Genomic DNA, 114278 nt, shown 5'->3' on the forward strand with positions numbered 1-114278 from the left:
ATGGCACCGCCGCGGGCCGCGTGTATGCGGCCTACGGCGGCGTGTACGTGGCGGTGGCGATTGCGTGGCTGTGGGTCGTGGACGAGGTACGGCCCACGCTGTGGGACGCGGCAGGCGCCGCGCTGACGCTGGCCGGCATGGGGGTGATCGCATTCCAGCCGCGCCTGCACGTGTAAGCGGGGCGCCGCGATCGACGGCCCGCCCGCTCCCTTTACTGCTGCATCCCACCCAGATAGTCGAGCTTACCGAGCTCGACACCGTTATGACGGAGGATGTCGTACGCGGTCGTCACGTGGAAAAAGAAGTTCGGCAGCACGAAACCGAACAGATACGACGCCCCCGTGAACTCGACGGGACCCGGCCGCAGTTTCAGCGTGATCGTGCGGCTTTCCGAGCCGTCGATCTGCGCCGCGTTGAATTCCTTCAGGTAATCGATCGTCTTCTGGATACGGGCCCGCAGTTCGTCGAAGGTCTGCTCGACGTCCTCGAACCTGGGCGGCTCGACGCCGGCGAGGCGCGCCGCACACCCCTTGGCGGTATCGCTCGCGATATACACCTGGCGCACGAGCGGCAGCATGTCCGGCGCGAGCCGGGCATTGGTGAACACCGACGGTTCGATCTGCTTCGCGGCGGCGTGCGCCTCGGCCTTGCCGAGAATGGCTTGCAGGTTGGTGAGGCCGCGAATCAGCACAGGCAGTGATGCTTGATACATCGAAATTGACATGGGTTCCTCTGATTTCTCGATCGTGCGCGCAGGCGGCGCGCGCGGCACTGAAACGGCGGGAATGCCGCTTCAGCATCATAGCGTGTCGCATCCGCGTCGCGCATTAGCCATTCGGACGACTGCCGCATGCGCCGGAACTGTGTTCGAATGCCTTGGTCGGACGCTTGGACGAAGTTCTTGAACAACCCCTGCCGCGCATCGCGCAAACGATGCGCTTCATGCAGGCGCGTGGCGTGCTTGCACCCGCCGGGTCGCGCGGTCGTGCATGACCGTGTGCGAAGCCACGCTAACAGGAGAGTCGACACCATGGTCACCAAGCATCCATTGCCGGGCAGCGAGCGTAAGGTCGCACAGGGCACGACGGTCATCGGCCAATGCGATCCCGCCGAGCGGATCGAGGTCTTCGTGATGCTGCGCCGCCAGCAGCAGGCGCAATTCGACGCGTTGATGAAACGCATCGAGGCCGGCGACGCGAGCGTCAAGCCGCTGTCGCGCGAGGCGCTCGAGAAGGACTACGGCGCCGCGCCCGACGACATCGCGAAGGTCCGCGCGTTCGCGGCCGCGCATGGGCTCACCGTCGCGCGCGAGGATCCGGCGGCGCGCTCGGTGCTGCTGAGCGGCACGATCGCGCAGTTCCAGAGCGCGTTCGAGGTGAAGCTCGAACGCTATCAGCACCACACGGCTGGCCAGTTCCGTGGCCGTACCGGCACGATCAGCGTGCCGGACGATCTGCGTGGCGTCGTCGAGGCGGTGCTCGGGCTCGACGACCGGCCGCAGGCGCGGCCGCACTTTCGCATCCGGCCGCCTTTCGTGGCGGCACGGGCCCAGCAGGTGTCGTTCACGCCGCCGCAGCTCGCGTCGCTCTATCAGTTTCCGCAAGGCGACGGCGGCGGCCAGTGCGTCGGCATCATCGAGCTCGGCGGCGGCTACAAGACATCGGACCTGAAGACCTATTTCTCGAGCCTCGGCGTGAGCGAGCCGACCGTGACCGCGGTCGGCGTCGATCAGGCCGGCAACAAGCCGAGCGGCGACCCGAACGGGCCGGACGGCGAGGTCACGCTCGACATCGAGATCGTCGGTGCGATCGTGCCGCGGGCGACCATCGCCGTGTACTTCACGCCGAACAGCGACGCCGGCTTCATCGACGCGGTGAGCCGCGCGGTGCACGACAAGACCCACAAGCCGTCGGTCATTTCGATCAGCTGGGGTGCGCCGGAATCGGTCTGGACCAGCCAGTCGATGAATGCGCTCAACAGCGTGCTGCAATCGGCGGCGGCGCTCGGCGTGACGATTTGCGCGGCCTCCGGCGACAGCGGGTCGAGCGACGGCTCGGGCGGCAGCGACCAGGTCGACTTCCCGGCGTCGAGCCCGTACGTGCTCGCCTGCGGCGGCACGCACCTGAGCGCGTCCGGATCGGCGATCAAGCGCGAGGTCGTGTGGAACGACGGCGAACAGGGCGGTGCCAGCGGCGGCGGCGTCAGCACCGCCTTCGAGATGCCGGCATGGCAGCAAGGCTTGTCGGCCACGATGACGGGCGGCGGCAGCCAGCCGCTCAGCGGGCGCGGCGTGCCGGACGTCGCGGGCGATGCCTCGCCGTTGACCGGCTACGATGTGCTGGTCGACGGAACGCAAACGGTGGTGGGGGGCACCAGCGCGGTCGCGCCACTGTGGGCGGCGCTGATCGCGCGCATCAACGCGGCGAAGGGACAGCCGGTCGGTTTCATCAACCCGAAACTGTACAAGGCGACGGGCGTCTGCAATGACATCACCGAGGGCAACAACGGCAGCTTTGCGGCGTCGAAGGGGTGGGACGCCTGCACGGGACTGGGCAGTCCCAATGGCGGGAAGGTGGCGGGCGCACTATAGTCTGCAACACAGCGCTTAACACAACAACAAGACGTAAGAACGAGGACGCACGGCACTAAAACGAACCCTTGGAGCGATCATGACGAATACAGAATCAGCTTCCGGTAGCCAGCATTCGCCGCATAACACGCACGCCACGGCCTCGGCTGGCGCGTCCACCGTCACGAGCACGCCGCACAAAGCCGGCGACCAGCCGTTCTTCGACCCGGTCGCCTATGGCAACGGCCCGGACGATTCGGTTACCGATACAGTCGAGACGGCCGCGGTCACGCATCATTCGGTGACGATCGGTGGGCACAACATCAACTACACGGCGACCGCGGGCCACCTGGTGATCGTCGATCCGAGCAGCTCGCAGCCGTCGGCGAGGATGTTCTACGTCGCTTTCACGCAGGACAACCAGAAGGAAGAGACGCGGCCGGTCACGTTCTTCTATAACGGCGGACCGGGGTCGTCGTCGGTATTCGTGCTCCTTGGCTCGTTCGCGCCGCGCCGCATCAAGACGTCGATGCCGGGTTTCACGCCGCCCGCGCCGTATTCGCTCGAAGACAATCCGGACAGCCTGCTCGACAAAAGCGACCTCGTGTTCATCAACCCGGTCGGCACCGGGTATTCGGCGGCGATCGCGCCGAAGAAGAATCGCGACTTCTGGGGCGTCGATCAGGACGCGGACTCGATCAAGCAGTTCATCAAGCGGTTTCTGACGAAGAACAACCGCTGGAATTCACCGAAGTATCTGTTCGGCGAGTCCTACGGTACGGCACGCAGCTGCGTGCTCGCGTACCGGCTGCACGAGGACGGGGTCGATCTGAACGGCATTACGCTGCAATCGTCGATTCTCGACTACACGCAGTCGGGCAACCCGGTCGGCGCGCTGCCCACGGCGGCCGCGGACGCGTGGTATCACAAGAAGCTCGGCGTCGCGCCGCGGCCCACCGATCTCGGCACGTTCGCCGAGGAGGTCGCGCAGTTCGCGCGCACCGACTACCTGGCCGCGCTGCGCAAGTTCCCGACCACCGACACCGCGATCGTCGAAAAACTCAGCGAATACACCGGCATCGACAAAACGACACTGCTCGCGTGGAGCCTCGACATCGCCGGCTACGACAGCCGCGGCAATTCGCTGTTCCTGACCACGTTGCTGAAGTCGCAAGGCCTCGCGCTCGGCGCTTACGACGGCCGCGTGACCGCGATCGACACCGGCATCGCCGGCAAGATCGACCCGAACTCCGGCGGCAACGATCCGACGATGACCGCGGTCACCGGCGTCTACACGACGATGTGGAACGTGTATCTGAACGAGCAGTTGAAGTACACGTCGAACTCGTCGTTCACCGACCTCAATGATCAGGCGTTCAAGTACTGGGATTTCAGCCATATCGATCCGACCGGCGCGCAGAAGGGCGTCGACTCGAAAGGCAACATCATTCTGTACACGGCCGGCGACCTCGCGGCCGTGATGGCGCTCAATCCCGACCTGAAGGTGCTGTCGGCGAACGGTTTCTACGATTTCGTCACGCCGTTCTATCAAACCGTGCTCGACCTGCAGCAGATGCCGCTGGTCAGTCAGCAGGTGCGGCAGAACCTGTCGGCGCGGTTCTATCCATCGGGGCATATGGTGTATCTCGACGGCGGTTCGCGCACCGCGCTGAAAGCCGACCTGGCAAAGATGTACGAGGAGACGGTGTCGAACGCGCAGGCCCTCGGGCGGATCCGCGCGTTGCAGGCGCGGGTGGCGAAGTAGCGGCGGTGGCCGGGTGTCGCGGCGCATCGCGACGTGGCGCTATGTCGGTATGCTCTGGCTCGCGGCGATTGCCGCGAGCCGGCAAACGGCGCGCTGCCATGTCCGGCTTTTGGACTCATCCAGATTGAATGTGTTTTAATTGCCTTGCGAATTGAACCACCGCGTGCCGCCGCCGGCGCGCAGACGAATGAACGCAGGCATCGCAGACACGCATCGGCGCGGTCTTTCCCGCGACACCACCAGCAGCAATGACGCGGCCAACGTGCCGGGGCTCGGGCGCAAAAGCGTCCTTCGCCCGCGCGTGCGCATCACGCAACATGCGCTGCTCGTTACCGTCGGCGCACTGCTCGCGCTGCGCATCGCAGACGCCGCCGCGCAACCGAGCGACGTCCTCGACGACCGTGTGACCCAGCAGTCGATCGGCCAAACGATTTGCCGCCCCGGTTATGCGGAAACCGTCGCGCCGCCGTTCGACGAACTGATGGCGCGCAAGGATCGCATGCTTGCCGCGCGCGGCATCGATGTGGATGACAGCGCCGCGTTCGCGCTCGATCGGCACGTGCCGATCATGCTCGGCGGATCGCCCGATGCGCCAGCCAATCTCGATCTATTGCCGTGGGCCGGCCCCCAAGGCGAGCGCCGCAAGGCGCGCGCGGCGGCGATGCTCAAGCGCTGCGTCTGCGAAGGCAAGCTGAGTCTCGCGCGGGCGCAAGCGGCGATCGTCGGCAATTGGTCGGCGGTGTATGCGGGCTTTGGCCGGGCGTCCTGCGACGTGAGCCGGCTGGACGTCGCGACCGGCGACGACGACGGCGTCGACAGCGAAGACAGCCGGCGCGGCGACGCGCATGAGCGCGAGCGTTGAGCGCATCCGCGCGCTTGCGCAGTCGGCGCGGAGCCACGGTTCGCTGCCCCCTCATTTTTTCGGAGAAACACGATGTCCCATTTCCGTCTCGCCGCCGTTGCGCTGACGATCGGCTGCCTGAGCGGCAGCGCCGCCGCGGTTGCCGCGGTTGCCGCGGCGCCCGCGCATTGCGCGCGCGGCAATGAGCTCGAGATTCGCGGCGACGTGCCCGCGGCGCTCAGCTTCGACGTGTATCGGCAACTGCGCCCGCTGAGTGCGCGGCGAATCGCGCTGTTCGAGGCCGCCGGCGAGGTGAAGCGTCTGCCCGACGGTCTGCCGGTTTGCCAGATCGCCGACGACGGGGTCGACGATCCTTCCGCTGTGCTGGTCCGTCTGCCGCACGGTAAGAATGCGTGGTGGGTGAGCGCGGCGAATGTGCAAGCGGCGGACTGATCGGCCGATCCGCCCGTCTTTGCCCACGTCCCCCGCCGGATGCCATTGACGATACCGCTGCGTGCCGGGCATGCAAGGTGCTGAAGCAGCCGATGTTTTCCAGGATTGGCGCGACTGATTCAGGTACAGTGCATCGACGGCGACGGTTTCGCCGTTGCCTACGACACTGCGTCACAGTGTGTTCGCGGTCGAAGCGGGCTATCCTGACAACAGGATGAAATTTGCACAGGAGATTGGAACGATGGCCTTCTTTTTGTCATTGCTCGCTATGGGGTTGGCCGGCGCGAGCGGCGTCGTCGCACTTCACGCACTGGCCGCGGCTCAGACGAAGCAGCGTACTGCGCTGCGACCGGTGCGTATCGCCAGCTCTGACCGACGGACGGACCGCCAGGCAGGGCGAGGATAGTCCGCATGAACCTGACCGTGCGCAATATCGCCGAATCGTGCAGCGAGCAGGACGTGCGGGAATTTTTGACGCGCGAACTCGGCCACTACGCGAAACACGTCGAGGTGGTGGACGCCGGCAAGCCTAACGCCTACGCGACGGTAGAGCTCGACGCGAGCGTGCCGTATGTCGGCGACGTGATCGCGCGGCAGATTCACGGCAAGCATCTGGGTGGTCAGCCGCTCGAAGCGAGCGCCGATCTGTTCAGCGACGAGCCGCCGCCGGAGCAGCGAGCGCCGTAGGCGGCGCAACAAGCTCGATTCTTTTCGAAGGCGGTGGACCTGCGCGCGACGTCGCGCCGGTCCACCGCCTTTATTCGTTTGAGAGCGCCTACCGAAGCCTCGTCATTGCCCATCCGGCGACGCCGGCCAGTCGAACGGGGTGTACGGCAGCGCCCGCTTGTGACGCGTCGCGTTGTAAAACTGCAGGACCACGTCACGCACGGTATCGCTGACTGGCTTGCCTTCGAGAAAATCGTCGATCGCGTCGTACGGGATGCCGTACGCGTCTTCGTCGGGACGAAGCGGCCGCAGCATCTCGAGGTCGGCGGTCGGCACCTTGTGCGCCAACGCGTCGGGCGCACCGAGCCTATGCGCGACCGCGCGCACGCGGCGCTTGCTGAGCCCGGCGAGCGGCAGCACGTCGGCGCCGCCGTCGCCGAACTTCGTGAAGAAGCCCATCACCGATTCGGCCGCGTGGTCCGTGCCGATCACGACGCCGGCGCGCGCACCCGCCACCGCGTATTGCGCGATCATTCGTTGGCGCGCCTTGATATTGCCGTGCACGAAATCACGCTGTGATTCGTCCTTGAACGACACACCGCTTTTATCGAGCGACTCGAGCATCGCATCGGCGGCAGGTTTGATATCGATAGTCAGATTTTCGTCGGCGCGAATGAAACGTAATGCCTCCAGTGCATCCGCTTCATCGCGTTGTTTGCCATAAGGCAGACGGACGGCGACGAAACGCGCGTCGTAATGGTTCCCGCGCAAACGCTCGACCGCGAGTTGCGCGAGACGTCCGGCGGTCGTCGAATCGACACCACCGCTAATGCCGAGCACATAAGTTCTCAGGTGGCTGTTGCTCAGATAGTTCGCCAGAAAATCGACCCGGCGCTCGATTTCGCGGCTTGCGTCGAATTCGGCGGTGACGTGCATTTCGGCCGCGATGCGGGCCTGGCGGGCGGCGGAATCGGATTGAGCCATGATCGTCGTTGTCCTCGCGAGAGAAAAAGCGAATGAAAGGGCTTGAGTATCGGGATGGGCCGCCGCATTCGGGCGATCTTTCGTCGAATGAAATCGTCCTTCGCTTTTGTAGCCTGATTTTCCGATGGACGATTTAATTGCGAATTAATTGCATTTTCACTGATACGTCGATTGTCGACAAATAGCCAATCGTTTTTAAAGAGATCGCAAGTTAGAGGGTATATTCATCGACACGCCTCCATTCGCTGGGTAACATCGATCGTACCGAACGCCGCAGGGATCCGGCGTGTCAATCAATAATAATCATGTTTGTTTCGGGACGCGATGAGACACCCAGATGGGCCTGGCCAGCCAGGATTGAACCGCCTGAGCATTTGTGCGGGGATGTACGCAGCCGTCATATTGGCAGTTGCCGGCGCGATGGCGGCGCAGGTTCATGCAGCGGTGCTCGGTACTGCTCAGTTGCCTGCATCCGCAACAACGGCGGCGCAGACGGTGAATCTGACCACTCCGGCCAAGGCGTGGAATGGCGCGAGTCAGTCGTTGGGCACGATCGACGCCGCCACCGTCGCCGCACCCGACGCGGCCGGCATCGTCGATCCGCGCCGCGCGTTTCTGCTGCGCAACGTATTCGCGCAGGACGTGACGCGCCGGCTCAGACTGCCCGTCGCGGAGCAGCGTGCGTACGCCGACCGTCTGGAGACGGCGCTCAATGAGAACGAGCTTGGCAATCTGTCGGGCGAATACGTGGTGCTCGTCGATCGCAATGCGAACGTGCAGGCGCTGCTGATTTTCTTCCGCCCGGTGCCCGCCGACAACTGGCAGATGATCGGCGCCTCGCCGGTATCCACCGGACGGCCTGGCGAGTATGACCACTTCATCACTCCGCTCGGCGTGTTCGAACATACGCCCGACAATATGGATTTTCGCTCCGAGGGCACGGAGAACGAAAACCACATTCGCGGTTATGGCCGGCGCGATATGCGCATCTTCGACCTCGGCTGGGCGCAGGGCGAGCGCGGCTGGGGCAAGGGCGGCATGTCGCAGATGCGTTTCCAGATGCACGCGACCGACCCCGATCGGCTAGAACCGCTGCTCGGTATTCGCCATTCGAAGGGCTGCGTGCGGATTCCCGCGTCGCTGAACACGTTTCTCGATCACTACGGGATTCTCGACGCGGAATACGAGCAGCTCGTCGATTCCGGCCAGTCGTTGTGGGTGCTGAAAAGCGATCGGCAGATCATGCCGTGGGCGGGGCGTTTTATCGTCGTCGTCGATTCGCAGCGCAAGGGCCGTCCAGCGTGGTCGCCAACACCCGGCGCGGTCGCGCGCGCAAAAATGCCCGCGCACGCGGATACGGCCGACTGACGGGCGCCTTGGCCCTTGTCGCAAGTCCAGCGCAGGGCGCCCGTCACGACCTCGCCAACAACACGCCAGCCAACGCGACCGCAAAGCCGGCAATCTGCACCGGCAGCAGCGTCTCGCCGAACCCAAGATAGCCTTCGAGCGCAGCGAGCGGCGGCGCGAGAAACAGCAGCGCGGTCGCGCGCGAAGCATCCCCGCGCCGGACCATCCAGACGAGCAACGTGACGCTGATGCCCGACAGCATCACGATGCCCCACGCGAGCGATGCCCACAGCGTCGGCGAGCCGATCCAGCGATGCTCGCCGAGCGCGAGCGCCAGCACCCCCGCGACGACAGCCGCACCGACGTTCTGCACCGCGCTCGCGCTGCGAATATCGGCCTTGGCGAGCGAGGTCTTCTGGAACAGCGTGCCAGCCGTGATCGCCCCCACCGCGACGATCGATATCAGCACGACCAGCCACGCCGGCGCGTTGCCGTGCTTGGGGGGCGTCGCGGCAGCGAGCTTCGGTGCGAGCACCAGCACGACCCCGGCGAGGCCGACCGCCATGCCGCTCCAGCCGCGCCGCGACAAGCGCTCGCCGAACAGCGGCGCGGCGACGGCGGCCGTCGCGAGCGGCTGCAGCGCGCCGAGCAAGGCCATCACGCCCGCGCTCAGACCTTGCGCGACGGCCCAGTAGCCGGCGCCGAGATAGACCCCTTGCAGCAGTGCGCCGGCGGTCAGGTGCTTGCCGAAGTCGCGTCCGGTCGGCCAGGCCGAGCGCGCGACGAGCGCGGCCAGCGCGAAAATCAGCGCGGTGCCGCCGAAACGGGCCAGCAGAAACAGATTGGGATCGGCGTAAGGCGTGATCGCGCGGGCGACCACGAAACCGGTCGACCACAGCACGACGAACACGGTGGCAACAAAGGTGGCGAGCATCGAGGCGGAGGGTGTGCAAAAAGCCGCTATGTTGGCGGCACGGGCGGGGCGCGTCTTGTTCAAAGCTGCAATGCGCGCGGGACCGTCACCATGCGAGCAGCGTCATCCCCGCTCCGAGCACGCCGCCACAGACGGCGCACGCCCACAACAGCCAACGCGTGCGCCGGTATTCGCGCGCGAGATCCGCAAGCAGTTGCGCATTCTGCTGCGGCGTGCCGGCGCGATCGTGCTGCTGCAGATAGCGCACCGCCAGGTGCGGCACGCGCGGCAGCATATGCGCGAGATGCGGCAGTTCGTGTGACAGCCGCTTGAGCCAGCCGCGATGATCGAGATCGCGTCGCGCGATATCGGCGAGCACGCCGCGTGCGATGGTCCATGTATCGACGCCAGGATGCAGCGCCCGCGCGAGCATCTCGGCCTGCTGGAACGAGCGCTGCGCGGTCGCGAGCTGGCCCGGCACCTGGCCGTTGAACGGTTGCACGCCGTGCAACAGATGATGAAACAGCGAACCCGCGGAGCGATCCTCGGGCGCCGCCGCGAAGTGCGCTTCGGCGCGCGTGCGCAGTTCGGCTTCGAGCATCTCGGGGCGTGTGTCGTCCGGCACATGGCCGGCCTCGCGATGCATGTCGGCGAGCCGCCCGTAGTCCTGGTCGAACAACGCGGTCGCGCCGTGCACGAAGAATTCGCGCTCGCCGCTCGACAACGTGGCCATGATCGAGAACTCCGCGAGCACGAGGCGCCCGAGCGTGTCCGGCTCGATGCTGACGCGCACGCGGCGCGCATCGAGCGTCGCGTGGAAGAAGCCATGCTCGAAGGCCTGCTCGGTGACCACCTCGACGATATGCGCGGCGAGCGGCGCCAGCTTGATGCCGTGCGCATGCAGAGCGGGCAGGTCGCTCGCGGGCAGCGTACTGATGCGCTGCATCGTCAGCGTGTGGTCGGTGCACAGCTCCCAGATCACGTCCGGCACGACGATGCGCTTGTCGCCATCGAAATGGTGGCCGCTCTGGCTCAGGTTCGCGGCTTCGGCTCGCAGGTCGAAGCGGCGCAGGATGTCGTCGGTGAAGGTTTGCGCGAGCGCGCGCAACTTCAGCCGGCGGGCGACGCGCGACAGCTTTTCGAGCCAGCGTGCGACCCAGCGCAACAGCGCGAGCTCATCGCCGATCTGTTGCAACTGTTGCGCGCGCACGAGCTTGACGGCGACCTCGTGGTGACCTTTGACCGGCACCGCGAGCCGCGCGAAATGGGTCTGCTCGGCGAAGCCGCTGCTTACCGGCACCAGGTCGACCGCGCTGAACAGCTCGCCGAGCGGCCGGCCGAACGCGCGCGTCAGGGCCAGCGCGGAGTCGTCCGGCGGCAGCGGCAGTTCCATGTGATCGATAGCGTCCAGCGCGTCATGCAGCGTGCCGCTCGCGAGCTCGGGGCGAGCGGCGAGCGTCTGCGCGAAGCGGCTCGCGAGCGGACCGAGCGCGGGCAGCAAGCCATGCAACTGCGCGCCGCTGCGCTCCGACGCATGCACGCGGCCGATCAGCTCGATCATCCAATGCAGCTTGTGGTCGGGCGGGGCGGCGAGCCAGATCAGGCGCGCGCCGTAACGCAGCGCATGGAACAGCAGCAGTAGACGGCGAAACAGTGGCGGCATCGGCGGTTCGGTTGACGGGCGAGGCGTAGTGCGCGGGACTCGGCCGGGCGGCGGCGTGGCGTTCGCCGCATGGCCGAAGAGTCCAGCCGTCAAGGTTAGCAGGTCGGCGCGGTGGCTGGCGTGTTGGTGCGCAAGGGCGGCTCGATGCAACCCGAGCGCGCGATCAACGCGCCATGAGCGCAACCTGCGCGCCCGCACCAACAACGCCCAATACGCGTAATACAATACGGCGGCCTTCCTCAACCACGGCGCACAGATGCTCGCAGAACAACGTCATCAATACATCCTCGCGCAAGTCGCAAAGAACGGCGCGCTGTCGGTCGCTGAACTGGTGCGCGAACTGAACGTATCGCGCGAAACGATCCGCCGCGACCTCAATGCGCTGGCCGGCCGCGGCCTGCTCGTGACGACCCACGGCGGCGCGCTGTCGAGCGATCGGCGCGAGCCCGATCTCGATACGCGCGAAGCCGAGAACGCCGGCGCCAAGCGTGCGATCGGCGAGCGCGCGGCCGAGTTCGTGCCGGACGGCGCGTCGCTGATCATCGATTCGGGCAGCACCACGCAGGCGGTCGCGCGGGCGCTGCTCGACCGGCATCGTCTGACGGTCTACACGAACGACTGGCGCATCGCGCTGCTGCTCGGCCGACGCAACGACAATCGCGTGACACTGCTCGGCGGCGAACTGTCCGATATCGAGGACGCGACCTTCGGACTCGACACCGTCCACCAGATCACGCAGTACCACGCCGATTTCGCCTTCATCGGCGCGGGCGGGATATCCCCGGACGGCTATCTGACCGACTACAGCCGCATGGCGGCCGAAGTGCGCAGCCGCATGATCGCCGCGGCCGACCTGGTGGTGGTCGTCGCCGATCATTCGAAGTTCGGACGCGTGACGCCGGTGCGCATCAACGGTATCGAGTCGGCGCGGTATCTGGTCACCGAACTGGCGCCCGAGCGCGCGCTGGGCAAGGCGATCACCGCGCACGGTCCGGAGATTCTGGTCGCGTGAGACGGCTACTCGCGCTGGACGCCATTCCGCACCCGCCAAAATCTAACTAAAAAAAGCCGCGGGTTTCGATCCAGATTTTGAAACGGCCGGGCACAATACGCGCCGTTGTCAGGACCGTCCGCTGTAGCAGAGGCAACTGCCGCGAACGCCGCGAGCAGGGCCGGCGCGCCGGGCGAGCGTCGCATCCGCGAGCGCCGCCGCCCACTCCGCAATTTTCTCGATGCATCGTGCATACATCGTCATTTTCGCCATGTACGATCCACACGGGATCGGCGCGCGGGGCTCCGTTTTTGGGTGGCACGACGAATTCCATCGGTTGGCTTGAATTGGCAATTTGTGTCTTTTTTTGGAATTCGGCAAAATCGTCACGGCCCTGTCATCGAAACCTGTGATTCTTGCCGTGCCCGCTCAGGCGCGGCAGGCAGCGCTGGTGTCGGAGGCAGGCTGTCAGTCAGGCTGGGCGAGAAGCGGCAAAGTTGTCGGCAATCTGCAATCTACGACAGACCGGCGCGGCAACCGCAGCGGGCAACACGCAAGCGGCGCGTGCCGCCGTTCAATCACTACAGGTATGGGTTATCCCGACCGTCTGGTTTTTAGCCTTTCGGAGAGAGCGACATGAAAAAGACGAATTCCCTTCACGCCGCGGCCGGTCTCGCGCGCAAACTGCTGCCGGCGCTGGTCGCCGCGGCAGCGTTCGGCAGTGCCGCGATGCAGGCTCATGCGGCCGACGCCGTCGTGCTGTACACGGCCGACGGCCTCGAAAATCTGTACAAGGATGTGCTGCCGGCCTTCGAAAAGAAGGAAGGCGTGAAGGTCAATATCGTCACGGCGGGCAGCGGCGAAGTCGTGAACCGCGCGACCATCGAGAAGGATCAGCCGAAGGCCGACGTGCTCGTCACGCTGCCGCCGTTCATCCAGCAGGCCGACCAGAGCGGTCTGCTGCAGGCGTATCAGAGCGCCAACTACAAGAACGTGCCGGCCATCGCGAAGGCACCGAACGGCGCATGGGCGACCTTCGTGAACAACTACTTCTCGTTCGCGATCAACCCCGAAGTCACGAAAAACCAGCCGAAGACGTTCGCTGACCTGCTGCACCCGGACTTCACCGGTAAGGTCGCTTACTCGAATCCGGCGACCGCCGGCGACGGCATGGCGGTGATCATCCTGACCTCGTCGCTGATGGGAGAAGACCAGGCGTTCGACTATCTGAAGAAGCTCGAGCAGAGCGCCAAGTTCCACACCAAGGGCACGGGCTATCTCGACGTGCTGCTGTCGCGTAACGAGATCGCGGTCGCCAACGGCGATCTGCAGATGGATCTCGACGACGCGGCCAATGGCGGCCTGTCGCTGAAGCCGGTGTTCCTCGCCGCTACCCCCGGCGGCCAGCCGACCACGTTCCAGCTGCCGTACGCGATCGCGTTGATCAAGAACGGTCCGAACCAGGCCGAAGGCAAGAAGCTGATCGACTATCTGATGTCGACGGAAGTGCAGTCGAAGGTGCCGGACATCTTCGGCATTCCGGGTCGCAGCGACGTGCCGCTCGCGGGCAAGAACGGCGACACGGTCAAGCAGGCGATCAGCGGCGTCAAGCTGATTCCGGTCGACTGGAATCACGTGATGGCGAAGAAGGCCGACTGGACCGCACGCTGGAAGAGCGACGTGATCGGTTCGTCGGGCAAACAGACTGAAGTGGTCAAGCCGAAGTAAGTGACTCAGATAAGCAACCTTTGACGTTGTCGATTCAGGCGGCGCTTCGCAGCTACTGCGCGGCGCCGCATCAGCATTAATTCCGTTGGAGGACGACCCCGGTGAATACGGCCAGTCTCGCTCACCCCACCGCGCCTGGCGCTCCGCTGGATGCGCTCGACGCCGCGCGTCTGGACGCGCCGGGCACCGCCGCGCCGGGCGGCGTGCAGATCGATCACCTGACGGTGCGCTTCGGCGCGCGCACGGTGCTCGACGATCTGTCGTTGACCATCCAGCGCGGCGAGTTGCTCACCGTGCTCGGCCGCAGCGGCTGCGGCAAGACGACCTTGCTGCGCTTCATCGCGGGCTTCATCGAGGCCGACGGTCTGGCCGGCACGCTGACGGTGGCCGGCCGCGATCTGACACACGTGCCGCCGCACAAGCGCAACCTCGGTCTGCTGTTCCAGAGCTACGCGCTGTTTCCGCATCTGACGGTATTCGAAAACGTCGCGTTCGGTTTGCGCGCACGGCGCATTCCGGCGCGCGACGTCGCGCGCCGCGTCGCCGAGGCGCTGAAGCTCGTGCAGCTCGGCGACTCCGGTCACGTGATGCCGGCGCAACTGTCGGGCGGCATGCAGCAGCGCGTGGCGCTCGCCCGCGCGCTAGTGATCGAACCCGACGTGCTGCTGCTCGACGAACCGCTGTCCGCGCTCGATGCCAATCTGCGCGCGTCGGTGCGCTCCGAACTGAAGGCGCTACATGAGCGCCTGCCGAATCTGACGATCGTCTGCGTGACGCACGATCAGGACGACGCGCTCGTACTGTCCGACCGCACGCTGCTGATGCGCGACGGCCATATCGCGCAGCTCGGCACGCCGCAGCAGCTGTACGACACGCCGGTCGACGGCTTCGTCGCGCGCTACCTCGGCGCGGCAAATCTGCTGCCGCCGCAGGTCGCGTTCAGCATGGACGACGCGCGCTACAACGAGCGCGATCGTGTCGCGTGTCTGCGTCCGGAGGCGCTGCGCATCGTGCCGCTCGGGGAGGGGCAGTTGCATGGCGCGATCGCGTCGGTCGAATGGTATGGCGCGGCCTTGTCGGTATCGGTCGTGCTCGATGCGCTGCCGAACGATCCCGTGCTCGTCACGATGCAGCGCGGCCTCGGCATGACGCCGGAGAAGGGCGCGCGTGTTTCCCTGCGTTACGAGGCTGGCGATGTCGTCCTTATCAAGCCCTGATACGTCCAATCCGCTCGACCTTGCAGCGCAAGCCGAGCTCGAAGCCGCCGCCGCACGCCGTCTGGCGAGCGCCGTGGCGCATGCGGCCGCGGTGAAGCGGCGCGAGCGCCTCGCGCAATGGCATCTGCTGTTCATTGCGGTCGTGGTGCTCGGCCCGCTCGTCATCTATCCGCTGGTGCGGCTCGTGATGCTGAGTCTGACCGGCGCGCACGGCCTGTCGGGCCACGCGTACGTGACGTTCTTCGGCAACCCCGAAACCCGCGGCGTGATCGGCACCACGCTCGGCATCCTGTTCGCGAGCGCGAGCCTGGCGTCGCTGCTCGGCGTGGCGCTCGCGTCGCTGCTGTTCTTCAAGCCGTTTCCGGGCGCGCGCATGGTAACGCGCTTTCTCGAGCTGTTCGTCGCGTTCCCGTCGTTTCTGGTCGCCTTCACGCTGATCTTTCTGTACGGCTCGCAGGGCTCGGTCAGCATCGGGCTGCAGCGGCTGTTCAATCTGCAGGCGCCGCCGCTCGACTTTCTGTTCGGCATCGGCGGCGTGATTCTCGCGGAAGTGGTGTTCTATACGCCGTTCGTCGTGCGCCCGACGCTGGCATCGTTCGCGCTGCTCGACCAGCGGCTGATCGAAGCCGCGCGTAGCCTGGGCGCGAACGGCCCGATGGTCGCGTTCAAGGTGATCCTGCCGCTCGCGTGGCCGGGCATCGCGGCGGGCACGATCCTGTGTTTTCTGCTGACGTTGAACGAGTTCGGCATTCTGCTGGTGCTCGGCAGCGCCCATCTGATCACGCTGCCGGTCGCGATCTATAGCGCCGCTACCGTCGACCTCGATCTGCCGACGGCCGCCGCAGGCGCGGTCGTGATGCTGCTGATGTCGTTGTCGCTGTACGCGTTGTACCGGCGCGTCAATAGTCGCAAGTTGAAAGGAGCCGGTCATGGCCGTTGAACTCGATCCGACCGTGTTGCCGGTCATGCACAAGAAGGGCCGGCCGGTGCGGCACAGCCTCGTCGTGCGACTGCTCGGCGGTCTGTTTCTCGGTTTTGCCGCGCTGCTGTGCTTCTGGCTGTTCGTGCTGCCGGTGCTGGTCGTCGCGCTGTCGAGCGTCGCGTCGCACTGGTCCGGCACGATCCTGCCCGACGGCTTCAGCATGCGCTGGTTCGAGCGCCTCAGTTCGAGCGACTTCGACGCGCTGATCACCAGCCTCGAAGTCGGCATGGGCGTCGCGGTGCTCGGCACGTTCCTCGGTTTGTGGCTGGCGCTCGCGCTCGAAGGGCGCGACCGGCGCGGCCTCGGCGCCATCGTCGACACGATCGCGATGATGCCCAACGGCGTGCCGAGCGTGGTGCTCGGCCTCGCGGTGCTGATCGCGTATCACAAACGGCCGCTCGACCTGTCGAGCTCGGCGGCGATCGTCGTGTTCGTGCAGCTCGCGCTGGTGCTGCCGTTCTGCTATCGCTGCGCGGCCGCCGCGCTGCGCCCGGAGCTGACCGTGTTGCGTGAAGCGGCCGCGAGCCTCGGAGCGCCGCCGTCGATGGTGCTGCGCCGCGTCGTGTTACCGCAACTGGTGCCGGCGATCCGCGCGAGTCTCGCGCTCGGTTTTGCGCTGTCGCTCGGCGAGCTCGGCGCGACGCTGACCGTTTATCCGCCGGGCTTCGCGACGGTGCCGATCGTCGTCGTCGGGCAGGTGGAGCGCGGCTATTACCTGCCGGCTTCCGCGCTATCGCTGATTCTGCTGCTGGTCTCGCTGGTCGCGCTGCTGCTGATCGCGGCGCGCGCTCCGCGTCGCCGGATCGACTGACCGGGCTGAGCCGGCTGCTCGGCGGGCGATTTCCTAGATCTGAAGCATGCACGCCGACCGGTGAGCATTCGATGTTGATGTGGCAAAATTTGTCAAAATGACCGAATATATGCACTCTGCTTCCGTCGATCCGATCGAGGTCGTGCGCCGCCATTCGCTGACGACGCTGGTGCGCGACGAGATCGAGCGGCATATCGTCGACGGTACGCTGGCGCCGGGCGACAAACTCAACGAAGCCGATTGGGCGGGGCGGCTGCAGGTGTCGCGCGGGCCGGTACGCGAGGCGTTTCGCGCGCTGGAGCAGGCGGGGCTCGTGCGTACCGAGAAGAATCGCGGTGTGTTCGTGCGGACGGTGTCGCTCGCGGAGGCGGACGAGATTTACGCGGTGCGCGCGGTGCTCGAAGAGGCGGCGTGCCGGATGCTCGCGGCCAGCATCGATGCGGGCAAGCTCGCGTTGCTGCGCGATTGCGTCGATGCGATGCGCGCCGCGCTCGCGTCGCACGACCACGATGCGTATGCCCGCGCGAACGTCGCGTTTCACGATGCGCTGGTCGCGGCGGCGGGTAACACCAAGTTGTACGACACGTATCGCCGGCTCGTCAGCGAGTTGAGCCTGTTTCGACGAGCGGCGCTGGTCGTGGAAGGCGATGCGATGGCGCGCTCGCTCGCCGAGCATCGCGCGATTCTGACCGCGCTTGCGTCGCGCGATGCGGAGCAGGCCGCGCAGTTGATGCGCGCGCATGTGCGGGGCGGCTTGCAGCGCGCCCATGCGGCGTGCGACGCCGCGGGTGATGCGGCGCACGCGCAGCGCATCCCGGCAACCACGGGCGCGGCCGGCTCGCGCGGGCGATGAGGCCTTGGCAATGACAACCCTGTAATGGACAACCACGCGATGACACACCCCGAGCAACGAACGATCGAAGTCAACGGCCGGAGCTATCGGCTGCCTTCGCAGCCGACGGTCGTCGTCTGTGTCGACGGCTGCGAGTTCGAATATCTGGAAGCGGCGGTCGCGGCCGGCGTCGCGCCGTTCATTGGTTCGATGCTGGAGGGCGGCGCGGCGTTTCGCGGCGACTGCGTGATTCCGTCATTCACGAACCCGAACAACCTGTCGATCGTGACCGGCGTATTGCCGTCCGTGCACGGCATCTGCGGCAACTACTTCTGGGACACCGGCGCGAACAACGGGGCGGGCGCCGCGGTGATGATGAACGACCCCGCCTACCTGCGCGCGCCCACGCTGCTCGCGGCCGCCGCCGACGCCGGCGCCGCGGTCGCCGTCGTCACCGCGAAGGACAAACTGCGCGGGCTGCTCGGCTGGCAGTTGAAGGGCATCTGTTTTTCGGCGGAGAAAGCCGACAAGGTGACGGTCGACGAAAACGGCATCGACGACGTGCTCGGTCTGGTCGGTCTACCGTTGCCGGACGTGTATAGCGCGGGGTTGTCGGAATTCGTGTTCGCGTCCGGCGTGCGGCTCGCGCAGACGCGCAAGCTCGACCTGATGTATCTGTCGACGACCGACTATATCCAGCACAAATGGGCGCCCGGCACCGAAGGCGCGAACGCGTTCTACGCGATGATGGACGGCTATCTCGCGAAGCTCGACGCGCTCGGCTGGGTGATCGGCCTCACCGCCGACCACGGCATGAACGCGAAGCACGATCCGCAAACCGGCGAGCCGAACGTGATCTATCTGCAGGACTTGCTCGACGACTGGCTCGGCGCGTCGACCACGCGCGTGATTCTGCCGATCACCGATCCGTACGTCGTGCATCACGGCGCGCTGGGTTCGTTCGCGACCGTCTATCTGCCGCGCGAGCTCGATGCGGCCTCGGTGATTGCGCGGATCGGCCGCCTGCCGGGAATCGAAGTCGTGCTCGACCGAAACGCAGCGTGCGCGCGCTTCGGGCTGCCCGAGGATCGCATCGGCGATCTGGTCGTGATCGGCACGAAGCATGTCGTGCTCGGCACGCGGCGCGACGAGCACGACCTGTCGGGGCTCACCGTGCCGCTGCGCTCGCATGGCGGGATTTCCGAGCAGGAAGTGCCGCTGCTGTTCAACCGGCGGGTTCAGCCGATGGCCAGCGGCAGCGATGGCAAGCGGCTGCGCAACTTCGATATCTTTGATATCGCGCTCAATCACGTGTCGACATCATGAACCCGGTGCTGCGGGACCATCCGGCGTTCCGCGTAGAAGCGCTGCGGCTGGGCGGTGAGCGCGCGACGCGCGACCGCACGCTGGACGTATTCGATCCCTATACCGGCATGCGGGTTGGTACCGTGCCGCTCGCCAGCATGGACGATGTGCGCGCTGCGTTCGACTACGCGCTCGCGTATCGGCCGACGCTGTCGCGCTACGAGCGTTCGCAGATTCTCGAGCGGGCGGCGGTGTTGCTGCGCGAGCGCATCGAACAGGCGTCGGATCTGATCTCGCTGGAGTCGGGGCTGTCGAAGCAGGATTCGCGCTACGAGATCGGCCGCGTCGCCGACGTGTTCCGCTTTGCGTCGTTCGAGGCGTTGCGCGACGACGGTCAGAGTTTCTCGTGCGATCTGACGCCGCATGGCAAGAAGCGTCGCGTTTTCTCGCAGCGCGAACCGCTCGCGGGCGTGATCGTCGCGATTACGCCGTTCAATCATCCGATGAACCAGGTTGCGCACAAGGTCGCGCCGGCCATCGCGACGAATAATCGCGTGGTGGTGAAGCCGTCGGAGAAGGTGCCGCTGTCGGCGCTTTATCTGGCCGATCTGCTGTATGAGGCGGGGCTGCCCGCGCCGATGCTGCAGGTGATGACCGGCGATCCGCGCGAAATCGCCGACGAGTTGATCACGCACGCATCGGTCGAACTCGTTACGTTTACCGGCGGTGTCGCGATCGGCAAATACATCGCGACGAAGGCTGGGTACCGACGCGTCGTGCTGGAGTTGGGCGGCAACGACCCGCTGATCGTGCTCGACGATGCCGATCTCGAGCGTGCGGCGACCCTTGCGGTGCAGGGCTCGTACAAGAACTCGGGGCAGCGCTGCACGGCGGTCAAGCGGATGCTCGTGCAACAGCGCGTCGCGGCGGAGTTCACGGAGCGGGTCGTCGAGAAGACGCGCGCGTGGACGTTCGGCGATCCGTTCGATGCGTCGAACCAGATGGGCACCGTGATCGACGCCGCCGCCGCGCAGCTGTTCGAGGCGCGCGTGAACGAGGCGGTGGCCGCGGGGGCGCGCCTACGCATTGGAAACGAGCGCAGCGGCGCGTTGTATGCGCCGACCGTTCTCGACAACGTCGATCCGTCGATGACGCTCGTGCGCGAGGAAACCTTCGGGCCGGTGTCGCCGATCATCGCGTTCGATACGCTCGACGATGCGATCCGCATCAGCAACGGGACCCCGTTCGGGCTGTCGTCGGGTGTGTGTACGAACCGGCAGGACGCGATCACGCGTTTCATTAACGAGCTGCGCGTGGGCACCGTCAACGTGTGGGAAGTGCCGGGCTATCGGATCGAATTGACGCCGTTCGGCGGCATCAAGGATTCCGGGCTCGGTTACAAGGAAGGCGTTCAGGAAGCGATGAAGAGCTTTACCAATCTGAAGACGTTTTCATTACCTTGGGAGTGACCCGTGGCATTGAGTCTCGATGATATCCGTGTGCTTTTCGAGCGGCACGGCAGCCTCGCATATAGCGGCGAACCGGTGACGCAGCTGGAGCATGCGTTGCAGAGCGGCGCGCTGGCCGACGCGGAGGGCGCGAGCGACGAACTGGTCGCCGCGGCGTTTTTGCACGACCTCGGACATTTGCTGAACCTGCAGGGGGAGACGCCGACGGAACGGGGTGTCGACGATCTGCATCAGTATTTCGCCTTGCCGTTTTTGCGACCGGTGTTGTCGGATGCGGTGCTGGAGCCGATCCGTCTGCACGTAGACGCAAAGCGCTGCCTGTGCGCGATCGACGCCACGTATTTCGGCCAGCTTTCCGCCGATTCGGTGCGAAGCCTCGAATTGCAGGGCGGGATCTTTAGCAGGGAAGAGGCGCAGGCATTTATGCAGAAGCCGTACGCGGAAGACGCGATGCGTTTGCGCCGATGGGACGATCGCGCGAAAGAGAAGGATCGCTCGACGCCGGGGATCGACCATTATTTGGCCGTCGTCGAACGGGCGATGCGCGCGCATGAGACTGCGTGAGTCGAGGTGTTTTTGGGGCGCGGCAGGGTGCGCGCGGAGCGTCAAAATATCGCTTGCAAGTCGGGATGGCGGCGACTAGAATTCCGCTCTTTCGTGCTCCGGACGCCGGGGCGCGGGGAAGCGGGAAGCCTTTGCTGGCGAGGGCTCCGGCGGCGTGGGCAGGTTAAGCAAGTGATAAAAACCTGTTGACGATCCGGCGGAAGTTCTCCATAATCTCGCTTCTCTGCTGCAGACGCAGCGACGCAAACGAAGCGGTGCCGGGTGGTGGTTCAGGCGCAGCGGGTTTCGCGGATCGATCTTTAAAAACTAACAGCCGATAAGTGTGGGCGCTTGATGCGGAATGCGGCGGCGGATTCTTCGGAGTCTGCCGCAAGGCAAAAGTATCAGAAGCCTCACACAGTATTAGAGGAAGGTTTGTCTGTCGAAAGACGGATCAATCATCGTCAGTACGTTGAGTGAGCGACCGGTTCGTAACTGAACCGAAAACAGTAACAGGTTTGAACTGAAGAGTTTGATCCTGGCTCAGATTGAACGCTGGCGGCATGCCTTACACATGCAAGTCGAACGGCAGCACGGACTTCGGTCTGGTGGCGAGTGGCGAACGGGTGAGTAATACATCGGAACGTGTCCTGGAGTGGGGGATAGCCCGGCGAAAGCCGGATTAATACCGCATACGCTCTGTGGAGGAAAGCGGGGGATCTTTCGGGACCTCGCGCTCAAGGGGCGGCCGATGGCAGATTAGGTAGTTGGTGGGGTAAAGGCCTACCAAGCCGACGATCTGTAGCTGGTCTGAGAGGACGACCAGCCACACTGGGACTGAGACACGGCCCAGACTCCTACGGGAGGCAGCAGTGGGGAATTTTGGACAATGGGCGCAAGCCTGATCCAGCAATGCCGCGTGTGTGAAGAAGGCCTTCGGGTTGTAAAGCACTTTTGTCCGGAAAGAAAACCTCTGGGTTAATACCCCGGGGGGATGACGGTACCGGAAGAATAAGCACCGGCTAACTACGTGCCAGCAGCCGCGGTAATACGTAGGGTGCGAGCGTTAATCGGAATTACTGGGCGTAAAGCGTGCGCAGGCGGTGCTGTAAGACCGATGTGAAATCCCCGGGCTTAACCTGGGAACTGCATTGGTGACTGCAGCGCTGGAGTATGGCAGAGGGGGGTGGAATTCCACGTGTAGCAGTGAAATGCGTAGAGATGTGGAGGAACACCGATGGCGAAGGCAGCCCCCTGGGCCAATACTGACGCTCATGCACGAAAGCGTGGGGAGCAAACAGGATTAGATACCCTGGTAGTCCACGCCCTAAACGATGTCAACTGGTTGTCGGGCCTTCATTGGCTTGGTAACGTAGCTAACGCGTGAAGTTGACCGCCTGGGGAGTACGGTCGCAAGATTAAAACTCAAAGGAATTGACGGGGACCCGCACAAGCGGTGGATGATGTGGATTAATTCGATGCAACGCGAAAAACCTTACCTACCCTTGACATGGATGGAATCCTGGTGAGAGCTGGGAGTGCCCGAAAGGGAGCCATCACACAGGTGCTGCATGGCTGTCGTCAGCTCGTGTCGTGAGATGTTGGGTTAAGTCCCGCAACGAGCGCAACCCTTGTCCCTAGTTGCTACGCAAGAGCACTCCAGGGAGACTGCCGGTGACAAACCGGAGGAAGGTGGGGATGACGTCAAGTCCTCATGGCCCTTATGGGTAGGGCTTCACACGTCATACAATGGTCGGAACAGAGGGTTGCCAAGCCGCGAGGTGGAGCCAATCCCAGAAAACCGATCGTAGTCCGGATCGCACTCTGCAACTCGAGTGCGTGAAGCTGGAATCGCTAGTAATCGCGGATCAGCATGCCGCGGTGAATACGTTCCCGGGTCTTGTACACACCGCCCGTCACACCATGGGAGTGGGTTTTACCAGAAGTGGCTAGTCTAACCGCAAGGAGGACGGTCACCACGGTAGGATTCATGACTGGGGTGAAGTCGTAACAAGGTAGCCGTATCGGAAGGTGCGGCTGGATCACCTCCTTTCCAGAGCTATGCATTCCTTGCACTCAAGTGCTCACGCTTATCGGCTGTAGTTTGGTAGAAGCAACGCAGACAGACTCAGGGGTCTGTAGCTCAGTCGGTTAGAGCACCGTCTTGATAAGGCGGGGGTCGATGGTTCGAATCCATCCAGACCCACCACTGTCTTGTCTGGTGAGCTGGTCGGGTGAAACCTCTGGAGTGTGTGTTGTGTGAGACTGGGGGATTAGCTCAGCTGGGAGAGCACCTGCTTTGCAAGCAGGGGGTCGTCGGTTCGATCCCGTCATCCTCCACCAATCCTCAATGCGCAGGGTTCTGCATGAAGGCAGAGCGTTGCGCATTGGCGATTGAGCCAGTCAGAGCGGTACACGATCAAATCGTGATATCGGCTGTCGTTCTTTAACAATCAGGAAGAAGTAGTAAAGAGATTCACGAAAGCGTACCTGGAGATGGGTGCGTGAGTAGGTGAATCAGGGTTGTGATTGTATCGATGTATTTTAAGGGAATCGAGAGATTGCCTTTGGAATACGGCGCAACACGAATACTCAACCTGTAGCGGCATGTGATCTGCGGTGAGCAATCATTGAGACACACCCGTTATAGGGTCAAGCGAACAAGTGCATGTGGTGGATGCCTTGGCGATCACAGGCGATGAAGGACGCGGTAGCCTGCGAAAAGCTCCGGGGAGCTGGCAAACGAGCTTTGATCCGGAGATGTCCGAATGGGGAAACCCACTCCTAATGGAGTATCCATGACTGAATCCATAGGTCATGTGAAGCGAACGCGGTGAACTGAAACATCTAAGTAACCGCAGGAAAAGAAATCAACCGAGATTCCCAAAGTAGTGGCGAGCGAAATGGGATCAGCCTGTACTCTTTATTCTCATTGTTAGTCGAACGCTCTGGAAAGTGCGGCCATAGCAGGTGATAGCCCTGTAGACGAAAACAGCGGGAAAGAACTGGGTGTACGACAAGTAGGGCGGGACACGTGAAATCCTGTCTGAAGATGGGGGGACCATCCTCCAAGGCTAAATACTCGTGATCGACCGATAGTGAACCAGTACCGTGAGGGAAAGGCGAAAAGAACCCCGGGAGGGGAGTGAAACAGATCCTGAAACCGCATGCATACAAACAGTCGGAGCCTCGTAAGGGGTGACGGCGTACCTTTTGTATAATGGGTCAGCGACTTACATTCAGTGGCGAGCTTAACCGATTAGGGCAGGCGTAGCGAAAGCGAGTCCGAACAGGGCGTCCAGTCGCTGGGTGTAGACCCGAAACCAGGTGATCTATCCATGGCCAGGTTGAAGGCACGGTAACACGTGCTGGAGGACCGAACCCACTAACGTTGAAAAGTTAGGGGATGAGCTGTGGATAGGGGTGAAAGGCTAAACAAACCTGGAAATAGCTGGTTCTCTCCGAAAACTATTTAGGTAGTGCCTCGTGTATCACCTTCGGGGGTAGAGCACTGTCATGGTTGTGGGGTCCATTGCGGATTACTTCGCCATAGCAAACTCCGAATACCGAAGAGTGCAATCACGGGAGACAGACATCGGGTGCTAACGTCCGGTGTCAAGAGGGAAACAACCCAGACCGCCAGCTAAGGTCCCCAAATATGGCTAAGTGGGAAACGAAGTGGGAAGGCTAAAACAGTCAGGAGGTTGGCTTAGAAGCAGCCACCCTTTAAAGAAAGCGTAATAGCTCACTGATCGAGTCGTCCTGCGCGGAAGATGTAACGGGGCTAAGCCATATACCGAAGCTGCGGATGCACATTAATGTGCATGGTAGGAGAGCGTTCCGTAAGCCTGCGAAGGTGCACTGGAAAGTGTGCTGGAGGTATCGGAAGTGCGAATGCTGACATGAGTAGCGATAAAGGGGGTGAAAGGCCCCCTCGCCGTAAGCCCAAGGTTTCCTACGCAACGTTCATCGGCGTAGGGTGAGTCGGCCCCTAAGGCGAGGCAGAAATGCGTAGCTGATGGGAAGCAGATTAATATTTCTGCACCATTGTGAAATGCGATGGGGGGACGGATCGCGGAAGGTTGTCCGGGTGTTGGAAGTCCCGGTCGCTGCATTGGAGAGGGTGCCCTGGCAAATCCGGGCACAGGACTCAAGGGTGTGGCGCGAGCTTCTTCGGAAGCGAAGCAACTGGAAGGGGTTCCAGGAAAAGCCTCTAAGCTTCAGTTTCACAGTGACCGTACCGCAAACCGACACAGGTGGGCGAGATGAGTATTCTAAGGCGCTTGAGAGAACTCGGGAGAAGGAACTCGGCAAATTGGTACCGTAACTTCGGGATAAGGTACGCCCTGGTAGCTTGACTGGCCTGCGCCAGAAGGGTGAAAGGGTTGCAATAAACTGGTGGCTGCGACTGTTTAATAAAAACACAGCACTCTGCAAACACGAAAGTGGACGTATAGGGTGTGACGCCTGCCCGGTGCCGGAAGATTAAATGATGGGGTGCAAGCTCCTGATTGAAGTCCCGGTAAACGGCGGCCGTAACTATAACGGTCCTAAGGTAGCGAAATTCCTTGTCGGGTAAGTTCCGACCTGCACGAATGGCGTAACGATGGCCACACTGTCTCCTCCCGAGACTCAGCGAAGTTGAAGTGTTTGTGATGATGCAATCTCCCCGCGGCTAGACGGAAAGACCCCATGAACCTTTACTGTAGCTTTGCATTGGACTTTGAACCGGTCTGTGTAGGATAGGTGGGAGGCTATGAAGCGTGAACGCCAGTTTGCGTGGAGCCGTCCTTGAAATACCACCCTGATCTGTTTGAGGTTCTAACCTTGGTCCGTAATCCGGATCGGGGACAGTGCATGGTAGGCAGTTTGACTGGGGCGGTCTCCTCCCAAAGTGTAACGGAGGAGTACGAAGGTACGCTAGGTACGGTCGGAAATCGTGCTGATAGTGCAATGGCATAAGCGTGCTTGACTGTGAGACTGACAAGTCGAACAGGTGCGAAAGCAGGTCATAGTGATCCGGTGGTTCTGTATGGAAGGGCCATCGCTCAACGGATAAAAGGTACTCTGGGGATAACAGGCTGATACCGCCCAAGAGTTCATATCGACGGCGGTGTTTGGCACCTCGATGTCGGCTCATCTCATCCTGGGGCTGTAGCCGGTCCCAAGGGTATGGCTGTTCGCCATTTAAAGAGGTACGTGAGCTGGGTTTAAAACGTCGTGAGACAGTTTGGTCCCTATCTGCCGTGGGCGCTGGATATTTGAAGGGGGCTGCTCCTAGTACGAGAGGACCGGAGTGGACGAACCTCTGGTGTACCGGTTGTCACGCCAGTGGCATCGCCGGGTAGCTATGTTCGGAAGAGATAACCGCTGAAAGCATCTAAGCGGGAAACTCGCCTTAAGATGAGATATCCCCGGGGCTTCGAGCCCCTTGAAGGGTCGTTCAAGACCAGGACGTTGATAGGTCAGGTGTGCACGTACAGTAATGTACTGAGCTAACTGATACTAATTGCCCGTAAGGCTTGATCCTATAACAGGTGTGTCTCGATAACCGTCAGCGCTTCAGCGCTTACGGGTGTCCGATCCCCGAAGGGGATGAAGACATGCCGGTTGAGATCGGTGTTGTGCCAGAAACAACACAACCCCACACACGAATCCTTTACGCTTCTTCCCGATTGGCTGTGGCGCCGGGTTGACCCCAACCTGAGAGCGACGCAGCAACCCGTCATGCCTGATGACCATAGCGAGTCGGTCCCACCCCTTCCCATCCCGAACAGGACCGTGAAACGACTCCACGCCGATGATAGTGCGGATTGCCCGTGTGAAAGTAGGTAATCGTCAGGCTCCTCCAAAGCCAGAAACCCCACCCCCAGCGGTGGGGTTTTTGCGTTTACGCGTCGAAATCACAAGCAAGGTCCTCGACCGAGCGCAAACAATCAGCGTGGCCGGACGCCGTTGCCGGCCATTGACAAAAGTAGCCTGTTTATCGACGGCTCAATAATGTCGCCTACAAAGATACGCCTGCCGCGCCAACGGCGCTCTTGTGTCTGGGTGTTGAGTTTGAACACTTCCATGAGCGCCACCCGCAAAGGCCCTGAACCGCTCGCCGCACAAGTTCAGGCTGCCTAGCTGCGAGTTCATAGACGTACCGGTGTCGGCACCTCCTGAGTGACAGGGACAACTCCACCCATCTGCACGGGGTCATCTACAGATCCCATTCGCCCGACGTCGGCAAGCAATGCTTCGTCGCGCGCAATCACCTTTGGCAGATGCGAGCGCAAGAATTCGACCCACGTGCGCGTCTTTGCATCGATGAATTTGCGCGACGGATAGAGCGCGTAAACCGTTGTCTTTTGCAGCGTATATTCCGGCAACACGCGTACCAGCGTGCCATCGCGCAACCCTGAAATGGCCGCGTAGAGCGGCACCATACCGATGCCCATGCCTTCGCGGATCGCCACGATCAGTGATTCGGCGATGTTCACATGCACGGGTCCGTCGACTTCCATCAATTCACTACCGTTCGGGCCGTCGAGCGTCCATTCATGTGGCGGGAACGCTGGCGTATGAAGGATCAGACATTCGTGATGCGCAAGGTCACCCGGTTCTTGCGGCGCGCCGTGCGCGCGCACGTAAGCCGGCGATGCGCACAGGATGCTAAACGTCGTCCCCAGCGGAAATGATACGAGGTCCGAATTCGGCAGCATCGATGCGCCGATCACGGCCACATCGGCGCTGCCCTCGAACAGATCGGGCATGCGCTGCGACAGCGTCAACTCGACGGTCACATCCGGATAAAGCTCGCGATAACGCGAAATAGCCGGCAGAACGTAGTGCTGGCCGATGCTCGCAAAGCTATGCATGCGCAGCGCGCCGGTTGGTCGCTCGTGTGCGCAACTGGCTTCTTCTTCCGCAATATCGACATCCGCGAGAATCTGCTGCGACCGCTTCAGATAGCGCTCGCCGGCGGTGGTCAGCGCAAGCCGACGCGTCGATCGATTCAGCAGGCGCGTGCGCAGATGTGCTTCAAGTTCGGAGACGGCACGAGACATCGCGCCGGTAGTTGAATTGAGCGACTGCGCGGCCGCGGTGAAGCTACCGGCTTCCACCACGCGCACGAACACTCGCATATTTTGTAGCGTGTCCATCAAACCTTCTGTTTCATGACCAGGATCATATTTTCCGTCAGTCCCAGAACACTATTGTTGTCCGTTCTGGAACAGATGTTCTGCACCCGTCGTCTTAATGCGTGCAACAGGGACTCCTACAATCGGCGCCTCGCCTATCGGTGTCAGCGATTCTGCCCGGAGGCTCTCTCAGCGACCACGTGGGGTGCACTGTTTTCAGATGAAACCCGATCATGCGATCGAAGCGTCGGCCGATTTCTTCGGTCCGCGCGGCGTGATGCGGCAACGACTCCGCCGAGCCAAATTCATTCGGGCCGTGCGCGACTGGGCCAGCAGCGACGGTCTGACCTGGCTTCATCTGCTGAAGACGGTCGCCGCCGGTCTGCTGGCGCTGGGCATCGCGATGCTGCTCGATCTGCCGCAGCCGCGCATTGCAATGACCACTGTCTTTGTGTTGATGCAACCGTTCAGCGGCATGGTGCTCGCGAAGAGCTTCTACCGGATTCTCGGAACGGCAGTAGGGACCGTGGCCGCGCTCGTGCTCGGCGGCCTGTTCGCTCAGCAGCCCGAACTGTACATGCTCGGCATGATCGCGTGGGTGAGCGCCTGTATTGCTGCGGCGGTCCGGTATCGGCATTTCAGATGGTACGGTTTTGTGCTCGCGGGTTACACCGCCGCGCTGATCGGCATCCCGAACGTGACGACCCCCGAGGGACTATTCCTCGCCGCCCTCGCGCGTGCGGCGGAAGTGGCGGTTGGCATCGTGTGTTCGAGCGCGGTCAGCGCATTGCTTCTGCCACAGCGCTCGAGCCTTGCGCTACGACGTAACCTACAGGTCAGGTACGCGAATTTTACTGCCTTTGCTGTCGATGTGCTCGCACGCGGGTTCGAGCGCAATCAGTTCGAACGGCGTTTCGCGGATTTTGTCGATGAAATCGCTGGCTTCGAAGCAACCCGTACGTTCGTCGCCTTCGAAGATCCGGCGATGCGCTCGCGCAGTGCGCATCTGGCGCGTCTGAATAGCGAATTCATGGATGCATGCGCGCGTCTGCACGCGCTGAATCAGTTGCTCAAACGGTTGCGTGCGAGCGGCGCTGTGTCGATACTCGCGGCCGTCGGTCCGTACTTGGACCAACTGGGAGCCTTGTTGGAAGCTCGAGCTGAAGCGGGCGCCGAAGCCTCGCACGCAGCAGCCGACCTGCGCCTCTTTCGACAGAACCTGCCACGCCGGGTACGCGAATCGAGGCGGCCACTCGAAGCCGCGTCCGCGGAATCGCTTGCGGACTTCGACACGACAGCCGAATTGCTGTATCGATTCGTCGGCGAATGGATAAATTATTCGCAAACGTATGCGAGCTTGTGGCGCAAATCGGAAAGCCGGCAGCAAAGGCTGCGACGCAGCTCAAGTCCACAAAAGAGCCACTGCACGAGCGGACCTGTCAGCCGCACGAACCACTTCGCCGTATTGTTCACGTTTCTGCGCTCGGCTGTCGTCATCGGGATCGCCGGTGCATTCTGGATCGCGACCAACTGGCCGAGCGGCGGCCTTGCCGTGATCGGCGCAACGCTGGTCTGTGCGTTGACGTCCACCGCGCCAAGCGCGACCAGAATGGCCTTCCAGATGGCGATCGGGGCGGTGCTCGCGACGTTGGCCGGCTACGTGTTCATGTGCTACGTGTATCCGAACATCGATGGCTTTCCGCTGCTTTGCGCGGCACTCTCGCCGGTGCTCGCGCTCGGTGCATTCATCGCGACACGTCGCGGCGCGGCGGGGTTCGGCATCGGTTTTTCGGTGTTCTTCTGTCTGCTGGCCGGGCCTGACAATGTCGTCAGCTACGCGCCCGATCTGCTGATCAACAACGGCATCGCGCTGACCGCGTCGATGTTGCTCGCGGCTGTTGCATTCGCGGTGGTTTTTCCCGCCGATATGCGCTGGCTGATCGACCGGATCATGGGCGACCTGCGAGCGCAAACGGTGTCGGCATGCAAGGACGGCCTGCCGGGTCTGAACCGACGTTTCCAGGCGGGCACGCACGATCTGACTTCACAACTACGCGTGCTGTTGACGCACCGATCACGGCGACGGCGCGACGCACTTCGCTGGATGCTCGCGACGATCGAGGTAGGTCACGCCGTCATCGATCTGCGCAACGAAGCCGCACGCGCCGATTATGCCGACATCCTTCAGCCGCGCTGGCGCAGCGTGATCGAACACACCTGCGACGATCTCGCCCGGCTCTTCGAACGCCCCGGTCCGGGTTCGCTCGAACGCGCACTCGCCGCCGTGCGCTCGGCCACCTGGCTCGCGCAAGACATGCTGCGGACAGTGCATGCCGAGCGCGACCGGCGTCACGATCTGCAGCGCATCTTGAGCTGCCTGCACTTCATTCGGAGCGCGTTGCTGGACAAGGACGCGCCGTTCAATCGTCGCTGACAAGGCTTCGTGGATCTTTCTGCCAAATGGAAAGATCTCTTCCGGCCGACCCCATTAATCCGCATTGGTGACGGTCATATAGTGCCGTCACTGCCTCGCAGAAGGCGTCGCAGTAGTCGTACTCCTGGAGAAAGAGATGAAAGTCTTGAAGTTGGTCCTGATCGCCTGTTCTTTGTCCACTGCTGCCGCCGCCTATGCACAGACGGCGCCGGCCGCGCCGGACCAGCAGGTTGCGCAGGCGGATAGCCACTGCGCCGATAAGGGGGCCGCGCGCAAGCATGCGGAAGCGCCGAAAGCGAAAGCCGACGAATGCGTTGGCCCGATGAGCTTCTGCAACATCTTCTTCGGCAGCTGATTCCGGCTGCTTCACGCGCAACAACCTGTCGCGGACCCTGTCACGCGACCCAACACCTGCTCGCGACGCCGTCCGACCGAGACGCCGCGGCGGGTGCGGCTACCGGCTATTGAGCGAAGCACACCGCAGACGTGCGCACCAGTAGACGGAGCTGGCGACTATGGAGAGACTCCCTTTCATGTACGAAGACCGAATTCGCTGCGCCGCGCTGCGCGGAAAAATCACCACGGCCGCCGTCGCGGCACTCCTGATTCACGACGGCATGCGCGTTGGCGCAAGCGGTTTCACGCGTGCGGGCGACGCGAAGGCCGTGCCGGTCGCGCTTGCCGAGCGTGCACGCCAGCTGGGCGAGCCGCTGCGCATCACGTTGATGACGGGCGCCTCGCTCGGTCATGACGTCGACCGCATGCTGACCGAAGCGCACGTGCTCGCGCGCCGTCTGCCGTTTCAGGTGGACAAGACGCTGCGCGATGCAATCAATCGCGGCGAAGTGATGTTCGTCGATCAGCATCTGTCCGAGACCGTCGAGATGCTGCGGGCGAACCAGCTCGGCAGGCTCGATGTCGCGATCATCGAAGCCGCCGCGATCACGGAGAGCGGCGGTATCGTGCCGACAACTTCAGTCGGCAATTCGGCGAGCTTCGCGATTCTCGCGGACAAGGTCATCGTCGAGATCAATCTTGCGCAGCCGCTCGAACTCGAAGGCTTGCACGACATCTGGATTCCGGGGCGCCGGCCGCATCGCGAGCCGCTGCCGATCGTGCGCGCGCAGGATCGCGTCGGCACACCCGCGATCGACATTCCGCCCGAGAAAATCGCGGCGATCGTGATCACGGACATGGCCGACAGCCCCTCCACGGTGCTGCCCGCGGATCGGGAAACCGCGTTGATCGCCGGCCACTTGATCGAATTTTTCCAGCACGAAGTCACGCGTGGCCGCATGCCGAAGCAGTTGCCGCCGCTGCAGGCGGGCATCGGTACGATCGCTAACGCGGTGCTGGCGGGCTTCGTCGATTCGCCTTTCGATGTGTTCGAAATCTATTCAGAAGTCTTGCAGGATTCGACGTTCGATTTGATGGACGCCGGCAAGGTTGCGTTCGCGTCCGGCGCGTCGATCACCTTGTCGGCCGCGCGGCAGGCGCAGGTGTTCGGCGATATCGAGCGTTATCGCGACCGGCTCGTGCTGCGTCCGCAGGAAGTCAGCAATCATCCCGAGGTGATTCGGCGGCTCGGTCTGATCGCGCTCAATACCGCGCTCGAATTCGATATCTACGGTAACGTCAATTCGACGCATGTCGGCGGCACGCACATGATGAACGGCATCGGCGGCTCGGGCGACTTTGCGCGCAATGCGTCGTGCGCGGTGTTCGCGACCAAGTCGACCGCGAAAGACGACCGAATCTCGAGCATCGTGCCGATGGTGCCGCATTGCGACCACAACGAACACGACGTCGACGTCGTCGTCACCGAGCAAGGCCTCGCCGACCTGCGCGGCCTCGCACCTCGCGAACGTGCGACGCTGATCATCGAGCATTGCGTACACCCGCGGTATCGCGAACTGTTGCGCGACTACTACCGCGATGCGTTGCGTTGGGGAGGGCAGACACCGCATTGCCTCGACCAGGCATTTGCATGGCATACGCGGCTTCGCGATACGGGCTCGATGCTGCCGGCCTGATCCGCAACGGCCGCAGCGCACACCATCGCCGCGATAAAAGCAGCAGAAACAGGCAACAAAAAAGCGCCAGCGGCACGAACCCGCTGGCGCTTGATGAAATTGGATGCTGTGCTCAGGAGCCTCGTCGCACGAGCCGGATAATAAACAGCAGAATGACCGCGCCGATCACCGCGGTGATGATGGAAGCGATCCAGCCGCTGCCGAGCGAGATATGCAGAACGCCGGCAAGCCAGCCGCCGATGAACGCCCCGATGATCCCGACGATGATGTCGACGATCAGACCGAAGCCGCCACCCTTGACCAATACGCCCGCGAGCCAGCCAGCAATCGCGCCGATGATGAGCCATGCAATGATGCCGTGTTCCATATTCGAGACTCCCTGGTTGAGTGTGAAAAAATCACGGTGACAGAGCTTAGTCGAAGGTTATGGGACGGTCCGCGTTCCGGACGCGGAATTAAAACTATCTGAATCTGCTGCAAGCTAAGTGTAGACGATGCGCGGGAACAAGGGAGACTTGTGCGTAGCGCTTCATTCGGGTGTCGGCTCTGCTTCTCGCGCGGTCCAACTGACGCTGGACACGCTCTTTTCCATGCTCAGGCGGCTCGCCATCTGTTCGAGCTTCGATTGATCCTTCGGATGCATCGTCAGCGTCGCCGTCACGCGAATGCGCGCTGGCTCGTTCTCGACATCCTCGCTCGTCAGGCTCTGGAACGATAGCGGCGCCGAGTACATCGAGTTGGAAATCGCGGTGCGAATGTGGATCTCGTCGGCTTCGCGGCAGACGATCGTTAGCACGTACTCGCGCACGAGGTCGGCGTTTGAAACCGGCGTCGAGTTGATCATCCGGCTCACTTCACGCAATACGGTGTTGGCCAGCAGCACCACCGCGGTGCCGGCGAGCGCCGGTCCGTAATGTCCCGCGCCGCTCAATACGCCGACGGCCGTCGAGCACCACAGCGTCGCCGCGGTGTTGATCCCTGGATCGAACCTTTGTCGCGCATGATGACGCCGCCGCCAAGAAAGCCGGCGCCGGACACCACATAGGCCGCAATCTGCGTAATGCCGCTGACGCCGTTGCCGGTCAGCACGCCGAGCGTGACGAACAGGCACGCGCCGCTCGCCACGAGCGTGATCGTGCGCAGGCCGGCCGTGCGCTGGCGCATCTGTCGTTCGAGGCCGATCGCGACGCCGCAAGCAAAAGCAGTCAGAAGCCGCAGGAAGAATTCGAGTGTCATCGTTGAGAAAGGTTGGCGTGCGCGCTGCTGCAGAGTGAAGCCTACGCGTGAGAACACGGCGTCGTCTACCTCGTGCACGGCAAGTGCATGCGGGCCGGACGAACTACGCGCACGCACACGTGCAGCGGCCGGAGCGTGCGGTATCGGCATGGCACCGAGCCACGCGGTGTTTCACCGACAGTACGCGAATGACAATGAAATGAGAGCGACGTGCGCCATCGAGCCCGAGGGCAGGACGGCGACAGAAAAGACTGAAGTGGAAATCCTGCGGTTCAGGCGAGCGGGCGAATCGATACTCGGCTGGTACAACTGCTACTGTCCAAGATCGTGATTCCGGTTAGAAGAATTGCGCGAATTTTAGTGGGCTGCGCAAAGATCAGTCAAGCCGAGAGCGGCACGGAGTGTGCATTTAGGTTTGCTATAGCCGTAGTGCAGAAAGGCCGTAATTGATTCATCCGGACTGCGAATGTTGAGTTCAATCGGGTGCCCCCGGTACGAGTCTCAAGCGCGTGATCTCCGAAGGTGCGCCCAGTCGTTTCGGCGGTCCCCAATAGCCCGTGCCCCGACTCGTATAAACCCATAGTCCGTCCAGACGCGCGAGGCCCGCCGTGAACGGCTGTTGCAGCCGCACAAAGAAATTCCACGGAAAGAACTGACCGCCGTGCGTATGACCCGACAACTGCAGCGTAAAGCCGGCCGCCGCGGCCGCTTCGGCCGAGCGAGGCTGATGTGCGAGCAGTACCCTGATCAGCACGTCGCCCGGCGCGCCGGCGAGCGCCGCGACCGGGTCGCTACGGTGGGCGGGGTCGTGATGACCCGCCGAGTAATCGGTGACGCCGGCGATCACGGCGCGCGCGCCGTCATGATCGACGATCACGTGCTCGTTCAGCAGCACCCGCAAGCCGAGCCGTCGGAATTCGGCGATCCACGAATTCGCGCCGGAGTAGTACTCGTGATTGCCGGTCACGAGAAACGCACCGTGCCGCGCTGCGAGCCGCGACAGCGGCTGCGTATGCCGGCTCAACTGCGGCACGCTGCCGTCGACGACGTCGCCCGTCACCGCGATCAGGTCCGGCTCGAGCCGGTTCACCGCGTCGACGATCGCGTCGACATAGCGGCCCTTGATCGTTGGGCCGACGTGGATGTCGCTGATCTGCACGATCGTGAAGCCGTCGAGCTCGGCAGGCAGATCGTCGATCGGCACTTCGATCGTGACGACGCGCGCGCGACGGCGCGCGTTGACCAGGCCGATCAGCGTCGATAGCAGCGCGAGCAGCGGCACTGCCGCCGCCGAGCCGGTGCGCCAATGCGCGATCGTGAGCGTGTTCGGCCAGAGCGCGTCGATCGTCAGCAGCGATGCCAGCATCAGGTCACGCGCGAACGTCAGTACCAGCAGCGACGAGAAGAAGCCCATCGCGAGCAGGCCAACCCACGCGAGCCGGTCGCCGAGCGGCTGGCGCTTGAAGCCGCGCGCCATCATGCCGACCGGGATCAGGTAAATCGACAGCACGAGCCACAGCACGCACAGCCCGCGGCCGGCCGAGTCGATCGGCATGTCGGGAATCAGGCGCAAACCAACGTAGATATGCAGCAGGATGCCAATCAGGATGATGCGGACAAGAAACGATGAACGTCGCATAAAGAGGATCAGGACGGGAAGGGGGCCAACGGGCCGGCATCACAGCGACAGCGCGGCGGCGACCCGTTGGCGGGCAGTGCTTGTGTTCGCGAAGGTTAGCGAACGCGGCGAATCATTCTACCGACATGTTAAGTCCCTTGCCGTGGCCGCAAAATTCATGCTCCCGCACTGCACGACACGCCCGCCGGAAGGCGCCGGGACGAGCCACGACAGGGCTTCGCCGGGGCAGGCGCGTTCCGTGCTCAGCACATGCTTACAAGGCCGAGCGCCACGCATTTCAATGCCTATGCAAACGAATTAAATGGGCTTTGAATTGTATTCATGCGTGGAGTATGCTTGAAACCAAACAGCTTGTTGCCGGGGCAGCGTAGGGCGCGTCGGCCATGACTGGTTCTGTCGCCGGAAAAGAGATCGGCGGGGGGAGGCACACCATGAAGCTGCTCAAACCGGGCCACCTGTGGCATCACGCGGACGACGTGCATCATGTCCATCATCCGCACCATGTCGGATACGAGGGCAGCCATGTGATGCTGCCGCTCGTCGGCATCTCGCTGATGGCGATTGCGCTTTACATCGGCGTGCGCGGCTTCGATTTTTCCGAGCTTGGCAAAAGCGCGTTGTTCGACGTCGTGATGGCGTGTGTCGCGCTCGGCATCGCGGGCCTGTTCGGCGCGGTCGGCGCGTGGTTACGCTCGAATGGCGACGAAGCGGAAGAGGGCTTCTGCTTCATCGGCGCGTTGATCGGCACGGTGGTGTTTTATATCGCGCTGCTAACCTGACGCGATTCGATTTAATGCGTGGCGCGACACCCGCCGCGCCATCCATCATCAACGCGCTGTCACACTATCCGCGCCGCTTCGTCGAACGAAAAACGCGGGCTGCGAGGAAACAGCTTCGACGGATCGCCATAGCCAAGATTGATCAGGAAGTTCGACTTCACCGTCGTACCCGCAAAGAACGCTTCGTCGACCTTGGCCTGATCGAAGCCCGACATCGGCCCCGTGTCGAGGCCGAGCGCACGTGCCGCGAGTATCAGATAGCCGCCTTGCAGCGTCGAATTGCGAAACGCCGTGTCCGCGATCAACCGCTCGTTGCCGACGAACCAGCTGCGCGCATCCGCATGCGGAAACAGCTTCGGCAGATGCTCGTAGAAGGCCATGTCCATGGCGACGATCACCGTGACCGGCGCGGCCATCGTTTTCTCGAGATTGCCAGCCGACAACGCCGGGCGCAGCTTCTCCTTGCCCTCCGGCGTCTTGACGAACACGAAGCGGCCCGGGCTCGAGTTGGCCGAGGTCGGGCCGAGCAGGACGAGCTCCATCAACTCGCGCAACACGGCGTCGTCGATGGGTTTGTTCTGCCAGCCGTTGTGCGTACGCGCGTCGCGAAAGAGCTGCGCGAGCGCCTGATCGGAAAGTGTCATGGAAGTGATCCGTGCGAAAGAACAGAGGGAGCGCGCAGAGCCGCGTCGAATGAAAGAGCAATGCGCGTGAATCAGCGCGTGAGCCGTCGTCGCCATAATAGCCAAGGTCTTTACTCGTTCGCTTGCATCCAGGCATTCCGATGAACACCGATCTTTTCAACGACCTGCCGACCCCCGACGTCGACTGGTATCCCGACTGGCTCGCAGCGGACGACGCCGAGCGCCTGCTCGTCCGCCTGATCGACGAAGTGCAATGGCGCCAGGACATGATGGGCACGCCTGGCGGCCGTGTTGCACTGCCGCGCCTGACCGCCTGGCAGGGCGAGCCGGATGCGGTGTATGTCTACTCGGGAATCCGCAACGTGCCGCAAGCGTGGACGCCCGCCGTCGCTGAACTGAAGGCCGCCGCGGAGGCGACCAGCGGCGCGCGTTTTAACAGCGTGCTGCTGAATCGCTACCGCAGTGGCGCCGATAGCATGGGCTGGCATGCGGACCGCGAGCCCGAACTCGGCAAGCAACCGGTGATCGCGTCGGTGAGTCTCGGCGTCGCGCGCAGGTTCGATCTGCAGCACAACCGCAGCGGCGTCGTGCAATCGTTCTCGCTGAAGGGCGGCAGCCTGCTCGTGATGAAGGGCGACACCCAGGCGCAGTGGCGTCATCGGGTGCCGAAGGAGCCGCGTGTGAGCGGCGAGCGCATCAATCTGACGTTTCGCTGGGTCACCCCGAGAGTCTCACCGACCTGAGTCAGCGGGCGGCAATGCTCTGATCGGCGCGCTATACCAAAATTGATATCGAGGGCGCGAATCATATGATTGGACGGTTAACGCGTCGCACAGTACGCTACATCACGATCCATGCGCCGTGAGGGGCCACGAGGGCCGGGCTGACCGCTGGGTCGTCTACACAACAACGATTGGAGACTGTCATGGCGAATTCACGACGTGCCGCGTGTCGCGCTCTGGGCGCGCTCGCGCTTTCCGCGAGTCTCGGAGTGCTAACGCTGGCCACGCCAGGCGCGCATGCCGAAGACAAGAAAATAACGCTCGGTTTTGCGCAGGTCGGGGCGGAAAGCGCATGGCGCACCGCGAATACCGAATCGGTGAAGTCCGCGGCGACGGAAGCCGGTATCAACCTCAAATTCTCCGACGGGCAGCAGAAGCAGGAAAACCAGATCAAGGCGATCCGCTCGTATATCGCTCAGAAGGTCGACGTAATCGCGTTCTCGCCGGTCGTCGAATCGGGTTGGGAACCGGTGCTGCTCGAAGCCAAGGCCGCGAAGATTCCGGTGATCCTGACCGACCGCAACATCGACGTGAAGGACCCGTCGCTGTACGTGACGATGATCGGCTCGGACTTCCTCGAAGAGGGACGACGCGGCGGCAAGTGGCTCGCGGAGAACTACAAGAACGATAAAGGCCCGATCAACATCGCCGAGCTGCAAGGCACGGTCGGCTCAGCACCGGCCAACGACCGCCACGCGGGTCTGGTCGAAGTGATCAAGAGCGATCCGAAGTTCAAGATCATCGCGTCGCAAAGCGGCGACTTCACGCTTGCCGGTGGCAAGCAGGTGATGGAAGCGTTCATCAAGACCTACGGCAACAAGATCAACGTTGTCTATGCTCATAACGACGACATGGCCCTCGGCGCGATCCAGGCGATGGAAGAAGCCGGCATGCATCCGGGCAAGGACGTCGTGGTGGTTTCGTTCGACGCAACCAAGGGCGGCTTCCAGGCGATGGCCGCCGGCAAGATCAACGTCGACGTCGAGTGCAGCCCGCTGCTCGGACCGCAGCTGATGACGGCGGTGAAAGACGTGGTGGCTGGCAAGCCGCTGCCGAAGCGCATCCTGACTCAGGAGACTGTCTTCCCGATGAGCGTCGCTGCGCAAACTTTGCCGTCGCGTAAGTACTGACGCGGCGCGCAACGTCGCCGCGGCATCGCTAGCGCGAGTGCCGCGGCGTGTGCGGTGTTCAGGCGCCTGGGCCAACGCGGTCCACGACGCGAAGGAGATGTGCAGTACGGACGCATCGAACAGGTTTCTCCAGTGGTGCCTGACCGCCCGGGCTGCTTCCTTCTGCAGCGGGCGGTCTCTTTTCAGGAGCATGCGTCCGCGCAAGCATGCCGCTGGGGGCCTGCGGAACCATGCATAGCCGATCGAGCGAGGTCCATGACCCAATCCGCTACCGAACCGACTCAGCCGGACCAGCCGCAGCGCGGCGGGTCGCCGGGTGCGCGAAGCCAACAGAATGACATGAGCGCGCGCGAACCGATTCTGGCGACTTCCGGCGTCAGCAAGACATTTCCGGGCGTGAAGGCGCTGCAACGCGTCGACTTCCGCCTGTTTCCCGGCGAGGTCCATACGCTGATGGGCCAGAACGGCGCCGGCAAATCCACGTTGATCAACGTGCTCACCGGCGTGCTCGCACCCGATGCCGGCACGATCCGCCTCGGCGGCGAGGTGGTCGCGTTCGCGTCGCCGCAGGAAGCCGAGGCGGCCGGCGTGCGCACGCTGTACCAGGAGGTGAACCTGTGTCCGAATCTGTCGGTCGCGGAGAACATGTTCGCGGGCCGGCAGCCGCGCCGCTTCGGCGCGATCGACTGGCCCGACATCAAGCGGCGCGCGCAGGAAGCGCTCGCACGCCTCGACGTGTCGCTCGACGTCACGCGCTCGCTCGACGCCTATCCGATCGCCGTGCAGCAGATGGTCGCGATCGCGCGAGCGTTGTCCGTCGATGCGCGCGTGCTGATTCTCGACGAGCCGACGTCGAGCCTTGACGACAGTGAAGTCGCGCAGCTTTTCAAAATCCTTCGCCATCTCAAGCGATCGGGCATCGCGATCCTGTTCGTCACGCATTTCATCGAGCAGACCTATGCGATCTCCGATCGCATCACGGTGATGCGCAACGGCGAGCGCGAAGGCGAATATCTGGCGCGTGATCTGTCCGCGGATCAGCTGGTCGCGAAGATGGTCGGCCACGAGCGGATGAGCGCGCGTCTGCGCGAGGCAGCCCACGAAGAGCAGGCCGCCGACGATCTGCAGGAAGTCGCGCACGATCACCCGGAGGAAGCAACGGCCACGCAGCCGTTCATCGAACTGCGCGGCGTCGGCCGTCGCGGCACGCTACAGCCGGTCGATCTCGAAGTGCACGCCGGCCAGATACTCGGCCTCGCGGGACTGCTCGGCTCGGGGCGCACCGAAACCGCGCGTCTGCTGTTCGGCGCGGATCGCGCGGACAGCGGCACGATCCTCGTCGAAGGGCGTCCCGTGCGGCTGCGCACGCCGCACGACGCGGTGCGCCACGGCATCGGCTATTGCGCGGAAGACCGCAAGAAGGAAGGCATCGTCGCCGAGCTGTCGATCCGCGAAAACATCATGCTCGCGCTGCAGGCGCGGCGCGGCTGGTGGCGCAAGATCAGCCGGCAACGCGCGCGCGAACTCGCCGACATGTGGATCGAGCGGCTCGGCATCAAGGCGTCCGACGCCGAGCAGCCGATCGCGCTGCTGTCCGGGGGCAATCAGCAGAAGGCTCTGCTCGCGCGCTGGCTGGCAACCGATCCCAAACTGCTGATCCTCGACGAGCCGACCCGCGGCATCGACGTCGCCGCGAAGTTCGACATCATGGACCGTCTGCTCGCGCTGTGCGCGAACGGCCTGTCCATCCTGTTCATCTCGTCGGAGATCAGCGAGGTGCTGCGCGTCAGCCATCGCGTCGCGGTGCTGCGCGATCGCCGCAAGATCGCCGAGGTGGCCGGTAAGGCATCGAACGAAGACAACATCTACCGACTCATCGCAGGGAGCGGCGAATGAAGCTATCGAACTGGTTCGTGCGCGACGGCGTCGAACGTCCGCTGGTGTGGCCATGCGTGACGCTGGTGTTGCTGTGCGGACTGAACCTGCTGGTCAATCCGCATTTTCTTGCGCTGCGCACACTCGACGGCCACCTGTTCGGCGCGCCGATCGACATCCTGAATCGCGCGGCACCGCTAGTGCTGGTCGCGATCGGCATGACGCTCGTGATCGCGACGCGCGGCATCGACATCTCGGTCGGCGCGGTGGTCGCGATCGCCGGCGCCGCTGCCGCAACGATACTCTCGACCCAGGCCGTGCCGAGCGGTGCGCTGATCGTGCAGGCGCTGCTGGCCGCGCTCGTGGTCGGCATCTTGAGCGGCATGTGGAACGGGGTGCTCGTCGCGTTCGTCGGCATGCAGCCGATCATCGCGACGCTGATCCTGATGGTAGCCGGCCGCGGCATCGCGCAACTGCTGACCGCCGGGCAGATCATCCCGATCGGCGCGCCCGGCTACCTGTTCGTCGGTGGCGGCTACTGGCTCGGCGTGCCGTGCTCGGTATGGATCGCGACCGTCGCCGTGCTGGCGACCGCCGCTTTGGTGGAGGGCACGGCGCTCGGTCTGTTCATTCGCGCGATCGGCGTGAACCCGGTTGCGACACGGCTCGTCGGCTTGCGCTCGAAGGCGATCGTGTTCGCGGTGTACAGCTTCTCGGGCTTGACCGCGGCGCTGGCCGGCATTCTGATCAGCTCGAACGTGCGTAGCGCGGACGGCAACAACGCGGGCCTGCTGCTCGAACTCGACGCGATTCTCGCCGTGACGCTCGGCGGCACGTCGCTGCTCGGCGGCCGCTTCAGCTTCGCGGGCACGGTGCTCGGCGCGCTGATCATCCAGACGCTCACCTACACGACCTACTCGATCGGCGTGCCGCCGGAAGCGACGCTCGTCGTCAAGGCGGCCGTCGTGCTCGCGGTCAGCGTGATCCAGTCGCCGGTGGCGCGCGCGCTCGCGGTGTCGTTCGGCGCGTCGCTGGTCAAATCGCGCGGGGTGGCACGATGACGCGCTTTCTCGAAGCACTCGCCCGCGTGGTCGATCCGCGCACGCTGCCGATCGCGGTGACGGTCCTGCTGTTCTGCGCGCTATTCGGCTTTGGATCGGTGATGTACACCGGTTTCTTCTCGTGGCAGGTGCTGCTCGATCTGCTCGTCGACAACGCGTTCCTGCTGATCGTCGCGATCGGCATGACGTTCGTGATCGTGTCGGGCGGCATCGATCTGTCGGTGGGCTCGATCGTCGCGCTGACGACGATCGTCGAAGCCGTGCTGTCCGAGCACATGCATGTGTCGGTGTGGCTGATCATTCCGATCGTGCTGTTGATGGGCACGGTGTTCGGCGCGGTGCAGGGCGCGCTGATTCACTACTTCCGCCTGCAGGCGTTCATCGTGACGCTGGCGGGGATGTTCTTCGCGCGTGGCCTGTGCTTTCTGATCACGACGCAGTCGATCACGATCACCGATCCGACGTTCAAGGCGATCTCCGCGTTTCGCCTCAGTGTCGGCGTCGGTTCGGTATCGGCGAACGTGCTGATCGCTCTCGTGACGCTCGCGGCCGCGATCTACGTCGCCCATTTCACGCGCTTCGGACGCAACGTGTATGCGGTCGGCGGCAATCCGCGCTCGGCGCTGCTGATGGGGCTGCCGGTCGCCCGTACACGCGTCGGCGTGTATGCGCTGAGCGGCTTCTGTTCGGCGCTCGGCGGCGCGGTGTTCACGTTCTACGTGCTGTCGGGCTATGGGCTGCAAGGGCAGGGCATGGAACTCGATGCGATCGCGGCGACGGTGATCGGCGGCACGCTGCTGACCGGCGGCGTCGGTTATGTGGTCGGCTCGCTGTTCGGCGTCGGCATTCTCGGCACGATCCAGACGCTGATTACGTTCGACGGCACGCTCAGTTCGTGGTGGACGCGTATCGTGATCGGCGCGCTGCTGTGCGCGTTCTGCTTGCTGCAACGGTTGATCGAGCGGCACGCGAAGTCCGTGCGTCGGCCCGGCGGCACCAATGCGGTCACGACGACGGGGCATGGGCACGGGCATGACGAGCCGTCGACGGCGGCGTCGTCGGATTCGCAGGTGTTGGGCAGGGCGCCGGGCTAGGGCGCGTCCTTCCAGCGCTTCAAACGGCGGCGCCCCGTTGTTCGGGGCGCCGCTTTCCCATCAGTCGACGCGCGATCCGCGCGATCCAGGCGCTGCCGGGGTTATGCGCATCAGGGAAGCGAGTCGATCGGCGCGACCCCTGAATAGACGGCGCGCTTGGCGACATTTGCGAAATTGCGCGTTGCCAGCACGTGCATGCAGCGTTTGAGCGCTGCGATCGAAAGCGCACTGAGCATCAGACCCGCAAACACATCGGCGAGATAGTGACCGACTTGCGTCGCGTCGACAGGATCATCGTCAGCTTGAGCGGAACCGCAAACAGCAATAGCCGTGGCATGCGACGCAGCGCATAGATAAAGACAATACGAGCGTCGTGCGAAATGACGTCATCGACACCATGCCTTGCGCCGGCACCAGTGGATAAAACTCCGAGACGGTAGCCGACGTGTCGGGCCCGCAACGCCGAAGTGCAGAAATGCGCTCGAGGCGGGAAGCGGCGTCGCAACCAGAACCAGCAGAATGCCCGACAGCATGAAGAGCCGCACGAACCCCGACAGTTCGTCGCGGCGGCCGCTCATCCATTTTTCGTTGGTCCGGTCCGCTAAAGGACAAGCACAGGTAATGCCTATCGTCCGGCGACCTTGTCGCGACGGGGCCGACGGGACCGGCAGGCTGTGATCGACCGGCTCGGATGTTCGGAATGTTGCAGCATCAAGACGCATGTTTTCCGTCGCGACGCGGTTGCGCAGCGACGTTGCCGATGAGCACGTTTCCGTTTGTGTGACCTATTATCAGAAAGAGTTGTGACCAGTACGACCGCGGTTGCAATGCAACTGATTGCAGATGTCGTGGGGAACAAGCGATGGTTCGCATGGAAATACTCAACGCGCTGCGGGCATACACCGATCCGTTCCGCGTCACCAGCGGCAAAGATTTCTTCCTGAAGAATTTCGATCCCGGCGAGACGCTGGGACTCAAAATGCATAAGGAAGAGGCGCAGCAACTGCTTCAGCGCGGTTCGAAATGGCTCGCGATGGAGCAGGAGATCCTCTACGCGCAGGATTCCTGGGCCGTGCTGCTGGTGTTCCAGGCCATGGACGCCGCGGGAAAGGATGGGACGATCAAGCACGTGATGTCGCGCGTCAATCCGCAGGGCTGCGATGTCATCTCGTTCAAGCAGCCGTCGGATGAGGAACTCTCGCACGATTTCCTTTGGCGCTATTCCAGGAAAGTGCCCGAGCGCGGGCACATCGGTATTTTCAACCGCTCGTACTATGAAGAGGCGCTGGTGGTGCGCGTGCATCGGCATCTGCTCCATGCCCAGAAGATTCCGCCGGTACGGGTCGGCAACAACATATGGGACGAACGGCTCGCCGACATCGCGCGCTTCGAAGATTATCTGACGCGGCAGGGCGTGGTCATAGTCAAGTTCTATCTGAACCTGTCGTACGGGGAGCAGAAGAAACGATTCATGGAACGCCTCGACAATCCCGACAAGAACTGGAAGTTTTCGGCATCCGACGTTCGCGAGCGTCGCTACTGGAAAGACTATATGCACGCCTATGAAGAGGCCATCCGCGCGACGGCCTCCGAAGCGGCTCCGTGGTACGTCGTGCCCGCGGACAACAAGCCTTTCACGCGCCTCATCGTCGCGGCGGCGATCGTCGAGGCCGTCGAGAAGCTCGACCTCGAATATCCGAAAGCGACGCGAGAGCAGATGAAGGATCTCACCGCCGCGAGGAAAGAACTCGACGCTGAAGCGGTGGACGAGACGAGACCCGATCAACCCGGGGACGATTCCGATCATTGAGAGCGGCCCCCTGACCCGAAATCACTGGAACCGGGAGACACGAGGATGAGCTCAGTTGAGAGTGCGACGCCGTGGCATGCGATGCCGGCCGGTGATATCGAACGGCAGTTCAACGTCGATCCCGCGCAGGGTCTCGATGCCGCGGAAGCGACCGGGCGGCTGGCCACCTATGGGCCGAACCGCCTGCCGCAGGGCAAGAAGAGAGGGCCGGTCGCACGCTTCCTGATGCAGTTCCACAACATTCTGATCTACGTGCTGCTGGTGGCCGGTTTCATCAAGTTCATGATGGGCCTTTGGCTCGATGGCACGGTCATTCTGGCCGTCGTGATCCTCAACTCGCTGCTCGGCTTCATTCAGGAAGGACGCGCCGAAAAGGCGCTCGATTCGATTCGCAACATGCTGTCTGCCGAGGCGCGCGTCATGCGTGGCGGAACGGTTCGCTTGATCCCCGCCGATGAACTCGTTCCTGGCGACATCGTGCTACTCGAATCGGGCGACAAAATCCCGGCGGACATGCGTCTCGTCGACGCAAGGAATCTGCACACGGAAGAAGCGGCTCTGACGGGCGAATCACTTCCGGCCGAGAAGGGCACCGCGCCGGTGCCCGCCAAAGCCACGGTCGGCGACCGCGAGAACATGGCGTTCTGCGGCACGATGGTATTGTCGGGCCGGGCCACCGGCGTAGTGGTGACGACCGGCAGCCAGACGGAGCTCGGCCGGATCAACCAGATGCTCGCCGAGGTCAGCGCGCTCGAAACGCCGCTGCTGCGCCAGATCAAGAAATTCGGCTACGTGATCACGGCAGTGATCGGCATTATCAGCGTGCTGCTCTTCTCCTATGGGCACTGGCTCGGACACATGACGTTCGTCGAGCTGTTCCAGGCCATCGTGGGGATTGCCGTGTCGGTGATCCCGGAAGGCCTGCCGGCGCTGATCACCATCACGCTCGCCATCGGCGTGCAGCGCATGGCCCAGCGCAACGCCATTATTCGCCGTCTACCGGCGGTCGAGACGCTGGGCGCCGTCTCGCGCATCTGCTCGGATAAAACGGGCACGCTGACCCTGATGGAGATGATGGTCACCTCCGCCGTGACGGCGGAAGCGGGCTATTCCGTTACGGGCGACGGCTATGCCAGCGAAGGACAGGTCAGCGCCGATGGCAAGCCGCTCGTCGCTGCGCCGGACGTGCTGAAGCTGATGGGCCGCGTGTCGTTGTTGTGCAACGACGCGGAGCTCTTCGAAGAAGAAGGAAAGTGGAAGGTGGAGGGTGACCCGACCGAGGGCGCGCTCTACCCGTTCGCTTCCAAGCTGGGCATGGACCGTGCCGCCGAGACGGCCGCCGCGCCGAGGGTCAACGTGATCCCCTTCGAGTCCGAGCACAAGTTCATGGCGACGCTAAACCGCTCGGCGGACGGCGAAATGCTGCTAGTCAAAGGCGCGCCAGAGGTGATCATCGATCATTGTGACCGGCAGCAGACGGCGCAAGGCCCGGTGCCGCTCGATCGCGAGCATTTCGCAAGGGAGGGCGACCGGCTCGCCGCGCAAGGTGAGCGCGTGCTCGGGCTCGCGTGGCTGCCGGACCCGGGCCTGCGTACCGGGACTCTCGGGCCGCAGGACCTGCCGCGTACCCTCGTATTGCTCGGCCTCGTTGGTCTGATGGACCCGCCGCGCAAGGAGGCGATCGAGGCCGTGCGCGAATGCCATGGCGGGGGCATCCGCGTGACGATGATCACGGGCGACCACAAGATCACCGCGGCGGCAATCGCAAGAATGCTGGGTATCGGCGACGGCAAGACGGCCGTGTCCGGCGCCGAGATCGAGGCGATGAACGATGCGGCTTTGCAGGAATGCGTGCGCAGCGTCGACGTGTTCGCGCGCGCGAGTCCCGAGCACAAGCTGCGGCTCGTCAAGGCGATTCAGGCGAATCGGCAGATCGTCGCGATGACGGGCGACGGCGTCAACGATGCGCCCGCGCTGAAGAAGGCCGACATCGGCGTCGCGATGGGGATCAAGGGCACCGAGGTGACGAAGGAGGCGGCGGGGATGATCCTCGCCGACGACAATTTCGCATCGATCTCCGCGGCGGTGAAGGAAGGGCGCACGGTCTACAACAACATCGAGAAGGCGATGCTGTTCATGCTGCCGACCAATATCGCTCAAGGCGCGGTGATCGCGGTGGCGATCCTGTTCGCCTTCACGCTGCCGATCACGGCGCCGCAGATCCTGTGGGTCAATATGGTGACTTCGGTCGCGCTCGGCCTGACCATTTCGTTCGAGCCGCACGAGGCGGACGTGATGCGCCGCTCGCCACGCGCAATCGACCGGCCGATCGTCACGCGCTTCGGCATCTGGCGCATCCTGTTCGTCGGCGCGGCGCTCGTGCTCTATACGCTATCGACCTTCTTCTGGATGAAGTCGCACGGGGCGTCGGATGATCTGGCGCGCACGGCCGCGGTCAACGCCATTACGCTGGGCCAGGTGTTCTATCTGCTCAACATCCGCTATCTGCTCGATTCGTCACTGACCGTGCGTGCCCATATGGGCAATCGCCATCTGTGGTACGGGATAGCCGGGGTCGTGGTGTTGCAGCTTCTGTTCACCTATACGTTCCCATTCCAGGCCGTTTTCCACACCGAGGCGCTGCCCTTGTCGGCGTGGGGGTGGCTCTTTGCTGGTGGCGTCGTGTTCTTCCTCGTGGTGGAGCTCGAGAAGCTCGTCTTCCGACTCACCCCCGCATTGAGAGGATTCGTGACTTCGCAACAGCAGGGCGGCGCGGCCTTGCGCAATGATCCGGCGGGGTAGGCCGCCTTGGCGGCCTCCTACATCTCATGAACGCGGCGGAGGATGAAAAACAGATTCGCCGACACTGCATTGACGATCGGTATCCGCTCGAAAGGGCGGTTCAGCTTCATGCCGATATTGGCCAGTGCATTGAGCGCTCCGCCGCCCTTTATGCCTTTTGCGAACGTCGGAAAGACCTGATGATAGCCGCATTCTTCCAACACGAATCCCGACCGGAGAAACAGGCGCTTCGCGTCGCTGAGGCTGTACAGCCGATTATGGCCCGTGTACTTCTTCATCACTCTGCATGCGTTTTCAGTTGCCGATAAGCGGTTAGGTAAAAATGTGATTATCAGCAAACCGTTGTCTTTCAGCACGCGCCATAGCTCATCGATGCTCTTTTGTTCGCGAGCCACGTGCTCGAGTACACCGCTTCCAATCACCACATCGAATTGATTGTCTTCGTACGGCAGCAGAAATTCATGATCGAGCGCTGCGAAAGATAACCCGGCGTACTGATGGAATTCCGCGAATTGGCCATCTTTGCATATGTCGCAGCCATATATGTCGATGTCTCGGTACAGCGTGCGAAGCATGCACGAATCTGGGGCGTGACGGCATCCCCAGTCGAGCACTTTCATTCCAGGCTTGATATACGGTGCATAAATTTCGAACGCGCGCACGTGCCGATCGAGACTGGCGTCGTTGGCAATGACCGATTGCACATAGTCGCGGTATTCACCATCGGTGCGATGTGCAAGGTAGTCCTCGCAAAGCTTGGCATAAGTCGTCCTGACCTGCTGCAATTCATTGCTCGGGATCGTTTCAGTGTCGATGGGTCTATGCATATCTCCCTCATATCGGTGCGAAGGCTGAGTTCTGCGCAACTCGTTTCCAGAATGCCGGCTTTTGCTACATGTGTGGCGTCAGCGAGAAATTCGCGGTAAGTTGATCACTCTGAATTTGAATCCTGATGGACCGCGTTTGGCAGAAACCTGCTGCTTCGACTGCGTTGCGGTTCAGGCTTTGTGCAAAGTCTTGTGTAGCCACACTATTGCTCGAGGGCGGTGCACGCGATATGTGTCGCAGGCAAACCGGCAATGGAACCACAGGGAAAAACATGCCGCGATAGTGCAGGACAACACATGGATCCCTCTTTCCGAGTGCGCGCGCATGCGAGTGCGCTCGAGAACGAGTCGACTTGTTTCAAGGATAGCAGTTGGACATTCCGCAATTGGCCAGGAATCTCCACGTTTTGCGCCTTATTGTGATGGTTTTGCGCCCTCGAGCATAATTGACGGGGCCGACGGCCGTTCTGCCGGTCGAAGCGGGCGCCGCAACGTATGCGAATGACATATCCGAGCGGGGACATCGATTCAAGGTGTGGCAGGGTTGCGTTCGGGCAAACAACTTGGCGAATCTTGTGTTGTTCGGCGGCCGACACATCCAGGATCAACGGAAGGTGTCGTCCCCGCGGCATTAGCCACGCTCGAGGCGCCTGCGCACGGTCCCAACCAGCCTCTCGAACGGCAACGCACTGGCAGCCAGCGCGCTAGTCTCCGAAAAATACTCCCTCACGATGTCCGTCAACACTTGCCCCGGAGGCGCCTCGACTAGCACATGCGCGCCCATTTCCTGCATCACGGTGAGCGCATCGAACCAGCGCACGGTGTAGCGCATGTTCGTCGCAAGATCTTCGCGGATCGCGTCGGCCAAATATAACGGCCGTCCACCGCGATTGCCGATATAGATGCCGCGCGGTGTTTCAAAACACAACTCGCGCGAGTACGCGAGCAGTTCGTCGCTCGCATGCGCGAGCAACTCGCAATGCGAGGGCACGCTGACCGCGAGCCGGGTGGCCTTGCGCGCGCCGGCCGTGAGTGCGCGCTCGATGAACACGTCGAGCGCATCGTCCGCGCCGGCCATCACGATCTGGCGCGGTGCATTGACGTTGCCGATATACACGCGTTGCCGTTGCTGTTCCGCCTGCTGCGCGACGAGCGTTTCCACCTGCTGCTCGCTCAGGCCGGATACGGCCGCGAGACCATAGCCGGACGGATAAGCGGTCTCCATCAGTTCGGCGCGCCGTCGCACCATCTTCAACGCATCGCGAAACGCCACCGCGCCGCAACTGACCGCTGCCGGATATGCGCCGACCGACAGCCCCGCGCTGATTTCCGCCACCAAGCCTTCATCGGCGAGCGCGCGTGTGATCGCGACGCCCGCGATCGTCAGTCCCAGTTGCACGGCGACGGTTGAATCCAAAGCATCAGGTGAGTCGAGCGTCAGCACGTTCATGCCGAGCGTGTCCGATGCTTCAGCGAACGTGTCCTGTACCGCGCGATGCCGCGGCAGCCGATTCAGAAAGCCTTCGCTTTGCGCACCTTGACCGGGGAACATAAGCGCGAGCATCAAGCGGTGCCATCCTGAGCAACATCGGCCCACGGATCGGCGATCAAGCGGGGGCCGCTCGCATGCCGGGCCAGCACGCGCGCCTTGCCCGCGGCGCACTCGGCGAGCGCGACGCCGCCCGCGGGCGTTTCGAGTTGTGCATCGATGCGCACACCGACACGCGCGGAGAGCTTTTGCAGTTGCTCCACCAAAGCACCCGCGACATTCACTGCAAGCGGTTCGGGCACGCGGATCAACAGATCGAGATCGCTGGCTTCGTTGACAGTTGGCGTATGCGTCGCCAGTTCAAATCCCGTGCTACCAGTAGGGCCCCAAACGAATCCAGAAAGCGGACCGCTCCGGTCGGATTGCAACGAAAGCAGCGCAACGAAAGAAGGCAATGCATCACGTTCGGGATCGGGTCGCGCCCGGGCCAGGGATTCCGGCGATACGATGCCGACGATATCGTCCGCCTGCGCCCACGTGCCGTAACGTTGCTGTCGCTCGGCGCCGCGCACGCCGATCGCGACGAAGCCTTCAGCGACGAACGCGCGTCGGACGACCGCATACGGTGCGCGTTCGAACGCATCGCGAACCCACGCCGGTTCGTCATCGAGCGAATCGAGCCGTCGCAAGCGCAGCAGATCGTGCGGCCGCCAGCGCGCGTCGCAGGACGTGGCGCAAGCAGTCGGGAACGGCGCAGCCGCACACACGCGCATCACGCGGCATCCCACTGTTCGGCGAGACGCCGCCGAACCTCGATCGAGGCCGCGCGAGTCTGCCGCGCCGCCGTCGATTCCAGCCGCCGCGCGAGCGTCCGATTCCCCTCGCGCGCGCTGCGAATCTGTTCGACCAGCACCGTGCGCACGCGCTCGATCTGCGCCGCGTCAGGCGCATCCGCATCGACGCCGTCGATCAGCTGATCGAGCAGCCCCAGCTTCGCGAACGACGCCATCGAATATGACATCGGCACGATCGTCTCGCCGAGTTCGTCGAGTTCTTCGACCGTGCGGCGCGTGACGCGCGCGGCCGCTTCCTTGCCCATCGCGTGGACCATCGTGCCGGGCACGTCGAGCGCGACGATGCGGTTCGCCTGATAGCCGTGCGCGAGGAACGCGCCGGACATCGCCGGACCGACGATCAGCGCGATCACCGGATGCCCGGCGTCGCGCGCGCTCGCGTAGGCGTCGACGGCGGCCGCGCAGGCGAGGTGGATGCCGAGCATTTCCTCGCGATAGCCATACGCCTGGCTCTTCACGTCGACGATCGCGACGATCGGGCGGCGCGTGCCGGAGCCTCGATCCGCTTCCATGACTTCGCGCACCGCGCGCGCGAGTTGCCAGCCTTGTTCGAGCCCGACCACGTTGCTGGTCGCGCGCGGAAAGCGGTTCGCGACATCGGGCACGACCGAGATGAAGCGAGCGGTGTCGCCGCCGAGCGGCGCATCGCCGCTCCAGACGGGTGCCGCGCTCGACGATTCGCCGGCCAGTGCGGTGAACCAGCGCGCGCCGCGGGTGAGTGTCGTGTCGCTCATGCCTGCTCCTTGTTCGATAGATCGCCCGCTTGCGGGTTGTACACATCACGCAGCGACTCGGGCGTGACGCTTGCCGGATCGATCCGCGCGAGGCGCTGCAGGAACCTGTCGACCTGCTCGCTGCGATGCTGGGCCGGCACGCCCCGCGCGAACGCAGCGAGCACGGCGGCGCGCACCGCGTCGGCATCGTCGTCGACGAGCGTGTCGGCGAGCGCGCTCGCGACGCGCTGCTCGCCGCCGATCAGTTGCCACACGCGGCGGCGATCGCTCGCATCGAGTTCTTCGATTCCGGCTTCCTGCTCGATCACTTCGGGTCCGTTCATGCCGAGCCGTCCCTGCTTCGTCACGATCAGATACGAGCACAGCGCGGCCGCGAGTGACATGCCCCCGAAGCAGCCGACCATGCCCGCGATCACGCCGACCACCGGCACGTGCCGGCGCAGCGCGATGATCGCCGCCTGAATCTCGGCGATGACCGCAAGCCCGAGGTTCGCTTCCTGCAGCCGCACGCCGCCGGTCTCGAACAGCACGACGGGGCGCACGAGCTTGCCGCGCTCGCAGTCGCGCAGCGCCATCTCGAGCGCCGCGGCGATCTTGCTGCCCGACACTTCGCCGATGCTGCCGCCCTGGAACGCCGATTCGATCGCCGCGACCACGGCCGGTTCGCCGTCGATGGTGCCGCGCGCGATCACGCAGCCGTCGTCGGCCTGGCAGACGATGCCCTGCATGGGCAACCACGGCGACGCGATGCGGTCGAACGGTCCGAGCAGTTCGCGGAAGCTGCCCGCGTCGAGCAGCGAGCGGGCGCGCTCGCGCGCGGGCAGTTCGATGAAGCTCTCGTGCAGCAGCGGTGCGCGGTGAACGCTGGCGCTCGTGCTCATACGCTGCCTCCTTCCTCGGCCGCTTCGACCGCTTCCGCGAGCCGTAGCGCGACCACGCCCGGCGTCGCGCCGAAGTCGTTGATCTCGATGTTCGCGGCGCCGTCGTAGCGCGTGAAGAAACGGTCGAGCACGCTCTTCCAGATGTGGCTATAGCCGTCGACGCTGGTGCGCACGACCACGTGCGCAGCAAGCGCCGAGCCGCCTGCATCAGCGGCGGGCGACAGCAGCACTTCCAGATCGCCCGAGCCGACTACGCCGACGTGCGCTCGGGTCGTGACGGCGCGTTGCGCCGGATAATCGAAAGTCAGATGTTCCATGAGGCTCAGCTCCGGCTGGCGTCGCGATGCGCCAGCATGTCGAGAAAGAGGGTGGCGGCAAGCAGATCGGCCGAGCCGCCAGGCGATGCGTTCAGCGCTAGCAGTTCGCGTTCGAGCGCGTCGAGCGCGACGCGGCCCGCGGCTGTCGAACTGCCGCCCGCGTCGAGCACGCGTCGTGCGCCGCGCTGCCCCGCATGCAAGCCGGCGAGGCCAGCGCGATGCAGCAGGCAGGTGTCGTCGAGTGTGCTCATGATCGCGAGCAATGCGTCGATGCGCGCGGTGTTTTCGTCAAGACCGCGTGCGCGCGCCGCGTGTAACGCGGGCAAGCCGACGTCGAGCGCGTGCGGAAAGCCGTCCTGCGCTTCGCGCCTTGCGCCGCCCACTTGATAGCGTCGACGCGCGCGTTCGCCGTGGCTATCGGACGAAGCGGCGAAGCGGTCCGGAAAGCAGGCAATCTGCGCGGCCACAGTGCAGACGCGCGAGGTATCCGGATGGTTCGGCGCGCCCGGTCCGTGCGTACGCATCGAGGCACTCGAACACGTTTCGAGCGCCGCGCCCGCAACGAGCAAGCCGATGATCCAGATCGCGCCGCGATGCGCATTGCTGCCGCCCGTCGCATGCATCATGTCCTGTTCGCCCGCGCGGCCGATCTGCGCGAGTTCGGTGCGCAGCAGCGCCGACGGTTCGCCGCGGCGGCGCGCGGTGCGCGCGAGCGCGGCGAAAGTAGGTTCGAGCGCGTGCGCGGAGCGCCGCATGATCGCGAGATCGAGATCGCGATGCGCGCCGCTGCCGCGCCGGTCGACGAGCGCGGGCTTCGGCGTGAGTTCGGCCTCGTCGATCAGCGCGGTGATCGCGTCGCGCGCGAGTCGCGCGTCGGAAAACGGCGCGGCCGGCGGCGGCGCGAGCGGCGAGGTGTCGCACGCATCATTGCGCAGCAGCGAAGCAGGCGGCGCGTCCAACCGTTCGAGAACAGCAGCAGCGGACGCCATCGTCACCAGCTCCGGAAGCGCGCGGGCGGCGCGTACAGTCCGCCCGACCACGTGACCAGATCGTCGATGCTGCGCGCCGCGAGCAGCGAACGCTTCGCTTCGCCGCGCCGGATGCCGAGATCTTCCGGATACGCGACGATGCCGCGCCGGCGCAATTCCGCGGTTTTCTCGGGCTTCGCGCGCAGACCGATCGGCGTGACACCGGCCACTGCCGCGATCGCCGCGCGCCGCTCGTCGATGCCTTCGGCCTTGTGCAGATGCGCGATGCCTTCCTCGGTGACCACATGGCTCACGTCGTCGCCGTAGATCATCACCGGCGCGATCGGCATGCCGTTTTTCGCGCCGACCGCGATCGCGTCGAGTTCATCGACGAAGGTCGGCTCGCCGCCTTTCTTGTACGTTTCCGCGAGTTGCACGACGAGCTTCTGGCCGCGCGATACCGCGCCGTCGCCCTTCAACAGCTTCAGCCACGCCTCGCTCGCATGACGCCGCCCGCGCGGATCGTGGCCCATGTTCGGCGCGCCGCCAAAACCGGCGAGCCGTCCGCGCGTGACCGTCGACGAATTCGCGTCCGCGTCGATCTGCAGCGTCGAGCCGATGAACAGATCGACGCCGTATTGTCCGGCCAACTGACACAGCACGCGGTTCGATCGCAGGCTGCCGTCGTTGCCGGTGAAGAACACGTCGGGGCGCGCCTCGATATACGCCTCCATGCCGACCTCGCTGCCGAAGCAATGGATGCTGTCGACCCAGCCCGATTCGATCGCGGGGATCATCGTCGGGTGCGGATTGAGCGTCCAGTTACGGCAGATCTTGCCCTTGAGGCCGAGCGATTCGCCGTAGGTGGGCAGCAGCAGTTCGATCGCCGCGGTATCGAAGCCGATGCCGTGATTGAGCGACGTAACGCCATACGGCTCGTAGATGCCGCGTATCACCATCATCGCGGTCAGCACCTGCAAGTCGCCGATATGACGCGGATCGCGCGTGAACAGCGGCTCGACCGCGAACGGCCGGTCCGCCTGCACGACCACGTCGACCCAGGAACCCGGAATGTCGACGCGCGGCAACTCGTCGACGATCTCGTTGACCTGCACGATTACGATGCCGTGACGGAACGCGGCGGCCTCGGCGATGGTCGGCGTGTCCTCGGTATTCGGGCCGGTGTACAGATTGCCGTGACGGTCGGCCTTGTCCGCGCACAGCAGCGCGACGTGCGGCGTCAGGTCGACGAACATGCGTGCGTACAGCTCGACATACGTATAAATCGCGCCGATTTCGAGCTGGCCGTCTTCGAGCAGTTGCGCGACGCGCAGACTCTGCGGCCCCGCGAACGAGAAATCGACCTTGTGCGCGATGCCGCGCTCGAACAACGTCAGGTGCTCAGGACGGCTGATGCTCGAAATCAGCAGATGCACGTGGTGCAGCTTCTGCGGATCGACCTTCGCGAGCGAGCGCGACAGGAAATCGGCCTGTTTCTGATTGTCGCCTTCGAGCGCGACGCGCTCGCCAGGCTGGATCAGCGTTTCGAGCGCATCGACGATGCGGTGCGTGGGCAGCACGCCGTCTTCGAGCCACGGCGCGATGGCCGCGAGACGGCGGTTCTTTTCGTCGCGTCGGGTCGTCCATGAGCGGGCAGTGGACCGCGATGCGGAGGCTTCGGCGGGGTGGTTCATCGGCTCGGTCATCGGCTCATTCATCGGTTCAGTCAGCTCCCGGTGTGGACGCGCGGGCGTCGGCCGCGCGGCTTCGGTTGATGCGCAAACGCTTCTTCGCGCGCGCGCTCGGTCAGAAAACGATGCAGAAGCTCGCCGGTGCCGAGCAGATGCGCGACCACCAGCGACTGCGCGGTCGCGATATCGCGGCGCTCGACGGCTTCGAGCAGCGCGGCGTGCTCACTGTCGGACTCGCCCTTGTACGACGGCAAGCCGAACTTCAGCCGCAGATAGCGTTCGCCGCGCCGGTGCAGCAAGCCGATCATGTCCTCGAGCTGCGGCCGGCCGGCGGGCGCATAGAGACACATATGGAACGCGGCATTGCGCGTCACGTATAGCGACGGGTCCTCTTCGCGCTCGGCGGCGCGGCACAACTGCTCAGCTTCGCGCAGCGTCGCGGCGGTGTGATTCGGAATCGCGAGGCCGAGCGCGAGACTTTCTAGCGCCGAGCGGATCTCGTAGATTTCCCGCGCTTCGTTGGCGGACAGCGGCGCGACGGTCGCGCCTTTGTGGACCGCCGCGCGCACCCAGCCCTCGCTTTCGAGCTGGCGCAGCGCCTCGCGCACCGGAATCGCGCTGACAGAGAAATGCCGGGCGATCGCGTCCTGGCGCAATGGTGCGCCGGGCGCGAGCGTACCGTCGACGATCGCCGCTCGCAGCGCCTCCGCGATCATGTGCGAGGTGCTTTCGCGAGGTGCCGCGGCCGGAAGAAACGAGCCGGTCACGGGCGCGTCCAGGGGAAAACCTTCAGTTGCGTGGGTCATAGTATCAAATATTATATATGAAAAGACGCGTATTTCAGCGCGGGCAAACCCGGAAGCGTCTTCACCCACAATCCCGGCAATGTCCCCGCGCCGTCCTCTGAATTAGTTGTACGAGGACATCGGCGATCAATCAACGTCGTCGACCCAACCCAAGCGCGCCCGTCGTTTTTCGTTACGTTCAACCATCGTAGGCTGGAGGAGCAAGATGAATACACTGACCGACCGACGAGCGGTCGCGCGTCCGCGCACACCGCTCAATCGTTCGCAGATCGCAGGGTTTTGGGGCGCGTGGGCCGGCTGGACGCTCGACGGCATGGACTCGTTTATCTACGCGCTGGTGCTCACGCCCGCGCTGACCGAACTGCTGCCGCGTTCAGGCTTCGCGGCGACGCCGTCTAACGTCGGTCTCGCGGGATCGATCCTGTTTGCGCTGTTCCTGGTCGGTTGGGGGCTGTCGTTCATCTGGGGACCGCTCGCCGATCGCTTCGGCCGCACCAAGGTGCTCGCCGCCACGATCTTCACGTTCGCGATTTTCACCGGGCTTGCCGCGACCTCGACCAATGTGTGGCAGCTCGGTGTTTATCGCTTCATCGCGGGCGTTGGCATCGGCGGGGAATGGGCTCTGGCGGGCACCTACGTGGCGGAGGCCTGGCCCGAGGATCGTCGCAAGATGGGCGCCGGTTATCTGCAGACCGGCTACTACGCGGGCTTCTTTCTCGCGGCCGCGCTCAATTACACGATCGGCGTGCATTTCGGCTGGCGCGCGATGTTCCTGACCGGCGCCGTGCCGGTCGTCGTCGCGATTCTGATTCTGCTGCGCGTGAAGGAGCCGGAGAAGTGGCAGAAGGCCGACGCCAAGACGGTGCGCGTGAAGCCGTTGCGCGAGATCATGGGGCCGGCCTACCGGCGTCGGACATGGGTCGCGTGCATTCTGCTGACCATCGCGATCATCGGGCTGTGGGCGGGTGCCGTCTACGAGCCGTCCGCGGTGATCCAGCTCGCGACGCGCGCCGGAATGTCGAAGGGCGATTCGATGCGCATGGCGTCGCTGGCGACGGGCTTGCTGTCGATCGGCACGATCCTCGGCTGTCTCGCGCTGCCGCCGATGGCCGAGCGCATCGGCCGCAAGATGACGTTGGCGGTGTACTTCGCGGGGATGGCGGTGGCGATCGCGGCGAGCTTCGGCTGGGCGTTCTATCTGCCGAACGGGCTCGCGCCGTTCATCGCGTGGCTGTTCGTGCTGGGCTTTTTCGGCGGCAACTTCGCGTTGTTCAGCCTGTGGCTGCCCGAGCAGTTCGAAACCCGCGTACGCGCGACCGCGTTTGCGTTCTGCACGTCGTTTGGACGCTTCGTCGGCGCGGGCGTCAACTTTTTGCTCGGCGCGGCGGTGCTGCATATGCAGACGCTCGGTGTGCCGGTCGCGTTGACCGCGCTGGCCTTCGTGCTCGGCCTGTTCGTGATTCCGTTCGCGCCGGAGACCAAGGGGGAGACGCTGCCGCAGTGAGAACCGGGCGGGCGGCGCGCGTTACTTCGCGTGACTGCGCGCCCGCCCGGCAGGATGCAGCAGCGTCAGCAACGGCCAGCCGAGATTGACGCCGAGACTCGCGGCGACGATCAGCGCCATGCCGGCCAGTTGCGACGGCGACAGCGCACGGCCATACACGAGTGCATCGACGACGATCGCGGTCAGCGGATAAACGAACAGCAGCACCGCGATCACCGGCGTGCTGAGCTTCGGCAGTGCGCCGTAAATCAGCACGTACGACAATCCCGTGTGCAGCACGCCCATGCCGATCAGCCAGAACCACTGCATCGGCCCGATATGCGTGAGCGTCAAAGGCGCGATGAGCGGCGCGATGAGCGGCAGGCAGATCACGCCGACCGCGCATTGCGTGAGCGTCAGCAGGTGCGGGCGCATTTCGCCGAGGCTTTTCGCGATCAGCGTGACGCTCGCATACAGCAGCGAGCCGAGCAGCGCTTCGCTCAAGCCGATCAGATAGCTGGTGTGGCCCTGCAGATTGCCGGCCGCGATGACCCCCGAAGCGAGCACGAGCCCGACGAACGCCGTCGCGATCCAGCCTAGCCGATCCGCGCCGAGCCGTTCGTTAAAGAGCGCCGCGCCGATCAGCACGACCCAGAACGGCTGCACATGAAACACGACGGTCGCGACCGCGATGCTGGTGCGATGAATCGCGTCGAAAAAGCCGACCCATTGCGTGACCATCAGCACGCCGGAAATCAGCGCGAGCACGACGGTGCGGCGCGTGAACTGCGCGCGCGTGAAAAAGCCTTTCCACGCGCAATAGGCGGCGAGCGACAGAAAGCCGAACAGGCAGCGGAAGAACACGAGCGTCAGCGCATCGAGCCGCGCCTCCTCGACGAAAACGCCGATCGTGCCCATCAGCAGCCCGCCGCTCGCCAGCGTGAGCGCGCCTTGTTGACGTGAGGTGAGGGACATGCGCAACGACTCCTTGAGATGATGCCTGCGAGTATTGCGCCGCTTGCGGGCTTATCGCAAACGAATTAAATTGAGCAATTCCATAAGCCCGGTTGATAAATCGTGAACCCTGAATTCGACGTCGATCTGTTGCGCAGCTTCGTCGCGGTCGTGGAGGCGGGCAGCTTCACGAAGGCGGCGGCGAGCGTGCATCGCTCGCAGGCGGCGGTCAGCATGCAGATCAAGCGGCTCGAAACGATGCTCGGCACCACGCTGTTCGCGCGCAACACGCGCAACCTGTCGCTGACGCGGCCCGGCAATACGCTGCTCGAATACGCGCGGCGCGCACTTGCGTTGCAGGAGGAGGCGTGGTCGGCGATCGTGCGGCCCGAGGTGACCGGCCGCGTGGTGCTCGGCGCGCCGGACGACTATGTTTCGTCGCTGCTGTCGCCGGTGTTGCGGCGTTTCGCGACGCTGTATCCGCGCGTCGAGATCGAGATCGTCTGTGCGCAGAGCACGGCGCTTGCGCCGATGCTCGCCGACAACAAGATCGACCTCGCGTTCGTCACGCGCGACCACAAGCTGCGCGGCGAATTCGTGCGCAGCGAGCCGATGGTGTGGGTGGGGGCGTCGGTCGATACGCCGGTGTTGAAGGCGTCGCCGTTGCCGGTGGGGTTGTATGAGCCCGGCTGCGTCGCGCGTCAGCATACGCTCGCCGCATTGGATAGCGCGCGCATCCGCTATCGCGCGGCATTCAGCAGCGCGAGCCTGATGGGACTCGTCGCGACCGTGGATGCCGGTTTGTCGGTGATTGCGCTGACGCGTTGCAGCGTGCCGCCGCGGCTCGCGATTCTCGGCGACGCGCAAGGCCTGCCGAAAATCGCGCCGCTCGAAATCGTGGTCGCGCGCAGCGCGAAATCGGATCGGCCGACCTGCGATTATCTGGCGCAGCAGATGGTGCAGGATCTGTCGTTGCGGTAGCCCGAGCGTGTCAGCCTTAGCCCTTCAAGCCCGCGCATAGGCGGTCACTTCACGCTCGACCGCGAGCCGCACGCGCTCGCCCGCACGCGGGCACAGATAACCGAAGTGCTGGTCCTGTTGCGTGGGGTTGCATGTGCTTGCGCGGATGAAAAGCGAGGTGCGCGGCATTAGAAGTTGATATTGGTCCGCACGCCGACGACGAACGTATTGCGCAGCGGCTGCGTCGGGTCGTTCGGGTTCTGGCCCGCACCGGCGTTGAACGTGTATTGCGCGTCGGCCTGCACCTGCCACCACGGATTGATCTGGTACTGGTAGGTCGCCTCGAGCGCGGTTTCGCTGGTGCGCACGCCGTACGGGCTACCGTTGAATGCCAGGAAGTCCTTGTCGAGTCCGTTCACGTGACTGCCGACCTTGATATAGGTCAGCGCGAGGCCGGCGCTGTCGTTGTCACGGCCCTTGAACGGCGCCTTCAGCACGACGCCGAGGTTGGCCGCGACTTGCACGAGATTGCGGTCGCCCGGCGCGCCCATCACGCGTACGAACACGCCGAGGCTGCGTGGTTCGTCGGGGTCGGGGCGCCACACCATCTGGTCGGCGACCGCATAGAAGCTGTAGTTGCCGCTGTGATTCGCGGGAATGCCTGTCGACGCAGGATTCGCGAGCGATAGCCCGATGTTGTCAAAACGCTGATCGGCGAATTTGTTGGTGTTGTACCAGACGCCGATCTTGTAGGTCCCCGGCAGACCGCCGCCGCCCGTGCCGACTATCTCGCCGTCGGACGGCTGGTTGATCGCGTACTGCAGTTCGCCGATCCACAACGCGCCGTTATGCAGGTTGAAGTTCGTGCCGCTCATGTTGTTCGGGTTGTTGCCGAGCGGGTCGCCCGAATACACGCCGGCCAGCGCGGTCAACGAAGGGGTGAGCTGGCCGCGCACGCGCACGCCGAGACCCGCGAGCGGATAGGCGGGACCGCCCGACGGCAGGTCGTACGAGGGCAGCGCGGGCCAGCCGAACATCGTGTTGAGGAACAGCGCCGCATACGTGCTGGTGATGAATTCCTGGTCGAGACTCTGCTGACCGATTTTCACGTCGACGCGCTTGTTCAGGAACGACTGCTGATACCAGAGCTCCCACAGACGTGTCGCGTTGTCAGCCTCGATGCCGCTCGCCGTATTCAACGTGCCGAGCTTGTTCGCGCTCAGGTTGGCGCCGTGAATCTGCAACGCGCTGACGTTGAAAAGGCCGCCCGGCAGGCCGAACGCCTTTTGCGTATCCATCTGCAAGGTGGCGGTGGTCAGGCCGTCGTAGTCGGCGCCGCGCGCGAGACCGCCGCGTAGATTGGCCAGCACTTCGCTGGTTTCGGTCAGCGTGAAGGTCATGCCGTACTTGCCGAGCCACGGACGCAGGCCGCCCATGTCGCCGAGCATCTGCTGACGATCCCAGAAGCCGGTCGACTCCTTGGTCTGCGTCGTCTCAATGCTCAGGTCGGCTTCGGGCGCTTCCGGGTTCCCATCGGGATTGGCTTCGGCCAGCGCCGCGTGGCCGGTCAACGAAGCAGACGCGAAGACCGTACACAGTGCAACGCGCCGCATCGAAGGCAAAAGCGTACGATGAATTGCCGCGGTACGTGCTGAAGGGTCGCAAGACGGACGCGCGCCGGCGCGCAGTCCCTTGAGTGGGGCGAACTTCATCGAAATCCTTATTAGTGTTGTTCCGTCCGATGCCGAAGCGGGTAATGGCGTGATCGTACGCAGGCCATCTGCGAGAGTCAAACAAATGAGAACGATTCGCATCGATATCGGTGGCGCGTCATCCCGGTGCTCACGAAAACGTAACGAAACCGAATTGACGTAGCCAGACCGAACGCGACAACGGGTTAGTTGTCGAAGCGCTCGAAGTAAGCCTGAAAGTCAATGTAAGGAGTTGAAATGAGCAAGCGCATTCTTCTGGTTTCGTTGCTGGCGAGCGGCGGCCTGTTGTTGGGCGGCGCCGCGCACGCACAGTTGAATCTGAAGCAGTTCGGTATCGGCGGGGGCGGTGATAGCTCGGCGGGTGCCGGAACGTCGTCGGGCGGCGTGTCGCAACTGCTGCAGAGCTATGTGGGCGCGAACCAGCAGGTGTTGAGCGGGCAGTCGAGCCTTGCGTCGGCGATGGGCATGACGAGTGCGGCCGGCCAGGCGCGGCAGGCGGCGGGGCTGCTCAGCGGCGGCACGCCGTCGGTCAGTCAGTTGACGCAGGTCGGCAGCACACAGCAGTCGCTGTCGCAGAAGCTCACCGATGCGTTCGCAAATCATGCAAGTGGCGGCGCGACTGCGACGCCGGTCAACAAGGAAGCGTTCACCCAGGGGCTGTCGTCGCTCGGCAAGGGGGTCAGCCAGTATTCGAGCTTGCAGTCAGGGCTTGGCAGCCTCGGTCAGATGAGCCCGTCGTCGCTGCTGCAATCGGGCCTCAATCCGCAGACCGCGCAAAGCGCGTCGTATATCGCGCAGTCGGCGCCGGGGCAATTGCAGTCGCTGATGTCGACGCTGAGTTCGGCCGTGCAGTTCGCGTCGAGCCACGGCATTACGGTGCCGTCGATCGCGACGTCGGCGTTGAAGGGAATGTAGGCGCGTTTCGCTTCGCCCAGTGCGGTCGATTCAGCGCCGAAAGCCGCTATGATCGCGTCGAACTTGCAACTCAACTGGAATTCCGCCGATGTCCCATTCCGTCAATCTGGAAAACTACTTCGCCCGCATCGGCTATCAGGGCCCGCGCGCCGCCACGCTCGATGTGCTGCGGGCGATTCACCGGCTCCATCCCGCCGCGATCCCGTTCGAGAACCTGAACCCGCTGATGCGCCAGCCCGTCAGGCTCGAGCTCGAAGCCATCGAACGCAAGCTGGTGACCCAAAAGCGCGGTGGCTACTGCTTCGAGCAGAACATTCTGTTCGCGAACGTGCTGATGCAACTCGGCTTCAAGATCACGCCGATGCTCGCGCGCGTCGTATGGGGCCGTGAGCCCGGCACGATCTCGCCGCGTACCCATATGGTGCTGCGTGTGGATCTCGACGGCGACGAATGGATCGCCGATGTCGGCTTCGGCGGCGTCACGCTGACCGCGCCGCTGCGCCTGACCGCCGGCCTCGCGCAGCCGATTCCGCTCGGCACGTTCCGTCTCGCCGACGCGGGGCACGACACCCTGTATCTCGAGGTGCTGGCGCCGGACGAGAGCTGGTCGCGCGTCTATCACGTCGATCTGCGCGCAGTCGAGTGGGTCGACTATGAAATCTCGAACTGGTACACGTCGACGTCACCTGATTCGAAGTTCGTGAATAACCTGCTGGCGTGCCGCGTGCTACCCGAACTGCGCGTCGCGCTATTGAACGATCAGTTCAACGAGCGTGACGCGCAAGGACAGATCGTTAGCGAACGGCGCCTCGCGAGTGCCGCCGAACTCGCCGACTGTCTGCGTGAGCGCTTCGGCTTGAACCTGGAGGACATCGATATCGCCGACGCGTTCGAGCGCGTGCGCACGCGCGATGCGGCCGCATAAGCCGAGCCGATGAGGGAGCAGCGATGGTCGCACGTCTGATCCTGCAATCGCTGGCGTGGCTGGCGCTCATGGGCGTGCTGCTGTTCGGCGCGGCCGGCACGCTCGCGTGGCCGGCCGCTTGGTGGTATCTGCTGGAACTGGCGGCATTGAGCCTGTGGCTCGGCTTGTGGCTTGCGCGTCATGATCCCGCGCTGCTCGCGGAGCGGCTCGCGCCATTCGTGCAGGCGCAGCAGAGCCGCTGGGATCGTGTGTTCATGGTCGCGATCGGGGCCGCGTGGTGCGGCTGGCTGATCCTGATGGGCTTCGACGCGATGCGGTTTCGCTGGTCCGGGCCGCTGCCTGTGTGGCTGATGGGCTTCGGCGCGCTATGCGTGTTCCTGTGCATCTTCCTGTGCCGCTTCGTGTTTCGCGCGAACAGCTATGCCGCGCCGGTGGTCAAGGTTCAGGCGAACCGCGGGCACAAAGTCGCCGACACCGGTCCCTACGCGTACGTCCGTCATCCGATGTACGCGGCCGCGCTGGTGTTCTTCATCGGCACGCCGCTGATGCTCGGCTCGTGGTGGGGGCTCGTGGCGCTGCCCGTGATGGCGTACGGCATGGGCTGGCGCGCGGTGCGCGAAGAGCGGCTGCTCACCGAGCAGCTCGCGGGCTACACGGTGTACATGGCTCGTGTGCGTTACCGTTTCGTGCCGTTCATCTGGTAGCGCGTCCGGGTGGTCTCACCGCCGTCGAAGCGGGTAAGATGGCTCCCGGCCGCCGGAGAACCGGCCACGGTGTACCCGATGTAACACCGGCGAACCACCGATGAGGTTTGGAGTGAAAACAACTACACAGGCGCGCATCGCGCCCGCCGCACAGGCCGAGCAGCAACAGGACACCGCCGATCGCGACCGCGACCCGCCGGTCAAGGCGATGCCCGCCTACGAGCAGATCAAACGCTACGTGCTCAAACGCATCAGCGAAGGCGCATGGAAGCCGGGCGGACTGATTCCTTCCGAAACGGAACTGGTCAAGGAGTTCGGCGTCGCGCGCATGACGGTGTCGCGCGCGCTGCGCGAACTGACCGCCGAGCGCGTGCTCACGCGTGTGCAAGGCTCGGGCACTTTCGTCGCGCCGCAGCGGTATGAATCGACGGTGCTGGAGATCCGCAATATCGCCGATGAAATCGCCGCGCGCGGTCATCGTCATTCCGCGCGCGTGCTAACGCTCGAACCGAGCGACGACGCCGATGCGCTCGAAGCGCTCGGTCTCGCGAGCGGTCCCGCGTTTCATTCGTGCATCGTGCACAGCGAGGAGGGCGAGCCGATCCAGTACGAGGACCGCTTCGTCAATCCGAAGGTGTTCCCTGAATATCTGCAGCAGGACTTTTCGGTCGAAACGCCGAATCACTACATGGTGCGGCTCGCGCCCGTGCAGCGCGCCGAGTTTCGCATCTATGCGCAAAAGCCCGACGCCTATGTGCGGCGTCATCTGATGATGGAGATCGGCGAGCCGTGTCTGCTGCTGTGGCGGCGCACGTGGGTGGGCGAAAACGTCGCGACGTCGGTGCGGCTATGGCATCCGGCGTCGCGTTTTCATCTGGCGGGGACCGTGTAGCCCGGTTTCTGAAGCGCGCTTCAGGCCTGGCGCTGTGACGTATTCGGTGAGAAGCGGCAGCCGAGCCGGTAGCGGGAACCAGGATGAACGAAACGCGCGAACGTCACCGCGACGCCGCTCGTCCACGTGCGGCGCGTCAGCGTCAGGCACGGTTCCTCCGCGTGAATTTCGAGTAGCTCGGCTTCCGCGGGCGTCGGCAGTGCCGCATCGACCACGTGTTCGAGATCGTGCATCGGCACGGCCGTCAGCAGATACTCGGACGGCTTCAGCGCCGAAAAATCGTGCTGCAGAAAATCCGGCGCGACGGCCGGATTCACATAGCGATCTTCGAGCTGCACCGGCAGGCCATTCTCGCGATGCACGCAGATCACATGAAACACCGAAGCGCCCGGCGCCAGCCCCAATGCGTTCGACACCGTGACCGACGCGGTTTCGCGCTGCAACAGCACCATGTCGCAACGATATGCGTGGCCGCGCGAGCGGATCTCGTCGCCGATATGAGCGATCATCAATAGCGTCGATTGCGGCTTGTTCGGCGCGACGAAAGTGCCGACGCCCGATACGCGCGTGACGAGCCCCGCGTCGGCGAGCTCGCGCAGCGCGCGGTTGACCGTCATCCGCGATACGCCGAGCGTCCCGACGAGATCGAGTTCGGAAGGCAGACGATCGCCCGCCTGGCGTTCGCCCGAGTCGATGATCTGGCGGATGTGCTGTTTGACCTGCTCGTAGCGCGCGGCGGGCGCCTCGTCGCTGCCGTGCGCGGTTCTGGCCGCGGCGCTGGCCGCGCTGGCGGAGAATTTGCCGTGAGGCTTGTTGCGAGCGGTGGTGCTCATAGCGGCTGGGTGTCGTCGGGGCCGCGCGTCCAGAACGCATTGCGGTCGAAGTAGTTTTGCAGAAACTGCCGCAGACGCGGCTGCGCGACATCGTGAAACACGTCGCGCGGCTTGCCCTGCACGGCGATGCGGCCCTGATCGATGAACACGACCTTGTCGGCCACCTGCGCGGCGAAGCCCATTTCATGTGTGACCACGGCCATCGTCATGCCGTCGCGCGCGAGCTGTTTCATCACTTGCAGCACTTCGCCGACGAGTTCCGGATCGAGCGCGGACGTGGGTTCGTCGAACAGCATGATGTGCGGCTCCATGGCGAGCGCGCGCGCAATCGCGACGCGCTGCTGCTGACCGCCCGACAGCTTCGCCGGATACGCGTCGCCTTTGTGCGCGAGGCCGACTGTCTCCAGCATCGCGTTCGCGCGGCGGCGCGCTTCGTCGCTCGACAGGTGCCGCACGCGCAGCAGCGCTTCCATCACGTTGCCGAGCGCGGTCATGTGCGGCCACAGGTTGAACTGCTGGAACACCATGCCGACGTTGCGGCGCACGCGGTTGATCTCGCCGTGCGACGCGCGCACGCGTTTGCCGTTGCGCTCGGTATAGCCGAGCAGTTCGCCTTCGATGCGCACGTCGCCGTGATCGTGGGTTTCGAGCGCGGCGAGGCAGCGCAGCAGCGTGCTCTTGCCCGAACCCGACGGCCCGATGATGCAGACCACTTCCGAGCGCGCGATCTCGAGATCGATGCCGCGCAGCACCTCGACATCGCCGAAGCGTTTGCGCAGATCGCGCACTTCGATCAGCGGCGCGGCATTCGATGCGTTCGCCGTTGCGCTGGCGGACGGCGCGGAAGTTTGCGCGGGGGAGTGCATGTCGGCGATGGCGTTCATAGGTGTTCCTGAATCATGCCATGAAGCGTGCGAGGCGGGCTTCGGCCCACATGCCCGCGCGCGAGGTCAGCTCGACCAGCGCGAGGTAGCACACGCACAGCACCAGCAGCGTTTCGACGAAAGCGAAGGTGGCCGAGCCGATACCGGTCAGCACGAACGTCAGTTCGGGCACGGTGACGATCGACAGCACGGCCGTTTCCTTGCTCAGCACGATAATCAGATTGGTCAGCGCGGGCACGATCAGCACCAGCATCTGCGGCGCCTGGATGCGTACGATGGCCTGCCAGCGCGTGAGCCCGAGACACGACGCCGCTTCGAGGTGGCCTTTGGGCACCGACTGGAAGCCGGAGCGGAACGCCTCGGCGAAATACGCGCTGCCGTAGAGACCGAGGCCGACGATGCCGGCCGTCATCGGTTCGAGCGTGAGGCCGATCGACGGGCCGCCGTAGTACAGCAGAAACAGCTGCACCAGAAACGGCGTGCCGCGCAGCAGTTCGATATAGACGCGCAGCGCGGCGCGCAGCCAGCGTCCGCAGAACAGTTGCAGCACCGCGATCAGGAAGCCGATCACGAGACCGATTGCGACACCCGCGGCCCAGCTACCGAGCGTGGTCGCGAGACCGGCGGCGATCGGCTGCAGGTTGTGCGTGATGACGGTCGGATCGAACGATTGCATGGCGAGGTTCGCTTAAACGTGAGTCGATTCAGGCGTGCTGCAAACGGTGTTCGGCCGCATGCGCGACGAGCGCGAGCGAACCGCAGATCACGAAGTAGATGAGCCCGGCCGCGACATACGCTTCGAGCGGCCGGTAAGTGCTCGCGGCGATGTTCTGCGCGGTGCGCGTCAACTCGGCGACGCCGACCACCGAGATCAGCGAAGAAGCCTTGATCAGCAGCACCATTTCGTTGACGAGCGACGGAAGCGTCAAACGGAACGCTTGCGGCACCAGAATGCGCCGCAGCGTATCGAGCGGGGACAGCCCGAGCATGCGCGCGGCTTCGAGATGTCCGGGCGGAATGCTCAGAAACCCGCCGCGCAGGATCTCGGCGATATACGAAGCCGAGCACAGCGACACCGCGCTGATCGCGGCGACAATCGGCGACACGTTGATACCGGCGAATGGCAACAGGTAGTAGACGAGCAGCAGCTGCACGAGCATCGGCACGCCACGAAAGAAGAATACGTAGGCGCCGCCCGCGAGCCGCGCGGCGCGATGCTGCGACAGCCGCGCGGAGCACACGCCGATGCCGACGAAGAAGCCGATCACGAGCCCCGTCAGCGAAATGCCGACGGTGGCGAACGCCGCATGCAGCAGTAGCGGCAGGCCCTGAACGAAGACGGTCGTGTTGAACATGGATCGCGGCCGGTGGAACGGGAAGGGCGACGCGTGTCGCCCACGCAAAGGACGCTCAGTAATTCGGCGTGGGCATCGTGGAAGGCATCTCCATCGCGACACCGAACCACTTCTTCTGCAACGCGGCGAGGCGGCCATCCTTCTGCATCTTCACGAGCGCGGCGTTGAACGCGTCGGCGAGCGGCTTGCTGTCGGCGTCCTTACGCAATGCATAGGCGAAGTACACCTTCGCGCCGAACGGCGGCTGCACGACCGCGAACGACTCGGGGCGCTGCTTCGCGACATACGCAATATTGGTCATCGAGTTCGCGACAGCGACGATGCGGCCCGCAGCGAGGTCGGCGTAGGCCTGATTGTTGTCGACGTACTCGCGGATATCGGGCTGCTTCGGCAGCGTGGCCGCGTAGCTCTTCAACTGGTCGAGCTGCGCGGAGCCCTTGCCCGCGCCGACCGTCTTGCCGGCGATATCCGACGATTGCTTGAGCGACGCATCGTTCGCGCGCTTGAGCAGCGCGTCGGTTGCATCGGCGACGGGCAGCGTGTACGTGTAGCGTTCCATCCGCGCCTTCGTGACCGTCAACGGGCCGCCGACCATATCGAACTTGCCCGCTTCGAGACCGGGCAACACGCTCGGCCACGGCAGATCGATGAAACGCACCTTGACGCCGATTTCCTTGCCGATCTCCGCGAACAGGTCTTTGTTGAAACCGGCCTGCTGGCCGTTCTCGAGAAAGTCGAATGGCGCGAATTGCATTTCGGTGCCGACCACCAGTTCGCCGGCTTTCTTCACTTTGGCGAGCTGGTCTTCGGCGTGCGCTGCGACGCTTGCCGCGCACAGCGCCAGCATGACCAGACCACATTTCCAGCCTGCAAGGATACGCATGGGGTTCTCCGGGGGCGAATTGGTGTTGGGTGGCCGGCGTGTCGAAGTCTTCGTTGTGGACCCGCCGCGCCGGCGTCAATTCCGGGCCCTGCTGGGCAGTATATACTGCGTTTCCGGCGAAAAATAAATGCTCGCGTGAGTAGAGAAAAGCCCTGATACCAAGGTGCGCGAAGCAACTTGCAGCAGTGCTTTTGGCGGTATATACCACTGCAATACCGATCTCGAAGGAGCAGCGCGATGCCCGCGACCCGCATTCCGATCATCGATGTCGCCGGCTTGCGCGCGGGCGATCAGCAGGCGCTCAGACGCGTCGCGAAGGAAATTCATGAAGCGTGTACGACGATCGGCTTTTTCTACATCGTCAATCACGGCGTGCCGCAAGCGACGATCGACGCCGCCGCGCAAGCCGCGCGCACGTTCTTCGCGTTTCCGGTCGACACGAAGCGCCGCGCGGCGGTCAATCATCGGCATCGCGGCTTCAATGCGCTCGGCGACGCGACGATGTACCAGGCAAAGCGGCCCGATTACAAGGAGTTCTTCAGCATCGGGCTCGAACTGCCGGAAGACGATCCCGACGTGCTGGCGGGGCAGGCACTACGCGGGCCGAACAACTGGCCGGACTTCATGCCCGGGTTGCGGCCGGTGCTGTATGACTATTACGAGGCGGTCGGCGCGTGCGGCGCCGATCTGTTACGCGCGGTCGCGGTGAGCCTTGGCATCGAAGAAAATTTCTTCGCGCCGCGCTACACGAAGCGTATGCAGCGCACACAAATGGTCTACTACCCGCCGCAGCCGCCGCAATCGGATGAAGATCAGTTCGGCGTCGCGCCGCATACCGACTACGGCTGCATCACCTTGCTATGGCAGGATCAGGTCGGCGGCCTGCAGGTGCGCGAAATCGCCAACGATACGTGGGTCGAGGCGCCGCCCGTCGAAGGCAGCTTCGTCGTGAATGTCGGCGACCTGCTCGCACGCTGGACCAACGACCGCTTTCGCTCGACGCTGCATCGCGTGATCAATGCGTCGGGGCGCGAGCGCTATTCGATCGCGACGTTCTACGATCCGACCTATGGCGCGCTCGTCGATCCACGCGAGCTCGGTGCGAGCGATGCGCAAAGCAAGTATCAGCCGGTCGCCGCGGGCGACTATATTCTCGGCCGGATCAACGATTCGATGGGCTACCGCAAGAAACTCGCCGCTACCGCACAGTAAGGAACTTCTGCATGACAGAGCAGAGCATCACTGACGAAAAGAAGCCACAGACCGCAACCGCGACCGCGCCGCTCGCGAAGACACTCGAAGCATTGCGCGCCGCGCTCGGCGCCGATGCGGTGCGCGTCGGCGAACAGATCGGCGAACACGCGATGACCGACTGGACACGCCACGAGCCAACGCGTCCGGCGGCGCTGCTGCTGCCGCGCACGACCGACGAGGTATCGCGCGCACTCTCGATCTGCCACGCCGCGCATCAACCGGTGGTGCCACAAGGCGGCATGACCGGGCTCGCGGGCGGCGCGATCGCGCGCGCCAACGATATCGCGTTGTCGCTGGAACGCTTGAGCGGCGTCGAAGAACTCGACGCGGCATCGGCCACACTGACCGTGCGTGCCGGCACCACGTTGCAGGCCGCGCAGGAAGCCGCCGAAGCAGCGGGCTTCGAACTCGCACTCGATCTCGGCGCGCGCGGCTCATGCCAGATCGGCGGCAATCTCGCGACCAACGCGGGCGGCAATCGCGTGATCCAGTCAGGCACCGCGCGCGACCAGGTGCTCGGTCTCGAAGTGGTGCTCGCGAATGGCGACGTGCTCAGTTCGCTCGGCAAGATGGTCAAGAACAACACCGGCTATGACCTGAAGCACTGGTTCATCGGTTCGGAGGGCACGCTCGGCGTGATCACGCGCGCGGTGTTGCGGCTGCATCCGCGACGCGCGGCGCGTCATACGGCGCTCGTCGGGCTCGACGATTACGATGCCGCGGTGAACCTGCTGCGCCGTCTGGCGACGCGCTTCGGCAACGACATCGGCGCGTTCGAGATCATGTGGCCGGACTTCTACGATTTCGGCGTTAAGCTGACCGGCGCGCGCTCGCCGTTCGACGCCGCGCATCCGCTTTATGCGTTGATCGAGCACGCGGGCTTCGATGCCGACGACGCTGGCGAACGCTTTGCGCAAGCACTGACCGATGCGCTGGAAGCGGGCGCGCTGCGCGACGCGGTGATCGCGCAGTCGGTTGCCGATGCGCGCGCGCTATGGGCGATCCGCGAGTGCACCGCTGAGTTTCCGGTCAAGCTCGATCCGATCAACTTCGACGTGAGTCTGCCGATCGGCGAGATCGGCAGGTTCGTCGACCGTTGCCGCGCGGCGCTCGATCAGCGCTGGCCAGGCAACCAGGCGTATTTCTTCGGGCATATCGGCGATTCGAATCTGCATCTGACCGTCGATGGTCATTCGATCCCCGGCGTCGATCATCACGCGGTGTATGCGTTCGTCTATGAGATGCTGGGGCCGTTGCGCGGGTCGGTGTCGGCCGAGCATGGCATCGGTTCACTCAAGCGCGAGTTCCTGCCGATTTCACGCTCGCCCGCCGAGCTTGCCGCGATGATCGCGATCAAGCGTGCGCTCGATCCGCACGGCATTCTGAATCCGGGCAAGCTGTTCCGATAGCGACGAGCACCCGCCACGCGCGGATCACGCGTGGCGCATCGGCGCTGCCGCGCCGTCAGTGCGCGTTCAGATAGCTGACGATCAGCGGATAGACATCCACCGCCGCGTTCTTGCCGAAGATGCAGTCGATATGCCCATAGCCCGGAATCAGATGGCGCTCGTACGGCTGCTCGGGGAAGCGCTCGCGCAGCAGGTCGAAAGTGTGCGCCGTGCTGACCGGCAGATAGGTTTCGTTCTTCTCGCCGTGAATGAAGCCGATCGGCAGACGCATGCCTTCGAGTCGCTTCATGCCGTTTGCGCCGCTCAGATACACGTCGTCGCCGCGCGCATCGACGACATGGCCCGCGCGCACCATCGTGGCCAGATGCTGGAACACGGCCATGTCGTGAATGCCGAACAGCTCCTGCAGGTTCGCATGCAGCGTCTCGTTCAGCTTGTCGTGCTCATAGAGCAGGCCATACAGGAACGTCGCGCGATGACAGATCGGATTGCCGCAGCCCTCGTCGTGATCGACCGGATAGAGACGCAGCGCTTCGTCGTACAGGTTTGCGGGCCACGAATCTTCCTGCGTGTAGGCAGTCAGGTCCCGGACGCGCAGATGCTGCATCAGGTCGGGAATATGCAAGCCGGCCTTGATCCGTTGCAACGTGCCCGGCACCGGATGCGCGGACACCTGCGAAATCACCGCCGAGCGCACGCCCTCGAGTCCGTATAGCAGCGACATGCTGAGCGCTAGGCCGCCCAGACAGTGACCGAGCACCTGGATGTTCGGCGCGCCAGTCACTTCGCGAATCTTCGCGACCGCGGCGGGAATGTCCTCGCGCGCGACCATGTCGACGTTGGCCGGCACGAGCACGCTCGGCAGTTCGATGCTGACGCGCAGATCGACGAGCCATACGTCGTAGCCCGACGCGCATAGATATTCGACGAGATTGGTCGATATCAGATCGGTCGAGAAGATGCGGCTCGAGACGCCCGAGCCGTGGATCAGCAGGATCGGCTTCGACTCTTTGTCCGCGGCTGGATCGAAGTAGCGCGTGAGCTTGAGCCGCGTGCGGTCCGGTGTGTCGAAGTAGGTGACCTGCGGCGCCGGCGCGCGCAGCGTGCGCTTGGCGCGCGGCGGCGTGTGGGGATCGTAGAACTGCAGCGGCGCGGCCACGCCGCCGTATTCGGTGAACAGCACGCCCGCGAAGAACTTGCCGAACTTGAGCGTCCATTCGAGGCGCGTCTTCAGGTCGGGCGCGTGCGTGACTTCGAGCGTGCGCTGCTGCTTCAGGAAGTTTTCCGGCGTGATGATCAGCGTGGCGGTGCCGACGACGGGCGCGTCGTCCTTATCCGACGCGCGTATCTCCGCATACAGCGTGTTGGTCTGCTCCCACAGGTTGATCGGCGACGTGCGCGTGATGATCTTCTTGCCGCTCAGATACCAGGTGTTGCCTTCGGCCGCGTCGAGCGTCATCCGGTAGTTCATGTTGCGCTCGTCGACATCGGACTCGTCAACGACGAACAGGTTGAACGTGCCGTCGCTGATCGTCAGCGGTTGCGCGGACAGCGCGGGGCAGGTCAGCGTGCCGGCGGTGCGCGCGAGGTGATTCGGGTTGGCCAGCATGTCGGCGAGATCGTCGGACTCGACCGTCAGCGTGAATTCGATCGGGCTCGTGGCGGCGTCGCCCGCCACCATGGGCGTGTAGGTGCCGACCATCGTCTCGGTGAAGCGCAGGCCGATCTTCTGCGCGGGCGGCGCGGCGGCGGTGCCCTTCGACGCGTAATCGATCGACCAGTCGTGCGCTTTGGCCAGCAGCGCGCAGTTGCGTTCGGCGAGCGCGGAGATGGTCAAGAGCGGATTGACGCCCAGCGACATCGGCATTACCGCGCCGTCCATCACGTAGAGGCCGTCGTGCACCGCGGCGCCGTCCGTGCCGCTAAACACGCGGCCCAGATGATCGACCACGCCATGCGCGGCGTCCTCGCCCATGCCGCAGCCGCCGAGCGGATGCACGGTCACGGTACGCCGGCCGGCGATCTTCGTCGAAATCGGGTTGCGCAGATATTTGCCGCCCAGCGGCCTGGTCGCGTCGATCAGCACGTCCTCGACGGTCTGGAAGATCGGCTGGCGTCCGGCGTTTTTCCATTCGATGCGCGCACGGCCTTTATCACCGATCTTGATGCGGCCGTTTTCGTCGTCGTGCGCCATCACGAGGTAGCTTTGCGTGTGATTGAGCGCGCCGTGGTATGGGCCGCGGATCAGGCTCTCGATCGCGCGCGCGTCGTAGGCCACGCGCTCGAGCAGCGACGGGGCGCCGGCCGCATCCACGCCTTCGAGCGGCGCGACCGCGCCGAGCATGCCGACGAGCGCTTCGCCGACCGGGCCGGCCAGCGAGCCTTCCTCGATCACGTAGCCATCCCTGACGTTTTTCTCGGCGGCGCGATTGTCGATCAGGCCGGTGATGGTCGGCCCGACCGGCGGAATCTGCCCTGGCTTGTGCTCGCCCCAGCCGACGCCGTTGATCGTGTCCTTCGTGTTGTACGCGAAGGCGAGCACGTCGCCGTTGCCGGTGAAATGCTGACCGAGCATCTCCGACGTGCTCAAGCCGGCGGCGCGCGAGCGCAGCAGCAGCGCGGTCGAGCCGATCGTGCCAGCCGCGACGATGACGATATCGGCCAGCACGAACAGATCGGGCGCGTCATAGCTTTCGCGGCCGAGCTTCACGAGCTGGAAGTTGACCTTCCATTGCTGCGTGTCGGCATCGCGAAGCACCGAATGCACGGCCGTGCCGGTGAAAATCTGCGCGCCGTGAGCGACCGCGTCGGGCAGATAGTTCATATGGGTCGAGTTCTTCGCGTCGTAGTTGCAACCCGAGTTGCAATCGCCGCAACCGACGCAGCGCTGCTGCTCGACGCCCGCCGCGTTCGGGCCGCTCTCGAACGTGACCGTGATCGGCGGACGGCTGAAGCGGTCCACCATGCCGAGCGCCTGCGCCGATTTTTCAAGCGCCTGCAGCTTCGGCAGCGGCGGGAAATCATCCGGCACCGGCGACGGTGACAGCATTTTCCGCGCGAGCCCATAGCCGTCGTCGCGTCCGGCTTTGTCGGCGCGCAGCGCGGCCGGCCAGCGCGGGTCGTCCCACAGGCGCGGATCGGCCTCCAGCGCGACGTTCGCATTGATCAGCGACGTGCCGCCGAGCCCGCAGCCCACCACTGCGTTGACGTCCTCGTTCACGTGCACTTCGAGCAGCGCGAGCGGCGAACCGATCTGCGCCTCGGCCGTGTTGTACTGGATATTCTCGACGCCTTGCACAGGCGTGCGCGGATACTCGCCGGCCATGAATTCGCGGCCGCGCTCGAGCACGCAGACGCGCCGGCCCGCACGCGCCATCCGGCTCGCGGCGATCGCGCCGCCGTAGCCCGAGCCAATCACCACCACCTCGTAATGCCGTTGCAGCGCCGTCGGCGCGCTCGATAAGCGGTTCATCAGGACCACCTCGTCTGGAATCGGATGCGGAGAAAGGAAGCGCGGCTTCGGAACAAAGACGGCGTGCTGCGGCAGCTTTTTTATCGTAGGCGGAATATCGCTGCAAAAAAAGCGAATGCGAGAAAAGCGCGCGCCATGGAGAGGGCGCGCCGAAGTCGTAGCGTGCGACGTTCAGGGCGGCATGACCGGCCGGCCGTTGCCGGGTGTACCCCGGCCGTACAGGCATGCACTCTTGTCGCTTCTTATGTGGCCTGTTGGTTCTCCAAACTATTACGCGGCCACTTCATCGAATTCGCTATCGCTCGATTCCGCGGCGAGCAGATTCAGCGCAACCAGAATCGCCGCGCGATTGTCGACATCGATCTCGATGCCAAGCGCGTCGGTGAGCCAGCGGCCGATCTTGGTGTTGGAAAATTCCACGGCGCCGGCCGTCTTTTTCATCGTGACGCCGAGTTTGACGGCGCGATAGTGATAAGAGGGCACCCGATGCTGCGCCGCGACCGCCGAAAGCCCGCCTTTGCCTTCCGAGCACCAGCCGAGGCTGCCGGCCAGCACGATCCGCTCGGGTTCGTCGAGCCCTTCGATGAACTCGCGCGCCGCGCGCCGCACGCTCTGTTCGTCGAGGCCATATTGCAGCAGCACGCTTTCCACCGGATCTTCGAGCGCGTGCGCGCGCAGATCGATTTCCTGCGCGATGCCCTCGCTCTCCATCGACACGTTGCGCTGATGGCACGCGCTGCGCAGGCAGTCGATCAGATAGCGGCGGAAATATGCGCACACCGCGTAGCTATTGGACGGCGCGCTGTCGGCGCACGCGTTCGTTTCCGTGTGGCCGGGCGCGAGGCGCAACACCTTCGCATAGATGAACTGGGCGACCAGTTCTTCCTTGTCCTCGCCGAGCGCCTGCAATTCGAGCGGGTGGTAAGTCCGCAACGCGCGCTTGACCAGTTCGACCATCGACACCATTTCGTCCGCGGAGAGCCGGGTGCGTCGGCGCCACAGGTCGGGCAGGATCGCGTCGTCGAGTTGGCGGGCGAACTCGTAGCTCGGGACTGCGCCCATGGAAACCTCCGTCACGGTTGGCGAGGAGCGCGGTGAGCCGCGGCGCGTGGGCCGCGAAGCGGGGGAAGTTGCCTGTCATGCCGCGCTGAAACGTGAATGCAGTATGGTTCGCGGCAAGGCCGTCGCCTATATGGAAGAAGTGTTAGCTGATGGGTAAACTGCCGGGTAAACCTTCTGACGGATTGCTGACGATTAGTCTGACGACTGGGCATTCGCCGTAGAATAAACCGCGCGGGCGCCGCGTTTGGTCGCCCGGTTCGACTGGCGGCTTTCCCGGAGCAACGCCGCCTGATCAGTGCTTCGTCTCGACGAAGTTGCCATGCCCCCGCGATCAAACTGCGTGGGATCGGATCGAGCGCTCGAGCGCTAACGCCGATCGACAGAGGAGACCGCCCCATGCGGGCCGACCCGATCCAGCGTGCCATCGACGAAGACCTCGTGCGCGTGCTCTACGCGCAGGACCCGATCGCGTTCTTTTCGCATTGGTTTTCGATCGCGGTGCTGGTGGCGATCTACTGGCCCCATGTGCCGGCGCTGCCGTTGTTTATCGCGTGTTTCGTTTTTTATGCGCTCGCCAATTGCGCGGGCCTCGCGCTGTGGATCTGCAATCGCCGCTATCCGCAGCTGGTGTCGCCGCGCGACTGGATCTATCTGCACGCGCTGCGCGGCGTGCTCCTGTATAGCGGGCCGGGCTTCGCGGTGTGGTTCGCGTTCCAGAGTCCGCAAACCGATCTGCCGCTATTGCATACCGTGCTGCTGGTGACGCTCGCGGCCGGCGTGTTCATGTCGAACGGGTTCGACCTCCTCAATTTTTCGACCTCGATTCCATTTCTGCTGCTGCCGTCGATCGTGCTGCATTTCGGCTCGCATACGTTCGATCGCACGATTCTCGCGATCGTGCTCGCGTTCTTCTTCTGCGCGATCAACGTCTATGCGATGAGCTATCGCAAGCTGTTTCGCCAGGTCGTGCAGGCGCGTGTCGATCAGCAGTACCTCGCGGAATCGCTGGCCGCGCAAAAGCGCGTCGCCGAAGAAGCGAGCCTCGCGAAGACGCGCTTTTTCGCGGCGGCAAGCCACGATCTGCGCCAGCCGCTGCATGCGATCGGGCTGCTTGCGGCGTCGCTGAATGACCCGGCGGCGACGCCCGCGCAACACGCGAAGACGGCCGGACACATCGTCTATAACGTCGAGGCGCTCAATCAGCTGTTCAACCAGGTGCTGGATCTGGCGCGGCTCGAAAGCGGCGTGACCCAGGTGATCCGGTTGCACTTTCGGCTCTCCGAGCTGTTCGAGCGGGTCGGCAGTCAGTATCGACCGCAGGCCGCGGCGAAGGGGCTCGCGCTGCGCATCGCGCCGACTTCGATGGTGGTCTACGACGATCCCGTGCTGCTCGAACGGGTGTTGAGCAATCTGCTGTCGAACGCGGTGCGTTATACCGAGCAAGGCGCGATCTGGCTCGGCTTCCGGCGCGCGGGGCGGCAAAAGGGCGGCTATATCGAGGTGCGCGATTCGGGCGTCGGCATTGCACCGGAGGAGCACGAGCGCATTTTCGAGGAGTTTTACCAGGTCGAGAATCCGCAGCGCGACGCGCGTCAGGGGCACGGGCTCGGGTTGCCGACCGTCAGGCGGCTCGTAGGCCTGCTCGGCGGCGAGTTGCAGCTACGCTCGGCGCCGGGGCGCGGCTCGGTGTTCCGCTTCGCGGTGCAGGCGGGCGACGCGAGCGGCATCGTCGCGAGTCTGAACGACTCGGTCGCGGGCGGCCCGGCTTCGCTAGAGCGGCGCGTGCTGTGCATCGACGACGAGCCGTCGATACTCGAAGGCCTCGCGAGCCTGCTCGAACGCTGGGGCTGCGAGGTGCGCGGCGCGCGCGACGAAGCCGGTGCGCTCGCCGCGCTCGCGGACGGTTTCGTGCCCGACGCGGTGCTGTGCGACTACCAGCTCGCCCATCACCGCACCGGCGCGCAGGCGCTGAGCGCGATGCGCGGCGCGCTGGCGCGCGACGGGCACGGCAACGTGGTCACGCTGCTGATCACCGGCGATATGGCGTCGGCGGAGCTGGCGGCGCTCGCGTTGCAGGGGATTCCCGTGCTGCACAAGCCGGTGACGCCGGCGCGGTTGCGGCGCACGCTGGAAATGCTGTGGCAGCAGGCGGAACTCGACCAAGGGCGTGCGGCGGGCGTGGTCGGGTTGGGAGACGGGGCGGGAGAAGCTGGTGCAGCGCAGTCGCCCGCAGGGGATGGTTCGCCGCAAACTGAAGCGGGCTCCGGGGCGCACAGCGAAACGCAGCCTTAGAGACGGAAAATCGGAGACGGTTAGCGCTGCGGCGCAGCGCTACAGCGTCTTCCCCGCCTCCAGCCATCCATTGATTACCGCGATCGCCGTCGAGCGGTTATGCACACCGAGCGCGCGGAAGATCACCGACAGATGCACCTTCACCGTACCCTCCGCGACGCCGAGATCGCGCGCGATCATCTTGTTGGTCCAGCCGCGATGCACGAGCCGCATGATGTCCTGCTGACGTGGTGACAGATTTTCCAGCAAATGCTGCTGATGCGGCTGCAGCGACGGCATCTGCCTGAGAGGTTCGGTCTGCGCGGCGGCGCTCGGGGGCGGCACTGCTGCCGATGCATCCGCTTCAGCGCCCGCGCAGCCGGCACCCTGGGTCTCGCGCGTGCCGAGCAGACTCAGCGCTTCCATCGGCACATAAGCGCCGCCGGACAGCACCAGTTCGATTGCCTTCAGCATCACGCTGGCGGGCTGGCGCTTCGGCACGAAGCCGAGCGCGCCGGCCGCGAGCACCGCGCGCATCTCGTCGGGCGATTCCTCCGCGGACAGCACCACGACCGGCAGCGCCGGATTCGCCTTCAGCAGCGATTCGAGCGACGTCGCGCCGCTCATGCCCGGCATATGCAGATCGACGATCGCCAGATCGTGATTGGCGTCGGGGCGCGCGGCGGTCGCAAGGGTTTCCCAGCTGTCGGCTTCGTCGAACTGGGCGTCGGGATCGAAGCCGCGCAGCATGCCTTTGACGCCTTGCCGGATCAGTTCATGGTCGTCGGCTACAAGAAACTTCATGATGTCTCCGCGAGTCGAGCCTGTCCGTTGAGGGCTGCCGCCGATGCACATTCCGCCGTTGCGGACTGCGCACTTGCAGCGCAAATAACTGCGGTACTCATGACACGCATCATGGCCGGTCTTCCGCGCTTCCTGGTCGATCCCAGGAACCCGGACGAGCCGATCCGATTGCCGTTCTCTCGTGCTGCGATTCGCATCCGGCATCGTTTCAACTCGCCAGGGTCCCGCTCCCTTGCCGTGCCGCGCGCGGCATGGCTGGACTGCGACGCGCGTGGCCGGCTGCCGGCCTCTTTCGATGCGCTTCGTGATGTTAAGGCAGGTCTCCCGCGCATAGGTTCCGGCTTGCTACGTAGACGAGCCGTGCGCAGCTTTTTTGAAGCGCTGGCGCGCGATCCGGCAGGTTATGCCCACCGCATCGGCACGGGTTCGCGCGCCGTTATCTGACCGCGAACAGCGTCGCTTTCATCAGAAGCTTGAAGGCGAAACCGAGCGACATCGCCGCGGCCACGCCGAAGCACCAGAGCGCGATGAACCAGAGCCAGCTGGGCAGTTTGCGGCCGGGCGTTGCCGCAGCGGCAGCGGGAGCCGATGCGCGGACACGCCGCTTTTCAGTGATAGTGATGTTGGTCGCCATGACGCACCTTGCCTCGAAAGACCCAGTAACCCATCGTCGTATAAGCGATGATGATCGGCAGGATCACCGCCGCGCCGGCCAGCGTGAACGTCTGGCTCGTGCGTGGCGCGGCGGCTTCCCATAGCGTTATGCTCGACGGAATCGCGTACGGCCACAGGCTCACGAGCAGCCCGAGATAGCCGAGCAGCACGAGCGCCAGCGCGAGCACGAACGGCGTGTTGTGGTGGCGCGCTCGCACTGCGCGATGCATGAAGAACGCGCAGATCGCGACGAGGAATGGCACCGGCAGCAGACGATAGAAAATCCCGTCATGGAACCAGCGTTGCGCGATGCCCGCATCCATCAGCGGCGTCCACAGGCTCACGAGCGCGATGAAGCCGAGCAGCACCAGCGTCAGCGGCCATACCACGCGATGCAGCCGGCGCTGCAGGTCGCCTTCGGTCTTCGCGACGAGCCAGCAGCAGCCGAGCAGCGCGTAGGTCGCGACGAGGCCGAGGCCCGTCAGCAGGCTGAACGGGGTGAGCCAGCCGAACGCGTCGCCGGCATAGGCACCATCGACAATCGGAATGCCTTGCAGGAAAGCGCCGAGCACGATGCCTTGGAAGAACGTCGCGCCCGCCGAGCCGCCGATGAACGCGAGGTCCCACAGATGCCTGGTGCGACGCGACTTCGCGCGAATCTCGAACGACACGCCGCGAAAGATCAGGCACACCAGCATGAACACGAGCGGCAGATAGAGCGCCGACAGCACGGTCGAGTAGACGACCGGAAACACCGCGAACAGCGCCGCGCCGCCGAGCACGAGCCAGGTTTCGTTGCCGTCCCACACTGGCGCGACCGTGTTCATCATCAGGTCGCGTTCCTTGTCATCGGGGAAGAACGGAAAGACGATGCCGATGCCGAGGTCGAAGCCGTCCAGCACGACGTACATGAAAAGGCCCAGCGCGATGATCGCGGCCCATACGACGGTTACGTCCATATTCTTTCTCTTGAAGCGTGGGTTAGACGGCGTCGATCATCTGATCGGCGGCGGATAGCGGACGGCGCGCGGTCTGCGAGGGCGTCGGCCGCGGCAGGTCATGGGGCGCGTCGTGCGGCGTGTCATGCGGCTTGCCGCCTGGCAGCGCGGGACCCGAGCGCATCAGTTTCAGCATGTAGTAGATGCCGGTGCCGAACACGAGGAAGTAGACGGCCACGAACGTCATCAGCGACAGACCTACCTGCTGCGTGGTCAGCGGCGACACCGCCTGCGACGTGCGCATCACGCCGTACACGACCCACGGCTGACGGCCCGCTTCGGTGGTGACCCAGCCGGCCAGCAGCGTGATGAAGCCGCTCGGCCCCATCGCGACGCACAACCGCTGGAACCACTTCGCTTCGAACAGGCGTCCCCGGCGATGCAGCACCCAGGCCGCGATCGACATCGCGATCATCAGCACGCCGAGCCCGGCCATGATGCGGAAGCTCCAGAACACCACGGCCGAATCCGGCCGGTCTTGCGGCGGGAATTCCTTCAACCCGCGGATTTCGCCGTCCCAGCTATGCGTGAGAATCAGGCTGCCCAGGTGCGGGATCGACACCGCGTAGTGAGTGGTTTCGGCCTTCATGTCGGGGATGCCGAACAGGTTCAGCGCGGTGCCGCCTTTTTCGGTGTCCCAGATGCCTTCGATCGCCGCGATCTTCGCCGGCTGATATTCGCGTGTGTTCAGGCCATGCTGATCGCCGACGAATGCCTGGATCGGCGTCAGAATCAGCAGCAGCCACAGCGCCATCGAGAACATCTTCTTGACGGCGGGATCGCGTCGGCCGCGCAGCAGATGCCACGCGCCGACCGCCGCGACCACCAGCCCCGCGACGATGAACGCCGCCAGCGCCATATGGGCGAGCCGGTACGGGAACGACGGATTGAAGATGATCTTGAACCAGTCGAGCGGCACGACATGGCCGTCGACGACCTCGAAGCCCTGCGGCGTCTGCATCCAGCTATTGGACGCGAGAATCCAGAAGGTCGAGATCAGCGTGCCGATCGCGACCATCAGCGTCGCGCCGAAGTGCGCGCGCGGACTCACGCGCTGCCAGCCGAACAGCATGATGCCGAGGAAGCCCGCTTCGAGAAAGAATGCGGTCATCACCTCGTACATCAGCAGCGGACCGGTGATGGGCCCGGCGAAACTCGAGAATCCGGACCAGTTGGTGCCGAACTGATAGGCCATCACGACACCGGAGACGACGCCCATGCCGAAGGCCACTGCGAAGATCTTCGACCAGAACAGACAAAGATCTTTGTAGTAGGCCTTGCCGGTTTTCAGCCAACGCCACTCGAGAACGGCGATGAAACTGGCGAGACCGATGCTCAGCGCGGGGAAAACGATGTGAAAAGAAACCGTGAACGCGAATTGAATGCGCGCGAGATCGAATGCCGATAGTGCCGAGTTCATGATCCTGTTGTGCGTGATGGCCGCGTGAGCGGAATTACGCGCGTCGACCGATGTCGGTGCGCACTGCGCGGGGCAGATGGCGCAAGAGTAGGGGATCGAAACAAAATGTGTTGCAATGCGATGTGCGTCAAAAAACCGCCTTGTTTTATGCGAAATGCGCTTATTGATCGGGCAAGCCGTTGATGGGTCTCAAGTTTCTTTAAGCGGCCGATGCGTGGCCGTGTGTGCGTGGTTGTATGTGCTGCGTCAATCGACCGCGCCGCAGCAACGCTTGCCGCGCAGCCTTGCGCGGCAAGGTCGCGAGCGGTGCCCCGTCGTCAACCGACAATCGATCCATCCAAACCGACTTCGTCGGTCCGGTTGCTAGTCAGGCGGTTTTTTTATCTCTACGATGCGGCCGTTTCCGTAGTTGCCGTTATTCATTGCCCGATTCGCACGGCGTTCTGTCATGCGTCGTGCGCATGCTTCATGAGCAGCTTCCGCTTCATCCACCTGCCGGCGACGGCAGACTTCAACGACAAGGAGTCAGCAGATGAGCACGATCAGGACGAAAGACGGTACCTCGATTTTCTACAAGGACTGGGGCAAGGGTCGCCCGGTCGTGTTTTCGCACGGCTGGCCGCTGACCGCCGATGCGTGGGATGCGCAGATGCTGTTTCTGGGCAACAAGGGCTTTCGCGTGATCGCGCACGACCGGCGGGGTCACGGACGGTCGGAGCAGCCGTGGGACGGCAACGAGATGGACACCTACGCCGACGACCTCGCCGCACTGATCGAACATCTCGACTTGCAGGACGCGACGCTGGTCGGCCACTCGACGGGCGGCGGCGAAGTCGCGCATTACATCGGCCGGCACGGCACGGGGCGTGTCGCGAAGGCCGTGCTGATCGGCGCGGTGCCGCCGCTGATGCTGAAGACCGCCAATAATCCGCTCGGCCTGCCGATCGATGTATTCGACGGCATTCGCAAGGGCGTCCTCGACGATCGTTCGCAGTTCTTCAAGGATCTGGCCGTACCGTTCTATGGCTATAACCGCGAGGGCGCGAAGGTGTCACAGGGCGTGATCGATTCGTTCTGGCGCCAGGGCATGGCCGGCTCGATCAAGGGGCTATACGACTGCATCAAGCAGTTCTCCGAAGTCGACTACACCGAGGATCTGAAGAAGATCGACGTGCCGACCCTGGTGCTGCACGGCGACGACGACCAGATCGTGCCGATCGACGCAGCCGGCCGACGCACCGCGGAGATCGTCAAGAACGCGACGCTAAAGGTCTATGCGGGCGGCCAGCACGGCATGTGCACAGTGGAGGCCGACAAGGTCAATGCCGACCTGCTCGAATTCATTGGCGCTTGAGGTAATTCGGTGACTGCGCGGGCGGCGTACAGACGCCGCTCGCGCCGGATGCCATGCGACCGCGGGCGTCGGGCAAATCCACTCCCTGGAACGGAGACCCGAACAAAGTTATACGATGTCATATTAATATGATCTGCGTATGTTCTTGTTTCTTAAGGGAGTGCGAGACCTGCTCTGTGCATTTTAAGGGTAAATGCGGAGTTGAAATCCGCTTGTCCATCGCCGATAGTACGTTATCGTACAACTCGGTCGGTTATGCGACGCGCTCAGCGCGATCCGCCGGCCGCTCAAACCCTCTGTCTGTTCTCTGCAGACCTCGCGCGCGGCGCAGTTAAAGGAACCCCCTATGAAGAAGATTGCCCTGAGTGGCGCCGGCGGCCAGCTCGGCTCCGTGGTACGTGCTGAATTCGTCGCGCGCGGCGTGCCGGTGCGCTCGGCCGCTGGCTCCAAAGTGCTGACGCCGCTCGTCGACGGCGAAGACGTGATGAACGGAGACCTGCGCGATCCGGCGGTCGTCGACCGTCTGCTGAACGGCGTGGACGTGCTGATCCATTTCGCCGGCACGAGCGTCGAGCGTCCGCTGCCCGAGATCATCGAGAACAACCTGCGCGGCCTCGTCGAAGTTTACGAAGGCGCGCGCCGCAACGGCGTGAAGCGCATCGTGTTCGCGAGCTCGAACCACGCGATCGGCATGTATCCGGTCACCGAGCGTCTGAGCCTCGATTGCGAACTGCGCCCGGACGGCTTCTATGGTCTGTCGAAGGTGTGGGGCGAAGCGCTCGCGCGCATGTACTGGGACAAGCACGGCATCGAAAGCGTGTGCGTGCGCATCGGCAGCTGCCTCGACAAACCGACCGAGCAGCGCCACCTGAGCACCTGGTTCGGCCACAAGGATCTGATGCATTTCCTCGATCGTTGCATCGAAGCGGAAGACGTCGGCTTCCTGACCATCTGGGGCGTGTCGGCCAATACGCGCAGCTGGTGGGACAACAGCGTCGGCGCCGCGCGTCTCGGCTACCAGCCCAAGCAGAACGCCGAAGAGTACGCGCAAGACATCCTGTCGCGCCCGAATCCGCTTGATGAACTGGGCCAGCGCTTCCAGGGCGGCAGCTTCGTCGGCATCGACTACTCGCGCAAGGATTAAGTCCCGGGCAGTTCGACGGGCAATTCATCAATTTCTGGGCGACCGGTGTTCCGCGGATTCTGTCCGGGCCGGCATGGCAAACGTTCAAGGCGTGGATTCCGCTGTACTTGATGACCGAGCGTCACATGAACCTGACGGAAGTCGCGATGTTCGCGTGGATGCCGTTCCTCGCGGCTAGTGCGGTCGGCTCGTGCGGGCCGATCCGGCGAAAGAAACGGCAGCCATGAGTGGGCGCCGTTTTTTTTATTTGTGGGTTTTGGGGCGGTTGGCCGGATGCAGGCGTCGTGGCGCGAGCATCGCGACAAACCTATTCGCTGAGGAGCCGCTTCAATTCGTCAAGGAATGAGGCGGTCGTGTAGCTCCAAAATTTCGGGTTAGCTCGAGGCGCTCGAGATTAGCGTTGCTTTGACCTTTTCCCAATCCCTGGCGACGGGCTCCATCGTCCGTTGCCGCCACTCGCGTCGCAAGATGACGGGCAGGCGTGCGCGGGCGGATTGCTTGTCAAGGTGGCCTAGGACGATGTCCCGCACCGCCTCAGGGCTCCACCCGCTCCATTCGCCGGCCACGAGGAGATTTGGCAAAAACGCTGGAGCCACCTCGTCGCGCAGGATGTCTTCCAGCTCCTGCAGCCCAAAACCTGAACATCTCAGTCTTTCCGCGACGTACCGGCAGGCAATCTCGTCGAATTCCGTGTCAAGAAAAAGTTCAGAGAGCGCCACCCACACCGGAAGGCGGCGTTCGACTTCATCAGGCTTCAACATGGGCGACTGTAGCGAACGTTGTTGAGCATCGCATTGTGATTATGCTTGAGTGACTGCCACCTTATCGGCGCACAGTCGTCTGATAGACCGTACCGAATACGATGTCACTGCCGAAGGCGAAAAGTATGCCCCCGATCAACGCCACCGCGCCCACGCAGACAGGCGCCGTTGCTGCACACATGCCGGAGGCAACCGTGCCGGTACCGACGGCCCATCCACTCCATGCACCTGCAACTCCTATTGTGCCTTGGCGGGCGATCTCCCGCGGCTTATTCTCTGCCTTATAGACTTCATAGACCCCGACGGCGATCGAGACCAGAAGGAGGCGACGACCGACCGTGCCAAGCTTTCGGGCGAGCGTACTGGCCGACGTCCGGTCGGTGCCGGCACTTTGGACGATGCGCAGCCAAACAGCAGATTGTTCGGTCTCGGACAAGGCTGAAACGGAACGTTTGAAGAGTGCCTGCGCATTCTTTTCGGCCAAACTGGCCAGAGATGGGCTGGCCCTCTTGAGGTTCATCACATACGCCCTGACAGTCGGACTCGTACGCATACGAGTCAATTCGAGAATTTGCTGACGCATGGCGTGAGCTTGTTCTGCCGCTTCGGCAACACTGAGCTTCCCGCTTCTGACCCGTCGCTGGAAATCGCCACTCATGGCTTGAATATCACGCAGGTATTGCGCGCGAACACGTTCATCTCTGATGCATGCGGCGGCAAATTGGCTGGCAGTTCCCTGTAGCGCCGCTAGGGCTTCATCAAGGGGCTGTGGTTGTGTTGAAATCATCGTTGCTCCCACAAGAACCCCGCCAAGATAGCTGTCGACCACAGGGCCAGGGAATGGGCGATGGATGATTCTCGTGTCTACTTAGTCCGAGGAGGGGGAAGTTTTCGACTGCATATCGATCCCGGTCATGCACTAGCCAGGCGGGCTAACACGAAGGAGCAGACGGCAATCCGAGGAGACGCGGGGCGGGGAGTCGCCATCGCTAAACACGATACGAACGTGTCGCGTTAGCCGGCAAAAGAGCTCTACGGCCCGGAAGAGGGAAAGGACATCACGCGCGAACTACGCACGACGCCCAGAAATGCAGAGTGCAATCGAGCCGGCCATCGGTCAAATGAACACCGACGCACAACCCGATCGCAACTATTTCGAACCTGCATCAAATCAAGCAGTCTTCTGCCCAATCTCGTGATTCGCGAGCACTTCGAGTGCGCGCACCATCGCCGAGTGGTCCCACGCCTTGCCGCCGTGCGCGACACACGCGTTGAACAGCGCCTGGCAAGTGGCAGTGTTCGGCAGCGACACGCCGAGCGCCTGCGCAGTCGACAGCGCGAGGTTCAAATCCTTCTGGTGCAGCTCGATGCGGAAGCCGGGATCGAACGTGCGCTTGGTCATGCGCTCGCCGTGCACTTCGAGAATACGCGACGACGCGAAGCCGCCCATCAGCGCCTCACGCACGCGCGCCGGATCGACACCCGCCTTCGACGCGAGCAACAGCGCTTCGCCGACCGCCTCGATGGTAGCTGCGACGATCACCTGGTTGGCGACCTTGCACACCTGACCCGCGCCGACCGCGCCGATCAGCGTGACGTTCTTGCCCATCATGTCGAACATGGGCTTCACGCTGTCGAACGTGGCCTGTTCGCCGCCGACCATGATGGTCAGCGAGCCGGCCTTCGCACCGACTTCGCCGCCCGACACCGGCGCGTCGAGGTAGTCGGCGCCGATTTCGCGCACGCGCGCCGCGAAGTCGCGGGTCGCCATCGGCGAGATCGAGCTCATGTCGACGACGGTCTGGCCGGCGCGCAGCGCGCTCGCGAGGCCGTTCTCGCCGAACAGCACGCGCTCGACGTCCGGCGTGTCCGGCACCATGATGAAGATTACGTCCGCGTTGGCGGCGACCGCGGCGGGGCTGTCGCATGCGACGGCGCCGGCTTGCGTCAGTTCGGCGGGCACGCCGCTACGCGTGAACGCTGCGAGCGACACGCCGTTTTTCAGAAGATTGGCGGCCATGGGCTTGCCCATGATGCCGAGTCCGATAAAGCCTGCTTTTTTCATGGAATGCTCCGAAGATGTCGTGGCGGCCGCGCTCAAGCTTCGCCCGCCGGTTTCTGCATGAAGTGTTTCTGCGCCGCCTGCGCGGCGCCCTTGAGCAGCCCGAGATCCGCGCAGACGGCGACGACGCGCGCGCCCATCGACAGATAACGTTCCGCGTCGGCCTGCACCGGCGCGAGAATGCCGCTCGACTTGCCGGCCGCCTGCGCGCGCTCGAACACATGCGCGATCGCCTGCTGCACGTCCGGATGGCTCGCATTGCCGAGGTGGCCATACGATGCCGCGAGGTCGGACGGACCGATGAACACTGCGTCGATGCCGTCCACCGCGAGGATGCTGTCGATCGTCTCGACCGCCTTGCGGCTTTCGATCTGCGGGATCACGCAGATGTTGTCGTTGGCGATCGCGAAGTAGTCGGGCACTGTGCCATAGCGGTTGCCGCGATGGCCGACCGACACGCCGCGGATGCCGTGCGGCGGATAGCGCGTTGCCGCGACCGCGCGGGTGGCGTCGTCGGCGCTGTCGACGAACGGCACCAGGAAATTCGAGAAGCCGCTGTCGAGGAATCGTTTGATCGCGACGCTGTCGTTAGCCGGTGGTCGGACGACCGGCGCGCTGCCGCTGTCCTTGAGCGCCATCAGTTGGGGGATCAGCGTGAGCACGTCGTTGGGCGCGTGTTCGGCGTCCAGCAGCATCCAGTCGAAGCCGACCGTGCCCAGCAGCTCGGTGGCGATCGGGCTGGCAAGTGATGCCCAGCAGCCGATCTGGGTTTTTCCCTCGCGCACCGCGCGCCGGAAGCGGTTGGGCAAGGACTCGTAAGGCGTGACGGCGGGCATGCGGTGTCTCCTCGAACGACGATGGATCGGGAAAAAAGCTCTGACGACCGCAATAAACCACGCAGAACGCGAGGTTATAAGTCGTCGTATGACCAACGGCAGGTTAGCATTGCGCCCCTCCGTTGTAACCGTCGTGTAAACCCGAATGACCCTGTCCGACAAGCGTTTCGGGTTGCATCGAACCCGCGCAATGTTGTAGGATGACCTATATCTGAAGCCTCCATTCAAGGAAAGCCAAAATGCCCATTACCGGTGACATGCTGATCGGTCGCAAAGCCGTGCGCGGCGAAGAAAAACCGCTGCGCGCGTTCAATCCTGCCACGGGTTCCGAGATTGCCGAGCCGGTGTTCGGCAGCGGCACCGTCGAGAACGTCGAGCAGGCCTGCGCGCTCGCGCAGCAGGCGTTCGACGCCTACCGTCAACTGCCGCTCGCAGTGCGCGCCGAGTTTCTGGATCGTATCGCGGACGGCATCACCGCGCTCGGCGACGAGCTGATCGAACGCGCGATGGCTGAATCGGGCCTGCCGAAGGCGCGTCTGGAAGGCGAGCGCGGCCGTACCACCGGCCAGCTGAAACTGTTCGCGCAAACCGTGCGCGCGGGCCAGTGGCTCAACGCGACGCTCGATTCGCCGCTGCCGGATCGCAAGCCGCTGCCGCGTTCGGATCTGCGCATGCAAAAGATCGCGCTCGGTCCGGTCGCCGTGTTCGGCGCGAGCAACTTCCCGCTCGCGTTCTCGGTGGCGGGTGGCGACACCGCCGCGGCGCTGGCCGCGGGCTGCCCGGTCGTCGTGAAGGCGCACCGCGCGCACCTCGGCACCTCGGAACTGGTCGGTCGCGTGATCCAGCGCGTCGCGCAGGAAATGGATCTGCCCGAAGGCGTGTTTTCGATGATCGTCGGCGCGGGCAACTCGGTCGGCGAGGCGCTGGTGGCGCACCCGGCCATCAAGGCGGTCGGCTTCACCGGTTCGCGCGCGGGCGGCACGTCGCTGATGCGCGTCGCGGCGGCACGTCCGGAGCCGATCCCCGTCTACGCAGAAATGAGCAGCATCAACCCGGTGTTCCTGCTGCCGAACGCTCTGACGGCACGCGGCGATAGCATCGCGCGCGGTTTCGTCGACTCGCTCGTGCTCGGCGCGGGCCAGTTCTGCACGAACCCGGGCCTCGCCATCGCGATCGACAGCGACGCGCTGAAGGGCTTCGTCGCGACCGCATCGGAAGCGCTCGCTGCCAAACCGGCGCAGACCATGCTGACCTCGGGCATCCACGCCGCGTATGAAGACGGCGAAGGCAAGCTGGCCGCAACCAAGGGTGTCGAAGTCGTGGCACGCGGCGTCGCCGCTACCGGCCCGACCCAGGCTTGCGCGGCGCTGTTCGTGACCGACGCGCAGACGTTCCTCGCGAACGCGGCGCTCGAAGACGAAGTGTTCGGCCCGGTGTCGACGATCATCCGCTGCAAGGACGAGCAGGAAATGCTGAAAGTCGCCGAGCACTTCGCCGGCCAACTGACCGCGACGCTGCAAATGGACAGCGCCGACGTGGCGGCAGCGAAGAAGCTGGTGCCGATTCTCGAGCGCAAGGCCGGCCGCATTCTGGTCAACGGCTTCCCGACCGGCGTCGAAGTGTGTCACGCGATGGTCCACGGCGGCCCGTTCCCGGCAACGTCGGACAGCCGCGCGACCTCGGTCGGCACCACGTCGATCGACCGCTTCCTGCGCCCGGTCTGCTACCAGGACTTCCCGGCCGAGCTGCTGCCGCAAGCGCTGGCCGACGGCAACCCGCTGGAACTGTGGCGTCGTCGCGATGGCGAACTTACGCGCGCTTGATCGCGTGACGCCGTCCTGAACGGATGCGCGCCTGGTGCCGATATCGGCGCGGGCGCGCATCGAAGGGAAGGGCGCGAGCAGGCAATCGCAGGATAAAAAATGGCCGGGAATTTCCCGGCCATTTTTTTCGCCCGCGTGCTTCGTGAAAATCAGCTGTTCGCGTCGCTCGCTTCATTCGCGCGACGCAGCCGCTCGCGGCTATTGGACAGATGCATGCGCATCGCCGCGCGCGCGCCTTCGGCGTCGTGCCGGCTGATCGCCTCGAGGATGCTTTCGTGCTCGAGGTTCACGAGCGACAGATACGCATCAGGATCGGCGCGCGCGATGCCGGCCGAGTCGAGCCGGTTGCGCGGAATCAGTGCGCTGCCCATCTGCGACAGGATGTCGACGAAATAGCGGTTGCCGGTTGCACGCGCGACCGAGATGTGGAACTGCAGATCGGCCTCCACGCTATCGAGCCCGTTGTGACGCGTGGCTTCGATCGCGTCGAGTGCGGTACGCATGTGCGCGAGGTCGTCCGGTTTCGCGCGTTGCGCGGCAAGACCGGCACATTCGGTTTCTAGGCTGATGCGCAGCTCCAGAATGGACAGCACGTCGCGCAGCGTGGTGGCGGGCACCATGTCGATACCGAGCTTTTCGCGCTGCGGCTCGAGCACGAAGCTGCCGATACCGTGCCGCGTCTCGATGATTTTGCCTGCCTGCAGGCGCGAGATTGCTTCGCGGATCACCGTACGGCTCACGCTGAGCGTGTTCATCAGCTGCGATTCGGTCGGGAGTTTGTCGCCCGGCTTCAGCACGTTGGCCGCGATCTGCTCGGTGACGTAATTGACGACGAACTCGGCAAGATTGCGAGCGCGTCGTGGCGGTGCCGCGGATGCTAGTGGTGTAGCCATCGAAAACGCTCCTGGTCTGAAAAATCGCTGGGAATCCTGCATTTTTATTATATCGTCGTCTGACGACTGATTATATAAGCGCCGATTCGATTTCGGCGCGAATGTCACATATATCGGAGGACGCCTGAAGTTCGGCGCCCCGACGCGCACGGGATCGCGCGAGGCGCCGGGCGTCCGCCGGCCGGAAGTACGATAACCGGAACGATAACTGAGCCTATAACGGGCTCACGCCGAGCGCAACTCGACCCGCCGGATGTCCTTGACGATCACCAGATAGCTGATCACCGTCATCAGAGCGTTCGCGCCGACGAACACCAGCGCGCCATTGAACGAGCCCGAACGCGCGACCAGATAACCGATCACGATCGGCGTCACGATGCCGGCGATGTTGCCGAACATATTGAAGATCGCGCCGGACAGACCGAGCGCTTCCTTCGGCGCCGTATCGGCGACGACCGCCCAGCCGAGCGCGCCGATGCCCTTGCCGAAGAACGCGAGCGACATCAACGCGACGACGATCCAGTCGGTCGACACGTAGTTGCAGCCGATGATGCAGGTCGACAGCAGCATGCCGCCGACGATCGGCACCTTGCGCGCCACGGTCAGCGACCAGCCGCGGCGGCTCAACCCGTCCGACAGCACGCCGCCGAGCACTCCGCCGAGAAAACCGCAGATCGCCGGCAGCGAGGCCACGAGGCCCGCCTTCAGGATCGTCATCCCACGCGCCTGCACGAGGTAGATCGGAAACCACGTCAGGAAGAAGTAGGTCAGCACGTTGATGCAGTACTGCGCGAGATAGACGCCGAGCAGCATGCGGTTGCCGAGCAACTGACGCACGAGCGTCCAGCCGCCGCTCTTCGACACGTCGTCCGGACGCGCCTTGCGCGCACCGCCGACGAGGCCGCCGCCTTGCTCGATGTACTCGAGTTCGGCGCGCGACACGCCCGGGTGGTCGGCGGGATTTTTCATGACCTTCAGCCACGTCAGCGCGAGCAGCAGCCCGACCGCGCCCATCACGACGTAGACCGTCTCCCAGCCGAACGCATGCGTGAGCCACGCCATCAGCGGCGTGAACACGACCGCGGCGAAGTATTGCGCGGCGTTGAAGATCGCCGATGCGGTGCCGCGCTCGTTGGTCGGGAACCAGCTCGCGACCACCTTCGCGTTCGCCGGAAACGCCGGCGACTCGGCCGCGCCCATCACGAAGCGCAGCACGAACAGCGCGGTGATCGCCGCCCCGGCGCTGCCGAGCAGGCCGACCGAGCTTTGCAGCAGCGTGAACAGCGACCACAGGAAGATGCTCGCCGCGTACACGCGGCGCGCGCCGAAGCGGTCGAGCAGCCAGCCGGCCGGCAGTTGCGACAGCACGTAGGCCCAGCTGAATGCGGAAAAGATATAGCCCATGCGGATCGCGTCGAGGCTGAATGCCGTGCGCATCGCGGAACCGGTGACGGACAGGGTCGCGCGGTCGGCATAGTTGAGGGTGGTGATCACGAAGATCAGCGCCAGAATCCCGTAGCGGACCTTGGTGCGTGCCGCGCTAGAGGCGGCTTCGGTGGAACTGGCCGTGCGGCTCATATCCATGGGTCATCTCCTGTATGGTCGGGCGAGGTGTGGTCTCTACGCCGGGCGGCGCGCAGACCACCTGCGTGTCGTGCAAATGCACGAACGCCCGGCGACGTTGCCGTGCCGGGCGTTCGCAACGGGGCCGTCTATGCGGCCCTCGTCGATGAGGCTCGCGAGCTTCTTCGCTCGAAGCCCCGACGCCGGTTCCTTATTGCGGTCCGAGCTTCTTGATCAGCGCGTCGAGCTGTTCCAGTTCTTCCGGAGTCAGGTCCGTCAACGGTGCGCGCACCGGACCCGCGTCGTGGCCGACCAGCTTCGCGCCCGCCTTGACGATGCTGACCGCATAGCCTGCGCGGCGGTTGCGGATCTTCAGGTACGGCAGGAAGAATTCGTCGATCAGCTTGCCGGTCGTTGCGTGGTCGTCAGCGGCGATCGCGCGGTAGAAGTCCATCGCGGTCTTCGGAATGAAGTTGAACACCGCCGAGGAGTACACCGGCACGCCCAGCGCCTTGTACGCTGCAGCGTAGACTTCCGCGGTCGGCAGGCCGCCGAGGTACGAGAAGCGGTCGCCGAGGCGGCGGCGGATCGTCACCATGTTTTCGATCTCGCCCACGCCGTCCTTGAAGCCGATCAGGTTCGGGCAACGGTCGGCCAGACGCTCGAGCATGTCGGCGTTGAGCTTCGAGTTCGCGCGGTTGTAAATGATCACGCCCATGCCCGGAACAGCCTTGCAGACCTCTTCGGCGTGCGCGGCGATACCGTCCTGGCTCGCTTCGGTCAGGTAGTGCGGCATCAGCAGGATGCCGTGCGCGCCGAGGCGCTGCGCTTCCTTCGCGTAGGCGATCGCGACGCGGGTCGGGCCGCCTGCGCCGGCGAGGATCGGTACCTTGCCCTTGCAGACTTCGACGGCGGTCTTAACGACTTGCGTGTAGTCGTCTTGCGTCAGCGAGAAGAATTCGCCCGTGCCGCCGGCGACGAACAGCGCCGAAGCGCCGTACGGAGCGAGCCATTCGAGGCGTTCTGCGTAAGTGTTGGCGCGGAAATCGCCTTTCGCGTCGAAGTCGGTGACGGGGAAGGACAGGAGGCCTTCCGAAACGATCTGCTTGAGTTCCTGCGGTGTCGTCATGATCTAAATATCCAGGCGTCGGATGGGGTCGTTAGTAGGATCCAACTAGTACAACGGACGTCGTACTAGTAGAAAATCTTTGAAATCAGATTTCTTATACGTCATCGTACAACAACGAATCCGGTAACTCAACGGGGTTTTCGCGGCATAATGCTGCCTATAGGGTAAATACGGAACGGCCGGGCAAACTTTAGCGTTGTAGGATGACGTATGATTGCTGGCGAAGCAGGCCCATCAGGCTCAAGGATCGATCAATGGAACAAACTCCGCTCTACATCCGCGTTCATCCCAATGACAACGTCGCGATCGTCGTCAACGACGGCGGCTTGGGCGAGGGCGCGGTATTCGCCGATGGGCTCAGGCTGCGCGAGCGCGTGCCGCAGGGCCACAAGGTCGCACTGGCCGATCTCGCCGAGGGCGACGAGGTCATCCGCTATAACGTCGTGATCGGTTACGCGCTGAAGCCGCTGCCGAAGGGCAGCTGGATCAACGAGCACGTGATCCGCATGCCGAGCCCGCCGGGACTCGAAGACCTGCCGATCGCCACGACCAGGGCGCCGGACATGCCGCCGCTCGAAGGCTACACGTTCGAGGGCTACCGTAACTCGGACGGCTCGGTGGGCACGCGCAACATCCTCGCGATCACGACCACCGTGCAGTGCGTTGCCGACGTCGTGCAACACGCCGTGACGCGCATCAAGGCCGAGCTGCTGCCGAAATATCCGAATGTCGACGATGTCGTCAGCCTCGGCCATACCTACGGCTGCGGCGTCGCGATCGACGCCCCCGACGCGATGGTGCCGATCCGCACCGTGCGCAACATCGCGCTGAACCCGAACTTCGGCGGCGAAGTGATGATGGTGAGCCTCGGCTGCGAGAAGCTGCAGCCCGAACGTTTGATGCCGCCCGGCACGATTCCGATCGCTGCGGCAGCGGTGGTCGACGACGTCGCCGACATCGGCGATGTCGCGCTGGACCAGAACGGCGACGTCGTGGTGCTGCAGGACGAATCGCACGTCGGCTTCCAGTCGATGATCACGTCGATCATGAGAATGGCCGAAGGGCATCTGAAGCGGCTGAACAACCGCCGTCGCGAAACCTGTCCGGCGTCGGATCTGGTGATCGGCGTGCAGTGCGGCGGCAGCGACGCGTTCTCGGGCCTGACCGCGAACCCAGCCGTCGGTTTCGCGACCGACCTGCTGGTGCGCGCCGGTGCGACCGTGATGTTCTCGGAAGTCACCGAAGTGCGCGACGGCGTCGATCAACTGACCGCGCGCGCGGCCAACGCGGACGTCGCGGCGGCGATCATCCGCGAGATGCAGTGGTACGACGATTACCTGAAGCGCGGCGGTGCGGACCGCAGCGCGAACACGACGCCCGGCAACAAGAAGGGCGGCCTGTCGAACATCGTCGAAAAGGCGATGGGCTCGATCATCAAGTCGGGCAACTCGGCGATCTCCGGCGTGCTGTCGCCGGGTGAGAAGGTCAATCAGAAGGGCCTGATCTACGCGGCGACGCCGGCGAGCGACTTCATTTGCGGCACGCTGCAGGTCGCTTCGGGCATCACGCTGCACGTGTTCACGACCGGCCGCGGCACGCCGTACAGCCTCGCCGAAGTGCCGGTCATCAAGGTGGCGACGCGTTCGGACCTCGCGCGTCGCTGGCATGATCTGATGGACATCAACGCCGGCACGATCGCGACCGGCGACTCCAGCATCGAGGAGGTGGGCTGGGAACTGTTCCGCCTGATGCTCGATGTCGCGAGCGGCCGCAAGGAAACCTGCGCGGAGAAGCTCGGCCTGCACAATGCGTTGACGCTGTTCAACCCGGCGCCGGTGACCTGATCAGGCAACCCGCACCATCCAATCTCAGGCGAGCGCCGGTCCAACCGGCGCTCGCTTTTCCGTTCAGAAGACCCAATCGCAATCACAACAGCAAAGAGACATGACCGATTTGAACGTTGACCGCTCAGCGGCAAAAAAACCCTTCCGCCGTCTGCTGCTCACCGGCGCCGCCGGCAATCTCGGCAAGCAACTGCGTCCCGCGCTCGCGCAATGGGCCGACATCGTGCGCGTGTCCGATATCGCGCCGCTCGGCGAAGTCGCCGCGCACGAGGAAGCAGCTGTCGTCGATCTCGCCGATGCAGCGGCCGTGCACGCGCTGCTCGAGGGCGTGGACGCGGTGGTGCATCTCGGCGGCATTTCTGTCGAAGCGCCGTTCGAAGACATCCTCGAAGCGAATATCCGCGGCCTGTACAACGTGTACTCGTCGGCGCAGAAGCACGGCGTGAAGCGCATCGTCTACGCGAGCTCGAATCACGCGGTGGGTTTCCATCCGGTGACGTCGGTTCTCGGCACCGACGCGCCGCTGCGTCCTGACGGCATGTACGGCGTGTCGAAGTGCTTCGGCGAATCGCTGTCGCGCTACTACTTCGACCGCTTCGGCCTCGAAACCGTGTGTCTGCGGATCGGCTCGTCGTTCGAGCAGCCGAAGACCGCGCGCATGCTCGTTACGTATCTGAGCTACCGCGACTTCATCGAGCTCGTGCGCTGCTCGCTGTTCACCAACCGCGTCGGCCACGCGATCGTCTACGGCGTATCGAACAACCGCACCTCGTGGGTCGACAACACGAACGCGGCGTTCCTCGGCTACCGTCCGCAAGACAGCTCGGCGCAGTTCGAACACCTGTTCCCGCCGAGCGCCCCCGACACGCGCTTCGACGACCCGACCCAGCTGTACCAGGGCGGCCCGTTCGTGCTCGCCGGTCCGATGGAGCCGAAGCGGGAACCGAAATAATGAGTGCGAATCCGCAAGTGGAACGCTTCGAAGCGGCCGGTCCGTTGCCCGCTGCGACCGGTGAAAGCCCGGTCTGGCGCGCGGCCGAGCAGGCGCTGTACTGGGTCGACATTCCGGCGAGGAAGATAGTGCGCGGTTCGCTCGAAACCGGCAGGCGCACCGAATGGCTTCTGCCGGAGCAAGTCGCCTGTATCGCGTTCGATCACGCCGGCACGGTGCTCGCCGGCTGCGAGACCGGCTTGTTCGCGGTCACGCTCGCGCACGCGTCGACTGCGTCGGGCGGCGAGCCGCTGACAGCATCGCTGCGCAAGCTCGCGGCGCCTGAATATCCGCATGTCGGCATGCGTTTCAACGACGGTCGTTGCGATAGGCAAGGGCGCTTCTGGGCCGGCACGATGGTGATGGACATGGCGGCGGCGATCCCGGGCGGCGCGCTGTTCCGCTTCGACGAGAAGGGCGTGCTGTCGGCGCCGGTCGTCGATTCGCTGATCACGCAGAACGGCCTCGGCTGGTCGCCGGACGGCACGACGATGTATCTGTCGGACTCGCATCCGCTGCGCCGGCTGATCTGGGCGTTCGACTACGACGTCGAAACCGGCGAGCCGCGCAATCGCCGCGTATTCGCCGATCTGCATCACTATTCGGGCCGTCCGGACGGCGCGGCGGTCGATGCCGACGGCTGCTACTGGATCTGCGCGAACGACGCCGGTTTGCTGCTGCGTTTTACGCCGCAGGGCAAGCTCGACCGGCAGATTCCGGTGCCGGCCATCAAGCCTGCGATGTGCGCGTTCGGCGGCCGCGATCTCGATACGCTGTTCGTCACGTCGATTCGCCCGGCCACCGGCGCGAGCGAGCACGACGGCCACGTGTTCGCGCTCCGGCCAGGCGTGAGCGGGCTGCCCGAGCCCGAATTCGTTGGGCAACTGTAATATTGCTTACGTGAGACATGCGCCGGGACGAAGTTTTTCTCCCGGCGTTTTCTTTTTCAGGGCCATTCGTGTGGCCCTTTATTGTCACTCGTCATACAACATTCGGTGTTAAGGCGACGTTGCCACCTCTTTCTTCGGCAAAAATACAACAGCTAGGAAGACCATGCGGGATTCCGTCCCATTCAGCGGCAGACGGCGCGGGGCAGGGCGGCGTGCGATGCGGGTCATACGTCCCTGCGCTTTTCTTGATGCGGGTAAATACCGTCTGTACAAGTTAAAACCCCTTTTATAGACTTCGTATGTCGTCGTACAACATATAAGTCCAAACAATCGGCTTTCTGTGTTTGTGTGACAGTGCAATTCGGTAGGTTTCAGGCCAGTAATGCGGCGGTGGTCGATGCCGCATGCATGTCCGAAGCCGGCCGGCGTGATTGAAGTAAGTAGTCGAGTTGTCGACTGGAGTGCTGGGTCAACTGTGCCGGGGACGTTGCACAGCCAGTACGGCCAGCGCCCGCACCTGCGAAGGCAGCGAGCGCGAAGCCGGAGACGCGTCAAAACCATGTCACATCCGCTGTTGATGGGATGGTCCATTTTTCAAGGAATGTCACGATGAACAAGAAGTTTGCCTCTTCCCGTGTTTCGATGATCGTTGCAGCCGCGGCGTTGGCGTTCAGCACGATGTCGGCTGAAGCACGCGTGTTCCGCGTTGCCGATGTGCACGGCGACACCTTCCCGACCAACATGGCCGTGAAGTACATGGGCGAGCAGATCAGCAAGGCGACCGACGGCAAGGACACCGTGAAGGTCTTCGGCAACAGCGCGCTCGGCTCGGAAAACGACACGATCGACCAGGTTCGTATCGGTGCGCTCGACATGACGCGCGCCAACGGTGCTGCGTTCAACGAAATCGTGCCGGAATCGATGATCCCGTCGCTGCCGTTCCTGTTCCGCGACGTCGAACATTTCCGCAAGGTCATGTACGGTCCGGAAGGCCAGAAAATCCTCGACGCGTTCACCGCGAAGGGCATGATCGCGCTGACGTTCTACGAGAGCGGCGCACGCTCGATGTACGCGAAGAAGGCGATCAAGTCGCCGGCTGACATGAAGGGCCTGAAGGTTCGCGTGCAGCCGTCCGATCTGATGGTCGACGAAATCAAGGCAATGGGCGGCACGCCGACCCCGATGCCGTTCTCGGAAGTCTATACGGGCCTGAAGACCGGCCTCGTCGACGGCGCCGAAAACAACATTCCGTCGTACGAAGAAACCAAGCACTTCGAGGTCGCTCAGGTCTACTCGGAAACCCAGCATTCGATGACACCGGAAGTGCTGGTGTTCTCGAAGAAGGTGTGGGACACGCTGACGCCGCAGGAGCAGCAGATCATCAAGAAGGCCGCGGCTGACTCGGTGCCGTACTACCAGAAGCTGTGGACCGCGCGTGAAGCCGACGCGCAGAAGACCGTCACGAAGGGCGGCGCAACGGTGGTCGCGGCTTCGCAGATCGACCGTGCGGCTTTCGTGAAGGTGATGCAGCCTGTGTGGACGAAGTACGAAAAAACCCCGCAGATGAAGCAGATCGTCGACGAGATCCAGGCAATCAAGTAAGTCCCGCGTCCCGGACGCAATCAGCAATCGCAACGTTTGTCGCAGCAGCGGCGTGAATGGTCCCGCGAGGAAACTCGCGAGACCTTCCGCCGCGCGATTTCGCGCGCGCGTGCGGATCGCGTCGCATCGGGATGGCTGAATTTCAAGCACAGGTCGGACGTAAGCAAGGACAGGGTCATGAGTTTCCTGAAACGCCCAAATGATTTTCTTTTTCGCGTGCTGCTGGTCGCGGCGTCGTTTAGCCTCGCCTCACTTTGCCTGCTCGTGATTTATAGCGTGGTGATGCGCTACGTATTTAGCGACGCACCCGATTACGTTGAGCCCATCGCATTGTTGCTGGTGATCCTGATCGCGATGTTCGGCGCCGCGCTGAAGGTTCGCGAGGGAGGTCACATCGGACTCGACTCGCTCGTCAAAAAATTGCCGGAAAAAGGCCAACTGATCGCGAAAGGGATTCAGCATGTTTGCCTGATTGCTTTCGCGGTGGCCGTTTTCATCGGTTGCTTCGAGATGGCGGAAACCACGATGGGCGACCGCATTCCGATCATCGGCGTGCCGGAAGGCGTGCGCTACTGCATCCCGATCTTCGCGAGCGTGTGCATCGCGTTGTTCTCGATCGAGCATCTGCTCGAGCTCTTTGCCGGGAAACGGGAAGAGCCAGCGCTCGAACTCTCCGTCACGGAATAAAAGCAGAGCCATCATGGAACTTGCCCTCCTCACCGTCAGTTTTCTAGTTTTCCTCTTTTTAGGGGTCCCGGTTTCATTCGCGCTGGGCCTGTCCTGCGTCCTGACGTACCTGTTCGAAGGTCTGCCGACCGCGACCGCGATGCAGGCGATGATCTCGGGCATGAACGGTTTCTCGTTTCTCGCGGTGCCGTTCTTCATCTTCTCCGGCGAGCTGATGCTCCACGGCGGCATCGCTGACCGCATCCTGCGTTTCGCGCAGGCCACGGTCGGCCATTTCCGCGGTGGCCTCGGCATGGCCAACGTGGTCGCCTGTACGCTGTTCGGCGGCGTGTCGGGTTCGCCGACCGCGGATACGTCGGCAATGGGTGGCGTCGTGATCCCGCTGATGAAGCGCGAAGGTTATAGCGCCGCATACGCGGTCAACGTGACCACGCACTCGTCGCTCGCCGGCGCGCTGATGCCGACCTCGACCAACATGATCATCTACGCGTTCGCGGCGCAAGGCGTGAGCGGCGTGCTGAACGGCAAGCAGATGAGCGGCGTGTCGATCGGCGATCTGCTGTTCTCGGGTCTGTTGCCGGTGCTGTGGGTGATGGGCCTCGTGCTGATCGCCGCTTACTGGCAGGCCGTCAAGTTCGGCTATCCGCGCCGTCCCGACGGCTCGACGCAACTTCAGCGTTTCCCGGGCTGGATGGCGGTGCTGCGTACGTTCATCGGCGCGGTGCCGGGTCTGATGGTCATCGCGATCATTCTGTTCTGCGTGGCGCGCGGTATCGCCACCGCAACAGAGGCGGCCGCGATCGCCGTGGCTTATTCGCTGATATTGACCATCGTCGTGTATCGCACGCTGACGCTGAAGAAGCTCGGCCATGCGCTCGGCAAGGCCGCGAAAACGACCGGCGTGGTGCTGCTGCTGATCGGTGTGTCGAACATGCTGCGCTTCCAGATGGCCTATCTGGAGATCCCGGACGCGATCGAACGCATGCTCGACGGCGCGACCTCGCTGCCGTGGCTGATGTTGTTGTACATCAACGTGATTCAGGTGTTCCTCGGTACGTTCGTCGACATGGCGGCGCACATCCTGATCACGACCCCGCTGTTCCTGCCGATGGCAATGCACAACGGCGTGGGCCCGGTTCAGTTCGGCATCATGATCCTGCTGAACTGCGCATTGGGTCTCGTGCATCCGCCGATTGGTTCTGTGCAGTTTATTGGGTGTGCAATTGGCAATGTGTCGATAGGGGAAACTACTAAGGTGGCGTGGCCGTATTACCTCGCTATCTTCTCGGCGATCAATATTGTCACCTACGTACCGTGGTTCTCGACTTGGTTGCCAAGCGTCATCAACGGTCATCCGGTGTTCTGATCCAAATAAAACGTCTTACCCACACTCTGCGGCGCTTCCATAGGCTGCATCAAAAAGTTTTCAACAGAGGAGTAGAAATGAAAAAGACTCTCGTAGCTTCGGCAGTGGCGTTGGTCGCGCTGGGTGCACACGCGCAAAGCAGCGTGACGCTTTACGGTATTGTCGATACGGGCCTGGGTTGGCAGAACAGCTCGGCGTCGCTGACTACGGCAGCTAAACCGCAGACCGTCCCTGGCAGCTCGCAAGTCAAGATGATCAACGGCATCTGGGCAGGCAGCCGTTTCGGTTTGAAGGGCTCGGAAGATCTGGGTGGCGGCACGAAGACGATTTTCCAGTTGGAAGAAGGCTTTAACAGCGCAACTGGCGCGCAAAGCGTGTCGGGTCTGGCATTCAACCGCCAGGCATGGATCGGTCTTTCGAACGCGCAGTTCGGTACGCTGACGGCAGGCCGCGGGTACACCTCGTACTACACGCTGCTCTCGCCGTATAGCCCGACCACGTGGCTGACCGGTGCATACGGTGCGCACCCGGGTGATATCGACTCGCTGGATACGACGTTCCGCGTGAACAACCAGCTGGTCTATACGTCGCCGAGCTTTGGCGGCCTGACGGTTAGCGGTTCGTACGCACTGGGCGGCAACGCGGGCAGCTTCGCAGCCGGGCAGACCTGGAGCGTTGCGGCACAGTACCTGAACGGCCCGATCGGTCTCGCGGCAGGTATCCAGCGCATTGACAACGCGGCAACCGTCGCGAACCCCGCGTGGAATTCCACGGCGCAGAACAACGGCGCTCAGCCGTCCGTCTCGGCAATCAACAACGGCTTCCAGACCGCAGCGAAGCAGCAGCGCATTGCGGTGACGGGTGGTTACGCGTTCAACTCGCAGTGGGATGTTTCGTTCGCATACTCGAACGTTCAATACGCTGCGGGCCAGGCTTCGCTGTTCCACGACACGCAGATCTGGAATACGGGTGGCGCAGTGCTCCACTGGAAGCCGATCTCGGTGCTGGACCTGGCCGCTGGCTATAGCTATACCCGTGCAACGTCGTCGAACGGCATTCAGAACACGGCTAGCTACAGCCAGTTCAACCTGTCGCAGTACTACACGCTGTCCAAGCGCACAGGCCTGTACGCACTCGAAGCGTATCAGCGTGCTAGCGGCCAGACGCTGTCGGGCAACGGCAAGTCGATCATCAACGCGGTCGCAAGCATCGGTGACGGCCAGAACGGTTCGCCGTCGTCGTCGCGCAGCCAGACGGCTGTCGGCGTTGGTATCATCCATAAGTTCTAAGCAGTTACTGAACACGTGGCGGTGCGTTGTTTTGCCGCCACATCGACGCGATTTTTTTCGCGTTGTAAGTCTCGAAAGCTGCGCACCTCACGTGCGCAGCTTTTTTTTCGATGCCTATTTTTTATGCATCGAAGCGCTGGTCTCGCCAGCGCTGTCCGGGGTCGTTCAGGCCTCCGACCACAAACGCCCACCCGTTGCCCAGTTTTCGCGCTTCACGTCGGTCAGGATGATGTCGACCGAATTCGGCTCGACGCCGAGCGACTCGCAGGTGGTTTTCGTGATCGCTTCGACGAACTGGCGCTTCTGTTCCAGCGTACGACCTTCGAAGAGTTCGATATGAAACGTGGGCATGACGTTGCTCCGTGGGGTTGAGAGTTGGGAATGGAATGAAGCGGACCGGCTCGGGGGTTCAGGCGCGATAGCCGCGATCGAGTCGATCGAGCTTGCGCAGCAGCGCGGGCCATTCGAGCGCGCCTTCGATCGCGCCGCCATCGTAGAGCTGCACCGCCGTGCGCGCGGCGACCGCGTCGCTCGGGACGACTAGCGGCGCGCCGCAGCTTTGCGCCTGAATCTGGATTTCACAGGCTTTCAGCAGCGTCGCCATCAGCACATAAGCTTCGGCAACCGTGCGTCCGAGCGTCAGCGTGCCGTGATTGCGCAATAGCATCGCGGGGTGATCGGCGAGATGCGCGACGAGGCGCTCGCCTTCGGCCGGCGTGAACGCGAGGCCTTCGTAGTCGTGATATGCAAGCTGGCCGTAAAAGCGCAGCGCGTGCTGCGACGCCGGCAGCAATCCTTCCGGCTGCGCCGACACGGCCACGCCCGCGGTGTTATGCAGATGCATCACATATGCCGCGCCATCATGCGCGCGCATAAGGGCCACTATTGACGCGGAATCCTCGGAGAGTGGAACGAGCTTCACAGTGCAACTTCCGCGCTTTCCGTGGAATTCGCAGTGACCTGTACGGCGTTCCGGCTCGACTCGCGACTGGAATGGCGGTCGTCAGGAAAGCGGACTTATGTCTCGTGCCTGACCAACGTCGGCAATGCGTTTGCGTGTCGCCCTTGGCTGCGCCGCAGGTATCGACGAGGGGCGATCGGCAAAAGTCGGCCACAAACGGTCATTAGAGCGATGTGGCCAGATCGGTGACAATCTGGCAACGTCGGTCCCCAAGTCCCTGTCCCAGTGAAAATTGCTGCTCTGATGCAGTGAAGCTGCGCATGCTTCAAGGTGACTAGCCTATTGAATCGGGTGTAGCAAATATGCGCTTTGAATTGAAGAGCAATGCGCCTTGGGGGCACGCTATCGGAGTTTGCCGGCCGCTAAAGATATCCGATTCAACACCGTAAACGGGTAGGGATCATTTCTCTCAAGGGGGAAGGCGTGGCTGCTGCAACAAGGAATACAAAGCGACCGCTGAACAAATGTAAAAGTTGCGGCAAGACTTGGTACCCCCGTGGTAGCAATTTGTCGAGTCGGTGTCCACGCTGCGGCAGTAGCAAGACGAAGGTCGCTGGTTTGGGGATCTTAGGGACGATTGCATTGCTGGCGATATTGGGCGGTCATCCGAATAAGCCGGCGCCGGACCAAAGCCCAGCGGTCGATACTAGTCCCGCTGCTATAGCAACGAATCCGGCGGTTCAAGCTTTTTCGTCGGATGCGATCGCTACCGACGCAGCGTGGCGCAATCTGAGCGGCACGCGAACTGAGCCCCAAGACTCGGCGGACGACGCTGCCATTTCAGGCCGAGTTGAGGTCAGGGGCTCGAACGACACCTCGCCAACCGGGGCCGATTCACGGCAGGAACCGCAGAATAGGTTACAGAGTCTCCCAGCCCAGGGAAATTTGGACGTTTTCAATCATCACTAGATGGGTGTGCCTGCAATTTTCTGCGACCAGATGTGCCTGCTCCGAAGTCGCGAAAAGTATCACCTGCTCAGATATCGCTTAAGACCGATAGTTACTCCCACAATCTGATATGACCTATCGCCCGCTCAATCAATGCAATAGTTGCGAATCTACCTGGCATCCCCGAGGTAAGGACGTGTCATCACGGTGCCCAAACTGCGGTAGTCGAAATGTCGACGTCGTTCGTTCTTCGTCTTCGTTTTCGGGGCTCGCTAAGAAAGCCTTAGGGGTGGTTGGCTTCATTCTCGTCCTCGGTGCGATCGGCCGTCACTCAGGCGAATCGTCGTCACAGGTTGCCCCTTCAGCCGCGAGTGCTGTGGAGGCTAGCGCTGTCGTTGCAACCCCCGCATCTGATATCGCAAGTGAGGTAGCCAGCAGTTCTGTGGTGGCATCAGAGCCGGTAGAGGCGGCATCCGCCGCAAGCGTTGAGGCAATCGCCGAATCTGGCGGTAGCGAGGTACCGGCCATTGGCGCTTCGCAATCGGTTGTTGGGGTGACTGGTCTTGCAAAGACCTTTCTAACGAGCTTCGATTGCGCGCAAGCATCCAATGATGACGAAATTGCAGTATGTGGTGATCCTGGACTTGCTGCCCAGGACAGGCAATTGGGGCAGTTGTACGACGCCGCGCTCAAGACGATTTCAGATCCGCTGGCTCTTAAAAAGTCGGAGTCCGATTGGCTGCTCACGCGCCATATGTGTAACAGGGATTTGGAATGCCTGCGCCACGTTTATGGCGAGCGTATCGGTCAGTTCTTGGGTTCGCTTGGTTCGAAGCCGCTGATCCCTGTGGCAACCGAAGCTGATAAGCCTGACTCCAGCGCAGACGACGCACGAGCCACCACGCGGGACGTGACTGTGATTCCAGCACGATAAAAATCCTTATCGTGAATGACTACTTTCGAGAAAGTCGATTGGCGGCTCCGGGTCGACTTGCGGCGGTGGTCGTCGGCCCGGGTTGCTAGCACGATGCGGTTGTCTTGGCGTCGGTGTAGGCGAGTTTCACCCACGCGAACGCCTGCGGGCCCATCAGCTCCTCACAGCAGCCCGTGTATGCGCAGAAATGCTCAAAGTCATCCATCGCGGTATGGCCGCGATCGTTCGGTTCGAGCGGCACCGTTTCGAGCAGGTTTTCCAGCAGTTCAACGGGTTCCTGGTAGCGCATGGCGCGGCCCTCCGACGTTCAACACGGTCGACTACCACAGGCGATTTCCGCGCGAACGTCGCGGCGCACCGGAATACGGTAGAACTGCCGCAAACGTAAGCCAGGCAAGGCTTTCAGCGCGCTTTTAGAGTTATTTATAGTCGACACGACAGCACACATAACGCGTCGTCGCGCGCGGCATGCACGGCCGCGTGCAGCGCGAAGCCGGTGGCATTCACCGGATGTTCGCTGGCGCCGACGATATTGCCCGCGAGATCGATCTTCACGAGATTCGACGCGCATACCTCATCGAACGCGAGGCCGAACGGATTGATCAGGAAGTGGTCCGGTTCGCCGGGCACGCTCGCGGAAATGTGCGTGTAGATCAGATCGTCCCAGCCGTTGAGCGCGGCGAGACGATAAGCGGCGGCCAGATCGATGCGGGTTTGCTGTTCCGCTTCCGACAGCGGACCGGACTCGGCGATGCGGCCGGCGGGTGAGTGGGCGAACGACATATCTGTCTCCTGTCGGTCAGAGTGAGTGGTTTAGCACCGACTCCGGCGCCATGCGATTGGTCGCCAAGGCAAGAAGATTGCTGAATGCGAGGCCGCGCGACGCGCGAACCGGCTTCGGATGCTACCGCACAATGACGCGCCGGTGGCGACAGCGCACGACACCTCCTTACGTCACGCGAGGCGGCGCCTAAGCGACTGGATGCTCCACGTTGCGAGCACGAACGGCGCGGTCATCGTAAGCCAACTGCAATGCAGGGCGACCGCTTGCAACAGCACCGACATCGCGATGCCACCGAGCATCGCCGCATAGCCTGAGTCGGCTAGCGCGAGCGCGGTCAGCGCGCCGTTGAAGCCTGACAGACCGGCGTCGAATGAAGCATCGCTCGCGCCGAGCAACAGCTGTGCAGCGCTGGCTAGTGTTGCGCCGCCCAGCGCATAGACCGCGTGTTTGCGCGAGGCGGCGGCAATCCCTAGCAGCACCAGCACGCCCGCTGGCGCGCCCGACGCGAAGCCGGTCTGCGCAACGCCCGCGAGCATGCCGCTGACGAGCCGCATCGCGTCCAGCGGCTGAGCGGCATAGGGGCCTGCTGACAATGAACGGCTCGCGATCAGCGGCAACCATAGCCAGGTGACGATCAGGCAAGGACTCGACAGATACTCGAGCCCACGCACGCGCAACCAGCGCGACCACGGTCGCAGCAGCCATGCGGTGGCCGTCGCGGCAAGAATCGCAACGGCCGACGCGCGCGCCGGATCGCCGATGAAGCTGTACGCGGCGAGGCCCGCCAGCGCGCCGTTGAAGCCGAGCAGGCCCGCGCGCAGGTCGGCGTCGGCCGAACCGGCGAGCATCGCGCTGACGTTGGCCGCGATCGCGCCGAGCAGCGCGGCGCCCAAGAGACGCGGCTCGCCGAGCAGCCACGCGCCGAGCATGCACGCGCCGGTCGCGGCGTTCGGTTGCAACACGATCTGGCCGAAGCTGCGCAGCAGCGTGCGCAGCGGGGCGCTGAGCGAGGAAGAGGGCGGATTGGTCGCGGTGGTGTGCATCGGCGGCGGGTTCGGAGTCACGACAAACCGCGAGCATAGTCGAGCGCCAAACCCTCAGGCATCTCGCCCGTTTATACTGGCTATTTGCCGGCCGTAACCGCCTGGGTTCCGATTGACTCGCGCGCGGACTTTCGCGCTACGATGAAAAGGCCGGCGCGCCCACCGCGCCGTTTCGCGAGGAGACGCCGATGCGTGAATTACGATGGGCCTCGGAAGAGGGCGACGGCATCGAACATCTGGTATTCGATGCGCGCGACGACGGCTTTGCCGTGGAAAGCGTCGTGGTCGGGCAGCGCTATGGCAAGGCGTACGGGCTGCATTACGCGGTGCGCTGCGACGCGCGCTGGCGCACGCGCTATGCACACCTGAAGATCGTCGGCGGCGGCGAGCTGGAATTGCATGGCGATGGCGAAGGCCACTGGCACGACGGGCACGGCCTCGCGCTGAGTGCGATCGAGGGCTGTATCGACATCGATATCGCCGCGACGCCGTACACCAATACGTTGCCGATCCGCCGCCTGCAACTGGCCGAAGGCGAACGTCAACCGATCGAAGTCGCATACATCTCGACGCCGGACTTGCAGGTTACGCGCGCCGAGCAGGCATACACGTGCATCGAGTTGAATGCTGAGTACCGCTATGAAGGCATTTTTCGCGAGTTCACCGCCAATCTGCGCGTGGATAGCGATGGCCTCGTGATCGACTATCCGACCTTGTTCGCGCGTTTGCCGCGCGCGCGTTAGGTTTTGGGTTCGATGTCGCGGTTGTCATGCCGCGCCGTGCGCGCGGGCTACCCGTGCGTGCCGCCTGCTGCGTTTAAAACGTCGTCTGGCCCGGTCGATGCGCCGCGGCCGAGCGGGCGTTGCATCAGTGTCGTGTCGAGCCAGCGGCCGTGCTTGTAGCCGACCGCCTTCAACGTGCCGGTCAGCTCGAAGCCGAGCTGCGTATGTAGCGACAACGAGCCGCCGCTGCCGCCATCGGCGATCACCGCGATCATCTGACGCCACGGGCCGGTCTCGCATCGATCGATCAGCGCCTGCAGCAGCACGCGTCCGATGCCGCGTCCGCGATATGCGTCGTTCACGTAGATCGAGTCTTCGATCGTGTTGCGATAGGCGGCGCGCGGGCGATACGGCGTCGCATAGCAATAGCCGGCGACGTCGCCGTCGATCTCCGCGACCATATAAGGCAGTCCGTGGCTGCGCACGCTTGCGAGCCGCGCGCGCAGGTCCTCCACGGACGGCGGGATTTCTTCGAACGACGCGACACCGGTCAGCACGTGATGCGCATAGATGGCCTGGATCGCGGGGAGGTCGGCTTCGGTGGCGTCGCGGATCAGCGGGGCGTCGAGCGGAGGGCGGGGTGAACTCATTCGTGGTCCGGTCGTGGCCGGCTAGTTTGACGGAAGCTTTTACTATGCCTGTCGCCGGTGCGGATTTGAAGCGCGTCAAAGATCGAATTGATCGAACTCGCTCTGCAGTTCGCGATTGCGCGCCACGCGTTCGTCGATAGCCGGTCCACGACGCTCGACGACCGCGGAGATCAGCAGATTGAATAGGCACGTCAGCGGCGCGAGCGAATCCCAGAACTGACCGACGTCGGTTTTCACCTGCAGCAGGTCGCCGTCGAAATCGCGCGCCCACGGACAGTAGATATCGGTGACGAGCGCGAACGGCAGACCGCGTCGCGAGGCCGCCTGGCAATAGCGTCGCGCGATCGTTGAATAGGCGCGCGTGTCGGTGACGATCAGATACGGCGTACTGAATTCCGAGTTCAGCGAATCGACGTAGGAACCCGACATGCCATCCGAATAGAACACGCGCGGGCGGAGGTATTCGAGGTAGCTGTAAAACGCGTTGCTGATACCGCGCGTCGACTGGATGCCGAGGATGTAGACCGCATCGGCGTTCGCGATGCGCTCGGCGACGCGCGCGAAGGCCGGCGAGCGCGCGAGTTCGTATACGTGCTGGATCGCGCCGATTTCGAGTTCGAGCGACTGGGCGAGCGTGGCGTCGCGCGGCGAGGCCCCGTCAGCGACGTCCGGTTCATGCGGCTCGCCGGCTTGCGTGCTGTCGCTCGGGCCACGGCGGAACGCGTCGAGCCGGTCCGTGATCAGCCAGGGCCGCTGCTGCGTGCCGCGCAGCTCGCGTTTCAGATCGTCCAGATTGCGATAGCCGACGCTGCGCAGAAAGCGGCCGACCGAAATGCCGCTGGTGCCGGCTTGCTGCGCGATCTGGTCGGCGGTTTCGAGGCCGAGCCGGTCGAGGTTCGCGAGCATGTAGCTGGCGACGCGTTTCGACGTCGGCGTGAGTTCGGCAAAACGGGCTTCGACGGTTTGGGCAAAAGCGGTCGTCATCGTCAGTCGCGGCGCGGGGCGCTGGTTGTGCCAATCTGCGAAATGATGACATATCGACCTACGACTCGCGCAATTCGATCCTGAAAAAAAGACTGTTTGCCGTTCGCCGGTCGAGCCGCGTCAGACTGCCCGCCGCGCCGGCGCCGCGCGCGAAAAATGCCGTGCGCCCGCCACGCAGGCGACCACGATCACGGTGACGATGATCATCGACGGCGGAACCTGTTCGTGCAGCAGTACGCCGGCGAGCAGCAGCCCGAAAAACGGCTGCAGCAGCTGCAGTTGACCGACCGCCGCGATGCCGCCGAGCGCGAGCCCGCGATACCAGAACACGAAGCCGATCAGCATGCTGAACAGCGACACGTACGCGAGTCCCCACAGGGCGGCGGCGCCGACGCCGTCGAACGATACGGGCCGTGTCCACCAGGCGAGCGGCAGCATCAACGGCAGCGACAGCACGAGCGCCCACGAAATCACCTGCCAGCCGCCGAGGTGACGCGATAGCCGCGCGCCCTCCGCATAGCCCAGCCCGCATACGACGATCGCCGCGAGCATCAGCGCGTCGCCGAGCGGCGACGCGTCGATGCCGTGCCGCAGCGCGAACGCGGCCACCGCCGCGCTGCCGAGCGCCGAGAACAGCCAGAACGCCGGCTGCGGCCGCTCGCCGCCTCGCAGCACGCCGAAGATTGCGGTGGCAAGCGGCAGCAGACCGATGAACACGACCGCATGTGCGGCGCTCACATGCCGCAACGCCAGCGCGGTCAGCAATGGAAAGCCGACCACGACGCCGAGCGCGACCACTACGAGCGGCAGCAGATCGCGCCGCTCCGGCCGCGTCTCGCGGAACACCAGCAAGAGTAGAAGACCGAGAACGCCCGCGATCGTCGCGCGCGCCACGGTCAGAAACACCGGATCGAGTCCCTGCACGGCAAGCCGCGTGGCCGGCAGCGAGCCACTGAAAATCAGCACGCCCGCGAAACCGCTAAGCCAGCCGTTGGTGGTCTTGTCCATTGCGTACATTCCTGCGCTCAAAGAGTCACATGATGCGCGCGGCGGCCGTAAACGTTAAGCTACAGATCAGTACAGTTCGAACGAACTGTACCGAACATGGAGCAGTACAGATGGCAGAGAGGGACAACAACGAGGCGGTGCCGGGAACCCGCGTCGGCCTCGTGATGGACAATCTGCGCGAGCGCATCGCGAGCCGCTCGCTGATGCCGGGTGCGCGCGTGCCGTCGATTCGCGCGATGACCGACACGCTCGGCATATCGAAGTCGACCGTGGTGGAAGCCTACGACCGTCTCGTCGCGGAAGGGGCGATCATCGCGCGGCGCGGCTCCGGCTTCTTCGTGTCGGGCCATGCGCCGCCGCTCGCGCTAGCCGATCTCGGCCCGCGGCTCGATCGCGAGGTCGATCCGCTGTGGCTCACGCGGCAGTCGCTGGAGACCGGCTCGAAAGCGCTGAAGCCAGGCTGCGGCTGGATGCCGGCCTCATGGCTGCCGGAAGATGGCGTGCGGCGCGCGCTACGTGCAGTTGCGCGTGATCCGCAGTCACTGCTCGCCGACTACGCGAGCCCGGCCGGCTTGCCCGCGCTGCGTCAGCAGCTTGCATGGCGGCTTTCCGCGCATGGCGTCGATGCTCCTCCCGAGCAGATCCTGCTGACCGACGGTGGCACCCATGCGCTCGATCTCGTGTGCCGCTTCCTGCTCGAACCCGGCGACACGGTGTTGATCGACGATCCGTGCTACTTCAATTTTCAGGCGTTGCTGCGCGCGCATCGCGTGCGGATCGCGAGCGTGCCCTACACGCCGCAGGGGCCGGATCTCGCGGCGTTCGAGCGCGTTCTGGTCGAGCAGCGTCCGCGGCTCTACGTGACGAACTCGGCGATCCACAACCCGACTGGCGCGACGCTCGCGCCGGCCGTCGCGCACAGGCTGCTGAAGCTCGCCGGCGAGCACGATCTGCTGATCGTCGAGGACGACATCTTCGCGGACTTCGAAGACGAACCTGCGCCGCGCCTCGCTGCGTTCGACGGCCTCGCGCGCGTCGTGTCGATCGGCAGCTTTTCGAAGACGCTGTCGGCGGCGGTGCGCTGCGGCTATATCGCGGCGCGGCCCGAATGGGTCGAACCGTTGATCGATCTGAAGCTTGCGACCTCGTTCGGCAATGGTCAGCTCGCGGCGAGCGTCGTGCATCGGATGCTCGTCGACGGTACCTATCGGCGTCATCTCGAGTCGATGCGCGCGAAGCTGGCCGATGCGATGGGAGAGACCATCAGGCGTCTCGGCTATGCGGGCCTCGATATCTGGACACGGCCGCGTGCGGGCCTGTTCGTATGGGCGCGCTTGCCCGGGGCGCTCGATGCCGCCGACATCGCCCGTCATGCGTTGACGGCGGGTGTCGTGCTCGCGCCGGGCAACGTGTTCAGCGCGTCGCAAGCGGCGGCGGGCTTTCTGCGTTTCAACGTGTCGCAGTGCAATCGCCCGAAGGTGTACGAGGCATTGCAGCGGGCGATGGATGCGTGCGCGGTGTCGGCCGACGCGGGGCGCGAGCGCGTCTGAGACGAACTGAATCGAATCAGGCGCTCGCAGTCCTTGCTACAGCGTTATTTGCACAGCAGAAGCATCCGTTCCTGTTCGGAGCAGGGCGTGTGCGGTTTCGGCGCGGGCTGCGCGGCCGCCGCGCTCATCGCCGCGCTGCGGTTCGCGAGACACGCGCGCAGATGCTTCTCGACCGGACCGTAGTACTTCCACCCGCGTACGAGCGTCGGCAATTCGAGCTTCACCTGTTTCCACTTCGGATGGCCGTGCTCCTGCAGATTGTCGAAGTTCGCGCACAACGAGTCGGCGAAATGATTCAGATTGCTGACGGTGTCGCGCAAGCCATAGTCGTAGGTGACCAGAAACGCTTTGACTGTGAGGCCCGGCACGTCTTCCTTCAACCAGCCCGGGTAGCTGCTTTGACGGATCGTCGTCGGAAAGTAGGTTTGCTTCGCGCGGGTCGTCTCCGCCGCGTTGGGATCGACGGGCAACAGACGCAACTGTGACAGCAGGTCGGGCTTCATGTCGTTGAACAGCTTCGCCGGCTGCCCGACCACGATGATCGCGACGTCGATCTTCTTCACGATCAGCGCGGCGAGCGCGTCCTCGTTGCTCAGATGCACGACGTTCTGCTCGGGAATCGGCTGGCCGAACATGAGGCGGTACAGCGTCGTCGCCGACTGCGCGGTGCCGCTGCCTAGCAGGCCGACGCTGATGGTCTTGTCCTTGATGTCGGCGAGCGTTTTCAACGGCGAATCCGCACGCACGACGACGTTAATTTCCTCGTCGTAGAGCGGCATGATCAGTCGCAGCGGCCGGATCGTCGTGCCCGCATCGGGGTTACCCGTGTTGGCCATGTCGATGAACGCCTGGTATACGTCGGACTGCACGAGCGCGAGCTTCACGCCGGGCTCGAAACGCATGCGCTGCACGTTTTCGGCCGAGCCTTTCGACGCCACCACTTCGAGGTCGATGCCGACCGGCTGGGCCACCCATTTCGACAGGTCGTTGCCGATCTGGATATACGTCCCGCGCTCCGGCCCGGTGACGATCTTGTAGTGCGCCGGTTCGGCGCCGGCCAGCGAACATACGACCAGTACCATCAGCCCCAGCCAGCCCGCGAGAAGTCTCTTCAGCATGGTCTTTCTACCTATCGGTCAGGTTGATCCCGCTTCACGCGTGGCGCGTGGAAGCACCAGTGATCCGGTTGCCATGTCATGTTCAAACCGCTGCCAGGGTCGCTCCGTCTGTTGCCGCTCAGAGGGCGCACGATTATGTGCGAATCGGCACAGACGTCGACCCTTTGATCTGGTAAGCGAAGCTAGGTTTTTGCGCGACGGCGCAGTCGATTGCGTCTCCGGACCCTGAGCGTTGCGTCGCGCGTGAGCGCTAGTTGCTCCGCGGCGTCGCCGTTCTCACGACGCCGGCGTTCGTTGTGGTCGCGGCGAGCGCGCCGTGCTCCAGCATGCCGGCGGGCAGCGGTACCTGCAGTTGCGCCTGCGCGAGCGGTGCGCCCGGCCCGGCGTCCGTCGCCGCATGCGGCGGCGTCAGCGGCGCCCAGCCGGTCTCGCGAATCACCCGCTCGAGGATCACTTTCGCCGCGTCGTTGCCGCTGTCGATCGCGAGCGCCTCGTTTGCGTGCTGACGCGCGCACGGCCACGACTGCTGCGCGATGCAGGCCTGCGCGGCCTGCAGCGCAGTATCGCGGCGCTGGACCAGCGGTCGCATCTGATCGGCCAGAGCCTGCGCGTCGCTGTTTCCCGGTTGTAACGTTTGCGCAGCGGCGAGAGCGGCTTGCGCCGCGGACAGGTCGCTGGCGCGGAACGCGGTCCGCGCGACCTGCAGTGCCTGTCCGGCATCGTGGAATTGCGTCGCGGGCCGCACGGGCGTCGCGGCCAGCGGCGGCGCGGCAGGCGGCGCAGCCGGTGTCGCCGGAATGACGGGGACCGCGGCCACGACGGGCGCGGGCTTTGCCGCCAGTTCGGTCGCGGGCGGTGGCGCAGGCCTGGCCGCGGCCGGCGCGTGCGCGGTCTGTGCCTGGGCAGGCACCGGCGCGGACGCAAGCGGCGCGATCATGCCGGTCGTGGTTGTGCGGGCATCCTGAGTAATCTGCTCGACGCCTTTATCTTCCGATTCACCACCGTCGCTGAACAACGTATAAGCGATATACGCCAGGCCGATCGCGATAACCGCGCCGATCACGTATAGCACGCGCCAGATCATCTGCGCAGTGGTGCGCGGCGCGTACATCGGATCTTCGTAAGGCGGGATCGCGGTGTCGGTCGACACGAGCGCCGTGTGCATGACCGGCCCGGTCTGCAACATAGATTCGGGCGCCATCGCCGCAGAGGCGATGACGGGCTCGTCGCGTGTACCGAGTTCGTCGTCGAAGCGGGGCAGGGGTTTATGCGTGGCGCTCGCGCGGCTGCCTGGAATACCTGTGCGGATGTGCGGATCGTCGTGATCGAACGGATGCGCAGCGCCACAGTAGGGGCAGGCGTCGACTTGTCGGTAGAGTGCGCCACCGCAGCGTTTGCAGGGCGTGGGGAAACTTTGGCCGGTTGCTGTCTGGGTGGACATGCCGTGGACCCACCTTTGGAAAACG

96 protein-coding genes, 2 tRNA genes, 3 rRNA genes and 4 pseudogenes (1 of these 105 only partly in view) are annotated in these 114278 nt (G+C 63.8%); 57 read left to right on the forward strand and 48 right to left on the reverse strand.

The annotated features are described in order from the left end of the window. On the forward strand, positions 1–176 hold the 3' portion of the coding sequence (locus BC1002_RS18075) for a YnfA family protein (RefSeq protein ID WP_013091439.1). Its footprint begins 151 nt before the window's first position; the window shows 176 of its 327 coding nt (coding positions 152–327); its start codon lies beyond the left edge, outside the window; its stop codon occupies positions 174–176. Positions 177–211: 35 nt separating this feature from the next. Here the strand turns inward: BC1002_RS18075 and BC1002_RS18080 are convergent, their stop codons facing one another. Then, complete coding sequence (locus BC1002_RS18080) at positions 212–724, reverse strand: DUF1993 domain-containing protein (protein WP_013091440.1); 513 nt, start codon at positions 722–724, stop codon at positions 212–214. Positions 725–1030: 306 nt separating this feature from the next. Between BC1002_RS18080 and BC1002_RS18085 the strand changes: the two genes are divergently transcribed. The 5 genes from BC1002_RS18085 to BC1002_RS18110 all read left to right on the forward strand — a co-directional run bounded on the left by BC1002_RS18085 (position 1031) and on the right by BC1002_RS18110 (position 6315). After that, positions 1031–2590: a S53 family peptidase gene (locus tag BC1002_RS18085; protein WP_013091441.1), complete on the forward strand. Its 1560-nt coding sequence runs from the start codon at positions 1031–1033 to the stop codon at positions 2588–2590. Positions 2591–2669: 79 nt separating this feature from the next. Further along, positions 2670–4334, forward strand: a complete 1665-nt coding sequence (locus tag BC1002_RS18090; RefSeq protein WP_013091442.1) for a S10 family peptidase — start codon at positions 2670–2672, stop codon at positions 4332–4334. A 187-nt stretch (positions 4335–4521) separates the two neighbouring features. Continuing rightward, positions 4522–5196 carry a hypothetical protein gene (locus tag BC1002_RS18095; protein ID WP_013091443.1) on the forward strand — a complete coding sequence of 225 codons (675 nt, stop codon included), beginning with the start codon at positions 4522–4524 and terminating at the stop codon, positions 5194–5196. Between the two features lie 72 nt (positions 5197–5268). Further along, a complete protein-coding gene (locus BC1002_RS18100; RefSeq protein ID WP_013091444.1) occupies positions 5269–5628 on the forward strand; it encodes a hypothetical protein in 360 nt (119 codons plus the stop codon). A gap of 411 nt (positions 5629–6039) precedes the next feature. Further along, a complete protein-coding gene (locus BC1002_RS18110; protein ID WP_013091445.1) occupies positions 6040–6315 on the forward strand; it encodes an RNA-binding protein in 276 nt (91 codons plus the stop codon). A 102-nt stretch (positions 6316–6417) separates the two neighbouring features. Here BC1002_RS18110 and nadE read toward each other — a convergent pair whose 3' ends face one another. Continuing rightward, complete coding sequence (gene nadE, locus BC1002_RS18115) at positions 6418–7278, reverse strand: ammonia-dependent NAD(+) synthetase (protein ID WP_013091446.1); 861 nt, start codon at positions 7276–7278, stop codon at positions 6418–6420. 384 nt (positions 7279–7662) lie between these two features. Here nadE and BC1002_RS18120 point away from each other — a divergent pair, with 384 nt between their 5' ends. Continuing rightward, entirely contained in the window at positions 7663–8646 is a 984-nt protein-coding gene (locus BC1002_RS18120) for a L,D-transpeptidase (RefSeq protein ID WP_049870235.1), read from the forward strand. A 43-nt stretch (positions 8647–8689) separates the two neighbouring features. Here the strand turns inward: BC1002_RS18120 and BC1002_RS18125 are convergent, their stop codons facing one another. After that, positions 8690–9559 carry a DMT family transporter gene (locus tag BC1002_RS18125; RefSeq protein WP_013091448.1) on the reverse strand — a complete coding sequence of 290 codons (870 nt, stop codon included), beginning with the start codon at positions 9557–9559 and terminating at the stop codon, positions 8690–8692. Positions 9560–9644: 85 nt separating this feature from the next. After that, on the reverse strand, positions 9645–11201 hold the full coding sequence (locus BC1002_RS18130; RefSeq protein ID WP_013091449.1) for an ABC1 kinase family protein: 1557 nt from the start codon (positions 11199–11201) through the stop codon (positions 9645–9647). Positions 11202–11457: 256 nt separating this feature from the next. Between BC1002_RS18130 and BC1002_RS18135 the strand changes: the two genes are divergently transcribed. From BC1002_RS18135 to rrf, 14 genes are all read left to right on the forward strand, one after another. Further along, the gene (locus tag BC1002_RS18135) at positions 11458–12213 is read left to right on the forward strand and encodes a DeoR/GlpR family DNA-binding transcription regulator (protein WP_013091450.1); all 756 of its coding nucleotides are present in this window, start codon (positions 11458–11460) and stop codon (positions 12211–12213) included. Positions 12214–12828: 615 nt separating this feature from the next. After that, complete coding sequence (gene phnS, locus BC1002_RS18140) at positions 12829–13920, forward strand: 2-aminoethylphosphonate ABC transporter substrate-binding protein (RefSeq protein ID WP_013091451.1); 1092 nt, start codon at positions 12829–12831, stop codon at positions 13918–13920. A 101-nt stretch (positions 13921–14021) separates the two neighbouring features. Beyond that, a complete protein-coding gene (gene phnT, locus BC1002_RS18145) occupies positions 14022–15137 on the forward strand; it encodes a 2-aminoethylphosphonate ABC transport system ATP-binding subunit PhnT (protein WP_013091452.1) in 1116 nt (371 codons plus the stop codon). After that, positions 15115–16077 carry a 2-aminoethylphosphonate ABC transporter permease subunit gene (locus BC1002_RS18150; protein WP_013091453.1) on the forward strand — a complete coding sequence of 321 codons (963 nt, stop codon included), beginning with the start codon at positions 15115–15117 and terminating at the stop codon, positions 16075–16077. Before phnT ends, BC1002_RS18150 begins: the two co-directional genes overlap by 23 nt. Further along, entirely contained in the window at positions 16067–16930 is an 864-nt protein-coding gene (phnV, locus tag BC1002_RS18155) for a 2-aminoethylphosphonate ABC transport system, membrane component PhnV (protein WP_013091454.1), read from the forward strand. Before BC1002_RS18150 ends, phnV begins: the two co-directional genes overlap by 11 nt. 97 nt (positions 16931–17027) lie before the next feature. Continuing rightward, complete coding sequence (locus tag BC1002_RS18160) at positions 17028–17783, forward strand: phosphonate utilization associated transcriptional regulator (protein WP_013091455.1); 756 nt, start codon at positions 17028–17030, stop codon at positions 17781–17783. 39 nt (positions 17784–17822) lie between these two features. After that, the gene (gene phnA / locus BC1002_RS18165) at positions 17823–19088 is read left to right on the forward strand and encodes a phosphonoacetate hydrolase (RefSeq protein WP_013091456.1); all 1266 of its coding nucleotides are present in this window, start codon (positions 17823–17825) and stop codon (positions 19086–19088) included. Then, complete coding sequence (phnY, locus tag BC1002_RS18170) at positions 19085–20536, forward strand: phosphonoacetaldehyde dehydrogenase (protein ID WP_013091457.1); 1452 nt, start codon at positions 19085–19087, stop codon at positions 20534–20536. The genes phnA and phnY overlap by 4 nt, the downstream gene beginning before the upstream one ends. Positions 20537–20539: 3 nt before the next feature. After that, complete coding sequence (locus BC1002_RS18175; protein ID WP_013091458.1) at positions 20540–21100, forward strand: phosphonate degradation HD-domain oxygenase; 561 nt, start codon at positions 20540–20542, stop codon at positions 21098–21100. Between the two features lie 499 nt (positions 21101–21599). After that, positions 21600–23132: ribosomal RNA gene (locus tag BC1002_RS18180) — 16S ribosomal RNA — on the forward strand. A 79-nt stretch (positions 23133–23211) separates the two neighbouring features. Next, positions 23212–23288 (forward strand) — tRNA-Ile (locus BC1002_RS18185). A 58-nt stretch (positions 23289–23346) separates the two neighbouring features. Next, a tRNA-Ala gene (locus BC1002_RS18190) sits at positions 23347–23422 on the forward strand. A 307-nt stretch (positions 23423–23729) separates the two neighbouring features. Further along, a 23S ribosomal RNA gene (locus tag BC1002_RS18195) occupies positions 23730–26609 on the forward strand. 200 nt (positions 26610–26809) lie between these two features. Then, positions 26810–26923 (forward strand): 5S ribosomal RNA (gene rrf, locus BC1002_RS18200). Together the 16S, 23S and 5S rRNA genes with 2 tRNA genes alongside form the textbook arrangement of a ribosomal RNA operon. A gap of 293 nt (positions 26924–27216) precedes the next feature. Here rrf and BC1002_RS18205 read toward each other — a convergent pair. Further along, a complete protein-coding gene (locus BC1002_RS18205; RefSeq protein ID WP_013091459.1) occupies positions 27217–28227 on the reverse strand; it encodes a LysR family transcriptional regulator in 1011 nt (336 codons plus the stop codon). A gap of 199 nt (positions 28228–28426) precedes the next feature. On the opposite strand from BC1002_RS18205, the gene BC1002_RS18210 reads away from it, so the two are divergent. From BC1002_RS18210 to BC1002_RS18220, 3 genes are all read left to right on the forward strand, one after another. Continuing rightward, complete coding sequence (locus BC1002_RS18210) at positions 28427–30640, forward strand: FUSC family protein (protein ID WP_013091460.1); 2214 nt, start codon at positions 28427–28429, stop codon at positions 30638–30640. A gap of 136 nt (positions 30641–30776) precedes the next feature. Continuing rightward, entirely contained in the window at positions 30777–30995 is a 219-nt protein-coding gene (locus BC1002_RS18215; RefSeq protein ID WP_013091461.1) for a hypothetical protein, read from the forward strand. Positions 30996–31173: 178 nt separating this feature from the next. Beyond that, positions 31174–32673, forward strand: a complete 1500-nt coding sequence (locus tag BC1002_RS18220) for an acetyl-CoA hydrolase/transferase family protein (RefSeq protein ID WP_041734943.1) — start codon at positions 31174–31176, stop codon at positions 32671–32673. 112 nt (positions 32674–32785) lie between these two features. On the opposite strand, the gene BC1002_RS18225 is transcribed toward BC1002_RS18220, so the two are convergent. The 3 genes and pseudogenes from BC1002_RS18225 to BC1002_RS18235 form a co-directional block, all read right to left on the reverse strand. Beyond that, positions 32786–33040: a GlsB/YeaQ/YmgE family stress response membrane protein gene (locus BC1002_RS18225; protein ID WP_013091463.1), complete on the reverse strand. Its 255-nt coding sequence runs from the start codon at positions 33038–33040 to the stop codon at positions 32786–32788. Positions 33041–33202: 162 nt separating this feature from the next. Then, positions 33203–33909: pseudogene (locus BC1002_RS18230) on the reverse strand (MgtC/SapB family protein). Positions 33910–34384: 475 nt separating this feature from the next. Continuing rightward, the gene (locus tag BC1002_RS18235; protein ID WP_013091464.1) at positions 34385–35548 is read right to left on the reverse strand and encodes a metallophosphoesterase; all 1164 of its coding nucleotides are present in this window, start codon (positions 35546–35548) and stop codon (positions 34385–34387) included. Positions 35549–35979: 431 nt separating this feature from the next. Between BC1002_RS18235 and BC1002_RS18240 the strand changes: the two genes are divergently transcribed. Beyond that, positions 35980–36327, forward strand: a complete 348-nt coding sequence (locus tag BC1002_RS18240) for a hypothetical protein (protein ID WP_013091465.1) — start codon at positions 35980–35982, stop codon at positions 36325–36327. A 59-nt stretch (positions 36328–36386) separates the two neighbouring features. On the opposite strand, the gene BC1002_RS18245 is transcribed toward BC1002_RS18240, so the two are convergent. Beyond that, on the reverse strand, positions 36387–36971 hold the full coding sequence (locus BC1002_RS18245) for a malonic semialdehyde reductase (protein ID WP_013091466.1): 585 nt from the start codon (positions 36969–36971) through the stop codon (positions 36387–36389). Between the two features lie 140 nt (positions 36972–37111). On the opposite strand from BC1002_RS18245, the gene BC1002_RS18250 reads away from it, so the two are divergent. The 7 genes from BC1002_RS18250 to BC1002_RS18280 all read left to right on the forward strand — a co-directional run bounded on the left by BC1002_RS18250 (position 37112) and on the right by BC1002_RS18280 (position 47525). Next, the gene (locus BC1002_RS18250) at positions 37112–37714 is read left to right on the forward strand and encodes an alpha-ketoglutarate-dependent dioxygenase AlkB family protein (RefSeq protein ID WP_013091467.1); all 603 of its coding nucleotides are present in this window, start codon (positions 37112–37114) and stop codon (positions 37712–37714) included. 182 nt (positions 37715–37896) lie between these two features. After that, a complete protein-coding gene (locus tag BC1002_RS18255; RefSeq protein ID WP_013091468.1) occupies positions 37897–38883 on the forward strand; it encodes an ABC transporter substrate-binding protein in 987 nt (328 codons plus the stop codon). Positions 38884–39138: 255 nt separating this feature from the next. Further along, complete coding sequence (locus BC1002_RS18260; protein WP_013091469.1) at positions 39139–40779, forward strand: sugar ABC transporter ATP-binding protein; 1641 nt, start codon at positions 39139–39141, stop codon at positions 40777–40779. After that, positions 40776–41819, forward strand: a complete 1044-nt coding sequence (locus BC1002_RS18265) for an ABC transporter permease (RefSeq protein WP_013091470.1) — start codon at positions 40776–40778, stop codon at positions 41817–41819. The genes BC1002_RS18260 and BC1002_RS18265 overlap by 4 nt, the downstream gene beginning before the upstream one ends. After that, a complete protein-coding gene (yjfF, locus tag BC1002_RS18270; protein ID WP_013091471.1) occupies positions 41816–42913 on the forward strand; it encodes a galactofuranose ABC transporter, permease protein YjfF in 1098 nt (365 codons plus the stop codon). Before BC1002_RS18265 ends, yjfF begins: the two co-directional genes overlap by 4 nt. A gap of 862 nt (positions 42914–43775) precedes the next feature. After that, the gene (locus BC1002_RS18275) at positions 43776–44723 is read left to right on the forward strand and encodes a polyphosphate kinase 2 family protein (protein WP_013091472.1); all 948 of its coding nucleotides are present in this window, start codon (positions 43776–43778) and stop codon (positions 44721–44723) included. A 45-nt stretch (positions 44724–44768) separates the two neighbouring features. Next, positions 44769–47525, forward strand: a complete 2757-nt coding sequence (locus tag BC1002_RS18280) for an HAD-IC family P-type ATPase (protein WP_013091473.1) — start codon at positions 44769–44771, stop codon at positions 47523–47525. A gap of 17 nt (positions 47526–47542) precedes the next feature. On the opposite strand, the gene BC1002_RS18285 is transcribed toward BC1002_RS18280, so the two are convergent. The 9 genes from BC1002_RS18285 to BC1002_RS18325 all read right to left on the reverse strand — a co-directional run bounded on the left by BC1002_RS18285 (position 47543) and on the right by BC1002_RS18325 (position 56092). Next, complete coding sequence (locus tag BC1002_RS18285) at positions 47543–48352, reverse strand: class I SAM-dependent methyltransferase (protein WP_013091474.1); 810 nt, start codon at positions 48350–48352, stop codon at positions 47543–47545. Between the two features lie 631 nt (positions 48353–48983). After that, positions 48984–49916: a malonate decarboxylase subunit epsilon gene (mdcH, locus tag BC1002_RS18290; protein WP_013091475.1), complete on the reverse strand. Its 933-nt coding sequence runs from the start codon at positions 49914–49916 to the stop codon at positions 48984–48986. Further along, on the reverse strand, positions 49916–50614 hold the full coding sequence (locus BC1002_RS18295) for a malonate decarboxylase holo-ACP synthase (protein WP_013091476.1): 699 nt from the start codon (positions 50612–50614) through the stop codon (positions 49916–49918). The genes mdcH and BC1002_RS18295 overlap by 1 nt, the downstream gene beginning before the upstream one ends. Then, positions 50614–51429: a biotin-independent malonate decarboxylase subunit gamma gene (mdcE, locus tag BC1002_RS18300; protein ID WP_013091477.1), complete on the reverse strand. Its 816-nt coding sequence runs from the start codon at positions 51427–51429 to the stop codon at positions 50614–50616. The genes BC1002_RS18295 and mdcE overlap by 1 nt, the downstream gene beginning before the upstream one ends. Then, positions 51426–52310 (reverse strand): biotin-independent malonate decarboxylase subunit beta, encoded by an 885-nt coding sequence (locus BC1002_RS18305; RefSeq protein ID WP_013091478.1) that lies wholly within the window; start codon positions 52308–52310, stop codon positions 51426–51428. The genes mdcE and BC1002_RS18305 overlap by 4 nt, the downstream gene beginning before the upstream one ends. Continuing rightward, positions 52307–52627, reverse strand: a complete 321-nt coding sequence (locus tag BC1002_RS18310; RefSeq protein WP_013091479.1) for a malonate decarboxylase subunit delta — start codon at positions 52625–52627, stop codon at positions 52307–52309. The genes BC1002_RS18305 and BC1002_RS18310 overlap by 4 nt, the downstream gene beginning before the upstream one ends. A gap of 5 nt (positions 52628–52632) precedes the next feature. After that, a complete protein-coding gene (locus tag BC1002_RS18315) occupies positions 52633–53616 on the reverse strand; it encodes a triphosphoribosyl-dephospho-CoA synthase (protein WP_013091480.1) in 984 nt (327 codons plus the stop codon). A 2-nt stretch (positions 53617–53618) separates the two neighbouring features. After that, the gene (gene mdcA, locus BC1002_RS18320) at positions 53619–55289 is read right to left on the reverse strand and encodes a malonate decarboxylase subunit alpha (protein ID WP_083788738.1); all 1671 of its coding nucleotides are present in this window, start codon (positions 55287–55289) and stop codon (positions 53619–53621) included. Positions 55290–55321: 32 nt separating this feature from the next. Continuing rightward, the gene (locus BC1002_RS18325; RefSeq protein WP_013091482.1) at positions 55322–56092 is read right to left on the reverse strand and encodes a GntR family transcriptional regulator; all 771 of its coding nucleotides are present in this window, start codon (positions 56090–56092) and stop codon (positions 55322–55324) included. 205 nt (positions 56093–56297) lie between these two features. On the opposite strand from BC1002_RS18325, the gene BC1002_RS18330 reads away from it, so the two are divergent. After that, positions 56298–57596, forward strand: coding sequence for an MFS transporter (locus tag BC1002_RS18330; protein WP_013091483.1), 1299 nt, complete (start codon positions 56298–56300; stop codon positions 57594–57596). A 21-nt stretch (positions 57597–57617) separates the two neighbouring features. Here BC1002_RS18330 and BC1002_RS18335 read toward each other — a convergent pair whose 3' ends face one another. Next, a complete protein-coding gene (locus BC1002_RS18335; protein WP_013091484.1) occupies positions 57618–58550 on the reverse strand; it encodes a DMT family transporter in 933 nt (310 codons plus the stop codon). A 102-nt stretch (positions 58551–58652) separates the two neighbouring features. Between BC1002_RS18335 and BC1002_RS18340 the strand changes: the two genes are divergently transcribed. After that, complete coding sequence (locus BC1002_RS18340) at positions 58653–59510, forward strand: LysR substrate-binding domain-containing protein (RefSeq protein ID WP_013091485.1); 858 nt, start codon at positions 58653–58655, stop codon at positions 59508–59510. A gap of 167 nt (positions 59511–59677) precedes the next feature. On the opposite strand, the gene BC1002_RS18345 is transcribed toward BC1002_RS18340, so the two are convergent. Continuing rightward, on the reverse strand, positions 59678–61201 hold the full coding sequence (locus BC1002_RS18345; RefSeq protein ID WP_013091487.1) for a carbohydrate porin: 1524 nt from the start codon (positions 61199–61201) through the stop codon (positions 59678–59680). A 237-nt stretch (positions 61202–61438) separates the two neighbouring features. On the opposite strand from BC1002_RS18345, the gene BC1002_RS18350 reads away from it, so the two are divergent. From BC1002_RS18350 to hutC (BC1002_RS18365), 4 genes are all read left to right on the forward strand, one after another. Then, a complete protein-coding gene (locus BC1002_RS18350; protein ID WP_013091488.1) occupies positions 61439–62116 on the forward strand; it encodes a hypothetical protein in 678 nt (225 codons plus the stop codon). A gap of 88 nt (positions 62117–62204) precedes the next feature. Next, complete coding sequence (locus BC1002_RS18355) at positions 62205–63041, forward strand: arylamine N-acetyltransferase family protein (RefSeq protein WP_013091489.1); 837 nt, start codon at positions 62205–62207, stop codon at positions 63039–63041. A gap of 23 nt (positions 63042–63064) precedes the next feature. Continuing rightward, a complete protein-coding gene (locus BC1002_RS18360; RefSeq protein ID WP_013091490.1) occupies positions 63065–63745 on the forward strand; it encodes a methyltransferase family protein in 681 nt (226 codons plus the stop codon). A gap of 112 nt (positions 63746–63857) precedes the next feature. Then, complete coding sequence (gene hutC / locus BC1002_RS18365) at positions 63858–64637, forward strand: histidine utilization repressor (RefSeq protein ID WP_013091491.1); 780 nt, start codon at positions 63858–63860, stop codon at positions 64635–64637. 20 nt (positions 64638–64657) lie between these two features. Here hutC (BC1002_RS18365) and hutC (BC1002_RS18370) read toward each other — a convergent pair whose 3' ends face one another. From hutC (BC1002_RS18370) to BC1002_RS18390, 5 genes are read right to left on the reverse strand one after another with little or no spacing between them, the layout of a single operon-like run. Further along, on the reverse strand, positions 64658–65470 hold the full coding sequence (hutC, locus tag BC1002_RS18370) for a histidine utilization repressor (RefSeq protein WP_013091492.1): 813 nt from the start codon (positions 65468–65470) through the stop codon (positions 64658–64660). Continuing rightward, on the reverse strand, positions 65467–66354 hold the full coding sequence (locus BC1002_RS18375; protein WP_013091493.1) for an amino acid ABC transporter ATP-binding protein: 888 nt from the start codon (positions 66352–66354) through the stop codon (positions 65467–65469). Before BC1002_RS18375 ends, hutC (BC1002_RS18370) begins: the two co-directional genes overlap by 4 nt. A 13-nt stretch (positions 66355–66367) precedes the next feature. Then, positions 66368–67030: an amino acid ABC transporter permease gene (locus tag BC1002_RS18380; protein WP_013091494.1), complete on the reverse strand. Its 663-nt coding sequence runs from the start codon at positions 67028–67030 to the stop codon at positions 66368–66370. 28 nt (positions 67031–67058) lie between these two features. After that, on the reverse strand, positions 67059–67709 hold the full coding sequence (locus BC1002_RS18385; RefSeq protein ID WP_013091495.1) for an amino acid ABC transporter permease: 651 nt from the start codon (positions 67707–67709) through the stop codon (positions 67059–67061). Positions 67710–67764: 55 nt separating this feature from the next. Further along, positions 67765–68592: a transporter substrate-binding domain-containing protein gene (locus BC1002_RS18390; protein ID WP_013091496.1), complete on the reverse strand. Its 828-nt coding sequence runs from the start codon at positions 68590–68592 to the stop codon at positions 67765–67767. Positions 68593–68829: 237 nt separating this feature from the next. Here BC1002_RS18390 and BC1002_RS18395 point away from each other — a divergent pair, with 237 nt between their 5' ends. Together BC1002_RS18395 and BC1002_RS18400 are read left to right on the forward strand one after the other, a co-directional pair. Further along, positions 68830–69804, forward strand: coding sequence for an isopenicillin N synthase family dioxygenase (locus BC1002_RS18395; protein ID WP_013091497.1), 975 nt, complete (start codon positions 68830–68832; stop codon positions 69802–69804). Positions 69805–69815: 11 nt separating this feature from the next. Next, a complete protein-coding gene (locus tag BC1002_RS18400) occupies positions 69816–71255 on the forward strand; it encodes an FAD-binding oxidoreductase (protein ID WP_013091498.1) in 1440 nt (479 codons plus the stop codon). Between the two features lie 55 nt (positions 71256–71310). Here BC1002_RS18400 and BC1002_RS18405 read toward each other — a convergent pair whose 3' ends face one another. Together BC1002_RS18405 and BC1002_RS18410 are read right to left on the reverse strand one after the other, a co-directional pair. Next, complete coding sequence (locus BC1002_RS18405; protein ID WP_013091499.1) at positions 71311–74727, reverse strand: alpha/beta fold hydrolase; 3417 nt, start codon at positions 74725–74727, stop codon at positions 71311–71313. 270 nt (positions 74728–74997) lie between these two features. After that, the gene (locus tag BC1002_RS18410; protein WP_013091500.1) at positions 74998–75789 is read right to left on the reverse strand and encodes a hypothetical protein; all 792 of its coding nucleotides are present in this window, start codon (positions 75787–75789) and stop codon (positions 74998–75000) included. On the opposite strand from BC1002_RS18410, the gene BC1002_RS37765 reads away from it, so the two are divergent. Next, complete coding sequence (locus BC1002_RS37765; protein ID WP_157874708.1) at positions 75788–75946, forward strand: hypothetical protein; 159 nt, start codon at positions 75788–75790, stop codon at positions 75944–75946. The two genes, BC1002_RS18410 and BC1002_RS37765, sit on opposite strands and share 2 nt — an antisense overlap. Before the next feature lie 239 nt (positions 75947–76185). After that, a complete protein-coding gene (locus BC1002_RS18415) occupies positions 76186–78081 on the forward strand; it encodes a hybrid sensor histidine kinase/response regulator (RefSeq protein WP_013091501.1) in 1896 nt (631 codons plus the stop codon). Between the two features lie 39 nt (positions 78082–78120). Here the strand turns inward: BC1002_RS18415 and BC1002_RS18420 are convergent, their stop codons facing one another. Beyond that, positions 78121–78864 (reverse strand): response regulator transcription factor, encoded by a 744-nt coding sequence (locus BC1002_RS18420; RefSeq protein WP_013091502.1) that lies wholly within the window; start codon positions 78862–78864, stop codon positions 78121–78123. On the opposite strand from BC1002_RS18420, the gene BC1002_RS37770 reads away from it, so the two are divergent. Beyond that, the gene (locus BC1002_RS37770) at positions 78838–79308 is read left to right on the forward strand and encodes a hypothetical protein (protein WP_157874709.1); all 471 of its coding nucleotides are present in this window, start codon (positions 78838–78840) and stop codon (positions 79306–79308) included. The two genes, BC1002_RS18420 and BC1002_RS37770, sit on opposite strands and share 27 nt — an antisense overlap. Here the strand turns inward: BC1002_RS37770 and BC1002_RS18425 are convergent. The 3 genes from BC1002_RS18425 to BC1002_RS18435 are packed head-to-tail and all read right to left on the reverse strand — an operon-like array spanning position 79301 to position 81936. Next, positions 79301–79498 (reverse strand): hypothetical protein, encoded by a 198-nt coding sequence (locus BC1002_RS18425; protein ID WP_013091503.1) that lies wholly within the window; start codon positions 79496–79498, stop codon positions 79301–79303. The genes BC1002_RS37770 and BC1002_RS18425 overlap by 8 nt on opposite strands. Continuing rightward, entirely contained in the window at positions 79473–80477 is a 1005-nt protein-coding gene (cydB, locus tag BC1002_RS18430) for a cytochrome d ubiquinol oxidase subunit II (RefSeq protein WP_013091504.1), read from the reverse strand. Before cydB ends, BC1002_RS18425 begins: the two co-directional genes overlap by 26 nt. A 22-nt stretch (positions 80478–80499) precedes the next feature. Beyond that, complete coding sequence (locus BC1002_RS18435) at positions 80500–81936, reverse strand: cytochrome ubiquinol oxidase subunit I (protein WP_013091505.1); 1437 nt, start codon at positions 81934–81936, stop codon at positions 80500–80502. Between the two features lie 532 nt (positions 81937–82468). Between BC1002_RS18435 and BC1002_RS18440 the strand changes: the two genes are divergently transcribed. From BC1002_RS18440 to BC1002_RS37775, 3 genes and pseudogenes are all read left to right on the forward strand, one after another. Continuing rightward, positions 82469–83290 (forward strand): alpha/beta fold hydrolase, encoded by an 822-nt coding sequence (locus BC1002_RS18440; protein WP_013091506.1) that lies wholly within the window; start codon positions 82469–82471, stop codon positions 83288–83290. A gap of 346 nt (positions 83291–83636) precedes the next feature. Further along, a complete protein-coding gene (locus BC1002_RS18445; protein ID WP_013091507.1) occupies positions 83637–84434 on the forward strand; it encodes an NAD-dependent epimerase/dehydratase family protein in 798 nt (265 codons plus the stop codon). A gap of 29 nt (positions 84435–84463) precedes the next feature. Continuing rightward, positions 84464–84610, forward strand: a pseudogene (locus BC1002_RS37775) (MFS transporter); the annotation flags it as partial. Positions 84611–84808: 198 nt separating this feature from the next. On the opposite strand, the gene BC1002_RS18450 reads toward BC1002_RS37775, so the two are convergent. The 4 genes from BC1002_RS18450 to garL form a co-directional block, all read right to left on the reverse strand. Then, positions 84809–85195: a DUF7079 family protein gene (locus BC1002_RS18450; RefSeq protein WP_013091508.1), complete on the reverse strand. Its 387-nt coding sequence runs from the start codon at positions 85193–85195 to the stop codon at positions 84809–84811. A 61-nt stretch (positions 85196–85256) separates the two neighbouring features. Continuing rightward, the gene (locus BC1002_RS18455) at positions 85257–85982 is read right to left on the reverse strand and encodes a hypothetical protein (RefSeq protein WP_013091509.1); all 726 of its coding nucleotides are present in this window, start codon (positions 85980–85982) and stop codon (positions 85257–85259) included. A gap of 384 nt (positions 85983–86366) precedes the next feature. Further along, a complete protein-coding gene (locus BC1002_RS18460) occupies positions 86367–87296 on the reverse strand; it encodes a 2-hydroxy-3-oxopropionate reductase (protein ID WP_083788705.1) in 930 nt (309 codons plus the stop codon). Further along, positions 87293–88093, reverse strand: a complete 801-nt coding sequence (garL, locus tag BC1002_RS18465; RefSeq protein WP_013091511.1) for a 2-dehydro-3-deoxyglucarate aldolase — start codon at positions 88091–88093, stop codon at positions 87293–87295. Before garL ends, BC1002_RS18460 begins: the two co-directional genes overlap by 4 nt. 239 nt (positions 88094–88332) lie before the next feature. Between garL and BC1002_RS18470 the strand changes: the two genes are divergently transcribed. Further along, the gene (locus tag BC1002_RS18470; RefSeq protein ID WP_013091512.1) at positions 88333–89916 is read left to right on the forward strand and encodes an aldehyde dehydrogenase (NADP(+)); all 1584 of its coding nucleotides are present in this window, start codon (positions 88333–88335) and stop codon (positions 89914–89916) included. Positions 89917–90065: 149 nt separating this feature from the next. On the opposite strand, the gene BC1002_RS18475 is transcribed toward BC1002_RS18470, so the two are convergent. From BC1002_RS18475 to kdgD, 3 genes are all read right to left on the reverse strand, one after another. After that, entirely contained in the window at positions 90066–90809 is a 744-nt protein-coding gene (locus tag BC1002_RS18475; RefSeq protein WP_013091513.1) for a FadR/GntR family transcriptional regulator, read from the reverse strand. Positions 90810–91034: 225 nt separating this feature from the next. Further along, positions 91035–92393: an MFS transporter gene (locus tag BC1002_RS18480; RefSeq protein ID WP_013091514.1), complete on the reverse strand. Its 1359-nt coding sequence runs from the start codon at positions 92391–92393 to the stop codon at positions 91035–91037. A 190-nt stretch (positions 92394–92583) separates the two neighbouring features. Continuing rightward, positions 92584–93501 (reverse strand): 5-dehydro-4-deoxyglucarate dehydratase, encoded by a 918-nt coding sequence (gene kdgD, locus BC1002_RS18485; protein WP_013091515.1) that lies wholly within the window; start codon positions 93499–93501, stop codon positions 92584–92586. Positions 93502–93755: 254 nt separating this feature from the next. On the opposite strand from kdgD, the gene garD reads away from it, so the two are divergent. The 7 genes from garD to BC1002_RS18520 all read left to right on the forward strand — a co-directional run bounded on the left by garD (position 93756) and on the right by BC1002_RS18520 (position 102170). Beyond that, a complete protein-coding gene (garD, locus tag BC1002_RS18490; protein WP_013091516.1) occupies positions 93756–95345 on the forward strand; it encodes a galactarate dehydratase in 1590 nt (529 codons plus the stop codon). Positions 95346–95445: 100 nt separating this feature from the next. Next, positions 95446–96297 carry an NAD-dependent epimerase/dehydratase family protein gene (locus tag BC1002_RS18495; RefSeq protein WP_013091517.1) on the forward strand — a complete coding sequence of 284 codons (852 nt, stop codon included), beginning with the start codon at positions 95446–95448 and terminating at the stop codon, positions 96295–96297. Beyond that, positions 96297–97226, forward strand: coding sequence for an SMP-30/gluconolactonase/LRE family protein (locus BC1002_RS18500; RefSeq protein ID WP_013091518.1), 930 nt, complete (start codon positions 96297–96299; stop codon positions 97224–97226). Before BC1002_RS18495 ends, BC1002_RS18500 begins: the two co-directional genes overlap by 1 nt. 609 nt (positions 97227–97835) lie before the next feature. Beyond that, the gene (locus BC1002_RS18505; protein WP_013091519.1) at positions 97836–98828 is read left to right on the forward strand and encodes a TRAP transporter substrate-binding protein; all 993 of its coding nucleotides are present in this window, start codon (positions 97836–97838) and stop codon (positions 98826–98828) included. A gap of 177 nt (positions 98829–99005) precedes the next feature. Next, entirely contained in the window at positions 99006–99515 is a 510-nt protein-coding gene (locus BC1002_RS18510; protein WP_013091520.1) for a TRAP transporter small permease, read from the forward strand. 13 nt (positions 99516–99528) lie between these two features. After that, on the forward strand, positions 99529–100881 hold the full coding sequence (locus BC1002_RS18515; protein ID WP_013091521.1) for a TRAP transporter large permease: 1353 nt from the start codon (positions 99529–99531) through the stop codon (positions 100879–100881). Between the two features lie 77 nt (positions 100882–100958). Then, a complete protein-coding gene (locus tag BC1002_RS18520; protein ID WP_013091522.1) occupies positions 100959–102170 on the forward strand; it encodes a porin in 1212 nt (403 codons plus the stop codon). A 165-nt stretch (positions 102171–102335) separates the two neighbouring features. On the opposite strand, the gene BC1002_RS39390 is transcribed toward BC1002_RS18520, so the two are convergent. Together BC1002_RS39390 and BC1002_RS18530 are read right to left on the reverse strand one after the other, a co-directional pair. Further along, positions 102336–102662 carry a 4-oxalocrotonate tautomerase gene (locus BC1002_RS39390; RefSeq protein WP_083788706.1) on the reverse strand — a complete coding sequence of 109 codons (327 nt, stop codon included), beginning with the start codon at positions 102660–102662 and terminating at the stop codon, positions 102336–102338. Next, positions 102580–103086, reverse strand: a pseudogene (locus BC1002_RS18530) (class II aldolase/adducin family protein); the annotation flags it as partial. The pseudogene BC1002_RS18530 and the gene BC1002_RS39390, both read right to left, overlap by 83 nt. 1378 nt (positions 103087–104464) lie before the next feature. Here BC1002_RS18530 and BC1002_RS38945 point away from each other — a divergent pair. Beyond that, positions 104465–104953 carry a lysozyme inhibitor LprI family protein gene (locus BC1002_RS38945; RefSeq protein WP_238537991.1) on the forward strand — a complete coding sequence of 163 codons (489 nt, stop codon included), beginning with the start codon at positions 104465–104467 and terminating at the stop codon, positions 104951–104953. Between the two features lie 85 nt (positions 104954–105038). Here the strand turns inward: BC1002_RS38945 and BC1002_RS18540 are convergent, their stop codons facing one another. From BC1002_RS18540 to BC1002_RS18550, 3 genes and pseudogenes are all read right to left on the reverse strand, one after another. Next, positions 105039–105242, reverse strand: coding sequence for a hypothetical protein (locus tag BC1002_RS18540; protein WP_013091526.1), 204 nt, complete (start codon positions 105240–105242; stop codon positions 105039–105041). 149 nt (positions 105243–105391) lie between these two features. Then, a pseudogene (locus BC1002_RS18545) lies at positions 105392–105736 on the reverse strand (class II aldolase/adducin family protein); the annotation flags it as partial. A gap of 171 nt (positions 105737–105907) precedes the next feature. Further along, positions 105908–106780: an urea transporter gene (locus BC1002_RS18550; protein WP_013091527.1), complete on the reverse strand. Its 873-nt coding sequence runs from the start codon at positions 106778–106780 to the stop codon at positions 105908–105910. A gap of 188 nt (positions 106781–106968) precedes the next feature. On the opposite strand from BC1002_RS18550, the gene BC1002_RS18555 reads away from it, so the two are divergent. Continuing rightward, positions 106969–107523, forward strand: coding sequence for a putative glycolipid-binding domain-containing protein (locus BC1002_RS18555; protein ID WP_013091528.1), 555 nt, complete (start codon positions 106969–106971; stop codon positions 107521–107523). 47 nt (positions 107524–107570) lie between these two features. Here BC1002_RS18555 and BC1002_RS18560 read toward each other — a convergent pair whose 3' ends face one another. The 3 genes from BC1002_RS18560 to BC1002_RS18570 all read right to left on the reverse strand — a co-directional run bounded on the left by BC1002_RS18560 (position 107571) and on the right by BC1002_RS18570 (position 110144). Further along, positions 107571–108152, reverse strand: coding sequence for a GNAT family N-acetyltransferase (locus tag BC1002_RS18560; RefSeq protein ID WP_013091529.1), 582 nt, complete (start codon positions 108150–108152; stop codon positions 107571–107573). A 75-nt stretch (positions 108153–108227) separates the two neighbouring features. Then, the gene (gene sapR, locus BC1002_RS18565) at positions 108228–109136 is read right to left on the reverse strand and encodes a sap1 transcriptional regulator SapR (protein WP_013091530.1); all 909 of its coding nucleotides are present in this window, start codon (positions 109134–109136) and stop codon (positions 108228–108230) included. Positions 109137–109256: 120 nt separating this feature from the next. Beyond that, positions 109257–110144 (reverse strand): DMT family transporter, encoded by an 888-nt coding sequence (locus BC1002_RS18570; RefSeq protein ID WP_013091531.1) that lies wholly within the window; start codon positions 110142–110144, stop codon positions 109257–109259. 110 nt (positions 110145–110254) lie between these two features. Here BC1002_RS18570 and BC1002_RS18575 point away from each other — a divergent pair, with 110 nt between their 5' ends. Beyond that, complete coding sequence (locus BC1002_RS18575; protein WP_013091532.1) at positions 110255–111694, forward strand: aminotransferase-like domain-containing protein; 1440 nt, start codon at positions 110255–110257, stop codon at positions 111692–111694. Positions 111695–111738: 44 nt separating this feature from the next. Here BC1002_RS18575 and BC1002_RS18580 read toward each other — a convergent pair whose 3' ends face one another. Next, positions 111739–112812: a TAXI family TRAP transporter solute-binding subunit gene (locus BC1002_RS18580; RefSeq protein ID WP_013091533.1), complete on the reverse strand. Its 1074-nt coding sequence runs from the start codon at positions 112810–112812 to the stop codon at positions 111739–111741. A 250-nt stretch (positions 112813–113062) separates the two neighbouring features. Continuing rightward, positions 113063–113998, reverse strand: a complete 936-nt coding sequence (locus BC1002_RS18585; protein WP_157874710.1) for a hypothetical protein — start codon at positions 113996–113998, stop codon at positions 113063–113065. Positions 113999–114278: the final 280 nt, after the last annotated feature.

The sequence above is a fragment of the Paraburkholderia atlantica genome (assembly GCF_000092885.1).
Lineage (GTDB): Bacteria > Pseudomonadota > Gammaproteobacteria > Burkholderiales > Burkholderiaceae > Paraburkholderia > Paraburkholderia atlantica.

What these genes read in the sequence shown, in the direction of transcription:
- BC1002_RS18080 (WP_013091440.1), bottom strand. Translation starts at nt 724, where the DNA reads ATGTCAATTTCGATGTATCAAGCATCACTGCCTGTGCTGATTCGCGGC.
- BC1002_RS18085 (WP_013091441.1), top strand. Translation starts at nt 1,031, where the DNA reads ATGGTCACCAAGCATCCATTGCCGGGCAGCGAGCGTAAGGTCGCACAG.
- BC1002_RS18090 (WP_013091442.1), top strand. Translation starts at nt 2,670, where the DNA reads ATGACGAATACAGAATCAGCTTCCGGTAGCCAGCATTCGCCGCATAAC.
- BC1002_RS18095 (WP_013091443.1), top strand. Translation starts at nt 4,522, where the DNA reads ATGAACGCAGGCATCGCAGACACGCATCGGCGCGGTCTTTCCCGCGAC.
- BC1002_RS18100 (WP_013091444.1), top strand. Translation starts at nt 5,269, where the DNA reads ATGTCCCATTTCCGTCTCGCCGCCGTTGCGCTGACGATCGGCTGCCTG.
- BC1002_RS18110 (WP_013091445.1), top strand. Translation starts at nt 6,040, where the DNA reads ATGAACCTGACCGTGCGCAATATCGCCGAATCGTGCAGCGAGCAGGAC.
- nadE (WP_013091446.1), bottom strand. Translation starts at nt 7,278, where the DNA reads ATGGCTCAATCCGATTCCGCCGCCCGCCAGGCCCGCATCGCGGCCGAA.
- BC1002_RS18120 (WP_049870235.1), top strand. Translation starts at nt 7,663, where the DNA reads ATGTACGCAGCCGTCATATTGGCAGTTGCCGGCGCGATGGCGGCGCAG.
- BC1002_RS18125 (WP_013091448.1), bottom strand. Translation starts at nt 9,559, where the DNA reads ATGCTCGCCACCTTTGTTGCCACCGTGTTCGTCGTGCTGTGGTCGACC.
- BC1002_RS18130 (WP_013091449.1), bottom strand. Translation starts at nt 11,201, where the DNA reads ATGCCGCCACTGTTTCGCCGTCTACTGCTGCTGTTCCATGCGCTGCGT.
- BC1002_RS18135 (WP_013091450.1), top strand. Translation starts at nt 11,458, where the DNA reads ATGCTCGCAGAACAACGTCATCAATACATCCTCGCGCAAGTCGCAAAG.
- phnS (WP_013091451.1), top strand. Translation starts at nt 12,829, where the DNA reads ATGAAAAAGACGAATTCCCTTCACGCCGCGGCCGGTCTCGCGCGCAAA.
- BC1002_RS18150 (WP_013091453.1), top strand. Translation starts at nt 15,115, where the DNA reads ATGTCGTCCTTATCAAGCCCTGATACGTCCAATCCGCTCGACCTTGCA.
- phnV (WP_013091454.1), top strand. Translation starts at nt 16,067, where the DNA reads ATGGCCGTTGAACTCGATCCGACCGTGTTGCCGGTCATGCACAAGAAG.
- BC1002_RS18160 (WP_013091455.1), top strand. Translation starts at nt 17,028, where the DNA reads ATGACCGAATATATGCACTCTGCTTCCGTCGATCCGATCGAGGTCGTG.
- phnA (WP_013091456.1), top strand. Translation starts at nt 17,823, where the DNA reads ATGACACACCCCGAGCAACGAACGATCGAAGTCAACGGCCGGAGCTAT.
- phnY (WP_013091457.1), top strand. Translation starts at nt 19,085, where the DNA reads ATGAACCCGGTGCTGCGGGACCATCCGGCGTTCCGCGTAGAAGCGCTG.
- BC1002_RS18205 (WP_013091459.1), bottom strand. Translation starts at nt 28,227, where the DNA reads ATGGACACGCTACAAAATATGCGAGTGTTCGTGCGCGTGGTGGAAGCC.
- BC1002_RS18210 (WP_013091460.1), top strand. Translation starts at nt 28,427, where the DNA reads ATGAAACCCGATCATGCGATCGAAGCGTCGGCCGATTTCTTCGGTCCG.
- BC1002_RS18215 (WP_013091461.1), top strand. Translation starts at nt 30,777, where the DNA reads ATGAAAGTCTTGAAGTTGGTCCTGATCGCCTGTTCTTTGTCCACTGCT.
- BC1002_RS18220 (WP_041734943.1), top strand. Translation starts at nt 31,174, where the DNA reads ATGTACGAAGACCGAATTCGCTGCGCCGCGCTGCGCGGAAAAATCACC.
- BC1002_RS18225 (WP_013091463.1), bottom strand. Translation starts at nt 33,040, where the DNA reads ATGGAACACGGCATCATTGCATGGCTCATCATCGGCGCGATTGCTGGC.
- BC1002_RS18235 (WP_013091464.1), bottom strand. Translation starts at nt 35,548, where the DNA reads ATGCGACGTTCATCGTTTCTTGTCCGCATCATCCTGATTGGCATCCTG.
- BC1002_RS18240 (WP_013091465.1), top strand. Translation starts at nt 35,980, where the DNA reads ATGAAGCTGCTCAAACCGGGCCACCTGTGGCATCACGCGGACGACGTG.
- BC1002_RS18245 (WP_013091466.1), bottom strand. Translation starts at nt 36,971, where the DNA reads ATGACACTTTCCGATCAGGCGCTCGCGCAGCTCTTTCGCGACGCGCGT.
- BC1002_RS18250 (WP_013091467.1), top strand. Translation starts at nt 37,112, where the DNA reads ATGAACACCGATCTTTTCAACGACCTGCCGACCCCCGACGTCGACTGG.
- BC1002_RS18255 (WP_013091468.1), top strand. Translation starts at nt 37,897, where the DNA reads ATGGCGAATTCACGACGTGCCGCGTGTCGCGCTCTGGGCGCGCTCGCG.
- BC1002_RS18260 (WP_013091469.1), top strand. Translation starts at nt 39,139, where the DNA reads ATGACCCAATCCGCTACCGAACCGACTCAGCCGGACCAGCCGCAGCGC.
- BC1002_RS18265 (WP_013091470.1), top strand. Translation starts at nt 40,776, where the DNA reads ATGAAGCTATCGAACTGGTTCGTGCGCGACGGCGTCGAACGTCCGCTG.
- yjfF (WP_013091471.1), top strand. Translation starts at nt 41,816, where the DNA reads ATGACGCGCTTTCTCGAAGCACTCGCCCGCGTGGTCGATCCGCGCACG.
- BC1002_RS18275 (WP_013091472.1), top strand. Translation starts at nt 43,776, where the DNA reads ATGGTTCGCATGGAAATACTCAACGCGCTGCGGGCATACACCGATCCG.
- BC1002_RS18280 (WP_013091473.1), top strand. Translation starts at nt 44,769, where the DNA reads ATGAGCTCAGTTGAGAGTGCGACGCCGTGGCATGCGATGCCGGCCGGT.
- BC1002_RS18285 (WP_013091474.1), bottom strand. Translation starts at nt 48,352, where the DNA reads ATGCATAGACCCATCGACACTGAAACGATCCCGAGCAATGAATTGCAG.
- mdcH (WP_013091475.1), bottom strand. Translation starts at nt 49,916, where the DNA reads ATGCTCGCGCTTATGTTCCCCGGTCAAGGTGCGCAAAGCGAAGGCTTT.
- BC1002_RS18295 (WP_013091476.1), bottom strand. Translation starts at nt 50,614, where the DNA reads ATGCGCGTGTGTGCGGCTGCGCCGTTCCCGACTGCTTGCGCCACGTCC.
- mdcE (WP_013091477.1), bottom strand. Translation starts at nt 51,429, where the DNA reads ATGAGCGACACGACACTCACCCGCGGCGCGCGCTGGTTCACCGCACTG.
- BC1002_RS18305 (WP_013091478.1), bottom strand. Translation starts at nt 52,310, where the DNA reads ATGAGCACGAGCGCCAGCGTTCACCGCGCACCGCTGCTGCACGAGAGC.
- BC1002_RS18310 (WP_013091479.1), bottom strand. Translation starts at nt 52,627, where the DNA reads ATGGAACATCTGACTTTCGATTATCCGGCGCAACGCGCCGTCACGACC.
- BC1002_RS18315 (WP_013091480.1), bottom strand. Translation starts at nt 53,616, where the DNA reads ATGGCGTCCGCTGCTGCTGTTCTCGAACGGTTGGACGCGCCGCCTGCT.
- mdcA (WP_083788738.1), bottom strand. Translation starts at nt 55,289, where the DNA reads ATGAACCACCCCGCCGAAGCCTCCGCATCGCGGTCCACTGCCCGCTCA.
- BC1002_RS18325 (WP_013091482.1), bottom strand. Translation starts at nt 56,092, where the DNA reads ATGACCCACGCAACTGAAGGTTTTCCCCTGGACGCGCCCGTGACCGGC.
- BC1002_RS18330 (WP_013091483.1), top strand. Translation starts at nt 56,298, where the DNA reads ATGAATACACTGACCGACCGACGAGCGGTCGCGCGTCCGCGCACACCG.
- BC1002_RS18335 (WP_013091484.1), bottom strand. Translation starts at nt 58,550, where the DNA reads ATGTCCCTCACCTCACGTCAACAAGGCGCGCTCACGCTGGCGAGCGGC.
- BC1002_RS18345 (WP_013091487.1), bottom strand. Translation starts at nt 61,201, where the DNA reads ATGAAGTTCGCCCCACTCAAGGGACTGCGCGCCGGCGCGCGTCCGTCT.
- BC1002_RS18350 (WP_013091488.1), top strand. Translation starts at nt 61,439, where the DNA reads ATGAGCAAGCGCATTCTTCTGGTTTCGTTGCTGGCGAGCGGCGGCCTG.
- BC1002_RS18355 (WP_013091489.1), top strand. Translation starts at nt 62,205, where the DNA reads ATGTCCCATTCCGTCAATCTGGAAAACTACTTCGCCCGCATCGGCTAT.
- BC1002_RS18360 (WP_013091490.1), top strand. Translation starts at nt 63,065, where the DNA reads ATGGTCGCACGTCTGATCCTGCAATCGCTGGCGTGGCTGGCGCTCATG.
- hutC (WP_013091492.1), bottom strand. Translation starts at nt 65,470, where the DNA reads ATGAGCACCACCGCTCGCAACAAGCCTCACGGCAAATTCTCCGCCAGC.
- BC1002_RS18375 (WP_013091493.1), bottom strand. Translation starts at nt 66,354, where the DNA reads ATGAACGCCATCGCCGACATGCACTCCCCCGCGCAAACTTCCGCGCCG.
- BC1002_RS18380 (WP_013091494.1), bottom strand. Translation starts at nt 67,030, where the DNA reads ATGCAATCGTTCGATCCGACCGTCATCACGCACAACCTGCAGCCGATC.
- BC1002_RS18385 (WP_013091495.1), bottom strand. Translation starts at nt 67,709, where the DNA reads ATGTTCAACACGACCGTCTTCGTTCAGGGCCTGCCGCTACTGCTGCAT.
- BC1002_RS18390 (WP_013091496.1), bottom strand. Translation starts at nt 68,592, where the DNA reads ATGCGTATCCTTGCAGGCTGGAAATGTGGTCTGGTCATGCTGGCGCTG.
- BC1002_RS18395 (WP_013091497.1), top strand. Translation starts at nt 68,830, where the DNA reads ATGCCCGCGACCCGCATTCCGATCATCGATGTCGCCGGCTTGCGCGCG.
- BC1002_RS18400 (WP_013091498.1), top strand. Translation starts at nt 69,816, where the DNA reads ATGACAGAGCAGAGCATCACTGACGAAAAGAAGCCACAGACCGCAACC.
- BC1002_RS18405 (WP_013091499.1), bottom strand. Translation starts at nt 74,727, where the DNA reads ATGAACCGCTTATCGAGCGCGCCGACGGCGCTGCAACGGCATTACGAG.
- BC1002_RS37765 (WP_157874708.1), top strand. Translation starts at nt 75,788, where the DNA reads ATGGAAACCTCCGTCACGGTTGGCGAGGAGCGCGGTGAGCCGCGGCGC.
- BC1002_RS18410 (WP_013091500.1), bottom strand. Translation starts at nt 75,789, where the DNA reads ATGGGCGCAGTCCCGAGCTACGAGTTCGCCCGCCAACTCGACGACGCG.
- BC1002_RS18415 (WP_013091501.1), top strand. Translation starts at nt 76,186, where the DNA reads ATGCGGGCCGACCCGATCCAGCGTGCCATCGACGAAGACCTCGTGCGC.
- BC1002_RS37770 (WP_157874709.1), top strand. Translation starts at nt 78,838, where the DNA reads ATGGTCGTCGGCTACAAGAAACTTCATGATGTCTCCGCGAGTCGAGCC.
- BC1002_RS18420 (WP_013091502.1), bottom strand. Translation starts at nt 78,864, where the DNA reads ATGAAGTTTCTTGTAGCCGACGACCATGAACTGATCCGGCAAGGCGTC.
- BC1002_RS18425 (WP_013091503.1), bottom strand. Translation starts at nt 79,498, where the DNA reads ATGGCGACCAACATCACTATCACTGAAAAGCGGCGTGTCCGCGCATCG.
- cydB (WP_013091504.1), bottom strand. Translation starts at nt 80,477, where the DNA reads ATGGACGTAACCGTCGTATGGGCCGCGATCATCGCGCTGGGCCTTTTC.
- BC1002_RS18435 (WP_013091505.1), bottom strand. Translation starts at nt 81,936, where the DNA reads ATGAACTCGGCACTATCGGCATTCGATCTCGCGCGCATTCAATTCGCG.
- BC1002_RS18440 (WP_013091506.1), top strand. Translation starts at nt 82,469, where the DNA reads ATGAGCACGATCAGGACGAAAGACGGTACCTCGATTTTCTACAAGGAC.
- BC1002_RS18445 (WP_013091507.1), top strand. Translation starts at nt 83,637, where the DNA reads ATGAAGAAGATTGCCCTGAGTGGCGCCGGCGGCCAGCTCGGCTCCGTG.
- BC1002_RS18450 (WP_013091508.1), bottom strand. Translation starts at nt 85,195, where the DNA reads ATGTTGAAGCCTGATGAAGTCGAACGCCGCCTTCCGGTGTGGGTGGCG.
- BC1002_RS18455 (WP_013091509.1), bottom strand. Translation starts at nt 85,982, where the DNA reads ATGATTTCAACACAACCACAGCCCCTTGATGAAGCCCTAGCGGCGCTA.
- garL (WP_013091511.1), bottom strand. Translation starts at nt 88,093, where the DNA reads ATGCCCGCCGTCACGCCTTACGAGTCCTTGCCCAACCGCTTCCGGCGC.
- BC1002_RS18470 (WP_013091512.1), top strand. Translation starts at nt 88,333, where the DNA reads ATGCCCATTACCGGTGACATGCTGATCGGTCGCAAAGCCGTGCGCGGC.
- BC1002_RS18475 (WP_013091513.1), bottom strand. Translation starts at nt 90,809, where the DNA reads ATGGCTACACCACTAGCATCCGCGGCACCGCCACGACGCGCTCGCAAT.
- BC1002_RS18480 (WP_013091514.1), bottom strand. Translation starts at nt 92,393, where the DNA reads ATGGATATGAGCCGCACGGCCAGTTCCACCGAAGCCGCCTCTAGCGCG.
- kdgD (WP_013091515.1), bottom strand. Translation starts at nt 93,501, where the DNA reads ATGACGACACCGCAGGAACTCAAGCAGATCGTTTCGGAAGGCCTCCTG.
- garD (WP_013091516.1), top strand. Translation starts at nt 93,756, where the DNA reads ATGGAACAAACTCCGCTCTACATCCGCGTTCATCCCAATGACAACGTC.
- BC1002_RS18495 (WP_013091517.1), top strand. Translation starts at nt 95,446, where the DNA reads ATGACCGATTTGAACGTTGACCGCTCAGCGGCAAAAAAACCCTTCCGC.
- BC1002_RS18500 (WP_013091518.1), top strand. Translation starts at nt 96,297, where the DNA reads ATGAGTGCGAATCCGCAAGTGGAACGCTTCGAAGCGGCCGGTCCGTTG.
- BC1002_RS18505 (WP_013091519.1), top strand. Translation starts at nt 97,836, where the DNA reads ATGAACAAGAAGTTTGCCTCTTCCCGTGTTTCGATGATCGTTGCAGCC.
- BC1002_RS18510 (WP_013091520.1), top strand. Translation starts at nt 99,006, where the DNA reads ATGAGTTTCCTGAAACGCCCAAATGATTTTCTTTTTCGCGTGCTGCTG.
- BC1002_RS18515 (WP_013091521.1), top strand. Translation starts at nt 99,529, where the DNA reads ATGGAACTTGCCCTCCTCACCGTCAGTTTTCTAGTTTTCCTCTTTTTA.
- BC1002_RS18520 (WP_013091522.1), top strand. Translation starts at nt 100,959, where the DNA reads ATGAAAAAGACTCTCGTAGCTTCGGCAGTGGCGTTGGTCGCGCTGGGT.
- BC1002_RS39390 (WP_083788706.1), bottom strand. Translation starts at nt 102,662, where the DNA reads ATGGCGGCGCGATCGAAGGCGCGCTCGAATGGCCCGCGCTGCTGCGCA.
- BC1002_RS18540 (WP_013091526.1), bottom strand. Translation starts at nt 105,242, where the DNA reads ATGCGCTACCAGGAACCCGTTGAACTGCTGGAAAACCTGCTCGAAACG.
- BC1002_RS18550 (WP_013091527.1), bottom strand. Translation starts at nt 106,780, where the DNA reads ATGCACACCACCGCGACCAATCCGCCCTCTTCCTCGCTCAGCGCCCCG.
- BC1002_RS18555 (WP_013091528.1), top strand. Translation starts at nt 106,969, where the DNA reads ATGCGTGAATTACGATGGGCCTCGGAAGAGGGCGACGGCATCGAACAT.
- BC1002_RS18560 (WP_013091529.1), bottom strand. Translation starts at nt 108,152, where the DNA reads ATGAGTTCACCCCGCCCTCCGCTCGACGCCCCGCTGATCCGCGACGCC.
- sapR (WP_013091530.1), bottom strand. Translation starts at nt 109,136, where the DNA reads ATGACGACCGCTTTTGCCCAAACCGTCGAAGCCCGTTTTGCCGAACTC.
- BC1002_RS18570 (WP_013091531.1), bottom strand. Translation starts at nt 110,144, where the DNA reads ATGGACAAGACCACCAACGGCTGGCTTAGCGGTTTCGCGGGCGTGCTG.
- BC1002_RS18575 (WP_013091532.1), top strand. Translation starts at nt 110,255, where the DNA reads ATGGCAGAGAGGGACAACAACGAGGCGGTGCCGGGAACCCGCGTCGGC.
- BC1002_RS18580 (WP_013091533.1), bottom strand. Translation starts at nt 112,812, where the DNA reads ATGCTGAAGAGACTTCTCGCGGGCTGGCTGGGGCTGATGGTACTGGTC.
- BC1002_RS18585 (WP_157874710.1), bottom strand. Translation starts at nt 113,998, where the DNA reads ATGTTGCAGACCGGGCCGGTCATGCACACGGCGCTCGTGTCGACCGAC.